Source organism: Priestia sp. 10L35, assembly GCF_056395685.1.
In genome coordinates, this window is record NZ_JBFTKA010000001.1 from 632,908 (window position 1) to 748,250 (window position 115,343).

Sequence of the window (115,343 nt, forward strand, 5' to 3'; positions counted from 1 at the left end):
TTGTATGTTCTACTCATGAAGTCCCTTCGATTCGAAAAGCAGCAGGAGAGGACTTTTTGACCGTAACGCCGGGTATTCGTATGGGCACAGATTCAGTAGATGACCAAGTCCGTGTGGCAACACCTCAGCTAGCGAGAGAATATGGCTCAAGTGCCATTGTCGTTGGACGTTCTATTACTAAAGCAAAAGACCCGCTTAAAGCATATTATGAGATGTTACAGCAGTGGAAAGGGGAGCGTATTACGCGATGACAAAACTACGAAAAGAAATTGCAAAACAATTAATTGATATTGAGGCAGTAAGCCTTCAACCAAACGAGCCGTTTACGTGGGCCTCTGGAATTAAGTCACCTATTTATTGTGACAACCGTCTAACGCTTAGCTACCCGAAAGTGCGAAAAGAAATTGCAAAAGGTCTGCAGCATTTAATTAAAACGTATTTTGCCAATGCAGAAGTGATTGCCGGTACCGCTACAGCTGGTATCCCTCATGCAGCATGGGTAAGTGAAGCGCTAGAGCTTCCAATGTGCTATGTGCGAAGCAAAGCAAAAGAACATGGCCAAGGAAATCAAATCGAAGGAAAAGTAACAAAAGGTCAAAAAGTAGTTGTGATTGAAGATTTGATTTCAACTGGAGGAAGTGTGTTTACCGCAGTCGATGCATTAAAAGCGCAGGGGTGTGAAGTGCTTGGAGTTGTGTCTATCTTTACATATGAGCTGGAAAAAGCGCGTCAGCTGTTTAAAGAAAAAGAACTTCAGGTTTATTCGCTAACAGACTACTCTACGCTAGTAGAAGCGGCAAACGAAGCGGGATACATTGAAGAAGAAGCGATGGACAAGCTATTTAAATGGCGTGAAAACCCTTCAGACCCTTCATGGATGAACTAAACTAGGTCTATAATAAAAACCCCCTTTCTATATAGAAAGGGGGTTTTTATTATGACTGACGCAGCTTCAGTACAAGTTCTTCGCTAGGCGTTACGTACACCGTTTGCTGGTTATCGTACGTCACAAAACCAGGCTTGGCACCGCTTGGTTTTTTTACGTGGCGAATTTTTGTATAGTCCACGGGTACCGAACTTGAATTTTTAGCTTTACTAAAGTAAGCAGCAAGATGAGCCGCTTCTAAAATTGTTTCTTCTGAAGGCTCTTGGCTGCGGATAACAACGTGAGAACCCGGTATATCTTTCGTATGAAACCAAACGTCATCACGAGCAGCAAGGCGATTTGTTAAATACTCATTTTGCTTATTGTTTTTTCCAACTAAAATCGTCGTGCCGTCGCTTGAAACGTATTGTTCAAGTGTAGGCGTAGTGTTTTTTTGTTTTTTCGCTTGTTTTTGCTGACGGTTGCGCAAATATCCTTCTTCCACAAGCTCTTCACGAATCTCTGCAATGTCTTTGTGAGTAGCAGTATCCATTTGCTGAATAAGTGATTCAAAATACTGTACTTCTTCGTTTGCTTTTTCAATTTGTTCGATTACAATCGAAACGGAATTTTTCGCTTTTTGATACTTTGTGAAATAGCTTTGAGCATTTTGAGACGGTGATTTTTGCGGATCTAATGAAATCGTAAGTGTACCGCTATTTTCATCATAATAATTAATAACATCCACTTTCGCATCTCCTTTTTTGACAAGGTGTAAATTTGCGGTAAGGAGTTCACCGGCTAGCTGGTAATCAGATGCTTTTTCTGCATTTTGCAGCGTTTGCTCAAGTTTTTTTATTTTTTTCTCATTTTTCTTTTTCTCGGTAGAAATAAACTGTACTAAATCATGCGCTTGCTGCTTTACACGATCTCGCTCTGCTTTCCCGTAGTAATAGCGGTCAAGAAGCTCGCTGATGGTTGCATACGTTTTTTTCGTACCCTCTAAATGCGTTAATTCCAGTAAATAAAAGTAGTCTTTTTGATTAACGGTTGTCAGAGTCGGTGTAAACTGACCTTCTTTGATCAGCGTCATCGTTTCGACGAATGATTTTGGAAGGGTAGAACGATTTGCTAAGCCAGAGCGAAACACCACTTCATTTGCAATTAAAGGAGAAAGCCCCGAGAAGGTTTGCACTAGCTGGGTGGCTAACTTTCCGCTATTAAAATCAATTTTTTTAGCCACGGTTTCTTCATCGGCTTCAAATGGATGAAGCTTATCTTGACTAGGAGGCAGTACGTAAGGTGCTCCGGGTAGAAGCGTACGGTGCCTGTTCAAGGCCATTGGAACGTGTTTAATGCTGTCGATAATCGTTTGTTTTTCTTTATCTACAAGCACAACATTACTATGTCTTCCCATGATTTCAATAATAAGCTGCTTGTACGTCACGTCGCCAATTTCATTTCGTCCTTTTGTTTCAATGACTAAAATGCGGTCCAATCCAAGCTGATACACTTGTTCAATAATGCTGCCTTCTAAATGTTTGCGAAGAAGCATACAAAACATAGGAGGCTCAGATGGATTTTCATAGGGCTCATTTGTAAAATGAACGCGTGAATAGTTAGGGTGAGCTGAGATTAAAAGTTTGCGGTTTTCACCTTTAGCGCGTACTTGTAAAATCAACTCGTTTGGAAACGGCTGATATATTTTTGAAATTCGTCCTGAAACCAAGGTCTCAGATAATTCTTGTAAAATGCCATATGTAAAAATACCATCAAATGACATAGTGCTCACATCCTTAAGTAATTGAAAATTGTCCTATAGAAAAGTATAGCATTTTTTAGGACGAGTCTGAATAAGCATACGATATAAGATTGTAACAATCTAATAGGTGCATTTACAAATAAAAGGGTGTGAAAAGATGCAATGAAATGGTATGAATTAGGTGAAAAAGCAATAGTAGAAGTAACAAAAACAGACAGACAGCATGGTCTTACACACAAAGAAGTAAAAGCACGTCAGCAGCAGCAAGGATTTAATGAATTGACTGAAGGAGAGAAAAAACCGGCCATTCTTGTGTTTCTAGAGCAGTTTAAAGATTTTATGGTACTGGTTTTACTAGCTGCCACGCTTATTTCAGGGCTTTTAGGCGAATACATCGATGCGGTTGCTATTATTGCCATTGTAGTAATTAATGGATTTCTAGGTTTTTTTCAAGAAAGAAAAGCCGAGAAATCTCTTCATGCATTAAAAGAGCTTTCTGCTCCTCAAGTAGCAGCTATGCGTGAAGGAAAATGGGTTAAGTTACCATCTAAAGAGCTGGTAGTAGGAGACGTTGTAAAGTTTTCGAGCGGAGACCGTATCGGGGCTGACCTTCGAATTATGGAAGCCAAAAGTCTAGAAATTGAAGAATCAGCGCTTACGGGAGAGTCTTTGCCTGTTGCCAAGCAAATAAAAGCTTTGCCAGGAGATGAAGTGCCGCTTGGAGATCAGGACAATATGGCGTTTATGGGTACGCTTGTGACGCGAGGAAGCGGAACAGGTATCGTTGTAGGGACTGGAATGAAAACAGCGATGGGACAAATTGCTGATTTGCTTCAAAATGCTGAAGCCATGATTACTCCTCTTCAACGGAAGTTAGAGCAATTAGGTAAAATTTTAATCGTTGTAGCTCTTGCACTTACTGTATTAGTTGTCGGGATTGGTGTGCTGCAAGGTCATGATTTATACAGTATGTTCTTAGCGGGAGTTTCCTTAGCTGTTGCTGCCATACCCGAAGGTCTTCCTGCCATCGTAACCGTGGCGCTATCTCTTGGTGTACAGCGCATGATTAAGCAAAGATCCATTGTACGCAAACTTCCTGCTGTTGAAACACTAGGATGCGCATCAGTCATTTGCTCAGACAAAACGGGCACATTAACGCAAAATAAAATGACGGTTACTCACCTCTGGTCAGGAGGAATGACGTGGAGGGTATCAGGGACAGGGTATGAACCTACGGGCGTATTTTCGCGAGAGGAAAGAGAAGTTGATACACGGAGTGAAAAATCGCTTCAGCAGCTTTTGGTGTTTGGTCTGCTTTGCAATCAAACGTCCATTTCGAGAAAAGATAAAGAATATGTCATCGACGGGGATCCTACTGAAGCGGCTTTGCTTGTGGCCGCGATGAAAGCGGGGCTGACAAAAGAAAACATTCAAAAGCAGTTTACGATTATTGAAGAGTTTCCATTTGATTCAACGCGCAAAATGATGAGTGTAGTCATTGAAGACGCATCTCATAAGCGCTATGTCATAACAAAAGGTGCTCCTGATGTGCTGCTTGTAAACAGCAAAAATATTTTGTGGGAAAGCAGACAACAAACGCTGTCGGTAACGGTTCATAATGAAGTAAAAGGAGCAATCGATCAGTTAGCTAGCCAAGCGCTTCGAACCATTGCGATTGCTTATCGGCCGTTAGGAGACCATGAGAGCGTTCATACAGAGAACGAAGCGGAAAAAGACCTTACTTTCCTCGGGCTTCAAGGAATGATTGATCCGCCAAGACCAGAAGTCAAGCAAGCGGTCAAAGAATGCCGAGACGCAGGAATCAAAACCGTTATGATTACAGGTGACCACGTCATTACAGCACAGGCGATTGCAAAACAGTTAGGCATTTTACCGAAAAACGGTCAAGTCTTGGAAGGAACGGATTTATCCAAAATGACGCAGGAAGAGCTAGAAGAAGTAGTGGATGATGTTTACGTATATGCCAGGGTATCGCCTGAACATAAACTTAAAATTGTTAAAGCTCTTCAAGCAAAAGATCATATTGTAGCTATGACGGGCGACGGCGTAAATGATGCACCGGCTATTAAAGCAGCAGATATAGGCATCGCGATGGGCATCACCGGGACAGACGTAGCAAAAGAAGCGTCTTCACTCGTTTTGCTTGATGATAATTTTGCTACTATTAAATCAGCGATCAAAGAAGGACGAAACATCTATGAAAATATTCGAAAGTTTATTCGTTACTTGCTTGCATCAAATGTAGGAGAAATCTTAGTTATGCTCTTTGCGATGATTTTAGCACTTCCGCTTCCGCTAGTGCCAATTCAAATACTATGGGTAAACTTAGTAACAGACGGTTTGCCTGCGATGGCTCTTGGCTTAGACCAGCCGGAGGACAACGTGATGAAGCGCCATCCAAGGCATCCGCGCGAAGGTATTTTTGCAAGAGGATTAGGGTGGAAAGTAGTCAGCCGCGGATTTTTAATTGGAGCTGCTACACTTGCTGCATTCATGATTGTCTACGACAATGACCCAGATCGTCTGCAGTATGCTCAGACGATTGCATTTGCCACGCTTGTTATGGCACAGCTTATTCACGTATTTGACTGCCGAAGTGAAAAATCAATCTTTGATCGCAATCCATTTCAGAACTTATATCTTGTAGGAGCCGTTATTTCATCTATTATCCTTATGCTGGTGGCTATCTACTATCCGCCCCTGCAGCCTATTTTCCATACAATGGCCATTGCACCGCGGGAATGGCTCGTTATTTTAGGACTTGCAAGTCTTCCAACTTTTTTACTTGCCGGTTCACTTTTAACAAGAAAACCTTCATAAATTGTGCTATACTTTAATACAGGCTGTCCTAAATGAGAAAACTCATGAAGGCAGCCTTTACAGGTTGAATAAAGAAGAGAGATTTCTTTTTTTTGCTAACACTTTCTTTTATGATACTTTTTATGTAAGATGTACATAGTGGATGTGATGATAATGATAAAAAGTATGACTGGTTTTGGCCGCGGAAAAGCGGAAGTGGAAAATCGATCAGTAACAGTCGAAATGAAGTCTGTTAATCATCGTTTTTGTGAAATTGTTATTCGTATGCCAAGACAATTAATTGAAATTGAAGATAAAATAAAAAAAATCGTTCAAACATACATAAAACGTGGTAGAGTAGAAGTATTTGTTACTATTTCAGGTGAAGAAATGGCAAAAAAGAAACTGCAGACGGATTGGCAGCTGCTTGATGAATACATGCATGCGTTGCAGCAAGTAAAAGAAAAGCATGGGCTGTCACAATCTGTTCAAATTCAAGACATTTTACACATGCCTGAAGTGATGACAACTTATGAAGAAGAAGCTGATCAGACGAGTATTCATGGTGCAATCTTTGAAGCCGTTGAAGCTGCTGTGCATCAGTTAGTGGATATGCGGAAACGAGAGGGATCAGAGCTGTATCACGATTTAATGGGGTACTTACAGGACATTCAAGACATTCGCGAAAAAATTACACAGCTTGCTCCTGAAGTTGCTGAACAATATCGCGAGCGTATTAAAAGAAAGCTGAGCGACTATTTAGAAGGTACTTTCGATGAGCAGCGAGTGCTGACTGAAGTAGCTATTTTTGCTGAAAAAGCAGATATTAGCGAAGAACTTACGCGAATTCAAAGTCATGTTTCACAATTTATTCAAGCATTAAATACACCTGATTCAGTAGGACGCAAGCTGGATTTTCTTGTTCAAGAGCTGAATCGTGAAATGAATACAATCGGTGCGAAGGCAAACAATGGTACTATTGCTCAGTATGTTATTAGTATGAAAGCACAATTAGAACGCATAAAAGAGCAGGTTCAAAATATTGAATAGCCTTCGTGTAAGATAAAGATTATATTGGTATAGCAGGAGGCTTCTTATGAGCGGTAAATTAGTGAACGTTGGATTTGGAAATTTTATTTCTTCTAATCGTATAATCTCTGTCGTTCATCCTGAATCAGCTCCAATCAAACGCATTATTCAAGATGCAAAAGATCGAGGCTCTTTAATAGATGCAACGCAAGGACGTAAAACACGATCTGTTATTGTTATGGATAGCGATCATGTTATTTTAGCTCCTGTACAGCCAGAAACTGTGTCACAGCGACTTATAAACAAAGAAGAATTATTAGAAGGGTAGGTCACTTGAACCGATGATTGAAAGAGGTTTATTAATTGTTCTTTCCGGACCATCAGGTGTTGGAAAAGGAACGGTACGAAAAGCATTGTTTGAGCAAGAAGACATTAAATTGCAGTATTCTATCTCTGCAACAACAAGAAAGCCCCGCGAAGGTGAAGTAGACGGCGTTGACTATTTCTTCAAACCACGCGAAGAGTTTGAGCGCATGATTGAAAACAAGAAATTATTAGAGTGGGCTGAATACGTAGGTAACTACTACGGTACCCCGGTTGATTATGTAGAACAAACGTTATCTGAAGGAAAAGACGTATTTCTAGAAATTGAAGTGCAAGGTGCTCTTCAAGTGAAAGAAGCATTTCCAGAAGGTTTGTTCATCTTCTTGGCACCGCCGAGTTTATCAGAGCTTAAAAGTCGTATCGTAAACCGCGGTACTGAAACAGAAGATTTAATCAATAACCGTATGCGCGTGGCAAAAGAAGAAATTGAACTTATGGACGCCTACGATTATGTTGTAGAAAATGACAAAGTAGAAAATGCTTGTGCTCGCATCCGTGCTATCGTAACGGCTGAACACTGCCGTCGTGATCGTATTTCTGCGCGCTATAAAAGAATGCTGGAGGTAGAATAAACATGCTTTATCCATCAATTGATTCCCTAATGGAAAAATTAGATTCTAAGTACACGCTTGTGACAGTAGCTGCAAAACGTGCACGTCAATTACAGCTTCACAATGATACGCCGATTGAAAAGCCGGTTTCTTATAAGTTTGTAGGCTGTGCTTTAGAAGAAATTAATGCTGAACAATTAAGCTATAAGCAAGGTGTAGCAGAAGAAGATTCTAAACATCAGTAAGTGAAAAAATAACAACCTACTTTATAGGTTGTTATTTTTTTGATGCTTTTATCTGTGTTCAAGCAGGATAGTGAATGTCTCACTACAAAAATGGTATAATAATTGAATTGAAAAGCTTTAGATAGTTACCCGAGTAAACAAGCGGATGCTGGTTGAGCGGGATAAATAGATGGGGGCATAATGATGAAGGGAAAACGAATTTTATTATGTGTTAGCGGCGGAATCGCCGTATATAAAGCCGCAGCTTTAACAAGTAAATTAGTACAAGCGGGAGCGGAAGTTAAAGTAATGATGACTGCTTCAGCATGCGAGTTCGTAACGCCGCTTACGTTTCAAGCTCTGTCTCGAAACCCAGTTTATACAGATACGTTTGATGAAAAAGATCCATCTGTAATTGCACATATTGATTTAGCAGACTGGCCTGATTTAATTTTAGTAGCTCCTGCTACGGCAAATATGATAGGGAAAATAGCAAATGGTCTTGCAGATGATATGATTTCCACAACGCTGCTGGCTGCTACTGCACCTGTGTGGATTGCACCTGCAATGAATGTTCATATGTACGATCATCCAGCTGTTAAAAAAAATATGAGCACTCTTTCATCATTTGGTTACTCTTTTGTAGAACCTGGAGAAGGGTATTTGGCATGCGGTTATGTAGGAAAAGGTCGTCTTGAAGAGCCAGAAACAATTGTTTCACTAATCGGATCTTATTTTTCACAAGCATCACATACACAAAAGATCCTTGAAGGTGTGAATATATTGGTTACAGCAGGACCTACGGTAGAACGCATTGATCCCGTCCGATTTTTCACCAATCGCTCTACTGGGAAAATGGGCTATGCCCTTGCAGAACAAGCTGCTAAATTAGGCGCATCGGTAACACTTGTAACGGGACCGACGAATTTAGAGTATCCAAAAGGAGTGCAGGTTGTTCAAATTGAAAGTGCGCAGCAGATGCTTGAAGCTGTTATGCAGCGCTATCATGAAGCAGATGTTGTCATTAAATCAGCCGCAGTGGCAGATTACCGACCAAAGCATGTGTTTGATCAAAAGATGAAAAAGCAGCCTGGTGAAGCAGTACTAGAGCTAGAGAGAACAACAGATATTTTACGCACGCTTGGAGAGCGAAAAGAACACCAGCTTTTAGTCGGCTTTGCAGCAGAAACAGAACAAGTGGATGAATATGCACAAAAGAAACTTGCATCTAAAAACTTGGATATGATTGTAGCCAATAACGTGACGACAGAAGGAGCAGGTTTTGGGACGGACACAAATATTGTAACGCTCTATAAGCGAAGCGGAGAGTCTAAAGAACTTCCCATTCTTTCAAAACACGATGTAGCTACCGAGGTGTTAAAAGAAGTGAAGGAAATGTTAGAAGGGCTGAAAAAATGAGTGTAGCTAGTGTAATTGTGGACGTGGCTGCTAAGCAAACAGATCGAGCTTTTGACTACGCTATTCCCGATAAATGGAAAGGAATTATTGTTCCGGGTATGCGAGTTGTCGTTCCGTTTGGTCCTAGAAAAGTTCAAGGGTTTGTGGTGGCTCTTAAAGAAGAGGCTGAAGTTAAGCGTGTTAAACCAATCGCTGACCTGCTTGATTTAACGCCGGTTCTGACTCCCGAACTGTTAGAGATTGGGCACTGGCTAACCGAAAAAACGCTTTGTTTTATGATATCGGCTTTTCAAGTCATGCTGCCTGCGGCGATGAAAGCAAAATATGATAAAGAACTGTCACTCCTTTCAAAAGAGGCATACGAACAGCTTCATGAGCAAGTAAAGCCATTTTTTCAGTCAAGATCCTCGCTGAAGTGGAGTGAAGTAGAAAAAACAGCCGCTGCTCCTGCTTTTCACCGTGATATTCAAAAAGGTCTAATTGAAGTCGTCTACGTCGTGAAAAACAAAGGAAACAAAAAAACGGCAAAAGGCGTAAAACTGAATCAAAGCCTTGAAGAAATTCACCAGTTTATGAGCGAGTTAAATAAGCAGGCAGAAAAGCAAAAACAAGTGCTATCTTTTATGCTGAATCGAAATGAAGAAGTAGCCATAAAAGAAATAGCGGAAGATTTGCAGATTACCTCCGCTCCTATAAAAGCGCTGATTAACAAAGGACTCTTAGCGGAAACGGAAATTGAAATATACCGTGATCCTTATCAAGATCGATACTTTACACCATCAAAGCCATTTCAATTGACCGATGAACAAGCTGAGGCAATCGCACCGATTCTGCAGGACATCGAAGAAAATCTTCACGATGTGTTTTTAATGTACGGAGTAACCGGAAGCGGAAAAACAGAAGTGTATCTCCAATCAATTGATCAAGTGCTAAAAAAAGGGAAAGAAGCGATTATGCTTGTTCCGGAGATTTCACTTACCCCTCAGATGGTCAAGCGGTTTAAAGAGCGATTCGGCTCAAAAGTTGCTGTACTTCATAGCGGCTTGTCTACTGGGGAAAAATACGATGAATGGCGAAAAATTCAGCGAAAAGAAGTATCCGTTGTAGTAGGGGCCCGCTCTGCTGTATTTGCTCCATTTGAAAATTTGGGCCTTCTTATTATCGATGAAGAACATGAGACGAGTTATAAACAAGAAGAAAACCCCCGTTATCATGCAAGAGATGTAGCTATTTACCGAGGGCAGCATCATCAGTGTCCAGTCATTTTAGGAAGTGCAACACCAACGCTTGAGTCCTTTGCAAGAGCGCAAAAAGGTGTGTATAAGCTACTGACGTTAAAGCAAAGAATGAATAAGTCATCAATGCCTTCGGTGGATATCGTTGATATGAGAGAAGAGCTTCGCAGCGGCAACCGCTCTATGTTTTCAACTATGCTGTTTGAAAAGATGAAAGACCGTTTGGAAAAAGGGGAGCAAATCGTTTTATTTTTAAATAAAAGAGGTCATTCTTCTTTTGTTATGTGCAGAGACTGCGGTTACGTTCCGACATGTGAGCACTGTGAAATTTCACTAACGTATCACCGCTATCAAAATAAATTAAAATGCCATTATTGCGGACACGAAGAACATGTGCACACTGAGTGCCCAGAATGCCACAGCGAACATATCCGCTTTTTCGGGTCTGGTACACAAAAAGTGGAAGAAGAATTAACAAAAGTGCTGCCCGAGGCTAGAGTTGTTCGAATGGATGTTGATACGACAAGCCGAAAAGGCGCCCATGAAAAGCTCCTGAACAAGTTTGCAAGTGGAGAAGCGCAAATTTTACTAGGGACGCAGATGATTGCGAAAGGACTGGACTTTCCAAACGTCACGCTTGTAGGCGTTTTAACAGCAGATACGATGCTGAATTTACCTGACTTTCGTGCATCTGAAAAAACGTTTCAGCTTTTAACACAAGTAAGCGGAAGAGCAGGACGCCACAAACTTCCAGGAGAAGTAGTGATTCAAACGTACACGCCTGAACACTACAGTATTCAACTTGCGAGTCAGCATGATTACGATTCGTTTTATAAGCACGAGATGGAAATTCGTAAAATGCACAAATATCCCCCTTTCTTTTACTTGGCGCTTGTAACGGTATCTCATGAAAATATTGCAAAAGTGGTGTCTGTTACAGACAAAATTTCGCAGTATCTGCGTCAGAAACTTTCGCCGCAAACAACGATCTTAGGGCCAGTCGCATCTCCGATTGCTAAGATAAAAGATAGATATCGCTATCAATGCATGTTAAAATACAAGCTGGAACCAAGCCTGATTCCGCTGTTGAAATATATATTAGAACGTTATCAAGCGGAAATGCAGAAGGAAAATTTAACGATCACTATTGATTTGAATCCATACTCGATGATGTAACTAGTCGTCTTGATGGCGTTAAAGAAGAAGCTTTTTGGATATAAATAGAAAGAATAAAGGAGGTGCCTATTTGGCTAAGCTTAAGCTTGTTTACCATCCTAATGAAGTACTTGAACAAGAATGTGAAGTCGTTAAAAACTTTGATAATAAATTAGCGAAATTACTAAACGGCATGTATGATTTAATGCTTGAAGCAGACGGTGTGGGTCTAGCTGCTCCTCAAGTAGGAGTTCTGCAGCAAGTGGCAGTGGTAGACGTGGATGATCGACACGGTAAAATTGAGCTAATTAATCCGGTAATTATTGAGCAACGAGGCGAACAAATCGGTCCAGAAGGCTGCCTAAGTTTTCCGGGCCTTTTTGGTGACGTGGCTCGAGCTGATTATGTGAAAGTACGTGCGCAAAACCGTAAAGGAAAACCTTATTTTATAGAAGCAAAAGGTTTTTTAGCACGAGCAATTCAGCATGAAATTGATCATTTACACGGTGTATTGTTCACGGAAAAAGTGACAAAGTATTACGAAGAGGATGAACTAGAAGGGTAGGTTTTACACGATGAAAGTCGTATTTATGGGAACGCCGGATTTTTCAGTGCCGGTTTTACAAACATTACTTAAAGATGGATATGAAGTGGTCGCAGTGGTTACACAGCCGGACCGACCAAAAGGACGCAAGCGCGTATTAACACCTCCTCCTGTAAAAGTTGAGGCGTTAAAGCATGAAATACCTGTACTGCAGCCAGAAAAGATTCGTTTAGAAGAAGAATATCAGCAAGTGTTAGCGTATGAGCCTGACCTAATTGTAACAGCGGCTTTTGGTCAAATTTTACCAACCCCTATTTTAGAAGCGCCTAAATACGGCTGTATTAACGTGCATGCTTCTCTGTTACCTGAACTGCGCGGAGGCGCGCCGATTCATTATTCAATTCTACAAGGTAAGCCGAAAACTGGTGTTACAATTATGTATATGGTAGAAAAATTAGATGCAGGTGATATCTTAACACAGGTAGAAGTTCCGATTGAAGAACGTGATCACGTTGGCACACTTCATGATAAACTCAGCGCTGCTGGTGCAAAATTGCTTTCAGAAACCATTCCTTCTCTTGTAAAAGGTGAAATTACGCCGGTTAAACAAAACGATGACGAAGCGACATTTGCTTCTAACATTAAGCGTGAACAAGAGAAAATTGATTGGGCCCGTACAGGAGAAGAAATTTATAACCATATCCGCGGACTTCACCCTTGGCCCGTTGCTTATACAACAGCAGACGGTCAGGTCATGAAAATTTGGTGGGGAGAAAAAGTATCCGCATCAGGCAAACCGGGTACCGTTTTATCACTTGAAGAGGACGGATTTATAGTAGCAACTGGAAATGAAACAGCTATTAAAGTGACGGAACTTCAGCCGTCTGGAAAAAAACGTATGGATGCAGCGCAGTATTTACGAGGTACATCCGTTGAAGTCGGAACAGTATTAGGGGATGTCAATGAGTAAGTACAACGTTCGAGACATAGCTTTAGATATTTTACTAGCTATTGAAAAAAATCAGGCATTCAGCAATCTATTGTTAAATAACAGCATACAAAAACGGGGTATTCAAGGAAAAGATGCAGGACTGTTAACGGAAATTGTGTATGGAACGATTCAAAGACGTGATACGTTAGATTACGGGTTAGCGCCTTTCTTGAAAAATCCAAAAAAGCTTCAGCCTTGGGTGCGAGTGCTGCTTCGTTTATCACTTTACCAAATGGTATATTTAGACCGAGTGCCTGACCGGGCAATTCTTCATGAAGCAGTAGAAATTGCCAAAAAACGGGGTCACAAAGGAATTGCCTCAATGGTAAACGGCGTTTTACGAAATATTCAGCGCAGCGGCACGCCTTCTTTAGAGGAAATACAAAATCCTGTGGAGCGGTTGGCAATTGAAACGAGTCATCCATTGTGGCTTGTAAAACGCTGGGTGGAACAATATGGATTGGACAAAACACGCGGAATCTGTTTAGCTAATTTAATGGCCCCTAAACAAACAATCCGAGTAAACAGTGCACGCTTTACGCAAAATGAAGTAAAAGAAGCGCTAGAAAAAGAAGGTATTGTTGTAGAACCAGGCCATTTTGTAGAAGAAGCGCTAGAAGTTCAAAAAGGAAATGCAGCTCATACACAAGCATTTCGTGAAGGAATGTTTACCGTTCAAGATGAAAGCTCTATGTTAGTGGCTCATGCGCTCGGTGCAGAGACAGAAGAGCTAATTTTAGATAGCTGTGCTGCACCGGGAGGAAAATCAACTCATATTGCAGAGCAGCTTAGAAACAGTGGTAAAGTTATTTCCTTGGACATTCATGACCATAAAGTAAAGCTGATTGCCCAGCAGGCAGAGCGTCTGCATCTTACCAATATTGAGCCGACGGTTCAAGACAGCCGCAAAGCAGGCGAACAGTTTGATAAAGAAATGTTTGACCGCATCTTAGTAGATGCTCCGTGCTCAGGTTTTGGTGTAATGAGACGTAAACCTGATTTGAAATATACAAAAACTGAGCAAGATGTAAAGCAGCTGGCGAGTATTCAACAAGATATTTTAAATGCGGTTGCGCCTTTATTAAAAAAAGGTGGGACCCTTGTATATAGTACATGTACAATTGACCGGGATGAAAATGGGGATGTTGTAGCAGCATTTTTAGCAGATCATGCTGATTTTCAAAAAGATGAAACACTCGCTGCACGCATGCCGCAAAAGCTTAAACAAAACGTAAAACATGGTGAAATTCAATTGCTGCCAGATGCACAAAGCGATGGGTTTTATATTGCATGTTTACAGAAGAAGGTGTAAAAATGGAAGAAGTAGCTAAAAGAAAAGCAAAAGCAGAAGAAAAAGCGCAAAAACCATCTATTTATTCATTAGAAATGCACGACCTAGAAAATTGGTTAGTGGAACACGGAGATAAGAAGTTCCGTGCTAAACAAATTTTTGACTGGTTATATATTAAACGCGTAACGGACTTTGACGATATGTCAAACTTATCTAAAGGATTACGTGAACAATTAAAAGACAAATTTGCATTAACGACATTAAAAACAGTTGTTCAGCAAACGTCTGGGGACGGCACGATGAAGTTTTTATTCGAACTCCATGACGGTTATACGATTGAAACGGTGCTTATGCGTCATGAATACGGAAATTCTGTCTGTGTAACAACTCAAGTTGGCTGTCGCATCGGCTGTACATTCTGTGCGTCTACTCTTGGAGGTTTAAAGCGTAACTTAGAAGCTGGAGAAATCGTAGCGCAAGTAGTAAAAGTACAAAAAGCGCTAGATGAACAAGGAGAACGCGTGAGCTCTGTCGTAATTATGGGTATTGGGGAGCCATTTGATAACTATGATGAAATGATGCGCTTCTTAAAAACAATTAACAGTGATGATGGATTAAATATTGGTGCACGTCATATCACAGTATCGACAAGTGGAATCATTCCGAAAATCTATAAGTTTGCTGATGAAAAAATGCAAATCAATTTTGCGATTTCACTTCACGCTCCAAACAATGACATCCGCTCACGCTTAATGCCGATTAACCGTGCGTACAAACTTCCTGATTTGATGGAAGCCATTAAATATTATACGGATAAAACGGGAAGACGTATTAGCTTTGAGTATGGTCTATTCGGAGGCGTAAACGATCAAGTAGAGCATGCGGAGGAATTAGCGGATTTAATTAAAGACGTGAAATGCCACGTGAACTTGATTCCGGTAAACTATGTGCCTGAGCGTGATTATGTTCGTACACCGCGTGAACAGATTTTTGCATTTGAACGTACGCTTAAAAAGCGTGGCGTTAACGTGACTATTCGACGTGAGCAAGGTCATGATATCGATGCAGCTTGTGGCCAATTACGTGCGAAGGAGCGTAAAGAAGAGACGAGGTGATTGTATGGCAACTGTCTTCATGACAGACCGAGGGAGAGTTAGACAACACAATGAAGATAACGGAGGGGTATTTTTGAACCAACACAATCAGCTGCTTGCAATTGTGGCTGATGGTATGGGAGGTCATCGAGCTGGCGACGTCGCCAGTGAGATGGCGGTTCAAAAATTGCAAACAGCGTGGGAAGAAGCGGACAAAGTAACGTCTCCTGATGAGGCGACGCAGTGGATTCGTACGCATGTTTCGCAAATTAATCAAGATATTTATCAGTATGCTCAGGAGCATGAAGAGTGTAAAGGGATGGGTACAACAGTTGTACTTGCTTTATGCGCCGATACGTTTTGTGCGATTGGTAATATAGGAGACAGCAGATGCTATATTTCCAATGAATATGGATTTCAACAAGTAACAGAAGATCATTCTCTTGTGAATGAACTCGTAAAAAATGGTCAAATCACAAAAGAAGATGCTGAGCATCATCCACGAAAAAATATCTTATTGCGAGCACTAGGTACCGAAGAAAATGTTAGTTTAGATGTAAAAACAATTGAAGTGGAAAAAGAAGATCGATTATTATTATGTTCAGATGGACTGACAAATAAGGTAACGGAACAAAAGCTGAACGAAACGTTATCAACAAGTTCATCACTTCACGAAAAGGGTACGAGCCTGATTCAATTAGCAAATGAGCTTGGTGGAGAAGACAATATTACACTTGCAATTGTGGACTTTACATCTGAAAGTGGGTGAGAGTGTTGCTAATAGGTAGACGGCTAAACGACCGTTATAAGGTATTGCAAGTAATTGGTGGAGGCGGAATGGCAAACGTCTATTTAGGTCGCGACATGATTTTGGATCGTGATGTGGCAATTAAAGTGCTTCGTTTAGACTTTGCAAGTGACGATGCGTTTATAAAGCGTTTCCATCGAGAAGCACAATCTGCTACGAGTATTGCTCATCCTAATATTGTCAGTATTTATGATGTTGGAGAAGAAGAAGATATTTACTATATCATCATGGAATATGTACCGGGTATGACATTAAAGCAATACATTCTGCAAGAATCACCACTATCTCTTGATAAAGCCATACATATTATGACGCAGATTACATCAGCTATTGCCCATGCTCATCAGTACGGAATTATTCACCGGGATATTAAGCCTCAAAATATTTTAATTGATCATGATGATACCATTAAAGTTACTGACTTCGGCATTGCCGTAGCACTAAGTTCTACAACCATTACGCATACTAATTCTGTTTTGGGCTCTGTTCATTATTTATCTCCTGAACAGGCAAGGGGAGGGCTTGCGAATAAGCGTTCTGATATTTATTCGCTTGGCATCGTCCTATTTGAATTGCTAACGGGTCGAGTCCCTTTTTCTGGGGAATCGGCTGTGTCAATTGCATTAAAACATTTACAGACAGAAACACCTTCTCCTAAAAGATGGAATCCATCTATCCCTCAAAGCGTGGAGAATGTTGTATTAAAAGCAACAACTAAAGATCCATTTTACCGATACAGTTCCGTCGAAGAACTCGAAGCGGATTTACAGTCTGCTGTTCATCCAAATCGTTATAATGAACAAAGGTTTACGGTGCCTGATGATGAAGAAGTGACAAAAGCCATTCCAGTTATTAAGGAGGATTTTGTTGAATCCGAAGAAACGCACGTGCCTGTGAGAAAACCGCCTCACTTAGAGCGCGAAGAACAAGAGGAAGAAGAGTTAAAGCCGAAGAAAAAAAAGAAGAAAAAGAAAAAAGGCAAAAGCAAGCTGATTGTAACGCTTGTTTTAATTTTTTTGCTGCTGGCAGCTGCTAGCGTAGCCGCCGTTACATTTATTCCGGCTTTGTTACTGCCAAAAGACGTAAAGGTTCCTGATTTACATAATCAAGATTATGAATCAGCAGTAACCGATTTAGTTTCTTTAGGCTTTAAAGTGAAGAATCCTAAAGATATATCTGATAATGAGGTGGCAGAAGGCGACGTGGTTAAAACGATGCCAGAAGCGGGAGATGTTATCAAAGAAGGATCTAATGTCATTATTTATCGAAGTACAGGAAAGAAAAAAGAAGCATTTAACCGGTACATTGGAAGAAGCTTTACGGAAGTAAAAAGTCTGTTAGAAAAGCAGAATTATAAAGATATCCAATCCATCGAAGTTGAAAGCACAGAACCAAAAGGCAATATTACAGATCAGACGCCTAAAGAAACCGAACAAGTCGTGCCGGAGGATACAACGGTTACGCTATGGGTAAGTAAGGGGCCGCCGAAGATTACATTAAAGGATTTCTCGGGCTGGACGGAAAAAAGCGTAAAAGATTATGCATCAGATGAAGATATTGAAGTGGATGTAAAAACAGCGTATTCCGACACTGTTGAAAAAGGTCTTGTGATGTCTCAAAAGCCTGCAGCGGAGCAGAGTATCGAGCAAGGTGATAAGCTCACCATTACAGTCTCAATGGGCAAGGAGCCAAAAGCTCCTCAAACGGTGTCAGTGGACGTGACTATTCCGTATAAAGAAGAGACTGGCACCGAAGCAAGCACGGAACAAGGCGACGCAACGGAAACAGGCGATGCCACCGGAACAGAAGAGGAAAAGCCAAAGCCGCAAAAAGTACAAATTTATATCGAAGATGCAGATAACGATATGTCCGTTCCTGCTAAAGAACTAACGATTACTGAAACAACAAAAGAATCGTTCGATGTTTTAGTTGATGAAAATGAAAAAGCGTCTTATAAAATTGTCCGAGACGGGGAAGTTATTGAAGAAAAAGACGTTGAATATCCAGAGTGATAGGAGTGAGGTTATGCCAGAAGGAAGAATTATTAAATCCCTTAGCGGATTTTATTATGTTCTTCATGACGGACAAGTAACGCAATGTCGAGGACGAGGTGTTTTTCGTAAAAAGAAAGTAACGCCTTTAGTCGGTGACAATGTAGTATTTCAGGCAGAAAATAAGCTTGAAGGATATATACTTGAAATTAAAGAACGTAAAAATGAATTAGTTCGTCCCCCAATTTCAAATGTTGATCAGGCGCTGCTTGTTTTTTCAGCGATTGAACCTGATTTTAGCACGATGCTTCTTGACCGATTTTTAGTGTTAGTGGAGTCTAATCATATTGAACCTATTATTTGTATTTCAAAAGTAGATCTTTTATCACAGCAGCAAAAGCAAGAAATCGAGCAATATGCCGAAGAATATCGTAAAATAGGATATGAGGTCATTTTAACGTCGACAGTCACAGAAAAAGGCATGGAACAAATTCAGCCGTTATTTGAAGATCGCGTAACGGTTATTGCCGGACAGTCAGGTGTAGGTAAATCTTCACTGTTAAATACACTTAAACCAGAGCTTGAGTTAAAGACAAATGATATTTCAATGTCACTTGGAAGAGGAAAGCATACAACACGTCATGTAGAACTGATTTCGTTTGGTGAAGGTTTAGTAGCCGATACGCCAGGTTTTAGCTCACTGGAATTTTTAACGTTAGAAGTAGAAGAGTTAACCCATTGTTTTCCTGAAATGTCGCGTTTGAGTGAACAGTGTAAATTTCGAGGTTGTTTGCATGTGAAAGAACCAAAATGTGCGGTGAAAGAAGCATACGAACAAAAAGAAATTCCGAGTTATCGCTACGAACATTACTTGCAATTTATTGAGGAAATTAAGCAAAGAAAGCCGAGGTATTAAAAATGACAAAAATCGCACCTTCCATTTTATCTGCCAATTTTTCAAAGCTTGCTGAAGAAATTCGTGAAGTTGAAGCAGGTGGAGCAGACTACATCCATATCGACGTTATGGATGGCCATTTTGTTCCTAATATTACAATTGGACCGCTTATCGTTGAGGCTGTACGCCCTGTCACAACACTGCCATTAGATGTGCATTTAATGATTGAAAACCCAGATCAATACGTTCCAATGTTTGCAAAGGCAGGTGCTGATATTTTAACGGTACATGCTGAAGCGTGTACTCATTTGCACCGCACCATTCAATTAATCAAAGAGCACGGCATGAAAGCAGGCGTTGCTTTAAATCCTGCAACGCCAATTGACGTGGTAAAGCATATCTTAGAAGATATCGATCTTATTTTATTAATGACGGTGAACCCAGGCTTTGGAGGGCAAAACTTCATTCCAAATGTACTGCCGAAAATTGAGCAAATCTCTCAGCTTATTGAAATTCGTCACCTTTCTATTGAAGTAGAGGTTGATGGAGGAATTAATGAAGAAACAGCAAGAAAATGTGTGGAAGCAGGAGCAAATGTCTTAGTGGCTGGCTCAGCTATTTATAACCAAGAAGACCGAGCTGGCGCAATTAGTCAAATTCGCACAACTGTTCAAGCGTAAGTAATAAAAGCTGCTGTGTACAACGAGTAGAACTTGTACACAGCAGCTTTTTCTCTTAGGATAAAGAAAACATATTTATTTCGTTCATTTTTTAATAGAAAAGGAGCATATACATAATGAAAATTCATATTCTAGCAGGGGGACCGGATGAACATATGCCGCCCCTGCACCAGTCAAACGATGTAAAGTGGGTAGGAGTAGACCGCGGCGTATTCCTTCTTCTTCAGCAAGACATTTTGCCGGTAAAAGCATTTGGAGATTTTGATTCCATTACAAAGGCACAGCTTAAGCTAGTGAGAGAAGCATTACAAGATGTTGAATTGTATCCTGCAGAAAAAGATGCAACGGATTTGGAACTTGCTTTTGAGTGGGCAATAGGGCAAAAACCGGAAAGTATTTGTATCTTTGGAGCAACAGGTGGAAGGCTTGACCACATGTTTGGAAGCATTCAGCTCCTGTATAAAGGGTTAAAAGAGAAAGCGAATGTAAAAATGATTGACAATCAAAATATCATTCAATTGTTTGAACCAGGCACTTATCATGTTGATCGTTTAAAGGAGTTTCACTATATTTCATTCGTTCCTTTTGCAGGCGGTGTAAAAGAGCTTACGCTAGAAGGTTTCAAATACCCGCTCAATAAGCATGAAGTAGAACTCGGCTCAACTTTATGTATTAGCAATGAACTTATTCAACAAAGAGGTACTTTTTCATTTACAAAAGGCATATTAATGATGGTAAGAAGCAATGATAAACGTTGCTTGTGATGAAGCATGGAAAATGAGAGCAGGACATAGGGCTTTCTTTAAAAGGAGATAAAGTGTGGAGACGGTTAGGAGGGACAGTATGAAATTCTATACAATCAAACTTCCAAAGTTTTTAGGTGGCATCGTAAAGGTCATGCTTAATTCGTTCAAAAAAGATTAACAACGCCGGAATAATAAAAGAAGCACCATAAAATATGGTGCTTTTTCATTATAAAGATTAAACGCGTTGAACTTTACCAGACTTAAGGGCTCTAGCTGAAACGTACACACGTTTTGGTTTACCGTTCACTAAGATACGTACTTTTTGAACGTTAGCACCCCATTTACGCTTAGTAGCGTTCATTGCGTGAGAACGTGCGTTACCTGAACGAGCTTTTCTACCAGTTACTACACATTTGCGTGCCATGATTTTCCCTCCTAACACCAAAAAAACTACTCAATTCTGTTTTGAGAAATACTATATTAATTTATCACAGCCTTACAGAGAATGCAATAGTTCTGGAGAAAAGCTTTCAAGAAATTTTCCTTGACATATAAAATGAATCTATGTTCAATAATATAGAGAGTAGAAATAGGTATAACTTGGGCTATTACTTATTTTAAGACAAGTTGATACCTAATACTGTCATCTTTAAAAGGGACAAGCTGGACGCCTCTTTTAAAACGAGATTGATTATAGTAGAATATTTATAACCTATGAAAGTAGAAAGGGGAACGAGTATGTCCATCGAAATGAAAACGAAGTATGGTCAAATTGATATCTCTACAGATGTAATTGCAACAATTGCTGGAGGAGCAGCTGTTGATTGTTACGGGATTGTGGGAATGGCTTCAAAAAATCAGCTTAAAGATGGTCTTACAGAAATTCTTCGCAAAGAAAACTTTACACGAGGTATTGTGGTAAGACAAGAAGAGGATGACGTACATATCGACATGTACATTATCGTAAGCTATGGAACAAAAATTTCTGAAATTGCTCATAATGTGCAAACAAAAGTAAAATACACACTGGAACAAACGGTTGGTTTAACGGTTGATTCAGTAAATATTTATGTGCAGGGTGTTCGTGTAACGAACGTTTAATTAAGGAGGAAGATTCGTGTCAATGACAACGTTGGACGGAAAGCGGTTTAGAGAAATGGTGCTTCAAGGAGCCCAGCATCTATCTAACAATGCAGATTATGTAGATGCGCTGAACGTTTTTCCTGTACCAGATGGTGATACTGGAACAAATATGAACTTATCGATTACGTCTGGTGCTAAAGAAGTAAAAAATAAACTATCTGATCACATCGGCCAAGTGAGTCAAGCTTTGTCTAAGGGCTTATTGATGGGGGCGCGCGGTAATTCAGGAGTTATTTTATCTCAATTATTCCGCGGTTTTGCGAAATCGGTTGAGCAAAAGTCAGCGATTACAACAGTTGAGTTTGCTGAAGCTCTTGAGCTTGGGGTAGAAACTGCTTATAAAGCTGTTATGAAACCAATCGAAGGAACCATTTTAACAGTAGCTAAGGATACTGCTAAAAAAGCAGCAGCTGTTGCTAAAAAGCAATCTGATATGATTCTGTTCATGGAAGAAGTACTTAAGGAAGCTAATGCTTCGTTAAATCGCACGCCAGATCTTTTACCCGTGTTAAAAGAAGTAGGCGTAGTGGATAGCGGAGGTCAAGGGCTTGTTTTAATTTATGAAGGGTTTTTAGCTGAATTAAAAGGTGAAAAACTTCCGGGTGTACCCATGTCAGCTCCTTCGATGAATGAACTCGTAAATGCTGAGCATCATAAGCATGCACAAAGCCATATGAATACAGAAGACATTGAATTTGGCTATTGTACAGAATTTATGGTAAGGCTGGAAGAGGATAAGCCTGCAGCTAAAACATTTTCTGAAGAAACGTTTCGTCAAGACTTAAGTAAATGGGGCGACTCATTGCTTGTAGTATCTGATGATGAAATTGTGAAAGTTCATATTCACGCTGAGCATCCTGGAGAAGTGTTAAACTACGGGCAGCAGTACGGAAGTTTAATTAAAATGAAGATTGAAAACATGAGAGAACAGCATAGCACCATTGTTTCAGGTGAAGAAAAGCCTGCAGTAAAAAATGCTGAAAAACAGCCCTTTGGCATTGTTACTGTGTCAATGGGAAAAGGAATTGCTGAATTGTTCAAGAGCCTTGGGGCAACGGTTGTCATTGAAGGCGGACAAACAATGAATCCAAGTACGGAGGATATTGTCAAAGCGATTGAAGAAACAAATGCTGAACAGGTACTGATTTTACCTAATAACGGAAATATTGTGATGGCTGCTAACCAAGCGGCTGCTGTTGCCGGCAGTCACGTTTCGGTTGTCCCGTCTAAAACGGTTCCTCAAGGAATGACAGCGCTGCTATCATTTAATCCTCAGCAAAGCTTAAAAGAAAACGAGGAAGTAATGACAGAAGCTCTACAGCACGTGAAAACAGGACAAGTAACGTATGCAGTTCGCGATACAAATATTGATGGTCTTGAATTAGCTAAAGGCGATTTTATGGGTATTGCCGAAAAGAAAATCGTTGTAAAAGATTCAGAGAAATTAGAAGCAGCAAAAAAGCTATTGACTTATATGATTGATGACGAAGCGGAAATCCTTACGATTCTTCAAGGAGAGGATGTCTCAGACGATGAAGCTGAAGCGCTAACATCGTTTGTAGAAGAAACGTTTGAAGAAGTTGAGGTAGAGCTTCATAAAGGAGATCAACCTTTATATTCTTACATTTTTGCAATTGAATAACCAAAAAAGAAGCACCCCTCCCGAGGGGCGCTTCTTTTTTGGTGTTTTTTAAGATAAATACGAACTATTTTATTATTAAGTGTTGTAATCGTTCGGTATGTTAGGTATATTAGTTGAAAAGAACCCGTTTATATGGTAGTTTTGAAAACTGATTAAGTCAAATGTGAAAGAAAACAGCATGAGAGGAGAGACAACAGTGGATATTTTAAAAGGAACAGGTTTATTATTATTAGTTTTATTTTTATTTTGGTTGTTTAGTAACAAGGCACCTTATGGCATGAAAGCAATGGGGGCTTTGGCAAGCGGAGCGGTAGCTGCGTTTCTCGTAGAGGCCTTTCAGTCATATGTAGGAGGAGATTTACTAGGTATTTCATTCCTGGGTGAAGTTGGAAAGGCTGCAGGAGGAATGGGAGGAGTTGCGGCGGCAGCATTAGTTGCTTTGGCGTTAGGCGTATCTCCTGTATATGCCCTTATGATGGGGGTGGTGTGTTCAGGTCTAGGCTTGCTCCCTGGATTTTTTGCGGGATACCTCATGGCATTTGTAGTGAAATTTATTGAGAAAAAGGCACCTGCTGGTCTCGATTTATTAGGAAATATTTTAATTGCGGCACCTTTAACAAGATTAATTGGTAATGCATTCTCACCTATTGTAGATGCGACGCTTTTAAATATTGGAGGAATTATCAAAGACACAACAAGTGCTAGCCCTATTTTGATGGGGATTATTTTAGGGGGAGTTATTACAGTAGTAGCAACGGCTCCGCTTAGCTCAATGGCTTTAACGGCTATGCTAGGGTTAACGGGATTGCCTATGGCGATTGGAGCTCTTGCTGTGTTTGGTTCTTCTTTCATGAACTATGTGCTGTTTGATCGATTAAAAATTGGGGATCGTCGTACAACCATTTCAGTTGCAGTTGAACCTTTAACACAAGCGAATATTATTTCAGCAAATCCGATTCCTATCTACATTACAAACTTTGTTGGAGGTGCACTAGCCGGTGTGGTTGTGGCTCTGTTCGGATTGGTAAATGATGCTGCAGGCACGGCAACGCCAATCGCAGGACTTGCAGTGATGTTTGGGTTTAATGACCCTATGAAGGTCACAATTTGTGCAGTACTTTGCGCACTAGCGGGAGCATTAGCTGGGTTTATAGGTTCAGTTGTTTTTAAAAACTTTAAAATTAAAACAGTAGACGATGTAGCTTCCGAGCAAGAAGCAGCTTAAGTAATTCATCTTTTCCTGCATAATATAGCAAAAAAAGCGGTGTGCTTATCTTATTTTTATGGATAAATATACCGCTTTTTTTGTGCGTGAGTCCCTAATAAAAATGAGAATTTTTAAATTTTTTAAGAGCGTGAAACAAAGCTTCCAAAAAGTCAAAAGCTCAAGTAACATATAAGTAATAACAATGTCTAAATAGCAGGGGGAAAATCCTTATGAAATATAAATCTGTCTTTGATATTATTGGTCCGGTAATGATTGGACCATCTAGCTCACATACAGCTGGTGCAGCGCGTATTGGACGCGTTGCACGAACGCTTTTTGGCAAGCAGCCCACAAAAGTTGTGGTTTCACTGTACGGTTCTTTTGCTCAAACGTATAAAGGGCACGGAACAGACGTAGCGCTGATTGGCGGTATTTTAGATTTTGATACGTTCGACCAGCGTATTCCGCAATCTTTGGACTTAGCTAAAAAAGAAGGAATGGACGTCACATTTGTTGAGGAAGCGGCAATCACAGATCATCCGAATACTGCTCGCATCAAAATGAGCGACGGATTAAAGGAAATTGAGGTTGTTGGAATTTCAATTGGCGGAGGAAAAATTCAAATTACGGAGCTGAACGGATTTGAGTTAAATTTATCAGGCATGAATCCAGCTATTCTCGTTGTGCATAATGACCGATTTGGTGCCATTGCGACCGTTACGAATATTTTAATGAAACACTCAATTAATATCGGACATATGGAAGTATCTCGCAAAGAGCGCGGAGAAGTAGCGCTCATGGCAATTGAAATGGATACGAATATTGAAGATGATGTAATTGAAGAGTTAAAAACATTGCCTCACATTATTCAAGTAACAAGAATGGTTGAGTAGGATAGAGCGAATAGGAACGGCTTGAGAGAATAACTGAAGCCGGGTGATTATAGATGGTTCTAAAGTGAAAATAAGACAGAATGATAGCGGAGGTTACTATGTTTCGAAACGTAGCAGAACTAGTAGAATTAGCAGAAAGTCAAAATGTAAAAATTGCAGAGATTATGATTCAACAGGAAATAGATATCACGGGAGTTACTCGTGAAGAAATTATGGAAAAAATGGACCGGAACTTAACGGTTATGGAAGAAGCGGTTGAACGCGGTTTAAAAGGGGTACAGTCTGTTACAGGTTTAACAGGCGGAGATGCAGTGCTGCTTCAAAACTATATTCAAAGTGGAAAATCATTATCTGGAAATTTAATTTTAGATGCAGTCAGCAAAGCTGTAGCGACAAACGAAGTAAATGCGGCAATGGGGACAATCTGTGCAACGCCTACTGCTGGATCTGCGGGGGTAGTGCCAGGAACGCTGTTTGCAGTCCAAAATAAGCTAAACCCAACTCGTAAAGAAATGATTGAATTTTTATTTACATCAGGTGCTTTTGGGTTTGTTGTAGCCAATAATGCGTCTATTTCAGGAGCAGCAGGCGGATGTCAAGCAGAAGTTGGTTCAGCTTCAGGTATGGCAGCGGCAGCGATTGTTGAAATGGCAGGAGGTACACCGAGTCAGGCAGCTGAAGCAATGGCAATTACTCTCAAAAATATGCTAGGATTAGTATGTGACCCAGTAGCGGGACTAGTAGAAGTTCCATGTGTGAAACGAAACGCAATGGGAGCGGCGAATGCAATGATTGCAGCAGATATGGCCTTAGCAGGCATTACAAGTCGTATTCCATGTGATGAAGTCATTGATGCTATGTATAAAATTGGTCAAACAATGCCGGTTGCATTACGAGAAACTGCACAAGGAGGCTTAGCGGCAACACCAACAGGTCGCGAGCTTGAAGCGAAGATCTTTGGTATTGCATTAAATAAAAGTGAATGAACTAACAACTATTTCAATTAAAACCATTAAAGGTATTGGAGAGGAAACAGCACAGGCATTAGAGGATATGCATATTCATAGTGTGCATGACTTGTTGGAACATTTCCCATACCGCTATGAAGATTATGAGCTAAAAGATTTGGCTGAAGCAAAGCATGACGAAAAGGTCACCGTAGAAGGAAAGGTTCACAGCGTCCCTTCGCTTACGTATTACGGAAAAAAACGTTCGCGCCTTACGTTTCGGCTGCTAGTAAACCGCTATTTGATTACGGTTACTTGTTTTAATCGCCCTTACTATAAATCAAAGTTAGAAATCGATCAAACTGTTACGGTTACGGGGAAATGGGATCAGCATCGGCAAACGATTAACTTGCAGGAGCTTCAATTTTCTCCGTTTGTTAAAAATCAAACGATTGAGCCTGTTTACTCGGTTAAAGGCAGCTTAACGGTCAAAGGAATGCGGAAGTTCGTTTCTCTTGCGTTGAAGAATTATGGCAGCAGCATTCAGGATATGCTCCCGGCCTCTATTCGTTCTAGATACAAACTAGTAACGCGTGAAGAAGCGGTTAGAAGTATTCACTTACCTCGTGATCATGAAGATTTAAAACAAGCAAGACGTCGATTTGTCTATGAAGAATTTCTACTTTTTCAATTAAAAATGCAGGCGCTTAGAAAGCGCGAAAGAGAAGAAACACCTGGAATGAAGCAAGCATTTGATTCAACTGAGCTGGTAAACTTCACGAACTTGCTGCCGTTTCCGTTAACAAACGCTCAAAAACGTGTAGTAAACGAAATTACGCACGATATGAAATCGCCTTATCGCATGAATCGCTTGCTGCAAGGTGATGTAGGGTCTGGTAAAACAGTCGTAGCAGCGGTTGCTTTATACGCCACTGTTTTAGCAGGGCATCAAGGTGCTTTAATGGTACCGACTGAAATTTTAGCTGAACAGCATGCTGAGTCATTGACTGCGATGCTTGAAAAGGTAGGAATCAGCGTAGGCTTGCTAACAGGGTCTGTTAAAGGAAAAGCAAGAAGAGAGCTGCTTCAGCGAGTGAAAGACGGAGATGTTCATGTATTAGTAGGTACACATGCCTTAATTCAAGATGAAGTTATATATAATAGCTTAGGGCTCGTCATTACGGATGAACAGCACCGCTTTGGAGTTGGGCAGCGCCGGGTTTTACGTGAAAAAGGAGAGAGTCCGGATGTACTGTTTATGACGGCGACTCCTATTCCGAGAACTCTTGCTATTACGGTGTTTGGAGAAATGGATGTGTCCATTATTGATGAAATGCCAGCAGGACGTAAGGCAATTGAAACATACTGGGTAAAACATGATATGCTTGAACGTATTTTACATTTCGTTGAAAAAGAAATACATGACGGCAGACAAGCTTACGTTATTTGTCCATTGATTGAAGAATCGGACAAGCTGGATGTTCAAAATGCAATTGATGTACATGCAACACTCACTCACTATTTTAATGAAAAAGCAAGCGTTGGTCTCATGCACGGAAGATTGTCACCTGATGAAAAAGAAGAAGTGATGAAACAATTTAGCGTAAATGACGTGCAGATTTTAGTATCAACAACGGTTGTAGAAGTTGGAGTGAACGTTCCGAATGCAACCGTGATGGTCATTTATGATGCAGAGCGCTTTGGGTTATCTCAGCTTCATCAGCTAAGAGGACGCGTAGGACGAGGCGATGCACAGTCGTATTGCATTCTGCTCGCGGATCCGAAATCAGAAGTTGGAAAAGAACGAATGACCATTATGACGGAAACAAACGATGGATTTGTGTTATCAGAAAGAGACTTAGAGCTTCGTGGACCTGGTGATTTCTTTGGAAGAAAACAAAGCGGGATGCCTGAGTTTAAAGTAGCCGATATGGTGCACGATTACCGTGCGCTTGAAGTAGCTCGAGAAGATGCTGCTAAGCTTGTAAATTCCGACAGCTTTTGGACAGAAGATCAGTTTGCACTGCTGAGAATACAACTAGAAGCAACGGGCGTATTGACTGGAGAAAAATTTGATTAGTAAAAGAGACTGAAACAAAGTAGTTTAGTTGAAGGGAAATCCGAACGATCAATCGTTCGGATTTTTTTCATTGTGATGATGAACGTAGATTTCATGTATGTGATAGGTATGTAGGTGCTTCTAACTGTTAAGTGAAGGGCAAGGCACTTCTGCGGGGAAAGCGGAATAGATGAGACCCCGCAGAAGCGTAAGGGACGAGGAGGATCACCGGCCGGCCGCGGAAAGCGAAGTCTTGCACGGAAATCCGTAGCGGTGTAACAAGCAATCTATACGAGCTCCTTTACCCCATTTGTTCATCTTTAGATTGAAGTGATCTAGTTATGTCTCAATCTCTTTTCGTCTATAAAGATAAAAAGCGGCTTAGAGTGAAAGAGTTAGCCGCTGGTGGCCATTAATACGACGTCAATGCACAGAATACAGCATGTGAAAAATGTTGCAATTAGAAGGCAATGATTATATACTGCTATTAGTACCTAGTATTAAAAGTTCGGATGGTGGACAATGAAGCGCAGTAAAAAAGAAAGACAGCAGCTATTAAAAACGACAATTGAAGAAAACCCATTTATTACGGATGAAGAACTAGCAGACCGTTTTTCAGTGAGCGTTCAAACAATTCGATTAGACCGCCTAGAGTTGTCGATTCCTGAACTGCGAGAACGTATTAAGCATGTAGCTTCAAAACAACTAGACGAGGAAGTGCGTTCGCTTCCGATTGAAGAAGTAATTGGAGAAGTTATCGACATTGAACTAGATCAATCAGCGATATCTATTTTTGATGTGAAAACAGAGCATGTGTTTCAGCGTAATCAAATCGCTCGTGGTCACCACCTTTTTGCGCAAGCTAATTCGTTAGCTGTCGCTGTTATTAACAACGAACTAGCGCTCACAGCAGATGCGTCGATCCGTTATCATCGCCCTGTTAAGCTTCATGAACGAGTGATAGCAAAAGCGAAAGTTCTGTCAACTAGTGAAGTGCGAACCACCGTTGAGGTAAACAGCTATGTAGGGCAAGAGCAAGTGTTCTCTGGCACTTTTAAAATGTATCGTTCTACAAAGGATAAATAATAAAAAGGATGAGACGCAACATGAAACTAGCTATTGATGCAATGGGCGGAGATCATGCACCGAAAGCCATTATTGAAGGTGTAGAAAAAGCTACTGCTCAATTTAAAGAATTACATATTACGTTAATTGGAAACGAATCAGAAATAAAAAAATATTTAACAAATTCAGATCGTATTTCGATTATTCATACAGAAGAAACCATTGATGCAACTGATGAGCCAGTGCGAGCTGTGCGCCGTAAAAAACAAGCATCTATGGTATTAATGGCAAATGAAGTAGCCGAAGGTCGTGCTGATGCTTGTATTTCAGCAGGAAATACAGGGGCGTTAATGACAGCGGGACTTTTTATTGTAGGTCGCATCAAAGGCATTGAACGTCCAGCACTTGCTCCGACGCTTCCGACACTAGATGGAAAAGGCTTTTTAATGCTAGACGTTGGTGCAAACGTTGATGCCAAGCCTGAACATTTGCTCCAGTACGCTGTGATGGGGTCTGTGTATGCCGAAAAAGTACGCGGCATTCAAGCTCCTAGAGTGGGACTGCTGAACATTGGAACTGAGGATAAAAAAGGAAATGATTTAACAAAGCAAGCCTTTCAGCTACTAAAAAATGCTGATCTTAATTTTGTAGGCAACGTGGAATCCCGTGATTTGCTAAACGGCGTAGCGGATGTGGTTGTAACAGATGGTTTTACAGGGAATATGACTCTTAAGAGCATTGAGGGAACGGCGCTTTCTTTGTTTTCTATGATTAAACAAGAATTAATGAGCACGTTAAAAAGCAAATTAGCCGCAGCGGTGCTAAAGCCTCAGCTGCAGGGGTTAAAAGCGAAAATGGATTACAGTGAATATGGAGGCGCAGGGCTGTTTGGATTGCATGCGCCTGTTATCAAAGCGCACGGTTCGTCGGATGCGAATGCAGTATTTAGCGCGATTAAGCAAGCTGTGAATATGGTGGAAAACAATGTGTCTTCCACTATTCAAAAAGCCATCGAACAAACTGCTAATGAAGAAAAGGAGAGATAAGAAATGGGGAAAATTGCTTTTATCTTTCCAGGCCAAGGGTCACAAACTGTTGGTATGGGAAAAGATTTATATGATGGAACAGAGGAAGCGAAAAAGCTGATTCATACAGCTGACGAAGCTTTAGGGTTCAGTCTTTCAAACATTATTTTTGAAGGGCCTCAAGAAGAATTGACTTTAACTTATCACGCTCAACCTGCTCTTTTAACAACGAGTACAATGCTGCTTGAAGCATTTAAAACGAGCGGAATTACACCCGATTTTGTTGCGGGTCACAGTCTAGGAGAATACAGTGCGCTTGTGGCTGCTGAGGTTTTATCGTTTAAAGATGCCGTTGTTGCTGTTCACAAAAGAGGTCGCTATATGGACGAAGCTGTACCAGCAGGTCAAGGTACAATGGCAGCAGTGCTTGGCATGTCAGCGGAAGATCTAGAAGCCGTTACCGCTCAAATTACAAGCGAAGGCGACGCTGTTCAGCTTGCAAATATTAACTGTCCGGGTCAAATTGTTATTTCAGGTACGGTAAATGGCGTAGAAAAAGCAGGAGCTCTTGCCAAAGAAAAAGGTGCAAAACGTGTGATTCCTCTAGTGGTAAGCGGTCCATTCCACTCTAGTTTAATGAAGCCAGCCGCTGAAAAACTACGTGATACGCTAGAAACAGTGGGCTTTAGCGATGCGAAAGTTCCAGTCATAGCAAACGTAACAGCAAAGCCGGTTACTGACAGTCAAGATATTCAAAACAAGCTAGTGGAACAACTGTATTCTCCAGTGAGATGGGAAGAAACAGTTGAAACACTTCTTGCAGAAGGTGTAGATACATTTGTTGAAATTGGACCAGGAAAAGTATTATCAGGTCTTGTGAAAAAAGTAAATCGCCGTGCGGCTGTGTATGCTGTTAATGATCTTACATCATTAAAATCAACGATTGACGCACTAAAAGGGGGAGAATAACATGTTACAAGGGAAAGTTGCGGTTGTAACAGGCGCTTCTCGCGGAATTGGTCGTGCCGTTGCAATTGAGCTGGGAAAGCTTGGTGCTAAAGTAGTTGTAAACTATTCTGGCAGCGAAGCGAAAGCTCTTGAAGTTGTGGATGAAATTAAAGGATTAGGAACGGATGCAATTGCTGTACAAGCAAATGTGGCAGAAAGTGATTCTGTACAAGCAATGATAAAAGAAGCGATTTCTACATTTGGTTCAGTAGATATTTTAGTGAACAACGCGGGCATCACACGTGATAATCTTCTTATGCGTATGAAAGAAGACGAATGGGATGATGTTATTAATACAAACTTAAAAGGCGTATTTTTGTGTACAAAAGCGGTTACTCGTCAAATGATGAAGCAGCGCGCAGGACGTATTATTAATATTTCATCAATTGTCGGCGTCAGCGGTAATGCTGGACAAGCAAATTATGTAGCAGCAAAATCAGGCGTGATTGGTTTAACAAAAACAACTGCCAAAGAATTAGCGAGCCGCAATATTACAGTGAATGCAGTTGCTCCTGGTTTCATTGCAACAGACATGACGGATAAATTGAATGAAGAAGTGCAGGCGGAAATGTTAAAGCAAATCCCTCTTGCAAGCTTCGGCCAGCCTGAGGATGTTGCGAACGCAGTTGCGTTTTTAGCATCAGATGCAAGCCGTTATATTACGGGTCAAACGATTCACGTTGACGGCGGAATGGTGATGTAAAAAAGGCACTTTACGAAAAGTGTAATTTGGTGATAAAGTACAAAGGGACGTTTACTAGGCGACCGATAAACTTTATTATTCAACCATAGTATTTTAGATGGAAATCATCTATAATGACTTGAGGGGAGGTGAAGAACAATGGCAGAGGTACTAGAACGCGTAACAACAATCATTGTTGATCGTCTTGGTGTAGACAAAAGTGAAGTGAAACTAGAATCTAGTTTCAAAGAAGACTTAGGTGCTGACTCTCTAGACGTAGTTGAATTTGTAATGGAGCTTGAAGAGGAATTTGATATCGAAATTTCTGACGAAGAAGCTGAAAAAATTTCAACTGTAGGAGATGCAGTTAATTACATACAGAGCCAAATTTAATCTGTAGTATATGTATGAAAAGCCCCGTTAAACAGCGGGGCTTTCTCTTCTTTTTAAGAATTTCAAAAAAAGACCTCTTTTTTTTGAAAAGGTAGTGTATCTTTTAGGATACCTCGTTTTATAATGAGAGATGTTAGGAAAAAACTACGAAACAATTGAAGCAGGTAAGCGGAGGTATTTTATGCCTAAACAATATTCAAATCGAGATCGAAAGATGAACGTGAAATTCAAGCAAAATTTTGCAGAGTTTCAAAAGGAAATTGGTATTCAGTTTACAAATGAAGCGCTTCTTTTTCAAGCATTTACACATTCATCCTATGTGAATGAGCATCGCAGAAGACCGTATGAAGACAACGAGCGTCTTGAGTTTTTAGGAGATGCCGTATTAGAGCTAACCGTATCACAATTTTTATTTAAAAAATATCCAACGATGAGTGAAGGTGAGTTAACGAAGCTTCGTGCAGCAGTTGTGTGCGAACCGTCGCTTGTTACTTTTGCAAATGAAATGGATTTTGGTAAACTAGTGTTACTTGGAAAAGGTGAAGAGATGACAGGCGGCCGATCTAGACCGGCTTTACTGGCCGATGTGTTTGAAGCATTTATCGGAGCTCTTTATTTAGACCAAGGGCTTGATACGGTAGTAACGATTCTAAAAAAAGTTGTCTTTCCAAAAATTAATGAAGGTGCTTTTTCTCATGTGATGGATTTCAAAAGCCAGCTTCAAGAAGTGATTCAACGTGATGGAGTTGGACAATTAGAATACAAAGTTTTGCAAGAAAAAGGTCCAGCGCATAATCGCGAATTCTTATCTCGCGTATCGTTAAATGGTGAAGAGCTCGGCGTTGGTGTAGGCCGTTCGAAAAAAGAAGCAGAGCAAAAAGCGGCTCAAGTAGCTATTACGAAAATTAGAGCGAGTCAAACGAAATAAAATGATCCCCCTCTTAACGTATTCGTTATAAAGGGGGATTTGCTATGAAAAGATTACAAGTGTGAGGGGGGATTTTTATGTTCCTCAAACGATTAGATATTGCAGGGTTCAAATCGTTTGCAGAAAAAGTATCGATAGATTTTGTGCCAGGTGTAACGGCGGTAGTAGGACCGAATGGAAGCGGAAAAAGCAACATTACGGATGCCATACGCTGGGTGCTTGGAGAACAGTCAGCCAAATCGCTTCGTGGAGGGAAAATGGAGGACATTATTTTTGCGGGAAGCGAATCACGCCGTGCGGTAAACGTGGCTGACGTAACGCTGACGTTGGAAAATGATGACCAGTTTCTCCCGCTTGACTACCATGAAGTTAGTATTACAAGGCGCGTGTACCGCTCAGGAGACAGTGAATTTTTTATTAACAACCAGCCGTGCCGCTTGAAAGATATTGTCGATTTATTTATGGATTCAGGACTTGGAAGAGAAGCTTTTTCGATTATCAGTCAAGGAAAAGTAGAAGAAGTACTAAGCAGTAAATCTGACGAGCGCCGTAAAATTTTTGAAGAAGCTGCAGGTGTATTAAAATACAAAACGCGTAAACGAAAAGCGGAGCTCCGACTTCTCGAAACGCAAGAAAATTTAAATCGAGTGGTAGATATTCTTCATGAAATTGAAGGCCAGTTAGAGCCTTTACAGATTCAATCGTCTATTGCAAAAGATTATTTGCAGAAAAAAGAAGAATTAGAGCACATTGATGTGGCTGTTACGGTATTTGAAGTTGAAGATCTTCATCAGAAATGGGAAAAATTAAAAGCTGAAATGGCTCAGCACGAGCAGCTTGAAGAATCTCTCGCGACGAATATTCGCACGCGTGAAGGAGAAATCCAGACCCTTCGTTTGCACATTCAGCAAATAGATGAACAACTAGACTCTTTACATAAAAAACTACTATATGTAAGTGAAGAAGTAGAAAAGCTAGAAGGCAAAAAAGAAGTATTAAAAGAGCGTAAGAAAAATGCCTTTCAAAATAAAGAGCAGCTGGAACGTTTAGTAAAAGAGTATACTCATAAGCATCAAGAGCTAAGTAAAGCAAAAGACAGCGAAGGAAAAGATCTTAAGCAATCTCAAAAAGAAGTACAAGAGATACGTCTGAAGCTTACTGAGCAGGAACAGCTGTTCAGGCAGTACAGCGAGAATCTAGAAGAAAAACTTGAACAGATGAAAAGCGAGTATTTTGAATTAGCGAACGCTCAAACATCCGCCCGAAATGAAATTTCATTTTTAGAGCAGCAAAAAATGCAAACGTTTGAAAAAGAGCAGCGTTTAACAAAATCCAACGAGCAATACGTAGAACAGCGCCGTGAATTAACGCAGCGAAAAGAAGCGGCGATCAAAAGGCTTGCTCAGTTTCGTCAAGAGCTTCAGGAGGCTGTACAAGTGTATAAGCAGCAAGGAGAGAAGCTTGAGTCATTAAGGCAAGCCTATCGCAAACAAGAGTCTACTCTTTATCAAGCTTATCAGTACGTACAGCAGACAAAATCACGAAAAGAAATGCTGGAAGAGATGCAAGAAGACTATGAAGGTTATTTTCACGGTGTAAAAGAAGTATTAAAAGCGCGTGATGAGAAGCTTGCAGGTATCAAAGGCGCGATTGCTGAGCTAATTAATGTGCCAAAAGAGTATGAAACAGCGCTTGAAATTGCCCTTGGAGGAGCAGCTCAGCATATTGTCGTTCAAGACGAACAAAGTGCACGTCAGGCAATTGGCTTTTTGAAACAAAATGGTTACGGGAGAGCTACGTTTTTACCACTGACGTCTGTAAAAGACCGTTATGTTCCCGCTCAAACTATTTCTATGCTAGAGAGCCATGAAGCGTATGTAGGAATCGCTTCATCTCTTGTTAAGTACGAAGCTACCTACGACCGAGTTATTAAAAATTTGCTTGGAACCGTTATTGTAGTAAATGATTTAAAAGGTGCAAATGAACTTGCCCGTCTTGTGCAGCACCGCTATCGTTTTGTGACCGTTAAAGGAGATGTCGTCAACCCCGGTGGTTCGATGACAGGCGGTTCAATGAAGCAAAAGTCTAACTCTTTGTTAGGCCGTCAGCGTGAAGTGGAAGCCATTACGGCAAAAATAGAAGAGATGGAACAAAAGACGCTTGTGCTCGAGCAAGATGTGAAAGATAAAAAGTCACAGATTGAGGAGCTTCAGCAGGAAATTAATAAACAGCAGGCATTTGTGGAACGCTTGAAAGACAAAGAGCAGGAATCTGACCGAGAAGTAAAGCAAATTGACATCGAAGAAAAAGCAGTGAATGACCGCTTAACCATGTACGATCATGATATTGCTAGCTTTAGACAAGATCAGACGAGCTTGTCTGCTCGAATTGATGAGCTCCATACAAGTTTGCAAGGAAATCAGCAGCAGGCAAATGTATTAGAGAAAAACATTGAAGAGTTAGCTGCACGCAAGCATACACAGCAAACGTCTAAAGAAACGGTTCAACATGAGCTTACAGAAGTAAAAGTCCTTCTTGCGAAAAAAGAACAGTTCCTCGCAAATCAGCAAGAAAAATATGAAAGAGTGTGTTTTGAGCTTGATCAAACCATTCAGCGTTTATCTGAAACTACAGATGATCTTTCTCTTTTAACGAGTGAAATCACGAGCAACGACTCGGGTGAACTTCAGCTCGAAGAAGCAGCGCATGAGCGAATAAAAGAAAAGACAGAAACGTTAAAATTAATGGATGACTCCAGATCAGAGCGGTTGAAAGCCCAGAATAAACTTGAAGACGAAGAGAGGATTGTAAAAGAGCTGCAGCGTCAGTACAAACAAATTGCGGATGCTTTAAAAGATGAAGAAGTCAAAATCAATCGAATTGACGTAGAGCTAGACAGCCGTCTGCAGCAGCTGACAGAAGAGTACGAAATTAGCTTTGAAGCAGCAAAAGAAAAATATCCTTTAACATTAGATATTCAAGAAGCGAGGAAAAAAATCAAGCTCATTAAATTGGCAATTGATGAATTAGGAACCGTAAACCTAGGTTCTATTGAACAATACGAACGCGTTTCAGAGCGCTATGAATTTTTAAATACGCAGCGAGCGGACCTTGACGAAGCGAAAAATACGCTGTATCAAGTGATTGAAGAAATGGACGAGGAAATGAAGAAACGTTTTTCTGATACGTTCTCTCGTATCCGCAATGAATTTGGTACAGTGTTCTCTTCCCTATTCGGAGGAGGAAAAGCGGATTTAAAATTAACAGATCCGAAAGATTTATTAAATACAGGTGTGGAAATTGTTGCCCAGCCTCCTGGGAAAAAACTGCAGAATCTAGGGTTGCTGTCAGGCGGCGAGCGTTCGTTAACAGCCATTGCTCTCCTGTTTTCTATTTTGAAAGTACGTCCGGTGCCTTTTTGTGTGCTAGATGAGGTGGAAGCAGCGCTTGATGAAGCAAACGTTCATCGCTTCGCTACGTATTTACGCAAATTTAGTAATCAAACACAGTTCATTGTTATTACTCACCGAAAAGGTACAATGGAAGAAGCTGATGTACTGTACGGTGTGACAATGCAAGAATCTGGCGTATCGAAATTAGTCTCTGTTCGTTTAGAAGAATCAAAGCAATATGTTTAACTCATAGAATGAAAGGGTGGTACGAATGAGCTTTTTTAAGAAACTAAAAGAAAAAATTACAATGCAAACCGATTCTGTTACCCAAAAATTTAAAGATGGACTATCAAAAACGCGCAATTCTTTTTCAGAACGCGTGAATGATCTAGTGTCTCGCTATCGTCAAGTAGACGAAGAGTTTTTTGAGGAATTAGAAGAAATTTTAATTAGTGCTGATGTCGGTGTGGCTACCGTGTTGGATTTAATTGATGACTTAAAATCGGAAGTGAAACGCTGTAATATTAAGGATCCTCAAGATGTACAGGCTGTCATCTCTGAGAAATTAATTGATATTTATGAATCTGGTGAAGAGCAGATTGGTGAACTGAATATGCAGCAAAATGATTTAACGGTGATTTTGTTTGTAGGGGTAAACGGCGTTGGGAAAACAACAACAATTGGAAAAATTGCGCATAAATTCAAACAAGAAGGCAAAAAAGTCGTAATGGCAGCAGGAGATACGTTCCGTGCCGGTGCGATTGAGCAGTTAGAAGTATGGGGAGAACGCGTTGGTGTGGATGTTATTAAGCAATCTGCAGGCTCTGACCCGGCCGCTGTCATGTATGACGCTGTTCAGTCAGCTAAGGCTCGAAAAGCAGATGTTTTATTATGTGATACAGCAGGGCGCCTTCAAAATAAAGTAAATTTAATGAAAGAATTAGAGAAAGTAAAGCGTGTTATTGAGCGAGAAATTCCTGGTGCTCCTCATGAGGTACTGCTTGTACTTGATGCGACGACGGGTCAAAATGCTTTAAGTCAGGCTAAAACATTCTCAGAAGCAACGAACGTGACGGGAATTGTGTTAACAAAACTAGATGGTACGGCTAAAGGCGGAATTGTTCTTGCCATTCGAAACGAACTGAAGCTTCCTGTTAAATTCGTTGGACTTGGAGAAAAAGTGGACGACCTTCAGCCGTTTGACACGGAGCAATATATCTATGGGTTATTTGCCAATGCTGTAGAAGAAGAAACAGAAAAAGAGGCGTAATCTAAAAAGAGGCTGGGATATAAGTATCTTAGTTGAAGGGAGATCCGAACGATTAATCGTTCGGATTTTTTTATTAGCAGGGTGGATGCAGGTTTCATATTTATTCTTCTTTAAATTGAAGTAATTTAGTTATATCTCCATCTCCATCTCTTTTAAGTGGGAAAATGTGAGGTGTTAAGGAAAAAACTTGACATTCAAACCTCGCCTAGTTAAACTAATAACATGTAAAGGCTTTTCACTTAACAAGGGGGCGGTCAGATGGTTGAAAAGAGCGTGCATATGCTCGAAAAAACAACAAGAATGAATTACTTATTTGACTTCTATCAGGCGCTGTTGACGCCCAAACAAAGAAGTTATATGTCACTTTATTACTTGGATGATTATTCCCTCGGTGAAATAGCGGAAGAATTTGATGTGAGTCGTCAAGCAGTTTATGATAATATAAAACGTACAGAGCAAATGCTTGAACAATATGAGGAAAAGCTATTGTTATTTCAACGGTTTCAAGAGCGTCAATCAATTGTTCAACAACTGAAAGACGAACTTGCAGCCGACTTACACAAGAACAGTAAGCTTTCTTCTCTTCTTGATTCGCTCGAGAAATTAGATTAGGGGGCGGCGTATATGGCATTTGAAGGATTAGCCGACCGTTTGCAAAGCACACTGCAAAAGTTAAAAGGAAAAGGAAAAGTTAACGAAGCTGATGTTAAAGAAATGATGCGTGAAGTTAGACTTGCCCTTTTAGAAGCCGATGTAAACTTTAAAGTAGTAAAAGACTTTGTTAAGCGCGTAAGCGAACGTGCTGTAGGTCAAGACGTTCTTAAGAGCTTAACGCCTGGACAACAAGTTATTAAGGTTGTACAAGAAGAATTAACTGGACTTATGGGCGGAGAGCAAAGCAAGATTGCAGTAGCTCCAAAAGCTCCAACTGTAATTATGATGGTTGGACTTCAAGGTGCAGGTAAAACAACAACAACCGGTAAACTTGCCAATTTATTACGTAAAAAATATAACCGTAATCCATTGCTTGTAGCAGCAGATATTTATCGTCCGGCAGCTATTAAACAGCTTGAAACACTAGGAAAACAGCTTAGCATGTCTGTTTTTTCATTAGGTGATCAAGTAAGTCCTGTGGAGATTGCGAAACAAGCTATTGCTCATGCGAAAGAAGAGCATCACGATTATGTATTAATTGATACAGCGGGACGTTTGCATGTTGATGAAAATTTAATGGAGGAGTTAGAACAGATTAAAGAGCTTTCTAACCCAGACGAAATTTTCCTTGTTGTCGATGCGATGACGGGTCAAGATGCAGTAAACGTTGCGGATAGCTTTAATAAGCAATTAGGATTAACTGGAGTTGTATTAACGAAACTAGACGGCGATACGCGCGGTGGTGCAGCGCTTTCTATTCGTGCAGTAACCGATACACCAATTAAGTTTGTCGGTCTTGGAGAAAAAATGGATGCTATTGAAGCATTCCATCCAGAGCGTATGGCTTCCCGTATCTTAGGTATGGGTGATGTGCTGACGCTTATCGAAAAGGCTCAGGCAAATGTAGATGCTGAAAAAGCAAAAGAGCTTGAAGCTAAGCTGCGCACGCAGTCATTTACATTTGATGACTTTTTAGATCAACTTGCTCAGGTGCGTCAAATGGGACCGCTTGATGAGCTGATTGGTATGCTTCCGGGCGCCAATAAAGTAAAGGGGCTCAAAAACCTGCAGGTGGATGAAAAGCAAATTAATCATGTAGAAGCAATTATTCGTTCTATGACGAAAGCGGAAAAAACAAACCCTGAAATCATTAATGCAAGTCGAAGAAAGCGTATTGCAAAAGGAAGCGGACGTTCTGTACAAGAAGTCAACCGTTTGCTTAAACAATTTGAAGACATGAAAAAAATGATGAAACAAATGACAAATATGTCAAAAGGCAAGAAAAAGGGTATGAAACTTCCATTCTTTTCATGATAAAACGCTTGATTTGGACTGAAAAACCATAGAAAATAAAATATTTTTCTAGTGTTAAGAAAAAAACCTTTACAAACATTTTACCTATTTGATATTATATTATCTTGTTGAAACATATTCGGAGGTGCTTTATAAAATGGCAGTAAAAATTCGTTTAAAACGTATGGGAGCTAAAAAATCTCCTTTCTATCGTATCGTAGCAGCAGACTCTCGTTCACCACGTGATGGACGTTACATCGAAGTAGTTGGAACTTACAATCCTGTAGTTCAACCAGCTGAAGTTAAAATCGATGAAGAGCTAGCTCTTAAATGGTTACAAAATGGTGCTAAACCATCTGATACAGTTCGTAACCTTTTCTCTAACGAAGGCATCATGGAAAAATTCCATAATGCTAAATTAGGAAAATAATTTCACTCGAGATGACATCACTAATCGAAACAATTGTAAAGCCGCTTGTTGATTACCCAGCTGATGTTAAAGTGGAGGAACAAGAAGATGAACGTCAAGTGACGTACATCCTTACTGTTCACCAAGAAGATGTCGGCAAAGTAATCGGCAAACAAGGCCGCGTTGCAAAAGCGATTCGAACTGTTGTGAATGCAGCAGCATCACAGCAAGGTAAAAAAGTGTATGTGAAAATTCAAGAGTAATCAAAAAGGGAGAGGGATAACCTCGCCCTTTTTTTATGTTATGATAAGATGAACGTTTTGATCACAGTAAGTCTTTTGCGAGCAAGAAGCAGCTATTTCAATATGCATGTAAAAAGCACAAGGTCACTATCTTGAGAGCGGAGGGAACGTTTTGAACATTATTCAAAAAGTGGTTGTGAAACAAGTGTTAACTGAAGCAAGCAAACAAGATCTTGAAAATCGTTTTATAAATCGCAAGCAGGCGCTTGAAAAAGAAATGGAACAGCTGAAATTTCAGTTAAAGCACATGGAAAAAGCCAATAAAGGTTCTTCTTTATTACATAGTCAGTTTGAAAAAGAAAAATCCGCTCGCCTTGAAAAAATTGAAGTGTTGAACTTTCAGCTGACGCAATTAGAAAAGCTTCCTTTAGGGAGCGAACTCGTTGAAACGGAACTGGATGCCTTGGTAGAGGTAGAAATCGGCGATGATTGGGAAAAGATAAAAGAAAGTAAAACAATTATTATAAAAGATAGCAAAGTTGTTGAGATTAGATAGAGGTGAAGAAGTATGAAATGGTTTAAGGTTGGAAAAATTGTGAATACCCATGGTGTAAAAGGAGAAGTTCGTATTGTATCAACTACGGATTTTGCTGATGAGCGTTATGAAAAAGGAAATAAACTTTATATCTTCAAAGAAAAGCAAAGCGAGCCGGTAGAAGTAACAGTAGCAAGCCACCGCAGGCATAAAAATTTTGATCTGCTTACATTCGAAGGCTATCAAAACGTAAATGATGTTGAGCAGTATAAAAACTGCGAAGTAAAAATCCCTGAGGAGCAGCTAACGGATTTAGAAGACGGTGAATTCTATTTCCACGAAATTATTGGCTGTACAGTAAAAACAGAAGACGGAGTAGAGGTAGGAACGGTCAAAGAAATTTTAACGCCGGGAGCTAATGATGTGTGGGTTGTTAAAAAAGGCGGAAAAGAAGTTCTTATTCCTTACATCGACGACGTTGTACAATCTATTGATATAGATGAAAAAGAGATTGTTATTACAGTAATGGAAGGGTTATTGGACTAATGAAAATTGATGTACTGTCGCTATTTCCTTCTATGTTTGACGGTGTTTTTGGTGAATCAATTTTGAAAAAAGCACAGGAAAAAAATGCGGTTGAACTGAATGTAGTTAATTTCCGAGAATATTCTACGAACAAACATCAAAATGTGGACGATTATCCTTACGGCGGAGGTGCTGGAATGGTATTGACGCCTCAGCCTATTTTTGACGCTGTAGAAAAGTTGACTGAAACAGCCAAGAAGCCCCGGGTAGTTTTGCTTTGTCCGCAGGGCGAACGCTATACACAGGCAAAAGCAGAAGAGCTGGCAGCAGAAGAGCATTTAATTTTTATTTGCGGTCATTACGAAGGATATGATGAACGAATTCGTGAGCAGCTGGTAACTGATGAAATTTCAATTGGTGACTATGTATTAACTGGAGGAGAGCTTGGTGCAATGGTTGTGATCGATAGCGTTGTTCGCCTGCTTCCCGATGTGCTTGGCAATAATCATTCAGCTGTACAGGACTCACACAGTACCGGTTTACTAGAGCACCCCCACTATACGCGTCCCGCTGATTTTAGAGGCTTAACGGTTCCTGAAGTACTTATGTCAGGAAATCATAAAAAAATTGAACAGTGGCGCCAAAAAGAGTCTTTAAAGCGCACGCTGCTTCGAAGACCGGATATGCTTGAAAAGATAGAGCTAACAGAAGAGCAAAAGAAACTAGTAGCTCAATTAAAAGAAGAAAATCAGCTTTCATAAATCCATAAAATTTATGCATAAACTCTGTTGCATACGGTATAAGAGTGTGCTAAGATAGATTTTGTGGCTTGGGCAGATGTCTGGTCACCTATAACGATGTTCCGCTGCAATGATTGAAAAGCATTGGTATGAGCGTCTGTTGGAAGGAGTTGAAACACGCGATGCAAAAATTAATCGAAGAGATTACAAAAGAACAATTAAAAACAGATCTTCCTACGTTCCGTCCTGGTGATACTGTACGTGTACACGTAAATATCGTTGAGGGTACTCGTGAACGTGTTCAGGTATTTGAAGGTGTTGTTATTAAGCGTCGTGGCGGTGGTATCAGCGAAACATTTACAGTACGTAAGATTTCTTACGGTGTAGGTGTAGAGCGTACATTCCCACTTCATACGCCAAAAATTGCAAAAATCGAAGTAATGCGCCGCGGTAAAGTACGCCGTGCGAAACTTTATTACCTACGTGAATTACGTGGTAAAGCTGCGCGTATTAAAGAAATTCGATAATAGTAAAGGGGAGCTTGTTTATACAAGCTCCTTTTTTCAAATGTTTTTTTAGAACGATTCGTTCTCTGACAGTAAAAAATAGACGTACAAGTCATCATTTTTTTATTCTATTTATTTATTAGGCGTTTCAAACATTATCGTTTAAAATAAAGGTATGACATAAGAGTTGGAGGACTGAAGATGGCTCGAAAGAAAAATGAACTGTGGGAATGGATAAAAGCAATCGCCATTGCCGTACTGTTAGCTGTTGTAATTCGCTATTTCTTGTTTGCACCGATTGTAGTAGATGGACTTTCTATGATGCCTACGCTGCATGACCAAAATCGAATGATTGTAAATAAGTTCTCCTATAAGATTGGTGATCCTGATCGCTTTGATATTATTGTTTTTCATGCTACAGCGGAAAAAGATTACATAAAACGTATTATCGGACTGCCGGGTGATCATATTGAGTATCGAAATGATACGCTATATGTAAATGGAAAAGCTTATAAAGAACCCTATTTAGATCAGTATAAAAAAGAAGTGATTGACGGTAATTTAACCGAAGACTTTAAGCTAGAAGACGTAACGGGTAAAAAGACCGTGCCAGAAGGCTATTTGTTCGTAATGGGAGACAATCGACGCTACAGTAAAGACAGCCGTCAGATTGGCTTTGTGAGCATGGACAAGGTGCTTGGTAAAACGAGCGCCGTATACTGGCCGATTAAAGAAGCACGTTTTGCAAAGTAAAATATAAAAGGTGAGTAAAATATGACAATTCAATGGTTTCCTGGCCACATGGCCAAGGCCAGAAGACAAGTAACTGAAAAGCTAAAATTGATTGATATTGTATACGAACTGGTTGATGCACGCATTCCGCAATCATCGCGAAATCCAATGATTGATGAGATTATTGTGAACAAGCCGAGAATCGTATTGCTGAATAAAGTGGACAAAGCTGATCCGCGCGTTACTCAGCAGTGGCTAGATTATTACAAAGCACAAGGTATTTATGCCTTAGCTATTGACGCACAAGCAGGTAAAGGAATGAAACAAATTGTTTCGTCTTCCAAAGAACTTCTTCAAGAGAAGTTTGACCGTATGCGCGCAAAAGGAGTCAAAAAACCCCGCGCTATTCGAGCGATGATTGTAGGGATTCCTAACGTTGGTAAATCCACGCTGATTAATCGCCTTGCCAGTAAAAAAATCGCCAAGACCGGAGATCGTCCAGGTGTGACGCAAGCACAGCAGTGGATTAAGGTAGGAAATGAGCTGGAGCTACTTGATACGCCAGGTATTTTGTGGCCTAAGTTTGAAGATGAAACAGTTGGATATAAGCTTGCGACAACGGGTGCTATTAAAGATACCATTTTAAACATGCAAGATGTTGCTGTTTATGCGCTGCGCTTCTTAACTAGCCATTACCCAGAACAATTAAAGCAGCGTTATGATTTAAATGAAATCCCTGAAGACATTGTAGAGCTTTTTGATGCAATTGGGTCGCGCCGCGGCTGTTTAATGGGTGGCGGCATGGTGGATTACGATAAAACGGCTGAGCTTGTTCTTCGAGAAATTCGAACGGATAAAATTGGCACCTTTACATTTGATGATCCAAGTGAAGCTGAACAGCAGCTGTAAGCAATACATTGCGAACTGAAACAAAAAACGCCTCTGCCTTTTTAGCATGAGGCGTTTTTTATGTAAAAGTGCCGCATGAAAATGTTGATATAAAGAAGGTGGAGCTAATGAAAAAGAGTATTAAGGAAATAAAAGAAGAACTAAAGCAAGTGAGAAGCCCGGAAGATGCTTTATTTAAGGCATATGCGCAAGATGAGCGTAAAGGTGTGCAGCAGGTTATTATTCAAAAACAAAGGCAATTTGAAGCCGCTGAGCGCTTGAAGAAACAGTTTGATGAAATGATGGCATATGAAAACGAATTATACAATCAAGGAGCAACCTATATTGCCGGAGTAGATGAAGTAGGAAGAGGACCGTTAGCAGGACCGGTAGTAGCTGCTGCTGTTATTTTGCCGCCGGATTTTTTTCTCCCTGGTTTGACGGATTCAAAGAAGTTATCAGAAGCAAAGCGAGAAGCGTTTTATGAAGAAATTTGTAAAAGCGCTGTCGCTATCGGTATAGGTATTATAGACGCAGAGGTCATTGATTCTATTAATATTTATGAAGCAACAAAAAAGGCAATGACTGAAGCAATTGAACTTCTAGCTGTTCAGCCTGATGAACTGCTTATTGATGCGATGAAGCTGCCGGTGCCTATTTCGCAGCAGTCAATCATCAAAGGCGATGCTACAAGCATTTCCATTGCTGCAAGTTCTGTTATTGCAAAAGTGACGCGAGATCGAATGATGAAAGAACTTGGTGAACGCTATCCTGCATACGGATTCGAAAAACATATGGGATATGGAACAAAACAACATTTAGAAGCAATCGAACAATATGGAATTTTGCCAGAACACCGCCGATCTTTTGCACCAATAAAAAACCAAGTAAACTAGAACATGATACCCAAGCATATCTCTGCTTTTTAGCGCATGTTTCACATGCGGGATTTTAGGCTCAAAAAGGATATAGCTTATTTAAGTGGAGATATTGCAGAGGGTGAAGTTCGTAAATTATTTTCCTCTCAGTTCGCTTCAGTTGTGAAGGTTGATTTACATGATCAACCGTACGTTTAACGTCCGCAGAGTCTCATTGACCTCATAAGGTATGGTTAAGTACTATCTCCATAAAAATATCAATTTTCTTATTATTTCAATATTTTTCACTAGAATAGTAGACAATTAGACAATTATTTTTATACAATGAAAGCGCAGTCTATTTTGTGCAGTATAGTTTTGTGGTTGATTATGTTAGGAGGATGGGAAATGAATATCCATGAGTATCAAGGAAAAGAACTACTCAGAAAATATGGGGTTGCAGTACCAAACGGTCGAGTAGCTTTTACTGTTGAAGAAGCAGTTGAAGCAGCAAAGGAATTAGGTTCACAAGTATCAGTGGTGAAAGCACAAATCCATGCTGGTGGACGCGGTAAAGCGGGCGGTGTCAAAGTAGCAAAAAACTTAGATGAAGTTCGTACATATGCACAAGATATTTTAGGAAAGACCCTCGTAACACACCAAACAGGCCCTGAAGGAAAAGAAGTTAAGCGCTTGTTAGTTGAAGAGGGATGCGATATTAAGAAAGAATACTACATCGGTTTAGTTCTTGATCGTGCAACGTCTCAAGTTGTATTGATGGGTTCTGAAGAAGGTGGAACTGAAATTGAAGAAGTGGCGGAAAAAACGCCTGAAAAAATCTTTAAAGAATATGTGGATCCTGCGATTGGTTTACAAGCATTCCAAGCTCGCAGACTTGCATTTAATATTAATATTCCAAAAGAACTAGTTGGAAAAGCAGTTAAGTTCATGACAGGTTTATATACAGTATTTGTTGAAAAAGACTGCTCAATTGCAGAGATTAATCCTCTAGTTGTAACAGGTGACGGAGACGTTATGGCATTGGATGCGAAGTTAAACTTTGATTCAAATGCGCTGTATCGTCAAAAAGATATTCTTGAATATCGTGACCTTGAAGAGGAAGATGCTAAAGAAATTGAAGCATCTAAATACGACTTAAGCTACATTTCACTAGATGGTAATATCGGTTGTATGGTAAACGGTGCAGGTTTAGCAATGGCAACGATGGATATTATTAAACATTACGGAGGCGACCCTGCTAACTTCCTGGATGTTGGGGGCGGCGCAACTGCTGAAAAAGTAACAGAAGCATTCAAAATTATTTTATCTGACCAAAATGTAAAAGGTATTTTCGTTAATATTTTCGGCGGGATTATGAAATGTGATGTTATTGCAACAGGTGTTGTTGAAGCAACGAAACAAGTTGGATTAAGCCTTCCATTAGTTGTTCGCTTAGAAGGAACAAACGTTGAACTTGGAAAAGAAATTTTACAAAAATCAGGCTTAAATATCACAGCTGCTGAATCTATGGCAGACGGCGCACAAAAAATCGTTTCACTAGTGAAATAGAAAGGCTGGGGGATAGGAATGAGCGTATTTATTAATCAAGATACAAAAGTAATTGTACAAGGAATTACAGGCGGAGTTGGCCTTTTTCATACACAGCAAATGTTAGAATATGGAACGAAAATTGTTGGTGGCGTAACACCAGGTAAAGGCGGCTTAGAAGTAGAAGGTGTTCCGGTATTTAATACGGTTGCCGAGGCAAAAGAAAAAACAGGCGCAACGGCTTCTGTTGTATATGTTCCGCCAGCATTCGCAGCTGACTCCATTATTGAAGCAGTTGACGCAGATTTAGATTTAGTTATTTGTATTACGGAAGGTATTCCAGTATTAGATATGGTAAAAGTAAAGCGTTATATGGAAGGAAAACGTACGCGCCTTGTGGGACCTAACTGCCCAGGTGTTATTACACCGGAAGAATGTAAAATTGGAATTATGCCAGGGTACATTCACAAAAAAGGTCATGTAGGTGTAGTTTCACGTTCTGGTACATTAACATATGAAGCTGTTCATCAACTTTCTGAAGCTGGCATTGGCCAATCAACAGCTGTTGGTATCGGTGGTGACCCAGTGAACGGCACGAACTTTATCGATGTATTAAAAGCGTTTAATGAAGATGAAGATACGTATGCAGTAATTATGATTGGTGAAATCGGCGGTACGGCAGAAGAAGAAGCGGCAGAATGGGTAAAAGCAAACATGACAAAACCTGTGGTCGGCTTCATTGGCGGTCAAACAGCACCTCCAGGAAAACGTATGGGCCATGCTGGTGCTATTATTTCAGGTGGTAAAGGGACAGCATCTGAAAAAATTAAAACAATGAATGAGTGCGGTATCCAAGTAGCTGAAACACCATCTGTTATGGGAGAAACACTTATTAAAGTGTTAAAAGAACAAGGCATTTACGAGCAGTGTAAGACTCATTAATAGAAGACATATAGCCTCCTTTGACTGGGGGCTATTTTGTCCATTTAAAAAGGAGATTGTAGAATGTCTGATTTACGGGAAAAATTAATTCATTTAGCACATTGTCCATCTGTTAATTGGAAACAAATTTTTACGCTACTTCAACAGAATTCTTCATTACAAAATCTCTACGAGTACTCTCCATCACAGCTTCAAAAACTATTGACTCTCTCGATTGAACGTGCTAATCAAATAAAAAAAGATTTGCAAACTATTCCAATACGAGATATTCTAGATAAATATGACGCTGAGAATATTCAATGTGTCACCATCCTAGATGATGAATATCCTGAACTTTTGCGCCATATTTATGATCCGCCTTGGGTATTATTTGCAAGAGGAAAGATTTCTCTCCTACACGCTACGGCAAGCTTAAGCGTTGTAGGAACAAGGAACCCCACTTCATATGGAACTGCAGCTCTGACTCATATTGTTAAGCCGATGCTGCATGAAGAATTTGTCGTTGTAAGTGGACTGGCCTTAGGGATTGACCAGGCTGCTCATGAACTGGCTATCGCTGAAAAAGCTAAAACGATTGCAGTATTAGGCGGAGGGTTTTATAATATTTACCCAAGAGGAAACCAAAATTTAGCAAGAGAAATTGCGCAGCATCATTTGCTGCTTTCTGAATATGCCCCGTTTATGAAGCCGACAAAATGGTTTTTCCCTCGCAGAAACAGAATCATTAGCGGATTAACAGGAGGCACGTTGGTGGTGCAAGCAAAAGAAAGAAGTGGATCTTTTATTACCGCCGACCAGGCGCTTCAGCAAGGAAGAGAAGTATTTGCCATACCGGGTTCTATTTTTGAAGAAACATCATGTGGAACGAATAAGTTAATCCAATTAGGGGCAAAACTTGTGCAAAGCGCTGCTGATATTACAGATGAAATGATGTATATAAGATGAATGTTTCAAAGTAGTCATATTCTTGCATGGTATGAAATACTAGTGAGATACGTAGTAAAATCGTATGACTTATCTTTTGGACATTTGACAAACAAGAACCAAATATTTAATAATAATGAAGATTTTATTCTACCTCTTGAGGAGGAACAAATAGATGTCTGACTACCTAGTAATTGTAGAATCGCCTGCAAAGGCTAAAACAATTGAACGTTATTTAGGAAAGAAATATAAAGTAAAAGCATCGATGGGACATGTTCGCGATTTACCTAAAAGTCAAATGGGAATTGATATTGAACAGGATTACAATCCGAAATATATTACAATTCGCGGGAAAGGCCCGGTTTTAAAAGAACTAAAAACAGCGGCTAAAAAAGCAAAGAAGATTTACCTAGCAGCCGATCCAGACCGTGAAGGAGAAGCGATTGCATGGCACTTGGCGCACAGTTTGGATGTAGACATTGCATCGGACTGCCGCGTAGTATTTAATGAGATTACAAAAGAAGCGATTAAAGAATCTTTTAAACATCCACGAGCAATTAATATGGATTTAGTAGATGCTCAACAAGCACGCCGTATTCTTGACAGGCTGGTTGGCTACAACATCAGTCCATTGCTGTGGAAAAAAGTGAAAAAAGGATTAAGTGCCGGAAGGGTTCAATCAATTGCAGTGCGGTTAATTATTGATCGTGAAAAAGAAATTGCAAAGTTTATCCCAGAAGAATACTGGACGGTAAAAGCAACTTTTCAAAAAGGGAACGACCAATTTGAAGGCCAGTTGATCGAATATCAAGGAAAAAAAGTAGAGCTATCGAATGAAAATGATGTAACCAACATTGTTAAACAATTAGATGGAAATGAATTTTCAATTTCTAAAGTAACAAAACGTGAGCGAAAGCGTAATGCGGCTCCTTCTTTTACCACGTCTTCATTACAGCAAGAGGCAGCGCGGAAACTGAACTTTCGAGCGAAAAAAACAATGATGATTGCGCAGCAATTATATGAAGGAATTGATTTAGGAAAAGAAGGTACAGTAGGTCTTATCACGTATATGCGTACCGATTCTACTCGTATTTCAGAAACAGCTCAAACGGAAGCTAGAGATTACATTACGAACGCATACGGAAATCAGTTTGTGGCAACGGAAAAGCGTAAAGAAAAGAAAAATTCGAACGCGCAAGATGCCCACGAAGCGATTCGTCCAACTTCAGCTCTTCGTAAACCAGGAGAGGTAAAAGAGTTCTTATCGCGTGATCAGTATCGACTGTATAAGCTAGTATGGGAGCGCTTCGTTGCTAGTCAAATGGCACCTGCAATTATGGATACAATGGCTGTAGATTTGAAAAATGGAGACGTAACATTTAGAGCAAACGGCTCCAAAGTTAAATTTCCAGGCTTTATGAAAGTGTATGTTGAAGGCAATGATGATCAAGTGGAGGAAAAAGAAAATCTTCTTCCAGACTTAGAAGAAGGAGAAGTAGCTTATTCTAAAGACATCGATGAAAAGCAGCACTTCACACAGCCGCCGCCAAGATATACTGAAGCTCGTTTAGTCAAGACATTAGAAGAGCTAGGCATTGGCCGACCGTCTACATATGCTCCAACACTTGACACGATTCAAAAGCGCGGGTACGTAGCGCTCGATAACAAGCGTTTTGTTCCAACAGAACTTGGAGAAATTGTACTAGAGCTTGTATTGGAGTTTTTCCCGGAAATTTTAGATGTAGAGTTTACAGCTAAAATGGAAAACGATTTGGATGAAGTGGAAGATGGTAATGTTCAATGGGTGCGTGTTATTGACGAATTTTACAGTGATTTTGAAAAACGCTTAGAACATGCTGAAAAAGAAATGCGCGAAGTGGAGATTAAAGATGAACCTGCCGGAGAAGATTGCGGAGAATGCGGTTCACCTATGGTATACAAAATGGGACGCTACGGAAAATTTATGGCATGCTCTAATTTCCCTGACTGCCGCAACACAAAGCCAATTGTAAAAGAGATTGGCGTAAAGTGCCCGAAATGTGAAGAAGGAAATATAGTTGAGCGAAAATCGAAGAAAAAGCGTACATTTTATGGCTGTGATCGATTCCCGGGCTGTGACTTCGTATCTTGGGATAAGCCGATTGCAAGAAAATGTCCGAAATGTGAAAACCTGCTTGTGGAGAAGAAACAGAAAAAAGGAACTCAAGTCGTCTGTACAAGTTGTGATTATAAAGAGGAAGCTCAGCAGTAAAAGAGAATGGGATGAATTCCCACACTTTAAATTTAAAAATAGCAGTTATATAAGATGCGGCGACATTGCTTCATGTGCTAAAATGGAAACGTTATTAGCGACATTGAGTAATGTCGCATTTTCTTTGTCCCGTTAAAAAAGGAACAGACAAGTGAATGAATAAGGAAAATGATAGAAAAGATAGAAATGAAGTTGGAGGATTTACAATGAATGAACAAGTAATTAATGTTATCGGAGCAGGTCTTGCTGGAAGTGAAGCAGCTTGGCAAATCGCAAAGCGCGGTTTGAAAGTTCGCCTTTATGAGATGAGACCAGTGAAGCAAACACCTGCTCATCATACGGACAAATTTGCTGAATTAGTATGTAGTAATTCACTGCGTGCGAATACATTAACAAATGCAGTGGGTGTTTTAAAAGAAGAAATGCGATTATTAGACTCTGTAATTATTCGTTCAGCAGACGAATGTGCGGTTCCAGCAGGTGGAGCACTGGCTGTTGATCGTCACGAATTTGCCGCTCGTGTGACGGAAAGCGTTAAAAACCATCCGAACGTAACGGTTGTTAACGAAGAGATTACGGAAATTCCACAAGGACCAACTGTTATTGCAACAGGTCCGTTAACGTCAAAAGATTTATCAGAACAGCTGCGCGCGTTAACAAGTGAAGATTATTTATATTTTTACGATGCGGCTGCACCTATTATTGAAAAAGACAGCATTGATATGGATAAAGTGTATCTGAAATCTCGCTATGACAAAGGGGAAGCTGCCTATTTAAACTGTCCGATGACAAAAGAAGAATTCCAGCGTTTTCATGAAGCATTAATCAATGCAGAGACGGTTCCTTTAAAAGAATTTGAGAAAGAAATTTATTTTGAAGGATGTATGCCAATTGAAGTAATGGCTTCACGCGGAGAAAAAACAATGCTCTTTGGACCCATGAAACCAGTTGGGTTAGAAGATCCGAAAACAGGAAAGCGACCTTATGCAGTTGTTCAGCTTCGTCAAGATGATGCAGCAGGTACACTATATAATATCGTAGGTTTCCAAACACATTTAAAATGGGGAGCACAAAAAGAAGTATTGAGCTTAATCCCAGGTTTAGAAAATGCAGAAGTAGTACGCTATGGCGTTATGCATAGAAATACGTTTATTAATTCTCCTAAATTGTTAAAGCCTACGTATCAATATCGTGAGCGTGATGACTTATTCTTTGCTGGACAAATGACGGGAGTAGAAGGATATGTAGAATCAGCGGCGAGCGGACTAATGGCAGGAATGAACGCGGCTCGACTTGTACTTGGTGAAGAATTGGTTGTATTGCCGCAGGAAACAGCGATTGGCAGTATGGCTCACTATATCACACATACAAACGCAAAAAATTTCCAGCCGATGAATGCCAACTTTGGCTTATTCAAAGAATTGGAAGTGCGAATCAAAAACAAACAAGAACGAAATGAAACGCTTGCTAAACGAGCATTGGAAACTATTCAGAATTTTACAACAAAATAATCAAAATTGTTTGCAAGGGCTACTTAATTGTGATAATATTTAGTAGCCCTTGTGAGGTGATAACATTGGAATTTGTTAAAGATGTATTAAATTCCTTTCTAGAATATTTACAAATTGAGAAAAACTATTCAAAATATACAGTTGACTGCTATGAAAAAGACATAGGTATCTTCATGTCTTTTATGCAGGAAGAGCAAATACAAAACCTACAAAGTGTTACATATGCTGATGCAAGGCTGTTTTTAACACGCCTATATGAAAAGCAGTATTCAAAAAGATCGATGTCACGCAAAATTTCTTGTTTGAGAACGTTTTATCGTTACTTAAATAGAGAAGAATTAGTAGAAGATAATCCATTTGCGCTCGTTACCCTTCCTAAAAAGGAGGAGCGAAATCCTCGCTTCCTGTATGAAGAGGAGATTGTGAAATTATTTCAAATGAATGACTTAACAACTCCGTTAGGGCAGCGTAATCAGTCTCTATTAGAATTGCTGTATGCCACCGGAATACGAGTGAGTGAATGCGCATCTATTAAGCTTAGCGATATAGATTTTTCACTTCAAACTTTGCTCGTATATGGCAAAGGGAAAAAACAACGGTACGTGCCATTTGGCTGTTATGCCAAGGACGCTCTTAGAGTATATATAGATAATGGAAGAAAGCTTCTTTTAAAAAAGGCTCCTTCTGATACTCATTCGCTCTTTTTAAATTATAAGGGGACACCGTTGACAGACCGAGGCATACGCTTAGTCATTGATCAGTTAGTAAAGAAGACCGCTGAGAATATACATATTAGTCCACACGTTTTGCGGCATACTTTTGCGACTCATATGTTAAATGAAGGGGCAGATTTACGTACAGTTCAAGAAATGCTAGGTCATGAACATTTATCAACCACTCAAATATACACACATGTGACGAAGGATCGTTTAAAGGCAGTTTATATGAATCACCATCCTCGCGCATAAAAGGAGGAGTTAATTTGTCTACTTTCCATGCTACTACGATTTTTGCGGTTCAGCATAACGGTCAATGTGCCATGTCTGGGGACGGACAAGTAACGTTCGGTAATGCTGTTGTGATGAAACATACTGCTCGAAAAGTAAGACGTCTATTTCAAGGGCAAGTTCTTGCCGGCTTTGCAGGTTCAGTAGCTGATGCATTCACTCTTTTTGAATTATTTGAAACGAAGCTTGAAGAGTATAACGGAAATCTTCAGCGTGCAGCCGTTGAGCTTGCTAAACAATGGAGAAGTGACAAAGTATTGCGAAAGTTAGAAGCAATGCTTATTGTTATGAACAAAGATAACTTACTGTTAGTATCAGGAACGGGTGAAGTTATTGAACCGGACGACGGCATTTTAGCAATTGGATCAGGCGGAAATTATGCTTTATCAGCGGGACGTGCATTAAAACAACATGCAGGCGAACATTTAACAGCTAAAGAAATTGCAAAAGCAGCTTTAGATGTAGCAAGTGAGATATGTGTTTATACAAATGATCATATTATTGTAGAAGAACTGTAGGAAAGGGGATTTTTTTATGAATTCTCATTTAACACCTCGACAAATTGTAGAAAAGCTCGATCAGTATATTATTGGTCAAACGAAGGCAAAGAAAGCGGTCGCTGTTGCGCTGCGAAATCGCTATCGACGCGGTCTGTTAGACGAATCTTTACGTGATGAAGTTGTGCCGAAAAACATTTTAATGATTGGTCCTACAGGTGTGGGTAAAACCGAGATTGCACGCCGCTTAGCTAAGCTTGTCGGTGCACCTTTTATTAAGGTTGAGGCAACAAAATTTACGGAAGTTGGATATGTAGGACGCGATGTAGAATCAATGGTTCGTGATTTAGTGGAAACGTCAGTTCGACTTGTGAAAGAAGAAAAAATGAACGGCGTGCGTGATCGCGCAGAAGAAAATGCAAACAAGCGGATAGTAGAGCTTCTTGTTCCAAGTAAAAAGAAGCAGCAATCGTTTAAAAATCCGTTTGAAATGATTTTTTCAAACGGTACACAGTCAAGCGATGCGGATCCTGATCAAGATGAGGAAACGAATATTGCAACGAAGCGCAAGCAGATTGCTCATCAGCTTGCTTTAGGAGAGCTTGAAAATCATTATGTCACAATTGAAGTAGAAGAGCAACAGCCTTCTATGTTTGATATGTTACAAGGTTCGGGTATGGAACAAATGGGCATGAACATGCAGGATGCCTTAAGCAATTTTATGCCTAAAAAACAAAAAAAGCGCAAACTTACTGTTAAAGATGCACGAAAAGTATTAACAAATGAAGAAGCGCAAAAATTGATTGATATGGATGAAGTGACGCAAGAAGCTGTGAATCGTGCAGAACAATACGGAATTATTTTCATTGACGAAATTGATAAAATTGCTCAGAAAAGTGGTAATTCATCTTCCGCTGATGTTTCACGTGAAGGCGTACAGCGAGATATTTTACCAATTGTAGAAGGGTCAACAATTGTTACAAAATATGGCGCAGTCAAAACTGATCATGTTTTATTTGTAGCAGCCGGTGCTTTCCATGTATCAAAACCGTCGGATTTAATTCCAGAATTGCAAGGTCGATTCCCAATTCGCGTTGAATTAACGAAGCTAACCGTTGAAGATTTTATAAACATTTTAGTAGAGCCAGATAATGCGTTATTAAAGCAATATGCGGCATTATTGGAAACTGAAGGTATACAAATTGAATTTTCTGACGATGCTATACGTAAGATTGCAGAAATTGCATATCAGGTAAATCAAGATACAGACAATATTGGTGCAAGAAGGCTTCATACGATTTTAGAACGTTTGCTAGAGGATTTATCGTTTGAAGCACCAGAAGTAACATTAGAGAAAATTGTGATTACTCCGCAGTACGTGGAAGAAAAATTAGAAAAAATCGCTAAAAACAAAGATTTGAGTCAATTTATTTTATAGAACTGAAATCGCAGGAGGAAGAGTACTAATGGATTTATTAGGGAAAACTAGAAAGATTAATGCAATGCTACAAAAAGCAGCTGGTAAACCAGTAAACTTTAAAGAAATGGCTGAAACACTTTGCGAAGTGATCGAATCAAACGTATTCGTAGTAAGCCGTCGCGGTAAATTATTAGGAATCGCTGTTAAACAGCAAATTGAGAATGCGCGCATGAAAGATATGTTAGAAGCACGCCAGTTCCCAGAAGAATATACTCAAAGCTTATTTAACATTCAAGAAACATCTTCTAACTTAAACATTGAAAGTCAATATACAGCTTTCCCAGTTGAAAATAAAGACTTATTTGATGCAGGACTAACAACAATCGTTCCAATTATCGGAGGCGGAGAGCGTCTAGGTACGCTTGTATTATCTCGTTTAGACCGTCAGTTCGAAGACGATGATTTAATCCTTGCTGAATACGGTGCAACGGTAGTAGGTATGGAAATTCTTCGTGAAAAAGCAGAAGAGATTGAAGAAGAAGCACGTAGCAAAGCTGTTGTACAAATGGCAATTAGCTCATTATCATACAGTGAGTTAGAAGCTATTGAGCACATCTTTGAAGAGTTAAATGGAACTGAAGGACTATTAGTAGCAAGTAAAATTGCTGACCGCGTTGGAATTACACGTTCAGTAATCGTAAATGCGCTACGTAAATTAGAAAGTGCTGGCGTTATCGAATCACGTTCTTTAGGAATGAAAGGAACTTACATTAAAGTTCTTAACAACAAATTCTTAGTAGAGCTTGAAAAATTAAAATCTAACTAAGTTTATGAACAAAAAAGCACACGGGCAAAGCCCGTGTGCTTTTTTGTATGCTCTCAGTACAAAAAGATTCGCTGTGGGTTAAGACGATTCGTTCACTATTTTTATAAATCTTTAACAAAGTTCATATAAAAATCTAAAAATTATATTATAGAATCTTTAAATAGTAAAAAGATACTAGTTGATTACAAATCGTTACTTTTATTACATATTGTTCAGGACTTATGGTATATATTTTGATTTTAAATTAAAAAAATAGAGCTAAAGTATAGCATTGATGTTAAAATATGCTTGGAAAACGAATGAAAATTTTGGTTTATAGTCCAAAAGTTCTTAAAAAAGGATAGACATTGTATGAAGTTTTTCTTACAATAAGTTCTATGGTACTAAAGTCGAAATTTGTCTCATTTTGAGAAAAATAGAATAGATAAGCAGGTGTAAGAAGTGAGTTTGTTTTCAACTACTTTTCAAACAATTGAAAATGGAATTAGCTACGCGTCACAAAAGCAGCAGACGATTGCACAAAATATCGCAAATGTTGATACTCCAAATTATAAATCGAAAACCGTATCGCGTACGAGTGAATTCCGAGATTTATTACATAACGAGTTAGAAGCATATCAGACTGATTCAAAACATATCCCATTTTCTGGTTCATCCCAGCGAGTGATTACCCAGCAAGGAAACACTTCCTATCAAGCAAATGGAAACAATGTGGATATGGATAAAGAGATGGCGGATATGGCTGAAAATCAAATTTACTATGAGGCGCTAGTAGATCGTTTAAATGGAAAATTTAATTCTCTTCAAACAGTCATTAGAGGAGGTAAATAAGTTTGACTATTTTTCAAAATATGAATATTACATCTTCAGCTTTAACTGCCAATCGTTTAAGGATGGACGTTGTTTCATCTAATATGGCGAATGCTGAAACGACAAGAGGGACGTACGTTAATGGTGAGTGGCAGCCTTACAAAAGAAAAATGGTTGTCATGCAGTCTGATCGTTCGCCTTCTTTTTCGTCCGTCTTACACTCCGAAATCAATAAAAATCAAAACAATGGTGTAAAAGTCACAGATATCGTAGAAGATAATACTCCTTTTAATTTAGTATATAACCCGACGCATCCAGATGCGAATGACCAAGGGTACGTGCAGATGCCGAACGTAGATCCTTTAAAGGAAATGACGGATTTAATTAGTGCTACTCGATCTTATGAAGCAAACGTGACAGTCTTTAATACAAACAAAAGTATATTAACCAAGGCATTAGAAATTGGGAAATAAAGGAGCGATAAAATGATTAATGGTATCAGCAATCAAATAGCCATAGCAAAAACAGCAGCTTCTACTAGCACTGGACAAACAACTCAACAGTTTTCAACGTTTTTAAAAGACTCAATCAATGAGTTAAACAATACTCAACGCGCTTCGGATATAGCGACTGAAAAGCTTGCTAAAGGAGAAAACGTCGAACTCCAAGATGTAATGATTACTGCTCAAAAAGCAAGTATTACGATGCAAACGGCTCTTGAAATACGCAATAAAGCTGTTGAAGCCTATCAGGAAATGATGAGAATGCAAATGTAATTGAGCGGTTATTAAAGAAAATGAAAATAGTAATAACCGGAGGAATACCATGAATGAAAGAATAGCTCTTTATCGAGATAAGATGAAAGTCTTTTGGAATAACCGCAAAAAAGGACAAAAAATAGCCCTTATCGCTGCTCCTCTTGCGGCTGTTCTAGTCATTAGTTTAGCATCTGTTTTTTTAAACAAGGATAAATTTGTCCCTCTTTATAGCAATCTATCGGCTCAAGAAACAGGACAAATCAAAGCAGAGCTTGATGCTAGAAGCGTTCCTTCAGAAATCTCTGATAACGGAACAACCATTTCGGTGCCTGAACAAAGCGTTGACTCGCTAAAAGTTGATTTAGCTGCACAAGGAATTCCTGATAGCGGAAGTATCGACTATTCGTTTTTTGGGAAAAATGCGAGCTTTGGTATGACAGATAATGAATTTAATGTGTTAAAACTCGATGCGATGCAAACTGAATTGGCTAACTTAATGAAAAACATTCAAGGAGTCAATGATGCAAAAGTGATGATTACCCTTCCCAATGAAAGCGTCTGGGCGAATGAAAAGCAGGGAGAAGCATCAGCATCGATTGTGCTTAATACAAAGGCTGGTTATAAATTTGATGATCAGCAAATTAAATCTCTTTATCATTTAGTATCCAAAAGTGTGCCAAACCTTCCTACAGATAATATCGTCATCATGAACCAATATTTTGAGTACTTTGATTTAAAAGGTAACGAAACGAATTCAGCTTCTAGCTCATTTGCTTCGCAGAACGAAGCGAAAAAAGAAGTTGAGCGAGATATTCAGCGTCAAGTACAGCAAATGCTAGGAAGACTGGTCGGTCAAGACAAAGTAATGGTCTCTGTTACAGCAGATCTTGATTTTACACAGGAAAATCGCGAAGAAAAGCTAGTAGAGCCTGTTGATAAAGATAATATGCAAGGAATTGCCGTTAGCGCTGAAAAAATTAATGAAACATTTTCTGGTAAAAACGCTCAAGATGGAGGCGTTGCTGGAACAGGAGAAGAAGATACAACAAATTACTCATCTAGTACAACAAGTGGAGACGGAGACTACGAAAAAAACGAAGAACGAATTAATTATGAAGTGAATAGAATTCATAAAGAAATCGTCGAAAGTCCATACAAAATTCAAGATCTTGGCATTCAAGTAATGATAGATCCGTCCAATGCAAAAGGGAAATCACAAGTTTCCGATACGCTTGAGTCAGACGTTCAAAAAATGTTAGGTACAATTGTCCGTACTTCTATTTCAAAAGATGCAAATACGAAAGCCCTCTCAGATAACGCGGTCAGCGATAAGATTACCGTTTCCGTTCAGCCGTTTAATGGACAAGAAACAGCTGACAACACAGCAAGTTCGATTCCATTGTGGATGTATATAACCGGAGGAGCACTGCTGCTTATTATTGTTGTTCTTATTGTGCTGTTGGTTAGGAAAAGACGTCAAGACTTTGATGAAGAGGAATATGATGAAGGGTACGAGGAAACTTTTGAAGCATATGAAGCGGCACAAAAAGCTCCTGTTTTAAGTGCTGAACAGCAAACAAAAAGCAATCTTGAAACGTTAGCGAAGCAAGACCCGGAAGAGTTTGCAAAACTGCTGCGAACATGGATTAGTGAGGATTAGGAGGAAAGCTAATGGTAAAGGCTATGCAAAAAAATGAGTTAACTGGAAAGCAAAAAGCAGCAATTTTGTTGATTTCTCTCGGTCCGGATGTATCAGCTTCTATCTATAAACATCTCAGTGAAGATGAAATTGAGCAACTAACGCTTGAAATTTCTTCAGTGAGAAAAGTAGAGCCGTCTTTAAAAGAAGCTGTGCTTCATGAGTTTGAACAAATAACGCTTGCTCAAAACTACCTTGAAAAAGGAGGAGTAAGCTATGCGAAACAGGTGTTAGAAAAAGCACTTGGACCAGAGCAGGCTATGATGATTATCAATCGATTAACTTCTTCTTTGCAAGTTCGTCCGTTTGATTTTGCCAGAAAAGCTGATCCTATGCAGCTGTTAAATTTCATTCAGCATGAGCATCCTCAGACGATTGCCCTTATTTTATCTTACTTAGAGCCGCCGCAGGCAGGACAAATCTTATCATCACTGCCTCAGGAAAGGCAAGCGGATATTGCAAGACGGATTGCGACGATGGGAAGTACGTCTCCCGAAGTCATTAATGAAGTTGAGCAAATTTTAGAGAGAAAGCTTTCTGCTACTGTTACCCAAGACTATACCCAAACAGGTGGTTTAGAAGCAGTAGTTGAAGTATTAAATGGAGTAGACCGAGCGACTGAAAAAATTATTATTGATACGCTTGAAATTCAAGATCCGGCATTAGCAGAAGAAATCAAACAGCGAATGTTTGTATTTGAGGATATCGTAACGCTCGATAACCGTTCTATTCAGCGTGTGATACGAGATGTAGAAAATGATGATTTATTGTTGAGCTTAAAAGTAGCAAGTGAAGAAGTGAAATCTATTATTTTTAAAAATATGTCTAGCCGTATGGTGGAAACGTTTAAAGAAGAAATGGAATTTATGGGTCCTGTGCGTTTGAAAGATGTAGAGGAAGCTCAGTCACGTATCGTTGCTGCAATTAGACGTTTAGAAGATGCTGGTGAAATTGTATTAGCTCGAGGTGGAGGAGACGATATTATTGTCTAATATCATTAAATCAACTTATACGAACAAACTTTCAGACGAAAATGCGAAGCACATTCAAGTCATTCCGTTTGGTTTTCCGATACAAGATGAGCCCACAGAAGAGCATCTTCAGCAAGAAAATGCACAGCACGTTATTGAACAAGCGCACAGTGAAGCTGAAATAATAAAGGCCGAGGCAGACGCTTACCGAATACAAGCTCAAAACGAAATTGAACGTTTGAAAAAGCAGTGGGAAGAAGAGAAGGTGCTGCTGTTTCAACAAGAACAAAAGCGAGGCTATGAAGAAGGATACGAAGAAGGGCTGCTTCAAGGAAAACAAGAGTATGAGCATGTATTAGCCATGTCGCGAAACATTGTTGACGAAACAAAGAATCAGTACTACGAATATATAAATCAATCTGAAGAAGTCATCTTTGAATTAGGTTTCACCCTAGCTGAAACGATTTTAAATGAGCAGCTTCAAAGAGATGAATCATTTTTACCACTTGTTGCAAGGTCTTTAAAAGAAGTTAGAGAACATAAAGAAATCCAGCTTTTTGTTTCCCCGAAAAAATATGCATATGTATGTGAACATAAACGAGAACTGTTCGATTTATTAAACGGAGAAACCGGGCTATTTATTTATGCGGATGAAAATCTTCAGGAAATGGATTGTGTCATCGATTCCTCTTATGGGCGTCTTGTTGCGTCTTTTGATAGCCAGTTAACGGAAATGAAGAAAAAATTAAAAGAACGTTTGTTAGAGGAGAGTAAACATGAAAGTCGCACAACTCATTCATGAAATCCCGCGCACATCTTCTTTTAAACGGTACGGGAAAGTCAGCCGAGTAGTAGGAATGATGATTGAATCTAAAGGACCTAGAACGTCAATAGGAGATGTTTGCTTTATTCATCTTAGTGAACGAGGAGATAAAATTCGTGCAGAAGTTGTTGGTTTTAACGGTGAGCACGTTGTTTTAATGCCTTATACGTCTGTTCGATATATCGGACCTGGCTGCCTAGTGGAAACGACAGAAAAACCTCTGCAGGTAAGCGTGGGGAAAGAGTTAATAGGTCAAGTGCTTGATTCGTTAGGGAACCCTTTAGACGGGTCTGAACTTTCTCAATATTTGCCGTTTGTTTTAACCGATCAAGACCCCCCTAATCCCTTAGAGCGTCCGCCTATTGAACAGCCGATTGAAGTAGGGGTGCGAACAATTGATAGTTTGCTAACAGTAGGTCAAGGGCAGCGCATAGGTATTTTTGCAGGAAGCGGTGTTGGTAAAAGTACGCTGCTCGGGATGATTGCACGCAATACAAAAGCAGATATCAATGTCATTGCCCTTGTAGGAGAGCGAGGAAGAGAAGTTAGAGAGTTTATTGAGCGAGATCTTGGAGAGGAAGGGTTAAAGCGCTCCGTTGTAGTAGTTGCTACCTCGGATCAGCCTGCTCTGCTTCGAATGAAAGCAGCATATACAGCTACTTCTATTGCTGAATACTTTCGAGATGAGGGGCTGAGCGTCATGATGATGATGGATTCTGTTACCCGTGTAGCAATGGCTCAAAGAGAAATTGGATTAGCCGTAGGTGAACCTCCGACTACCAAAGGTTATACACCATCTGTTTTTGCTAGCTTGCCAAGGCTGCTTGAACGTACAGGAACTAATCAACATGGATCTATTACTGCTTTTTACACTGTATTAGTAGACGGTGATGATATGAACGAACCTATTTCGGATACGGTGCGAGGCATTATAGACGGACATATTGTACTAGACCGGGAGCTGGCCAATAAAGGTCAATATCCGGCCATCAATGTCTTAAAAAGCGTTAGTCGCGTGATGAACCATATCGTAAGTGAACGGCACAAAGAAGCAGCTGAAAAACTGCGTTCATTAATGGCTACCTATGCTAATTCTGAAGACTTAATTAACATAGGTGCCTACAAAAGAGGATCTTCTGCTTACATTGATGAGGCCATCCACTATCATCCTGTCATTGATGCATTTTTAAAGCAAAAAACGAACGAACATCCATCATTTGAAACAAGTGTAACAAAGCTCTGTGAACTGTTTGTGAAAGGTGAGTAAATATGGCATATGAATTTAGGTTATCTAAAATAATGGCAATCAAGTCAAATGAAAAGGATGAACTGCTATCTCAATATAATCAATCCTTGCAGCAGTTTGAAACAGCGGGTGAAAAGCTTTATAAAAAGCTAAAAGAAAAAGAAACGCTAATTGAACAGCATACGGGCAAAATGAAGCAAGGGCTTTCTATTTTAGAAATTACATCGTTTCAGCAGTTTTTAACAAGTGCCGAACGAGTGATTGAAAGGCTGCAACAAGAGGTCATGTTTGCAAGACAGCAAATGAACTTAAAGAAACTGAAGCTAGAAGAAAAGAACATAGAAGTAAAGAAGTATGAAAAGTTAAAAAAGAGAGACTACGATTCTTATATAACCGCGGAAAAACAGTTAGAAGCGAAGCAAATGGATGAGCTGTCGCTACAGCAGTATATGCTGCATAGGAATTAGGTGGAAAACATGGCTAATCAAAAAGAGTTAAGAGAAGAGTACGAAGAAGAAAAGTCTTACAGTAAAAGCCAAGTGTTTTTATTTTTAATCTTTATTCCAGCAGTGTTCCTCATCTTGGCGGCTTATATTGTTCTGACGCTTTTAGGCGTTAATGTAAATGATAAAGTTTCAGGTATTACACACGCCATTCCGTTTGTATCAAGTGAACAGTCGCAAAAAAATGAAAATATTCAAGAAAGCAATGAAGAAATACAAAAGCAGGTTGATAGCCTTCAAAAGAAGCTGAGCACGAAAGAAAAGCAAATCGCAGCTTATGAGAAAACGATCACTACAAAAGATCGTCAAATGGATGAACTAAAAATTGAAATGCGTGATATGGAAGAAAAAGCCGATGATGAAGCGAAAAAACAAAAAAACAATCAGCTGGCAAAAAAAGATGTCATTGCTACCTATGAAAACATGTCTCCTAAAAATGCAGCACTTATCTTTGCCGAATTAAAAGAAGACAAAGCGGTCGCAATGCTTAAGCAGTTCAAAGCGAGTGCAAGAACGGCAATCTTAGAAAAAATGGATCCAAAAGTAGCTGCACGCTATACGACATTGTTAACAGATCAGATCGAGGAATAAAAGCAGAGGTGAAAACAGTGGAAATTTCACTACGTCCAGCAGCTGCATCAAAGGTAAACTGCGATGAAAAAGCAGCTGTTATTCAGACTCAGGGTTTTTTTGAAGAAGTTGTTCAGCAGCTTAAGCAACTAGATGGGCAGCCTTTAACGCGCGGGGAGAAATCATCCGATGAACAAGCGGTAGACCAAGACGTCTTCAAGGCGGTCGGGTTAATGGCAATTCAGTTAAGCGAAGCAGAAGGTGAAGAAGATGAACCATCTGTCTTGTACGAACATCTAGCCGATATGCTCAGCAGTATTCCAAGTAGTCTAGATTTGGAACAGCCGCTTCTAAAGCTGCAGCACGTGTTAACAGACATGCAGCGGGCACCTGTTTCATCTGAAACAGACAGTCAAGAACAATATTTGTCTTCTATTTCTACCTTGTTGACCATTTGTAAAAATACATCATCTGCGTTTCAAACAGAGTTCGCTCAGCTGATGGAAGAACTACAAAAACCGCAGCTGCAGTCAGTGACCCTTTCAAATTCGCAGCTTGAGGGTTTGCGGAAAACTGCTGCTGAAAAAATAGAGAAAATTCATAAACAACCACGTGTATTAACCGATACCTTACATGAAAAGCGCTCTGCTGGTTTCTTCGCCGTTGTTCATGCGGCTCCAAAAAGTTCTGTAAGAGATATGGACGCTGTTCATAAAGAGGAAAAAGTGCCGTTTTTGAATCAGCTTCCATGGAAAAAAGATGTGATTTTACGTAGCGAAAGTATGGATAGGGATAGTTTAAAAAAGGATAGTGAAATTTCTTTCACTGCTAACACGGCTGAGGCGACGTTAGAAAATAATCCATCATCTTTTAAATCTAATGAAGTACCTAAGGTCCAAGAATTTTCTATTGATCTAAGGCAAGTAAAATCTGATCATCAACAGTCTGACAATCTGTTAAAGGAGCTGCAAAAAATATGGAGTAAAGCTTCGCTCAGTGCTGAAGAGGGAAGATCCAAGCTTTTCATTACGTTATTTCCAAAACAGCTAGGTACGATTTCAATTGAAGTGCTTCAGCAAAAAAATGAACCGATTACGCAAGTGGTTGTATCGTCGGCGAAAACAAAAGAGCTGTTAGACGCCAATCTTGCGACTTTACGGCAAGTTCTGACTTCTCAGCATGTATCGGTTGATCAAGTCGATGTGGTCGCTGTTCAAGCAGCTCCAGAAAGTTCTGTAAAAGATATGAACGCTTTTGCTAAAGAAGAAAAAGTGCCGCAGTTTTCTATTGATTTAAGGCAAGTGAAATTGGATCATCAACAGTCTAATGATCTGGTAAACGAGCTGCAAAAAATATGGAGTAAAGCTTCGCTCAGTGCTGAAAAGGGAAGATCCAAGCTTTTCGTTACGTTATTGCCAAAGCAGCTAGGTACGATTTCAATTGAAGTGCTTCAGCAAAAAAATGAAACGACTGCGCAAGTAGTTGTATCGTCAGCGAAAACAAAAGAGCTGTTAGACGCCAGCCTTTTCAGATTACGACAAGCTCTCACGTCTCAGCATGTATCCGTTGATCAAGTCGGTGTGGACGCTGTTCATACATCTTCAGAAAGTTCTGTGAGAAATATGAACGCTTTTCGTAAAGAAGAAAAAATACCGTTTTTCAATCAGCTTCCAAGGAAAAAAGATGTGGTAGTACACAGCGAAAGTATAGATACAAATAGCTCTTTAAAAAATAACGAAAGTTCTGCAGGTACAAACACAACCGGAGCGACAGTAGAGAATCAGCCATCATCCTTTGGAAGTGGAGAAATGCCTAAGCTTCAGCAGTTCTCTATTTATCTAGGGCAAGCAAAATCTGACTATCAACAGTCTAGCAATTTGGTAAACGAGCTTGAAAAAATATGGAGTAAAGCTTCGATCAGTACTGAAGAGGGAACATCCAAGCTTTTCATTAAGTTATTGCCAAAACAGCTAGGTGCGATTTCAATTGAAATGCTTCAGAAAGACAGTGAAACGGTTGCGCGAATTGTCGTATCGTCAGCAAAAACAAAAGAGTTATTGGACGCCAACCTTTCAACTTTGCGGCACGGTCTCGCGTCTCAGCATGTATCAATTGATAAAATCGATGTGCTACTGTCAGAACAAGCGATGTCGTATAACAATGAAAACGACCAGCAAAAAGAAAGACAGGAAAAAGAAGCGTTTAAAAAAGAAGAAGATCAAGATTCACAGCAATTGGAAGAATCGGCTTCCTTTCTGTCTTCTTTTGAAGCAGCGCTCATTAACTACAACGTATAGGTGATAACAATGACAAATGAAATTACGTCTGACTTGTATTTAAGCAATAGGGACACACCAGTGAAGCAAACGGGGAACAGCTCGCTTGGCAAAGATGATTTTTTGAAGCTTTTGATTGCGCAGCTTCAAAATCAAGATCCAATGAATCCAATGGAAGACAAAGACTTTATTGCTCAAATGGCTCAGTTTTCATCCCTTGAACAAATGACAAATATGAGCACATCGCTCAATACGTTTTTAACGCAGTCACAGGCTTCTCCTATTTTAAAAGGGAGTGAGTTAATTGGTAAAACCGCTGCGTGGTTAGATGAAGAAGGAAATAAAAAGCAAGGAGTCATTTTAACAGCATCCGTCAAAAACAATGAGGTATCGTTTAGGATCAACGATGAAAATCATACGGTACTTTCGCTAAACGATATCTTAGAAGTAAGCAGTTAACCAACCAAATTTAAGGAGTGATTTTATGTTACGTTCGATGTATTCAGGAATCAGCGGCATGAAAAATTTTCAAACTAAATTAGATGTCCTAGGAAATAACATTGCCAACGTTAATACATACGGCTATAAAAAAGGACGTACAACGTTTCAAGATTTAGTAAGTCAGCAGGTAGCAGGAGCAACAGCACCAGGAGCTAACCGTGGAGGTGTTAATGCTAAACAAGTCGGATTAGGTTCGCAAATTGGCACAATTGATACAGTTCAAACGGCAGGAAGCATTCAGTCAACGGGGCGTCCGCTTGATTTAGCTATTTCTGGAGACGGCTATTTTGTAGTAAGAGATGGAGTCACAAATTATTATACAAGAGCGGGGAATTTTTATTTAGATAGCAGCGGTAATTTGGTAACGGGTGATGGACTGTACGTGCAAAAAACTGGAGGAGGGAATATAAATATTCCTTCAACAAGTAAGAGCTACAGTATAGGAGCAGATGGAAAGGTTAACATCATAGATGCTAACGGGAACATCTCCAGTAATCAAACTGTCGAACTTGCTAAATTTGCAAATAATGAAGGACTGCAAAAAGCAGGGGGGAATTTATTTGCTCAAAGCGTAAACTCAGGAGGTCCTTTAGTAGGAGCTCCTGGAGCCAACGGCACAGGAAGCTTCGTCTCAAGCGCCCTTGAAATGTCCAACGTTGATTTATCGGAAGAATTCACGGATATGATTGTTGCACAGCGCGGATTTCAAGCGAACACAAGAATTATTACAACATCCGATGAAATACTGCAAGAGCTAGTGAATCTAAAACGATAGGCGGGAGGAAGGAGTAGGTATTACTCCGGTTAATTATGATCACTTTAACAAGGCTAAACGGCAAAACATTTACGTTAAACGCACTCTACATCGAGCAGGTTGAAGCATTTCCTGATACGACCATTACGCTAACGAATAACAAAAAGCTAGTGGTAAAGGATTCAGTTGAAGAAGTGAATGAGAAAGTGACGAGCTATTATCAGCGAATTAACATATTAGGGCTGCAGCAAACGACGGAGGAATAAAGTGTGTTTAAAAATAAGCTAATTAGTAAGATGATTATTATCATGCTTTCTCTTACTTTAATAGGAAGCATTGCTGTTATCGTGACACTAAAGTATACAGAGCAGGCAGGTACTGAAAAAGGTCCATCTATTGACGATGTGATTAAAGCTTCTGTGGATGTAACGGATATTAAAACAAATTTAAAAAGCAATAACTACATCAGCATCTCTTTTAAAATTCAAATGGATAGTAAAAAAGCAGCGTCAGAGCTTCAAAAAAGAGATTTTCAAGTAAGAGACATTATTATCAAAAGGCTCTCAGATATGAGTGCTCAAGATTTTGAAGGAACGCAAGGACTCAGCACGTTAGAAACAGATATTGCAAAGCAAATTGATCAATTAATGGAAAACGGACATGTTGTTAAAATTTATACAACGTCTAAAGTGTTGCAGTAAAGAAAAAGGGAGGGAAGCTAGTGGCAGGGGATGTATTATCACAAAATGAAATTGACGCCCTATTATCCGCGTTATCAACCGGAGAGATGGATGCGGATGAGCTAAAAAAGGAAAATAAAAAACAGCGTATTCGTACATATGATTTTAAACGCGCCCTGCGTTTTTCAAAAGATCAGATTCGCAGTTTGACGCGAATTCATGAAAATTATGCGCGCATGTTAATCAACGTCTTTTCGGCGCAGCTTCGTAACGTTGTACAAGTGTCCGTTGTATCAGTAGATCAAATTCCGTATGAGGAGTTCATTCGCTCTGTTCCGAAAGTAACCATCTTAAACGTGATAGCCGTCCCTCCTTTAGAAGGGCATATCATTATGGAAGTCAATCCGAACATTGCCTATGCGATGCTTGACCGCTTGCTCGGGGGACAAGGCGAGAGCGGTGGGAAAATTAGTAACTTAACGGAAATTGAAACGAGCTTGATTCGAAACTTGTTAGAGAAAACGTTAGATAGTATGAGAGAAGCTTGGAGTTCTATTGCGGAAATTGAACCTGAAACATCAGAGTTTGAAGTGAATCCTCAGTTTTTGCAGGTAATTTCACCAAATGAAATTGTCATCGTCATTTCATTAAACGTACAAATTGGAGATGAAACGGGCATGATCAATCTATGTATTCCGCACGTTACGCTTGAGCCGATTGTGTCCAAACTGTCCGTTCATTACTGGATGCAATCTTCTAAAAAAGAACCTAACGTACAAGAGGTTGAGCAGCTAAAGGAACAAATCAATGATGCGGAATTGCAGGTTGTAGCCGAGCTAGGAAAAGCGGATATTTCAATTGAAGATTTCCTAGCATTAGATGGAGGAGATGTTATTCGACTGCAAACAAGCGTTCATAATCCGTTAACTATTTACGTCGGGGAACAACCTAAATTTATTGCACAGCCTGGAAAAGTCAGTCGGAAAGTTGCTGTGCAAATTCTAGATGATGTTAAGAGGAGGAACGAAAGGAATGAACGATGACATGCTTTCGCAAGATGAAATTGATGCGTTGTTAAAAGGAACTTCTTCACTTGACGAGTTTTCAGAGCCGAATAAGTCAAGTCAAGTAGACGATTACTTTACGGAAATGGAAAAAGACGCGCTTGGCGAAATTGGAAATATTTCGTTTGGCAGTTCAGCAACAGCGCTATCGGCTTTATTGAATCAAAAAGTCGATATTACCACACCGTTTGTATCGCTCGTATATAAAGAAGAGCTGACGAATGAATTTCCAAATCCTCATGTCGCTGTGCAAGTTCAGTATACAGAAGGGTTTTCTGGTACGAATTTGTTAGTTATTAAACATGAAGATGCAGCTGTTATTTCAGATTTGATGCTTGGTGGAACGGGTGAGAATCCGACGGAAATCATGGATGAAATTAAGCTGAGTGCAGTGCAGGAAGCGATGAATCAAATGATGGGTTCAGCAGCGACGTCTATGTCCACGGTATTTCAAAAGAAAATTGATATCTCTCCGCCGAGCTTGGATATTTTAAATATTCAAAAAGGGGAAGGCACAGAGCTGATTCCCCAAGATGACGTCTTTGTAAAGGTCTCTTTTAATTTGAAGGTAGGCACATTAATCGATTCGAATATTATGCAGCTTTTATCGATATCTTTTGCCAAAAGCTTGGTGGAAGAGCTCTTAGTTCCAAGCGCAGAAGATACAGCAGCTTCTATTGAAAAAGAATCAGATCTTAACGAAAAGCAAGCAGAACCGCCGGCAGCTGAATACATACAGGATGAAGAAACACAGCAGGCAGAACCTGTTCATGTACCAGTTGATGTTCAGCCCGCATCGTTTTCAGAGTTCGAGCACATGTCTTCTCCTCAAGGGAATTCACGAAATTTAGACATGCTGCTTGATATCCCGCTTCAAGTTACCGTGGAGCTTGGAAGGACTAAGCGAACGGTTCAAGAGATTTTAGCATTATCTTCTGGTGCAATCATTGAACTTGATAAACTAGCAGGCGAACCAGTAGATATCTTGATTAATAGCAAATTAATAGCAAAAGGTGAAGTGGTCGTCATTGACGAGAATTTTGGCGTTCGCGTAACCGATATTATTAGTCAAAGAGACCGTATTAACAAACTAAAGTAATGATTTTTAGGAGGAGTAGAGATGGGAAACCGAATTTTAATTGTAGACGATGCTGCATTCATGCGCATGATGATCAAAGATATTTTAACGAAAAATGGATATGAAGTAGTAGCGGAAGCGGCAGACGGCCAGCAGGCTGTGGAGTTATTTAAAGAGCATGCACCAGATCTTGTCACAATGGATATTACGATGCCTGAAATGGATGGAATTACAGCCTTAAAAGAAATTAAAAGCATAAAAAGCGATGCTAAGGTGATTATGTGTTCAGCCATGGGCCAGCAGGCAATGGTGATTGATGCGATTCAAGCAGGGGCAAAAGATTTTATCGTTAAGCCTTTTCAAGCAGATCGAGTATTAGAGGCAATTTCAAAAGCAATTGGATAAACAACAGATTGGCGGGGCTTTCCCGCTAATCTTACACTATGTTGAAGTAAGAGGTGGCAGACATTGCTGCGAAAGTTCGTAATTGCTGCGCTGTTAATAAGCGTATTAGCAGGATCAAATCAAATCGTTTATGCAGAAAGTGGATCTGCATCCGTAAAAGAATGTTTGGAAAAAACGGAGAAGTGTTCAGAGAATGAGAGTACTGATTCAAAAGAAAAAACTGAACTCCAGGGGACGCCTACGCTTTCAGCTGGAGATATCGTGAAGATGATATTCGCGTTTTTACTTGTAATTGGGCTGCTTTTTGCGCTCTTAAAATTTGTAAATAAAAAAGGAAGGCTGCTGCAAAAAAATAAAGTAGTACAAAACTTGGGTGGTACAAATGTTGGAAGCAGCAAATCTGTACAAGTAGTTAAAGTTGGAAATCAGCTTTTTATCATCGGAGTCGGTGAAAATGTGCAGCTTCTTTCAGAAATTACAGGGCAAGAGAAACAGCAGCTGCTCACGCAGTATGAGGAACAACAGAAAAACGAGAGCGAATATAAAGTCGTACTACCGTCTTTTTTAGAAAAATTGACTTCTAAAAAAGAAGAGAAATCTAGTCATTCTTTTCAGCAGCTTTTTCAGCGAGAAATGAATGAAATGAAAATAAAAAGGCAAAACGTACTGAAAGAGTTAGAAAGGAACAAAAAGAACGATGAATGAAGTGATGAATCTCTTTAACTCGAGCAGTCCTACAAATATTTCCACGTCTGTCCAGCTTTTGTTGCTGCTGACGGTGTTTTCGGTAGCTCCTGGAATTTTAATCATGATGACCTGCTTTACACGAATTGTCATTGTGCTGTCATTTGTACGTACATCGCTCGGGACACAGCAAATGCCTCCTAATCAAATATTAGTTGGTTTATCGCTGTTTTTAACGTTTTTTATTATGGCGCCAACTTTTTCTCAGGTAAATGAACAGGCGCTTCAGCCGCTTTTAAAAGAAAAAATCACGCTGAATCAAGCCTATGAAAAAGCAGCTGAACCAATGAAAGAATTTATGAGTGCTCATACAAGACAAAAAGATTTAGCTCTTTTTTTAGAATATGCGGATATAGATAAACCATCCTCTGTTCAAGATATTCCCTTAACTGCGCTCGTTCCGGCTTATGCAATCAGTGAGCTAAAGACAGCATTTCAAATTGGATTTATGATTTTTATTCCTTTTCTCATTATCGATATGATTATAGCAAGCGTGCTGATGTCTATGGGAATGATGATGCTTCCTCCCGTTATGATTTCGCTCCCGTTTAAAATTTTACTATTTGTACTGGTTGACGGCTGGAATTTAGTTGTTAAATCATTATTAATAAGTTTTCAATAGGTGATAGACAATGAATGGAGAATTTGTCATTTCGTTAGCAGAAAAAGGCGTGTATACGATCTTAATTGTATCTGGCCCTTTATTGCTGCTGGCCCTTGTAGTTGGGCTCATTATTAGTATTTTTCAAGCAACTACCCAAATTCAAGAGCAAACTCTTGCTTTTGTTCCTAAGATTGTAGCGGTCTTAGTAGGGATTGTATTTTTTGGTCCGTGGATGTTATCAAAAATGATTTCATTTACATATGAAATTTTTTCAAATCTGTATCGGTACGTAGGCTAGCTATGAGTCAGTTGATCTTATCCTATCCCGCGTTTTTACTAGTGCTAGTGCGGGTAACGTCTTTTTTTATTACGGTTCCGCTATTTTCATACAAAACGATTCCCGCAGTTCATAAGGTAGGTTTGTCTGCCTCGCTATCCGTCATTATTGCGACAACAATTGATTTACCCGTCGTTTCGTTAGATGCACAGTTTGTACTTTTAGTAGTAAAAGAATGTGCTGTTGGGTTGTTTATTGGTTTGACTGCGTATGTATTTATTATGGCTATTCAAATTGCCGGAGGTCTCATCGATTTTCAAGTTGGGTTTGCGATTGCCAACGTAATAGATCCGCAGACAGGGGCGCAAAGTCCGATACTAGGTCAATATTTATATGTATTTGCTCTCCTATTTTTATTATCGACCAATGGACATCATTTATTAATAGACGGCATCTATAATAGTTATTTAATTATTCCGTTAGACAAAGTAGCTTTCCCTGTGGGAAGCCAAGCATTTGCTACACACATCATAACTGTTTTTTCATCGATGTTTTTAGTAGCTGTTCAAATGTCTTTGCCTTTGGTAGGTTCATTATTTTTAGTCGATATCGCGCTTGGAATTGTCGCAAGAACCGTCCCGCAGTTAAATATTTTCGTAGTGGGGTTTCCGGTAAAAATTATTGTTGCCTTTATTTTGCTGATTGTCGTGATGGGGAGCATGTTTTATATGATGCAAATCATATTTGAACAAATGATAGAAGCGATGCGCGCGATGATCCGCATATTAGGAGGGGTGTAGCTTTGTTTTTAGTAAAAGTTGATTTGCAATTTTTCGCGGGAGAAAAAACGGAAAAAGCTACACCTAAAAAAAAGCAAGACTCTAGAAAAAAAGGACAGGTAGCTAAAAGTCAAGACGTTACAACTGCGCTCATCCTTTTAATGGTTTTTCTTTATTTTTTGTTTGGAGCCAAACAGTTTTTACAGCAAATGATGAAGTTGTTAAGAGAAGCTTTTCAAACGTATATGCTTGAGGAAGTGACGGCAGAGCGCGTATTTGCAATGTTTAAGCACCTTCTTCCTTCAATAGCCCTTGCAGCAGGTCCTGTTATGCTCGCAGCTTTTATTGCTGCGCTCGGAGCGAATTATATGCAGGTGGGTATTCTTTTTTCCACGGAGGCTCTTCAGCCTAAGTTAGAAAAGATTAACCCTATTAGCGGAGCCAAACGGATTTTTGCCATGAGAGCGCTGGTAGAACTAATCAAGTCAACGCTGAAAATTATGTGTATCGGAGCCGTCACATTTTTTATCTTATGGATTCACATAGAAGATGTATTAAATTTATCTCAAAAAAGTATAGGGGACTCGCTGGTTGTGCTGTCTAAGCTTGTTTTTCAAATGGGACTTGCAGCCTCGCTTATGCTTTTATTTTTATCGCTGCTTGATTATTTGTACCAAAAGTTTGATTTCGAGAAAAATATTCGAATGTCAAAGCAAGATATCAAAGATGAGCATAAAAACATTGAAGGGGATCCTCTAATCAAATCAAAAATAAAGCAAAAGCAGCGGGAAATGGCAATGTCTCGCATGATGCAAGAAGTTCCAAAAGCAGATGTCATCATTACAAACCCCACTCATTATGCCATTGCTTTAAAATATGATGAAGAAAAAATGGATGCTCCCTATGTTGTAGCCAGCGGCGTAGATTTTATTGCTCAAAAGATTAAAGGAATCGCCAAAAGCCATGAAATCATCATGGTAGAGAACCGTCCGCTGGCAAGAGCACTTTTTGACCAAACTAAAGTAGGAGATGCAGTACCCGAAGAATTTTTTAAAGCGGTGGCTGAAATATTAGCTTACGTATACCGCATTCAAAATAAAATGTAACGTTACGCTATTGTAAGGAGAGAAAAATTAATGTCTGCAAGAGAACTGCCAGTTGTTATAGGTGTTGTACTCATTATCGTTATGCTTGTTATTCCGTTGCCTTCATGGTTATTAAGTATTTTAATCATGATTAACATTTCTCTTGCACTGCTTGTACTGCTCGTTTCCATGAATATGAAAGAACCTTTAGAGCTATCGGTATTTCCGTCTTTGCTGCTGGTTCTTACGCTGTTTCGATTAGGTTTGAACGTATCGACGACACGTTCAATCTTAGGAACAGGAGAAGCAGGCGGAGTGGTGGAAACATTTGGCCACTTCGTTATTGGAGGCAATCCGTTAGTGGGCTTTGTTGTCTTCATTATTTTAATTATCATTCAGTTTCTCGTTATTACAAAAGGAGCGGAGCGTGTTTCTGAAGTAGCCGCCCGCTTTACCTTAGATGCGATGCCGGGTAAACAAATGAGTATTGATGCAGATTTAAATGCAGGTATGATTTCAGAAAAGCAAGCAATTGACCGCCGTGAAAAAATTCAGCGCGAAGCAGATTTTTATGGAGCAATGGATGGAGCCAGTAAATTCGTCAAAGGTGACGCCATTGCAGGGATTGTCATCACCCTTATTAATATCTTATTTGGGATTATTATCGGTATGCTGCAAATGGGAATGTCCATCACTGAAGCATCCCAAACCTTTACTTTGTTAACAGTAGGCGATGGGTTAGTGAGTCAAATTCCAGCCCTTATGATTTCAACAGCGACAGGTATTATCGTCACTAGAGCTGCTTCAACAGGTAATTTGAGCGAAGATATTACACAGCAGCTGTTTGCTTTTCCAGTTATGCTTTATGTCACTGGAGGAACGATTGCGGCTCTTGGTTTAATTACGCCAATTAATGATGTTATTACAATGCCTATTGCTATTTTGTTAGGAGTGGGAGGCTATTATTTGTCTCGGGCTAAGCATCAGGCGGTTCGTGAAGAAATGGCTCCTACTGAAGAAGAGATGGAAGACAATGAAATGAAAAGTCCGGAGAGTGTTGTCAATCTATTAAGCGTTGATCCAATTGAATTTGAATTTGGGTATGCATTAATTCCGCTTGCTGATACGAATCAAGGAGGCGATCTGCTCGATCGAATTGTGATGATTAGGCGACAGCTGGCACTTGAGCTAGGATTAGTCATTCCGGTTGTTCGCATCAGAGATAACATTCAGCTTCAGCCCAACGAATACTGTCTTAAAATAAAGGGCAATGAAGTGGCAAAAGGGGAGCTTCTGCTCGATCACTATTTAGCAATCAGTCCGGGAATGGATGATGATTTGATTGAAGGAATTGATACGTTAGAGCCAGCTTTTAAGATGCCTGCAAAATGGATTAGTGAGTCGGTGAAGGAGCAGGCTGAGATGTTCGGGTATACCGTTGTTGACCCGCCGTCGGTTGTGTCTACGCACATAACAGAAGTTATAAAATCGTATGCGCATGAGCTGATTGGAAGGCAGGAGACAAAGCAACTAATTGATCACACAAAAGAAACGTATCCTATTTTAATTGAGGAAGTAACGCCTAATCCTCTTTCCGTTGGAGACATTCAAAGGGTACTGGCAAAGCTTTTAAAAGAAAGCGTCTCAATTCGAAATTTACCCATTATTTTTGAGGTGCTGGCCGACTACGGAAAAATGACGTCAGACACCGATTTGTTAACTGAATACGTCCGGCAAGGGCTCGCAAGACAAATTACCAGTCAATACACGGTCCAAGAAGGTCTGCTCCGAGTTCTTACCCTTTCAGGAAAAGTTGAAAAAACGATGGCGGAAGCTGTTCAACAAACGGAGCATGGGAATTATTTATCACTAGACCCTAACGTTTCACAAGCTATCGTGGAAAGTATAGCCAAGCAAACAGAAACACTTTCTTTTCAAGAACAGTCTCCAATTGTGTTATGTTCTCCTGCGGTGAGGATGTACGTGCGTCAAATCACTGAGCGGTATTTTCCCCATATGGCGGTTTTATCATATAACGAGCTAGAAGCAAATGTTGAAGTTCAAAGTGTTGGAGTGGTGGATATCTGATGAAAGTAAAAAAATACGTAGTAGCATCCATGCCGCAAGCTATGAAAGCCATTCGTTCAGATTTAGGTGAGGAAGCGGTTATTTTACATTCGAAACAAATTCGAACAGGAGGGTTTCTTGGCTTATTTACTAAGGCGAAAATAGAAGTATTGGCAGCTGTCGATTCTGTAGAAAAGCTGAGCGTAAAGAAGAATTCATCGCCGCCAGCACCCAGTATGGAAGATAATCAATCTTTTATGAAGCAGCAGCTCAGTGAGTTAAATACTCTTGTCTCACAAATGAATCAAATGCCAAAGGTTTCTTCAAGTTCATATCCAAAAGCAGTGGAGGATGTGTTTGCCTATTTGCGTTTGCAAGAAATAGACGAAGCTATTTTAAAAAGCATAGAGGCTTCTATGCTAGAGTACTACTACTTACATCGCCCTAACTCAAATCAACTTATGGAGTGGACGAAGAGCTGGTTTGTCAATCAGTTTAAAGAAAGTGAATGGAGCGGTCCTTTCAAAAAATATGTAAGTGTAGTAGGACCAACAGGTGTCGGTAAAACAACAACTCTTGCTAAATTGGCCGCAAAATGTGTCCTGGAACACAATCAAAAAATAGCATTTATTACAACTGACACGTATAGAATTTCAGCGATTGAGCAGCTCAAGACGTACGCTTCGATCTTGAATGCGCCTTTAACGATTTGTTATAACGGAGCAGATTTTAAAAAAGCTTTGCTAGAAACGGAAGCATACGATGTGATTTTTATTGACACAGCAGGTCGTAACTTTTTAGAACAGCAATATGTAAATGATTTAAAGAAAATTATTACGTTTCAAGAAGATTTGCAAACGTTTCTTGTTTTAGCCCTAACGTCAAAAGTATCAGATATGAAAGCTGTATATGAACGTTTTGCTAGTCTGTCTGTTGATCACTTGATTTTTACGAAGCAAGATGAAACCACCCGTAAAGGCTCGCTTTTAAATATGTTATATCATTGCGGCAAGCGGGCTGCTTTTACAACAAATGGGCAGGATGTACCAGAAGATGTGTCGGCATTTAAAATAAAAGAGTTTATTGACGATGTGTTTGGAGATTGGAAAGATGAATGATCAAGCAGCAGTTTTAAGAGAAAAAGTGTTAAAGAAGCATCAAAACTCTTTAAGGAATTGTAAAACACTAGCCGTGTTAAGCGGAAAAGGAGGAGTTGGAAAGTCGAATCTATCATTAAACTTATCTCTTGCGCTAACGAAGCAAAAGCAAAGAGTTCTTCTTTTTGATATGGATATAGGGATGGGAAATATTGATATTTTGATTGGGCAAACTGCTTCATATACGATGGTCGATTTGCTAGAAAAAAAGCTTTCCATCCAGAAAATTATTAAAAAAGGTCCTCAAAATTTAGCTTATGTGGCTGGTGGAACAGGAATTTCCTCTGTATTTGAATGGTCTCCATCAGATCTTGCTCATTTAATACAAGAATTGAATTCGTTAACAAATCAATATGATTATATGATTTTTGATATGGGAGCGGGCATGTCAGAGAGTGTGCTTAAGTTTTTAAAAGCTGTAGATGAAATGATCGTGGTCACAACACCAGAACCTACATCTATAACTGATGCCTACGCTGCTATTAAGCTAGCAGCTTCCTATTCTGTATCAGCACCGGTTCGTCTTATTATTAACAAAACGCTTTCTGACAAAGAAGGAAATGAGACGTATGAACGATTTAGCCAAGCTGTTCAGCAGTTTTTGAACATATCTATTTCTCTATTAGGTATTGTACCAAACGATCAAGCTGTCCAGAAAGCGGTCAATCGCCAAACGCCTTTTTTGCTTCAAAATCCAGCATCTAAAGCGAGTATATCACTAATAGAAATGGTGAGTATTCTTATTCCTCAAGACAATAGGATAACGGCTAAAAACGAGGGAATGTTTATTCGGCGCCTCAAACGATTTTTTCTTGAAAGGTAGGAAATTAGAGTGAATGAAATAAAGGTGCTTATTGTAGATGATTCTGCATTTATGCGAAAACTAATCGGCGATTTTTTAGCATGTGACAGTCGTTTTCACGTTGTGGGTACCGCACGTAACGGTGAAGAAGGGTTAAAAAAAGCGCTCGAGCTGTCGCCAGACATTGTGACACTTGATATTGAAATGCCCAAAATGAATGGCTTAGATATGTTAAAACAGCTCATGCGTGTGAAGCCCCTTCCTGTTGTCATGTTATCGAGTACAACAATAGAAGGTGCTGAAAATACGCTGACCGCTATGCAGTACGGCGCAGTTGATTTTGTTGCTAAACCTTCGGGAGCTATTTCGCTGGACTTACACAAAGTGAAAGATGAGCTTATCTCTAAACTATTGCTTGCTAGTAAAGCCAACATATCTTCAAGCAGTCATCAGCACGTGCAAAACAGCAGTGTATATAACCTCCCGATGGGGACGAAAGTGAACAAAATGATTTGTATTGGCACTTCTACTGGAGGACCGCGTGCGCTACAAGAAGTATTATCAACTGTTTCAAAAGACATAAACGCACCTATTTTTATTGTGCAGCATATGCCTCCAAATTTTACAAAATCATTAGCGGTTAGACTAAATCAGCTAGCTGCTATTGAAGTGAAGGAAGCAAAAGACAATGAAATCGTTCGCTCAGGATGTGCTTATATTGCGCCTGGAGGTTTTCATATGACGGTTGTAGAGAAAAAAGGACAGCTTAGCATTTGTTTAGATACTTCTTCACCTGTAAAGGGACACCGCCCCTCAGTGGATCGTTTGTTTCAGTCGATTAGTAAAATTTCAGGTTATCAAAAACTTGCTATTGTGTTGACAGGAATGGGGGCGGATGGAACGGAAGGGGTTATTGATTTAAAGAAAAATAAAGACGCGCTTATATTGGCTGAATCGGAAGAAACAGCTGTCATTTATGGGATGCCCAAATCAGCCGTTTCTACAAAACTTGTTGATTATATTGAACCGTTGCGAAACGTTGGAAGCTTTATTTCTCGCTACGCACAGAAATAGGAGGGAAAGTTACGATGGATATGAATCAATATCTAGAAGTGTTTATTGAAGAAAGCAGGGAACATCTTCAAAACGTTAATGACCAGCTAATGCGTTTTGAAAAAAATACCGATGATCTTGGCTATGTAAACGAAATTTTTCGGTCTGCTCATACGTTAAAAGGTATGTCTGCAACAATGGGATTTGATGATTTAGCACAATTAACTCACAAAATGGAAAACGTGTTAGATGCTGTTCGAAATCACCAACTCGACGTTCATACGGAAGTTCTTGATGCTTTGTTTGAATCAGTCGATGCGCTAGAAATAATGGTTCAATCTATTTCTGAAGGCGGCGATGGTCAGCTTGATGTCAAATTGCTTGTTCAAAAGCTGCAGCGTATTGTAGCAGAGGAACCCGTAGCACAGCATGCAGCTTCTCCCATTGAGTACGATGAATTAGTACAAACGCTGCTCAGCCAAACGGCAGACCAAGGGTTTAACGCGTTTGAAATAACCGTACAGCTTGAACGCACCTGCTTATTAAAAGCTGCACGCGCTTATATGGTATTTGATGTGTTAGAGCAAGCAGGAGACGTCATTAAGTCAGCGCCAACTGTTCAAGATATCGAACAAGAAAAATTTGAATCATCTTTTATCGTTATATTAGTAACAAACGAATCACAAGAAAAGCTGCAGGCGAGCATTATGGAAGTCTCTGAAGTAGAAAGTGTGAAAATTGCTGCGGTCCCCGTAAAAAAGGAGACAGAAATGGAGGAGCTTGTTTCACCAGAAGTAGCAGCAGCCATACAGGAAGTTACTGTGTCAGCACCTTCTAAATCGCCTGTTGAAGAGAAAAGACAGCCCTCAAATAACAAGACGATTCGAGTTAATATTGACCGTTTGGACAGTCTCATGAACTTGTTTGAAGAACTAGTTATTGATAGAGGCAGGTTAGAACAAATATCAAAAGAATTGAATAACAGCGAATTAGACGAAACGGTAGAGCGGATGTCTCGTATTTCGGGAGACTTGCAAACGATTATTTTAAATATGCGTATGGTGCCTGTAGAAACCGTTTTTAATCGTTTTCCCCGTATGGTGAGACAGCTTTCAAAAGATTTAGGGAAACAAATTGAACTTCAAATTGTCGGAGCTGATACAGAGCTGGACCGGACCGTCATTGATGAAATTGGAGATCCGCTTGTTCACTTATTAAGAAATGCCGTTGACCACGGAATTGAAATGCCTCAAGCACGCTTAGAGAACGGAAAGAATGAAAAGGGAACGATTCGCCTTAAAGCTTATCATAGCGGAAATCATGTCTTTATTGATTTAGAAGATGACGGGGCGGGCATCAATCGTGAAAAGGTACTGCAAAAAGCGTTGGATCGAGGAATTATTGATGGGAAAACAGCTGAAACGCTGACGGATAAACAAGTGTACGAGCTCATTTTTGCTTCGGGCTTTTCGACGGCTGAGCAAATTTCAGATGTTTCCGGACGAGGAGTAGGTTTAGATGTCGTGAAAAACACGATTGAATCGCTAGGGGGTTCTGTAACGATCGATTCTAACGAAGGATACGGTTCGCGTTTTTCTATTCAACTGCCCCTCACTCTGTCTATCATTTCTGCTTTACTCGTGCAAATGAGTGAAGAGCGCTATGCCTTGCCGCTTTCTTCGATTATTGAAACAGCTATTGTTCAGCCCAAAGAGGTCATGCATGTACACGGTCAAAAGGTTATTGACTTTCGAGGAGCCATTATTCCTCTTCTTGATTTAAAAGAACTATTCACTGTGCCTAACTCAGTACAAGGTGATCATTATTCAGTAGTCATCGTGAAAAAAGGAGAAAAGACCGCTGGGCTAATTGTTGATTCTTTTATCGGTCAGCAGGAAATTGTTTTAAAATCTCTAGGTCATTATCTGCCGGGTGCGTTTGCTATTTCAGGAGCCACGATTTTAGGGGATGGACAAGTAGCACTTATCATTGATTGCAACGCTTTGATTAAATAACAAATGCTGTAAAAAGAAAGGGAGAAAGGCATGAAAATTATTGTGTTTCAATTAGGAGACGAGGAGTACGGAATCTCAGTAGAAGAAGTGCAGTCGATTGAAAAGATTCAGCACATAACACGCGTTCCTGGAGTAAAAGAATATGTAAAAGGTGTTATTAACCTTCGCGGTGTTATTACACCGATTATTGATTTGCGCACTCGTTTTAACTTGCAAGAACAGCTTAACCATGAGCTGACACGTATTATTATGGTTCGTCTTAATGATGTAGAAGCAGGTTTGATTGTCGATGCGGCAAATGATGTAGTGGATATTGATGAAAAAACGATTGCTTCAGTGCCTGAAACAGTTGAAGGAACGGCTGTAGAATACTTAAACGGAGTCGTTAAAGTAGATAGCCGTTTAATTGTTCTTCTAAATTTACCTAAAGTGCTCTCTTTAGAAGACCACCTCCAGTGAGTCAAACGAATAATGGATATCACGCTGAAGGTTCTAGGAGTTGAAGAATCGTGAGAGATGATAAACAAGTAATTAAGGTAGGAATTGCCGAGATGAATGTTACACATGCACCCGCAGTGCTTCGAACAGCGGGATTAGGATCATGTGTAGGAGTTGTTGTTTATGACTCTATTCACTCAGTAGCTGGGCTCGCCCATGTGATGCTTCCGGATTCAAGCGGAGCTAAATGTCCTTTTAATAGAGCAAAATATGCAGATACAGCCATTTTTGATTTGATAAATATGTTGATTAAACAAGGCGCACATAGAAAATTGTTAAAAGCAAAAATAGCAGGAGGCGCGCAGATGTTTCAATTTGAACCAAGAAATGATGTCATGCGAATTGGCCTTCGAAATGTTCAAGCAGTAGAGAGAGAGCTGCATAGAAACAGTGTAGAAATTGCAGCAAAAGCTACAGGAGGACACAACGGACGCACAATTGAATTTGATCCTCAAACGGCTATTTTAAAGGTTCGTACGATTAACGAAGGGATAAAAACGATATAAAGCGCGCTCTGACTGTTTAATAGCGCTATAAAAAGGAGTTGAAAGACCCTTGAAAAGTATACAAGAAGTTGAAGAACATAAAATTTGGCAGGAATGGATAGAGACGAAAGACTCACATGCGGGAAACATGCTTGTTAAAAAGTATATGCCGCTCGTTAACTATCACGTTCAGCGGATTAGCGTGGGGCTGCCGAAGAATATTCATAAAGAAGAGCTTCGTAGTTTAGGGTTAATCGGTCTTTACGATGCTTTGGAAAAGTTTGATTACGGTAGAGACTTAAAGTTTGATACATATGCGTCTTTTCGAATTCGAGGGGCGATAATAGACGGGCTTCGTAAAGAAGATTGGTTATCAAGAAGCGCAAGGGAAAAGACGAAAAGGATTGAGCAAGCAACAGAAGCACTTGAACAAAGGTACTTGCGCAGAGTTGCACCAAGTGAGGTTGCAAAAGAAGTAGGCATGACAGAAGCAGATGTCGTTCATACGATGAATGAAGGCTTTTTGGCTAACGTGTTGTCAATGGAAGAACAGCCGAAAGAGTATGAAGATGGAGAACAAAAATATACGATTAAAGATGAAAAAACGCTCTCTCCTGAAGAGGAGCTAATTAACGAAGAACGCTATCAAGAGCTTGCTGAAGTTATCGAGCAGCTAAATGAAAAAGAGCAGCTCGTTGTTTCATTATTCTATAAAGAAGAGTTGACTTTTACAGAAATCGCACAGCTGTTAGGGCTATCTACTTCACGTATTTCTCAAATTCATTCGAAAGCGCTGTTTAAAATGCGTACGAGTTTAAGTAAAATAATTTAGCAAAGAGGTAAAAGGATGGGGTTTTTACTCACAGTTAGTTTTTTAATTCATGGTCTATCACTGTTTTGCATTATTCTTTTATATATGCAAGTGACCAAAGTGAAAAGGATTGAACGCTTGCACCAGCAAAATATAAATAAAATGGAAGCTGCGATGAGTTCATATCTGGCTGAATTTCAAGAACAAAACGAGCAGTTTTTAAGGCAGCTTCGAGAGCTTTCCACTTCGCTTTCTTCGGAAGCGGAAAAAAGCAGCGTAAAATCACCTTTGGTAGATGAAGAAGACGTGCCTGTTCAAAGGGTGGATCTAAAAAGTGAGCCGTCCCAGTCGCTGCATGAACTTCTTTCTATAGAAGAAAATCAGAAGCATATACGCACACCTTTTGATGAATTAACTACAGACCAAATTCAAGATTTGTCAGATGAAGAGATAAAAGAATTTTCTGTTTATTCAAAAGGGAAAGGTTTAACAATTGAAGAAATTGCAAAACATGTACACAGAGGGAAAACTGAAATTGAATTATTATTGAAATTTCATCAATAAACTTAATGAAACGCTTGCTTGTGAAAAAGGAGTGTGCTATATTTGTTTTTGGTGTTATTACACACGCTTGTTGATTCGGTTGATGGTGCTACTTTTTGTAGTTTCGGCTGAAGATGAAATGAGCGGAGGAGACTTAAAACCATTAGGAGGAAAAACACATGTCAGTAATTTCAATGAAACAATTACTAGAAGCTGGTGTACATTTCGGTCACCAAACTCGCCGTTGGAACCCAAAGATGAAGAAATATATCTTCACTGAGCGTAACGGCATCTACATTATCGATCTTCAAAAAACAGTTAAGAAAGTAGAAGAAGCGTACAAATTCGTTAAAGAATTAGCTGCAGACGGCGGTACTGTTTTATTCGTAGGTACGAAAAAACAAGCTCAAGATTCTGTTAAAGAAGAAGCAGCTCGCGCTGGTATGTACTTTGTTAACCAACGTTGGTTAGGTGGTACATTAACTAACTTCTCAACTATCCAAAAACGTATCAAACGTTTAAAAGATATCGAAAAAATGCAAGAAGACGGTACTTTCGAAGTACTACCTAAGAAAGAAGTAGTTCAACTTAAAAAAGAGTTAGAGCGTCTTGAAAAATTCTTAGGCGGCATTAAAGATATGAAACAACTTCCAGATGCATTATTCATCATTGACCCTCGTAAAGAGCGTATTGCAGTAGCGGAAGCTAAAAAATTACACATTCCAATCGTTGGTATCGTAGACACTAACTGTGATCCAGACGAAATTGATTATGTAATCCCTGCAAACGATGATGCAATTCGTGCTGTTAAACTTTTAACTTCTAAAGTTGCTGATGCTATTCTAGAAGCTAAACAAGGTGAAGAAACAGCAGTTGAAACTGAAACAACTACTGCTTAATTCCGTGAAAGGTGATAAGAGGGAATAGCCTTTTATCACCTTTTTTTGAAAAGATTTAACCCATTTATATACATTAATTACATACCCAAACAAGGAGGCTACACATTATGGCAATTACTGCTCAAATGGTAAAAGAATTACGTGAAAAAACTGGCGCTGGTATGATGGATTGTAAAAAAGCGTTAACTGAAACTAACGGTGATATGGAGCAAGCAATCGATTTCTTACGTGAAAAAGGTATTGCAAAAGCTGCTAAAAAATCAGACCGTATTGCTGCTGAAGGTCTAACTTACATCGAAACTCAAGGTAACGAAGCTGTTATCTTAGAAGTTAACTCTGAAACTGATTTCGTTGCAAAAAACGAAGGTTTCCAAAAATTAACAAAAGAATTAGCTGCTCACATCTTAGCTAACAAACCAGCTGACGCTGCTGAAGCTGCTACTCAAAAAATGGAAAACGGTGCAACTGTTGAAGAACACATCAACTCTGCAATCGCTACAATCGGAGAAAAATTATCTCTACGTCGTTTCGCTGTAGCAACAAAAACTGATGCTGATGCATTCGGTGCTTACCTACATGCTGGCGGACGTATCGGTGTGTTAACAGTATTATCTGGTACAACTGAAGAAGCTGTTGCAAAAGACGTTGCTATGCACATCGCTGCAATCAACCCTAAATACATCTCTCGTGACCAAGTTTCTGCTGAAGAAACTGAGCGTGAGCGCGAAGTATTAACTCAACAAGCATTAAACGAAGGCAAACCAGAAAAAATCGTTGCAAAAATGGTTGAAGGTCGCCTTGGCAAATTCTTCGAAGATATTTGCTTACTAGATCAAACATTTGTTAAAAATCCTGATCAAAAAGTACGTCAGTTCGTTGAGAGCAAAGGCGCTACTGTTGAAAGCTTCGTTCGTTTTGAAGTAGGAGAAGGTATTGAGAAACGTCAAGACAACTTCGCTGAAGAAGTAATGAACCAAGTTAAAAAGTAAGGGTTTGACCGTATAGGGAACACTGTGTGTTCCCTTTTTTACAAAAGAGATCTCACCGTTAACGATGGAGGTAAGCATGAGTCAAGCAAAATATAATCGTATCGTATTAAAGTTAAGTGGAGAAGCATTAGCTGGTGAAGAGGGTTTTGGTATTAACCCATCTATCATCAAATCTGTTGCTGAACAAGTAAAAGCCGTTTATGAATTAGGTGTGGAAATTGCTGTAGTCGTTGGTGGTGGAAACATTTGGCGTGGTAAAATTGGCAGTGAAATGGGTATGGATCGTGCCGCTGCTGATTATATGGGAATGCTAGCAACAGTAATGAACTCTTTGGCTCTTCAAGATAGCTTAGAAAATATTGGTGTGCAAACACGAGTTCAGACTTCTATCGAGATGAGACAAGTAGCAGAGCCTTATATTAGAAGAAAAGCTGTTCGTCATCTTGAGAAAAAACGCGTTGTTATTTTCGCCGCGGGTACAGGAAACCCTTATTTCTCTACAGATACAACAGCAGCTTTGCGTGCAGCTGAAATCGAAGCTGACGTGATCTTAATGGCTAAAAACAACGTAGATGGCGTTTATAATGCGGATCCTAAGCTTGTACCTGATGCTGTAAAATACGAAACATTAACGTATATTGATGTTTTAAAAGATGGACTAGCTGTTATGGATTCTACAGCTTCTTCATTATGTATGGACAATGATATTCCGCTAATTGTTTTTTCAATTACGGAAGAAGGCAATATTAAACGTGCCGTTACAGGCGAAAACATTGGAACAATTGTAAAGGGGAAATAAACATGCCAAAACAAGTGTTGCAAAACGCAAAAGAAAGAATGGAAAAAGCAATTCAATCATTTAGCCGCGAACTAGCATCAATTCGTGCTGGACGTGCAAGCGCGTCACTTCTTGACCGCGTAACGGTAGAATACTACGGTGCACCAACACCAATTAACCAATTGGCGCAAGTAAGCGTGCCTGAAGCTCGTATGCTTGTTATTCAGCCTTATGACAAATCACAAATTGGTGAAGTTGAAAAAGCTATTTTAAAATCTGACTTAGGGTTAACACCTACAAGCGATGGAACTATTATCCGTTTATCGATTCCTGCTTTAACGGAAGAGCGTCGTCGTGAGTTAGTGAAAATGGTGAAAAAATATGCTGAAGAAGCAAAAGTTGCGGTTCGTAACGTACGCCGTGATGCAAACGATGATTTCAAAAAGTTAGAGAAAAAAGGTGAAATTACTGAAGACGATTTACGCGGCTACAGTGATGACATTCAAAAGCTAACGGATGATCATATCGTAAAAGTGGATAAAGTGGCGAAAGATAAAGAAGAAGAAATTATGGCAGTTTAAGTCATTTCAAGGTAAAATATATTGTAAAAGACCCTCTATTGTTTACAGGGGGTTTTTTTGTTAATAATGTGTAGTAAGAAAAAACTCACATAAGCCACACGTTTATGTGAGAGCGTACAACGGGGGACCTTTGCATGTTAAGAAAATTTCAAGCATGGAAGAAAAGTCAAGATTTAAATACACTGTCTTTGTCAGAACGAAAAGATCAAGTGAAACAGCACCCTGTTCCTGAACATATTGCAATTATTATGGATGGGAACGGTCGTTGGGCGCAAAAACGAGCTCTTCCTCGCATGATGGGCCATCATGAAGGAATGAAGGTAGTGCGTCATGTGACCAGATTGGCCAATGAATTAGGTGTTAAAGTATTAACTTTATATGCATTTTCCACTGAAAATTGGAAGCGCCCCAAAACTGAAGTCGAGTTTTTAATGAAACTGCCAGAGGAATTTTTAACAACCTTTCTGCCTGAGCTAATTGAAAAAAATGTGCAAGTTCGTATTATGGGGGATAAAAGTGAGCTCCCTGCCCATACGATTCGAGCCGTGGATAACGCAATTGAAAAAACAAAGCATAACACAGGGCTGATTTTAAACTTTGCGCTCAATTACGGTAGCCGTCACGAAATCATGGGCGCTATTCAGTCATTGGTAGAAGATGTAGAACAGGGAAAAGTAGCTTCCTCTTCTATTTCAGAAAATTTATTTTCTTCCTATTTAATGAGCAAAAGCCTTCCAGATCCGGATTTGCTTATTCGTACAAGCGGTGAGCTTCGCTTAAGTAATTTTATGCTTTGGCAGCTAGCTTACACAGAGTTTTGGTTTACAGAAGTATTATGGCCAGATTTTAAAGAAAATCATTTAATCGAAGCAGTCGAGGCGTTTCAAAAGCGCGGTCGCCGCTTTGGTGGTGTATAAGAAGGTGTGGAAAACAAGATGAAACAGCGCATTATCACCGCGATTGTAGCACTTGCGGTATTTGTGCCGATTGTTTTAATTGGAGGGTTACCTTTTACCCTTATCATGTATGTAATCGGAACAGTTGGTGTAATTGAGCTTTTAAAAATGAAACATTTGAAAGCAATGTCTTTTCCAAGTATCATTAGTTTATTGCTAACCTGGGTGTTTTTACTACCAAATGGAAGAGATGTTGCATTTCAATTCTTAAGTGAACATAAGATAGAAGTAGCGCTTGCTGCTGTCCTTCTTTTATTAATGTACACGGTTGTAGTTAAAAATAAATTTACCTTCGATGACGTTGGGTTTATTTTATTAACGACAGTATATGTTGGCTTTGGCTTTCATTATTTTATCGAGGTTCGTCAAGAGTTCGGGTTAGCTTATTTGTTCTTTGCTTTTCTTATTATTTGGGCGACGGATTCCGGAGCTTATTTTATTGGACGAGCAATGGGGAAACGAAAGCTATGGCCGGAAATCAGTCCCAATAAAACAATTGAAGGTTTTGTTGGTGGCGTCGTATGCGCTATTGTAGTAGCCATTGTATTTAAGCTGTTAGCAAATATTGATCAAACTATGATTGAATTACTTGTAATTGGTATTATCGTATCGTTATTTGGACAGATGGGTGATCTTGTACAATCAGCGTTCAAACGTCACTATGGCGTAAAAGATTCAGGGAAAATTTTACCCGGTCATGGTGGGATTTTAGACCGTTTTGACAGTTTAATGTTCATCATGCCAATTTTAGCTTTTTTATTATCTCTATAAAAAAGATGTCTTTGTTTTAATAGGAGTGAATATACTTGAAGAAAATTTCCTTGTTAGGAGCTACAGGTTCAATCGGTACTCAAACCGTTGATATTGTTAGAGCGCATCCGGAGCATTTTGAGCTCTCAGCAATCTCTGTAGGTCGAAATATTAATGAAGCAAGAAAGATTATTCAGCAGTGTAAGCCAGCCCTTGTTTCTGTGATGAAGAAAGAAGATTGTCTGTCACTGCAAGCAGAATTCCCTTCTATTCGATTTGTTTATGGAGAAGAAGGGCTTGTGGAAGTGGCAACTCATCCATCCACAGAAGTTTTAGTAAATGCGGTTCTTGGAAGTGTAGGGTTGACTCCTACGCTAGAAGCAATCAAAATGAGAAAAACGATTGCTATTGCAAATAAGGAGACACTTGTTACCGCTGGTCACCTTGTCATGGAAGCAGCCAAGGAATATGGCGCTGATATTTTACCGGTAGACAGTGAGCACTCAGCTATTTTTCAAAGTTTGCAAGGGCAAGATCAAAAAGCAATAGACCGTTTAATTTTAACGGCTTCTGGAGGGAGCTTTCGAGATAAAACGAGAGCAGAACTACAGGGAGTAACGGTTGAAGATGCGTTAAATCATCCAAACTGGTCGATGGGAGCTAAAATTACAATTGATTCGGCAACGATGATGAATAAGGGACTAGAAGTGATTGAAGCACATTGGCTTTTTGATCTTCCCTATGAGAAAATTGATGTATTGTTACATAAAGAAAGCATCATTCATTCTATGGTAGAGTATTCTGATACAAGCGTTATTGCTCAGCTTGGAACGCCTGATATGCGCGTGCCAATTCAATACGCGTTAACTTATCCAAAACGCATGTCTTTACCTAACACCAAGCGTTTAAGTTTGGCGGATATTGGTCAGCTTCACTTTGCTAAAATGGATGAAGAGCGTTTTCGCTGTTTAGCTTTTGCATTTGAGGCTGGCAAAGCGGGTGGAACACTTCCGACTGTTTTAAATGCAGCTAATGAAGAAGCTGTTCAAGCCTTTTTAGATGGTCACATTACATTTTTACAAATTGAAGATGTGATTGAAAAAGCAATGAATGAACATACTGTAATACAGAAACCTTGTTTATCTACTATTAAAGAAGTAGATTTAGAAGCAAGAGAGTTTGTTAGATCCGCCATCTCTCGATAATGTGCGTGCGAGAGAAGCCACTCACTTATTTCTGGTGGGTGGAGGTTTGACTCTATTACATGAAGGGGGTAATACCCATTGAACACAGTCATTGCGTTTGTCGTCATTTTTGGAGCTCTTGTATTCTTTCATGAGCTTGGTCATTTAGTTTTTGCAAAGCGTGCAGGCATCTTATGCCGTGAGTTTGCCATTGGGTTTGGTCCCAAAATCTTTTCATTTAAACGAGATGAAACAGTTTATACCATTCGTTTGCTGCCTCTAGGTGGATTTGTTCGAATGGCTGGAGAAGACCCAGAAATGATCGAAGTTAAGCCTGGTCAAATGGTGGGCCTCATGTTTGATAAGGAAGGCAAAGTAAATAAAGTCATTATTAACAACAAGGAACAGCATCCAAATGCAAAAGTTATTGAGGTAGAGCAAGCAGACTTAGAGCATAATCTATTTATTTCAGGTTATGAAGAAGGTGAAGATGAACGTCTGCAAAAATTTGAGGTAGCAGAAGAATCTTACTTCGTTATGGACGGAGAAGAAATTCAAATTGCACCTTACAGCCGTCAGTTTGCTTCCAAAACTCTTGGTCAGCGTGCGCTAGCCATTTTCGCTGGTCCGCTAATGAACTTTATATTAGCCTTTGTTATTTTTATCGTTCTTGGGATTTCTCAAGGATATGTTGTTGACAAACCTGTGATGGGCAAATTAACATCAGATGGAGTAGCCGTTGATGCGGGACTTAAACAAGGAGATAAAGTTCAAGCAATTGATGGACAAAGTGTTTCAACGTGGGATGATGTCGTAAAAGTAATTCAAAAACATCCTGAACAGCAAATTACATTCACGGTTCAGCGCGGCAGCAAAACGCTAGATATTCCGATTACACCTGAAAGTCGCAAAGTGGGGGAACAGACAATTGGACTAATTGGCGTATATGCACCGGTTGAAAAGTCATTCATTGGTTCGATTACGCACGGAGCTACTGAAACATATACGTGGATGAAAGAAATCTTAACGGGTCTAGGGAAGCTTGTGACAGGACAGTTCAAACTGGATATGCTTTCTGGTCCTGTAGGTATTTACGCAGCAACCGATCAAGTAGCACAGTCAGGCATTTATTATCTAATGAAATGGGCAGCCGTTTTAAGTATTAACTTAGGGATTGTCAATTTGCTTCCACTTCCTGCTTTAGATGGAGGACGACTGTTGTTCTTCGCTGTAGAAGGAATTCGCGGTAAGCCAATTGATCGTCAAAAAGAAGGGATTGTTCATTTTATCGGTTTTGCTTTATTAATGCTGCTGATGCTCGTTGTAACGTGGAACGATATTCAAAAGTTCTTTTTATAAGACATACGTTCAGCGAGGGATATTCCCTCGCTGATTATATGAAAATTGCGGCATGGTCCGCCTTAAAAAAATAAGATAGAGAAGTAAGCAAAGAGGTGCGAGGTTATGAGACAAAGTTCTACATTGATTCCTACATTAAGAGAAGTGCCAGCTGATGCGGATATAAAAAGCCATCAGCTTCTATTGCGCGCAGGTTATATGCGCCAAAATGCAAGCGGCGTGTACAGTTTTTTACCGCTTGGTAAGCGCGTGTTGCAAAAAGTTGAACAAATTGTTCGTGAAGAGATGGACCGTGCAGGTTCTGTCGAATTATTGATGCCTGCTTTACAACAAGCTGAATTGTGGCAAGAGTCTGGCCGCTGGTATTCATATGGACCTGAGTTAATGCGTATGAAAGATCGTCACGGCCGTGAATTTGCTTTGGGAGCAACACACGAAGAAGTTATCACAAGCTTGCTTCGTGACGAAGTGAAGTCATACAAACGTTTACCGCTAAATTTATATCAAATTCAAACGAAGTTCCGCGATGAAAAACGTCCACGCTTTGGCTTATTACGCGGTCGTGAATTTATTATGAAAGATGCATATTCGTTTCATGCTTCTCAAGAAAGTTTAGATGAAGTATATGACAAAATGTTTGCTGCCTACAGCCGCATCTTTGAGCGCTGCGGATTAAATTTCCGTGCGGTTATCGCTGATTCAGGTGCAATGGGCGGAAAAGATACGCATGAATTTATGGTTCTTTCTGAAATCGGGGAAGATACAATTGCTTATTCAGATACATCTTCTTATGCAGCAAATGTTGAAATGGCACCGGTTGTAAATACCTATGAAAAATCAACTGAAGCTGAAAAAGAATTAACAAAGGTAGAAACACCAAATCAGCATAGCATTGAAGACGTAGCTGCTTTCTTAAATGTTGAAGCGACTTCTTGTATCAAGTCACTTTTATTTAAAGTAGATGATCGTTTTGTGCTTGTACTTGTTCGCGGGGACCACGAAGTAAACGATATTAAAGTGAAAAACTATTTTGAAGCTTCCGTTGTTGAACTGGCAACTCCAGAAGAAACAAAAGAAGTATTAAAATGCGCAGTTGGTTCAGTAGGACCGATTGGAGTAAGTGATTCAGTAGAAGTGGTAGCTGATCATGCGGTAAAAGCAATTGCTAACGGTGTATGCGGAGCAAATGAAGAAGGTTATCACTACACAAATGTGAATGAACGTAACTTTAATGCAACTTACGAAGATTTCCGCTTCATCCAAGAAGGGGATCAGTCACCGGATGGACAAGGCGTTATTAAGTTTGCTAAAGGTATTGAAGTCGGACACGTCTTTAAGCTAGGAACGCGCTACAGTGAAGCGATGGGAGCAACGTATCTAGATGAGAACGGACGCAGCCAGCCAATGATTATGGGCTGCTATGGTATCGGTGTTTCTCGTACAGTAGCTGCGATTGCAGAACAATTTAATGATGAAAACGGTCTTCTATGGCCAGAAGCTGTTACGCCTTATCATGTGCACGTTATTCCAGTTAACGTGAAAAATGATGAACAGCGTGAACTAGGTGAGAAATTATATAATGAGTTATTAGATAATCGCTTTGAAGTGCTGTTAGACGACCGCCAAGAGCGTGCAGGAGTAAAATTTGCAGATTCAGATCTAATTGGTCTTCCTGTTCGAGTAACAGTTGGTAAACGTGCATCTGAAGGAATTGTAGAAGTAAAAGTACGCAAAACCGGGGAGTCATTAGAAGTGTCAGTTGACAATCTTGTTTCAACAGTGAAAGAACTGCTAGCGAAGTAATGAAGCAGCGGGGATTTGTATCCCTGCTGTTTTTATGTTTATAAACAGAACATATGACAGAATAGAAGTCATTTATGTTAAAATAGATTGCACTCATTTATAAAAGGAGGCAGAAAACTTGGAAGCACAAACGCTAGGAAAAAAAGAGCGTTTTAAGTTGCTGCTGCAGCAGTTAGAGCTGACGAGTGATCAAATTGTTCCTTACTTTGAAAACGCAGCGATTGAAAAGCTCGTCATTCAGAAAGAACAAAAAAAATGGCATTTCCATTTTTCTTTAGAAGGGTTATTACCTTTTGAGATTTATGAGTTATTCCATGCTCGCATGTCTTCAGCTTTTTCTCATATTGCGAGTGTTTCTTTTTCTATTCAAACCGTTAATAAACAATGTACGGAAGAGCATGTACAGTCATATTGGAAGCATTGTATTGGAGAAATGCAGGGCATATCTCCGCTTTTACAGTCGCTTTTACAAGATCAAATGCCGAGATTGAACGGTGCCAAGTTGATTGTGAACGCACGACATGATGCAGAAGGAACGGCTTTACGTAAAAAGTATAGTCAGTTAATTGCTGATCAGTATGCGTCCTATGGGTTTCCGAACCTTCAGCTAATGACGGAAGTTGTACATTCAGAAGAAGCATTTCAGCAGTTTGTAGAGCAACGAAAACAAGAAGATACAGAAAAAGTATTACAAGCCATCACAGAGATGCAAAATAAAGAAAATGAAAAAAGTGATGGACCAGACCTACCAAAAGGTCCGCTTACAATTGGATATACGATTAAAGACGAGACGGTTCGCCTGGACTCCATTGTAGATGAAGAAAAGCGAATTGCCGTTGAAGGATACGTATTTGATGCAGAAACGAGAGAATTACGAAGCGGACGTACGCTTCTTATTTTTAAAGTGACAGATTATACAAACTCTATTATGGTTAAAATGTTTTCACGTGACAAAGAAGATATTCCTTTACTTCAAGCGATTAAAAAAGGAATGTGGGTAAAGGTGCGCGGAAGTGTACAAAACGATACATTTGTCCGTGATCTAGTTATGATTGGAAATGATGTTAACGAGATTACCGGTCCCGCTAGACAGGATACAGCGCCTGAAGATGAAAAGCGTGTGGAACTTCACTTGCATACGCCAATGAGTCAAATGGATGCCGTTTCATCTGTTGGAGCTTTAGTCGGACAAGCCAAAAAATGGGGACATCCGGCTGTAGCGATAACTGATCACGCGGTTGCACAGTCGTTTCCTGAAGCGTATGGAGCCGGGAAAAAGAACGGCATTAAAATACTGTACGGAGTGGAAGTCAATTTAGTGGACGACGGCGTACCGATTGCCTATAATCCGCAGCATGTGGATTTGACAGAAGCAACTTACGTAGTATTTGACGTCGAAACAACCGGTTTGTCAGCCGTATACGATACCATTATTGAACTTGCTGCCGTGAAGATGAAAGAAGGCGAAATCATCGATCGATTTGAACGGTTTGCAAATCCTCATCATCCTCTGTCTGCAACAACAATTGAGCTGACGGGTATTACAGATGATATGGTCCAAAATGCGCCTGAAATCTCAGAAGTACTTCGGGATTTTCACGAGTGGATGGGCGACAGTATTTTAGTCGCTCATAATGCAAGCTTTGATATGGGATTTTTAAATATGGGACTGCAAAAAATCGGATTAGAAAAAGCAGCTAACGGCGTTATTGATACGCTTGAACTCGGAAGATTTTTGTATCCGCATATGAAAAACCATCGTTTAAATACTCTTGCTAAAAAGTTTGATATTGAACTTGTGCAGCATCACCGCGCGATTTACGATGCGGAAACAACCGGCTATTTGTTAAATAAAATGCTGAAAGATGCATTTGAACGCGAAATTACGATGCACGATCGCTTAAATGATTATATGGGAGAAGGGAATGCATATCAGCGGGCCCGTCCTTATCATGCGACGCTTTTAGCACAAAACGACGTAGGTTTAAAAAATCTATTCAAACTCGTTTCGATTTCTCATTTAAATTACTTTTATCGAGTTCCGCGAATTCCAAGATCTCAGCTCGACAAATATCGAGAAGGCATCTTGATTGGAACCGCATGTGACCGGGGCGAAGTATTCGAAGGCATGATGCAAAAAGGAATTGATGAAGTAGAAGGAGCAGCTGAATTTTATGATTACATCGAAGTGCAGCCTCCTGACAACTACAAGCACTTAATTGAACTGGATTTAGTGCGGGATGAGAAAGCCTTAAAAGATATTATCAGCAATATTGTGAAGCTCGGTGAAAAGATTGGAAAGCCGGTTGTAGCAACAGGAAATGTTCACTATCTCAATCCGGAAGACAAAATTTACCGAAAAATTTTAATTGGTTCACAAGGGGGGGCTAACCCGTTAAACCGTCATCAGCTGCCGGATGTTCATTTTAGATCAACGGATGAGATGCTGAATTGTTTTTCATTTTTAGACGGGGAGAAAGCGAAAGAAATTGTTGTTCATAATACGCAAAAAATAGCGGATATGATTGACGATATTAAACCAATTAAAGATGATTTATATACGCCGAAAATTGAAGGCGCAGACGAAGAAATGCGTGAAATGAGCTATGCGATGGCACGCAGCATCTACGGTGAAGAGCTGCCTGAAGTAGTAGAAGCTCGCCTAGAGAAAGAGTTGAAAAGTATTATCGGCCACGGGTTTGCCGTTATTTACTTGATCTCGCATAAACTCGTTAAAAAATCGTTGAATGATGGTTACTTAGTTGGTTCACGTGGTTCCGTAGGTTCTTCATTCGTTGCGACGATGACAGAAATTACAGAAGTAAATCCACTGCCTCCGCATTATGTTTGTCCAAAATGTAAGAAATCCGAGTTTTTTAATGACGGTTCCGTTGGTTCTGGGTTTGACTTGCCGGATAAAAGCTGCGACGATTGTGGGGTACCATTTATTAAAGACGGACACGATATTCCGTTTGAAACGTTCTTAGGATTCAAAGGAGATAAAGTTCCCGATATCGATTTGAACTTCTCCGGAGAGTATCAGCCGCGAGCTCATAACTATACAAAAGTACTGTTTGGACAAGATAATGTATACCGCGCGGGAACAATCGGTACAGTAGCTGAAAAAACAGCTTATGGCTATGTAAAAGGCTATGCCGGTGACCGTGATTTACATTTGCGAAACGCAGAAGTGGATCGTTTAGTAGCAGGATGTACGGGCGTAAAACGTACAACGGGTCAGCATCCAGGGGGGATTATCGTTGTACCGGACTATATGGATATTTTCGATTTTTCACCGATCCAGTTTCCAGCTGATGACCGTAATTCCGAATGGAGAACAACTCATTTTGACTTCCATTCGATTCATGATAATTTATTAAAACTTGATATACTCGGACACGATGATCCGACCGTGATTCGCATGCTTCAAGATTTAAGTGGAATTGATCCAAAAACAATTCCGACGGATGATCCTGAAGTGATGAAAATTTTTAGCGGAACGGAATCACTTGGCGTAACAGAAGAGCAAATTATGTGTAAAACAGGAACGCTTGGCATACCTGAGTTTGGAACGCGCTTTGTGCGTCAAATGTTAGAAGATACGAAGCCAACGACGTTTTCAGAGCTTGTTCAAATCTCAGGACTGTCACACGGGACGGACGTATGGCTTGGTAATGCGCAGGAGCTAATTCGCAATGATATTTGCAACTTAAGTGAAGTAATCGGCTGTCGTGATGACATCATGGTTTATCTGATTTATCAAGGTCTTGAACCTTCACTTGCCTTTAAAATTATGGAGTCTGTACGTAAAGGGAAAGGGCTAACACCTGAATTTGAAGAGGAAATGATCAAAAATGGTGTTCCGGACTGGTATATTGATTCTTGTAAAAAGATTAAGTATATGTTCCCTAAAGCCCATGCGGCTGCTTATGTATTGATGGCCGTGCGTATTGCTTATTTCAAAGTGCACCACGCGCTTCTTTATTACGCAGCATACTTTACGGTTCGTGCAGATGACTTTGATATTGATACGATGATCAAAGGCTCAACTGCCATTCGAGCGAAGATGGAAGAAATCAATGCCAAAGGTTTAGATGCATCTCCTAAAGAGAAAAACTTATTAACGGTGCTTGAGCTTTCTTTAGAAATGTGCGAACGAGGCTATTCGTTTAAAAAAGTAGATTTATATGAATCTAGCGCAGACGAATTTTTAATTGACGGCACGTCTTTAGTTCCACCGTTTAATGCCATTCCCGGTCTTGGCACAAATGCAGCGCTGAACATTGTAAAAGCTCGTGAAACGGGAGAGTTTTTATCGAAAGAAGATTTGCAGCAGCGAGGCAAAGTATCGAAGACGATTTTAGAGTATCTAGACAACCATGGATGCCTTGAATCATTACCTGATCAGAACCAGCTTTCTCTTTTCTAACATTTGCATAAAATAAGCGGTTATGATATAGTAATTGTGGAAATGCTAAGGATACGGACGAGAAAGAGTGGGGAAACCCGCTCTTTCTTATTGATATGAACTTACTGACATAGTAAGTAGTATGGAGAACGAATCGGCTTCTAGCATGATTCGTTTTTTCTGTAGATTTTCAATCACCATGATTGATTTATTATGTGACGTTTAAAATCCTGCAACACAAACGACAACATTTCCACTCTAGTAGGTTAGACCTCTTATAGAGTGCAAAATAAAAATAGCAAATAAACCACTCTTTTTTGATATAAGAGACATAAAAAACGCGTAACCTAAACATACCATGCAATGTCTCGAAGGGAGGATTAGAATGAGTAAAAATGTAAAACAAACAGTGGAAGAAATGGTTTCCCCTATCTTAGAGGAAATGAATTTAGAGCTTGTTGAAATTGAATACGTAAAAGAAGGAAAAGATTGGTTTTTACGTGTGTTTATCGACTCTGATACTGGCGTGGATATCGAAGACTGCGGAGCAGTAAGTGAAAAATTGAGTGAGAAAATGGATGCAATAGATCCAATCCCTCATAACTATTTTTTAGAAGTATCATCGCCTGGTGCGGAACGCCCATTAAAAAAAGATAAAGATTTTGAACGTGCAATTGGTAAGCATGTATACATAAAAACATATGAACCAATTGAAGGTGCAAAAGAATTTGAAGGCGAATTACAATCATTTGACGGAGAAACTGTCACATTATCTATTCGTATCAAAACACGCACAAAAACGGTGGTTTTACCATATGACAAAGTCGCTTTTGCTCGATTAGCGATTGTATTTTAATGTGTAGGGGCCAATATTAAAGGGGGATTATCCAACGATGAGCAGTGAGTTATTTGATGCCTTAGTCATTCTTGAAAAAGAGAAAGGCATTAGCAAAGATGTAATTATTGAAGCAATTGAAGCAGCGCTAATTTCTGCTTACAAACGCAACTTTAACCAAGCGCAAAACGTACGCGTTGATTTAAATTTAGAAAGAGGTTCAATGCGCGTGTTTGCTCGCAAAGATGTGGTTGATGAAGTATATGATCCACGCCTGGAAATTTCGGTTGAAGAAGCACAAACAATCAACCCTAACTTCCAACTAGACGATGTGGTTGAAATCGAAGTAACGCCAAAAGACTTTGGACGCATCGCGGCTCAAACAGCAAAACAAGTTGTTACACAGCGTGTTCGTGAGGCGGAACGAGGCGTTATCTATTCAGAGTTCAGCGATCGCGAAGAAGATATTATGACAGGTATTGTTCAGCGTCAAGATTCTCGCTTCATCTATGTGAGCCTTGGCAAAATTGAAGCATTGCTTCCTCAAAGCGAGCAAATGCCAAATGAGCAGTATAAACCTCATGATCGTATTAAAGTGTATATTACGAAAGTAGAAAAAACAACAAAAGGCCCGCAAATCTATGTTTCACGTACGCACCCAGGTCTTTTAAAACGTCTTTTCGAAAAAGAAGTACCGGAAATCTATGACGGTACAGTTGAATTAAAATCAGTAGCTCGCGAAGCTGGAGACCGTTCAAAAATCTCTGTTCATTCTGAGTATGCTGAAGTAGATCCGGTCGGTTCTTGTGTTGGGCCAAAAGGTCAGCGCGTACAGGCTGTTGTAAATGAACTAAAAGGTGAAAAAATTGACATCGTTCGCTGGTCAAATGATCCAGTTGAATTTGTTGCCAACGCTTTAAGTCCATCTAAGGTAGTAGATGTGATTGTAGATGAAAATGAAAAAGCAACAACTGTTATCGTTCCTGACTATCAGCTGTCACTTGCAATTGGTAAACGTGGACAAAATGCACGTCTAGCTGCTAAGCTGACAGGCTGGAAAATTGATATTAAAAGTCAATCAGAAGCTGAACAAGAAGGCATGGTTGTAAAAAACAGCGATGATATGCTAGTAAGTCAACATGCATTTGATTCAGATGAAGATATGGAATAAGAGGTGAGCCAAGGTGAACAATCGTAAAAAAGTCCCGATGCGAAAATGTGTGGCCACTGGAGAAATGAAGCCTAAAAAAGAGCTAGTACGCGTTGTACGCTCAAAAGAAGGCGACGTTTCAGTTGATGTAACGGGTAAAAAGTCCGGGCGCGGAGCTTATGTAAGCAAGGATAAAGAAGCAATTTTATTGGCAAAAAAGAAAAATGTGCTTTCGACACATTTAGGCGCGTCAATAGATGAAGCGGTTTATGAAGAGTTGCTAGCGCTTGTAGAAAAGGAGAAACAGTCACGCTAATGAATGAACAATGGATCTCCTTTTTAGGGCTTGCAAACCGTGCACGAAAATTGATTTCTGGAGAAGAACTTGTGGTTAGAGAAGTTCGGAAACAAAAAGCAAAGCTAGTACTTTTAGCAAGCGATGCGTCTGAAAACACAAAGAAAAAAGTAACGGATAAATGTTCTTACTATAACGTTTCGGTTAAAATCGTTCCCGATCGCTATACGCTAGGTCAAGCGATTGGTAAAGATGCTCGAGTTGTAGTAGCCGTTATGGACGAGGGATTTGCTAAAAAGCTAGCAACGATGCTCGGTTAATTTTATGGGGGTGAAAGTATTGAATAAAAATACAAAATCAACAGCTAACAAAGGAAACAATAAAGGTAACAAAAAGCCACAGGCACAAAAGTCACAGGCACCAAAAGGTAGACCAGCTCCAGCAGCTGCAAAAGAGTTACCGGAAAAAGTAACGTTTGTCGGAAGCTTAACGGTTTCTGAGTTAGCAAAAGAATTAGGCAAAGAGCCTTCTGAAATTATTAAAAAACTATTTATGCTTGGTGTAATGGCAACAATTAACCAAGAGTTAGATAAAGATTCTATCGAACTAATTGCCGGAGAATACGGTGTAGAAGTTGAAGAAGAAGTAGTGGTAGATGACACTGCTTTTGAATCATTAGAAATCATTGATGACGAAAAAGACCTTCAAGTGCGTCCTCCAGTTGTTACAATCATGGGTCACGTTGACCACGGTAAAACAACGCTTCTTGACTCTATCCGTAACACAAAAGTAACGGCTGCAGAAGCAGGCGGTATCACGCAGCATATCGGTGCTTATCAAGTTGTGGTTGACGAAAAGAAAATTACATTCCTTGATACACCAGGGCATGCTGCATTTACAACGATGCGTGCTCGCGGTGCGCAAGTAACGGATATTACAATCCTTGTTGTTGCAGCAGACGATGGTGTAATGCCTCAAACAATTGAAGCGATTAACCATGCAAAAGCGGCAGAAGTGCCAATTATTGTTGCGGTTAACAAAATGGATAAAGAAGCAGCAAATCCAGATCGCGTTATGCAAGAACTAATGGAGCACGGCCTTGTAGCTGAAGAGTGGGGCGGAGAAACAATCTTCTGTAAGCTTTCAGCCATTTCAGGTGAAGGGATCGATCAATTGCTTGAAATGATTTTACTTGTAAGTGAAGTAGAAGAGTTAAAAGCAAATCCTAACCGTCGTGCAGCAGGTACAGTTGTAGAAGCACAGCTAGATAAAGGCCGTGGGTCTGTAGCAACGCTTCTTGTTCAAACTGGTACACTACGCGTAGGTGATCCAATCGTAGTCGGAAATACGTTTGGCCGCGTTCGCGCAATGGTAAATGATATCGGCCGCCGTGTGAAGGAAGTAGGACCATCTACTCCGGTTGAGATTACTGGCTTAAACGAAGTTCCGTTAGCTGGAGATCGTTTCTTAGTGTTTGAAGATGAGAAAACAGCTCGTCAAATCGGAGAAGCTCGTGCTCAAAAGCAGCTTGAACAACAGCGCGGTGAAAAATCTCGCGTAAGCTTAGATGATTTATTTGAAAAAATTAAACAAGGTGAAATGAAAGACTTAAACCTTATCGTAAAAGCAGACGTACAAGGTTCTGTAGAAGCATTGGCTGCTGCTCTTCAAAAGATTGATGTAGAGGGTGTAAATGTTCGTATTATCCATACGGGTGTAGGTGCGATTACAGAATCTGATATCATTCTTGCAACTGCTTCTAACGCAATCGTTATCGGCTTTAACGTGCGTCCGGATGCTGGAGCAAAACGTACAGCTGACGTAGAAAACGTAGATATTCGTCTTCACCGCATTATTTATAAAGTAATTGAAGAAATTGAATCTGCGATGAAAGGAATGCTTGATCCTGAGTTTGCTGAAAAAATCATCGGTCAAGTGGAAGTACGTCAAACATTCAAAGTATCAAAAGTTGGTACAATCGCAGGAAGTTACGTAACAGACGGTAAAATTACACGTAACAGTGGAATTCGTTTAATTCGTGACGGAATTGTTATCTTTGAAGGTGAAGTAGATGTGCTAAAACGCTTTAAAGACGATGCAAAAGAAGTCGCTCAAGGATATGAGTGTGGTATTACAATTAAAAACTTCAATGATATTAAAGAAGGAGATATTATTGAAGCATATGTAATGGAGCAAATTGATCCTAAATGATTGGACTAGTGGAGTGTGAATGCTTAATTTACAATGCTGCTTCTCTTAAAGAAAAACGTGCCGTGCTTCAGCGCATCTTGATGCGCTTGAAGCAGCGGTTTAACGTATCAGTTTCAGAAACTGATTTTCAAGATGTGTGGCAACGAACAAAAATTAGCATTGTCGCAGTCTCATCTAGCCGTGTCACAACGGAACAAGAACTGCAAAAAGCGCTAAGCTTGATTGATTCTTTTCCAGAGATTGAACGTACCATTACAACTTTTGATTGGTTATAAAAGGGGTGACACAGATGAACATAAGAGCAACTAGAGTCGGAGAACAAATGAAAAAAGAGATGGGCGAGATTTTAAATCGTAAAATCAAGGATCCGCGCATCGGTTTTGTGACTGTAACAGATGTTCAAGTATCAGGCGATTTACAGCAAGCGAAAGTGTATATCTCTGTTTTAGGAGATGCTGAACAGCGTGAGAATACGTTAAAAGGCCTTGCGAAAGCAAAAGGATTTATCCGCTCAGAAATCGGTCAGCGCATTCGCTTACGTAAAACACCTGAAATTACGTTTGAGTTTGATGAATCAATTGATTATGGTAATCGAATTGAATCATTGCTTCATGAAATTAAAAAAGAAAGCGATGACCATCAAGAGAACGAATAAGATCGGTGAATGTAGAAACAAAAAAGGGTGTCTCAAAAGTGGTTTTTGCTTCTGAGACACCCTTTTTTAAATGAAAAGGAGATGAAGAATGAGTGGACGGTGTTTTAATTTTACATAAACCACCTGGCCTGACTTCGCACGACTGTGTGTTTAAAGTCCGAAAGCTGCTTCGTACTAAAAAAGTAGGGCATACAGGCACATTAGACCCAGACGTTACAGGGGTATTGCCTATTTGTATCGGTAGAGCTACTAAAATTGTAGAGTATCTAACAGGAGCTACTAAAACCTATGAAGGAGAAGTTACACTCGGATTTTCTACAACAACAGAAGATTCTTCCGGAGAGGTTGTAGAAGAAAAGAAAGTAGTGGATTCTTTTTCACGTGCTCAAATCGAAGAAGTGCTGTCTTCGATGACAGGAGAACTTCAGCAAGTGCCTCCAATGTACTCTGCGGTAAAGGTCAAAGGTAAAAAGCTATATGAATATGCAAGGCAAGGAATCGAAGTAGAGCGCCCTGTTAGAACCATTCATATCTATAACTTTGAACTGCTGGACGATCGCGCTATATTTGAGGGAGAACAAATTTCCTTCAAATTCCGCGTAACGTGCAGCAAAGGTACATATGTGCGAACGCTTGCTGTGATGATTGGAGAAGCACTTGGCTATCCGTCTCATATGTCTTATTTGCAGCGAACGGGTTCAGGGCAGTTTTCACTGGAAGATTGTGTGACATTTGAAGATATTGAACGGGCGGTAGAAGAAGAAACGATCAATGAGAAACTGCATTCGATCGAAGAAGCTCTTAATCATTTGCCGAAACTTCAAATTAGTGATACATTAGCAGAGAAAGTGAAAAATGGCGCGGTATTGCCGTGCACAGAAGATGAAGAGTTAAAAAAAGAACCATTCTTTTTAATGATAAATTCAGCAGGCAAGTGCTTAGCAATTTATGCTCAGCACCCAACGAAAAAACATTTAATGAAGCCGGTTAAAGTGTTGGCAATCGACTAGACCGGTTAGGGAAAAGGTGAACTGTGTTTTGGAAACGATTGAAATTCGACATCCACACCACTTTCAACGAGAAGCTGTTCAACAATCAGTGTTAGCGCTTGGTTATTTTGATGGTGTGCATTTAGGGCATCAGCAAGTGATAAATTCAGCAAAACAGTTAGCGGATGAAAAAGGCATAGCTAGTGCTGTGATGACGTTTACTCCTCACCCTTCTGTGGTGCTTGGGCGCAATGTGCAGCACATTGATATGATCACACCACTTCAAGAAAAAAAGAAACTCATTGAGGAAATGGGAATTGACTTTTTATATATCGTTCATTTTGATAAACAGTTTGCAGCACTATTGCCTCAAGAGTTTGTTGATCAGTATATTATTGGCCTGAATGTGCAGCATGTGGTAGCTGGATTTGACTATACGTATGGAAAGTTAGGTAAAGGAACAATGGAAATACTACCATTTCATTCTCGATCAAAATTCACTCAAACAACAATTGATAAGTTAACAAATGGGGAAGAAAAAATTAGTTCAACGCTCATTCGCGAAAATTTAGCAAATGGAGACATGCATCGAGTAAAAGAGCTGCTTGGGCGCTATTATGAAGTGTCAGGTACAGTGACTCATGGAGAAAAGCGAGGCAGGCAAATAGGTTTTCCGACTGCTAACATCGCTTTAGACGATGAGTATTTACTTCCGCGCATCGGCGTGTATGCTGTTGAGCTTCAGCTCCACGGCAAGTGGTATGCAGGAGTATGCAACGTGGGCTATAAGCCGACTTTTCATGATAATTTAGAAAAGCCAACAATCGAAGTCCACTTATTATCATTTGACGAGCAAATCTACGATCAGCACGTAACGGTGAAATGGCACCGAATGATTCGTTCAGAAAAAAAGTTCAGCGGCATCGAAGAGCTTGTCGGTCAGATCTCAAGGGACAAGGAAGAAGCCCTTGCTTATTTTGAAGGAATTCAAAAGCATAAGAAATAAAAAAATATATATAAATAGTTGCTACGACTTGCTTTTTGTTCTAATAAGTAGTAACATAACACTTGTATGTAAAACAACCATTGCTTGGCATTACGATTCACCAACGTTTTGCTCGGTAACTGGGGTTTAATAATAAGGAGGTGAATAGGATGGCTATCACACAAGAGCGTAAAAATGAAATCATTAGTGAGTACAAAACTCATGCGAACGACACTGGTTCTCCAGAAGTTCAAATCGCTGTCCTAACAGAGCAAATTAACAATCTAAACGGTCACTTACGTACTCATAAAAAGGATCACCATTCACGTCGTGGTCTTTTAAAAATGGTAGGTCGACGTCGTAACTTACTTAACTACCTACGTAACAAAGACGTTACTCGTTATCGTGAGTTAATCAACAAACTTGGTTTACGTCGATAATAAGAAGAAAGCGGGAGCATTCCCGCTTTTTTAGTATGTACATTTAAGAAACATTAAAGATGCTACATAATGTGAAAAAAGCTATTGTTTTTGGATATTTCGTTTATAATAAAACTATCACATTTGATTACATACATATTTTATATGTAGAGAGGGGTACTCGTCGATATGGAACAAGAAAAACGAGTGTTCTCCGTAGATCTAGCAGGACGAAAGCTAGAAGTTGAAGTTGGCCAGTTGGCAAAACAAGCAAATGGCGCAGCATTAATCCGCTATGGAGACACAGTTGTATTAAGTACAGCAACGGCTTCAAAAGAGCCTAAAAATGTAGATTTCTTCCCGTTAACAGTAAACTATGAAGAGCGTTTATATGCAGTCGGTAAAATCCCAGGTGGATTCATTAAGCGTGAAGGCAGACCAAGTGAAAAAGCAATCTTGGCTAGCCGTTTAATCGACCGTCCGATTCGTCCTTTATTCGCAGATGGTTTCCGAAACGAAGTTCAAGTTGTCAGCGTTGTAATGAGCGTAGATCAAAACTGTTCTTCAGAAATCGCGGCAATGTTCGGTTCTTCATTAGCATTATCAGTATCTGATATTCCATTTGAAGGTCCTATTGCAGGCGTAATCGTAGGCCGTGTAGACAATGAATTTGTTGTAAACCCAACGGTAGATGAGCTTGAAAAAAGCGATATTCATCTAACGGTTGCTGGTACAAAAGATGCGATCAACATGGTTGAAGCAGGCGCTGATGAAGTACCGGAAGAAGTAATGCTAGAAGCAATTATGTTTGGACACGAGCAAATTAAAAAGTTAATTGCGTTCCAAGAAGAAATTGTAGCAGCAGTAGGCAAAGAAAAAGTAGAAGTTGCGCTTTATACTGTGGATGCTGACCTTGAGCGTCAAGTTCGCGAAATTGCAGAAGGTGACATGAACCGTGCCGTTCAAGTTCAAGAAAAGCATGCGCGCGAAAATGCGATTAAAGAAGTGAAAAGCGCAGTAGCTGCAAAATTTGAAGAGCAAGATGTAGAAGAAGAAGTACTAAATCAAGTGAATGAAATTTTATCGAAGCTTGTTAAAAGTGAAGTGCGTCGCTTGATCACAGAAGAAAAAGTGCGTCCTGATGGGCGTAGTATTGACGAAATTCGTCCACTTTCTTCTGAAACAAACTTGCTTCCTCGTACACACGGATCTGGATTATTTACGCGTGGACAAACTCAAGCGCTTAGCATCTGTACATTAGGTGCACTTGGCGATGTGCAAATTTTAGATGGTTTAAGTGTAGAAGAATCTAAACGCTTCATGCATCACTATAACTTCCCTTCATTTAGTGTTGGTGAAACTAGACCGATGCGCGGACCGGGTCGTCGTGAAATTGGACATGGTGCGCTAGGTGAACGTGCACTTGAGCCTGTTATTCCAAATGAAAAAGATTTCCCTTATACAATTCGTCTTGTATCTGAAGTATTAGAGTCAAACGGTTCTACTTCACAAGCGAGTATTTGTGCAAGTACGCTTGCAATGATGGATGCTGGGGTTCCAATTAAAGCACCTGTAGCAGGGATTGCCATGGGTCTGATCAAATCAGGTGAACACTACTCGATTCTAACGGACATTCAAGGAATGGAAGATCACCTAGGAGATATGGACTTTAAAGTAGCAGGTACGGAAAATGGAGTAACTGCGCTTCAAATGGATATTAAAATTGACGGGTTATCTCGTGAAATTTTAGACGAAGCCCTTCAACAAGCAAAAAAAGGCCGTATGCAGATCTTAAATCATATGATGTCAACGATTGCTACGCCTCGTCAAGAGCTTTCTCAATATGCGCCTAAGATCCTTACAATGGCTATTAACCCTGATAAAATTCGTGATGTTATTGGACCAAGCGGTAAGCAAATCAATAAAATCATCGAAGAAACAGGCGTTAAAATTGATATCGAACAAGATGGTACAATCTTCATTTCTTCTATTGATCAGCCAATGAATGAAAAAGCAAAGAAAATTATTGAAGATCTTGTACGCGAAGTTGAAGTCGGCCAAATGTACTTAGGAAAAGTAAAACGAATTGAAAAATTCGGTGCATTTGTAGAAATCTTCAGCGGAAAAGATGGGCTTGTTCACATTTCAGAGCTTGCAGAAGAGCGTATTGGAAAAGTGGAAGACGTTGTATCAATTGGCGACGAGATTCTAGTTAAGGTTATGGAAATTGATAAACAAGGCCGCGTTAACTTATCTCGTAAAGCAATTTTAAAAGAACAAAAAGAAAAAGAAGAAAAAGCAAAAGAAACAAAATAATCTTCTTTTACTACTATATAGATATTGTGAAATCGTCCATACATGAAGAAAATCCATGTGTAGGGCGATTTTATCGTTTGTAGATGTTTGTTCTACCTTGTCCCCTTTATACATATTTTAAATGGTAAAGGGGGAAGGATAAGTGAAGAGAACCATTGTGCAATTTACAGCATTTCTATTTTTACTGGCAATTACATATAAATCTATTTATAATCCTTTTGCTGAAGCATATATAGAAGCACTTAAATCCGATGTACAACTTGTATCAGCTCAGCATGATGCGTTATATCAAAAGATTGAAGAAAAAGCAAAAGATTATGAAAAGCCGGCAGCGAATGCACGAATCGATCCCGTTTGGAAACGGGTTCCTGGCTATAACGGCATAAAAGTTGATCTTGCTGCTTCTTATAAAAATATGAAACCTGCGGGTAAATTTGATGAAAAAAAACTAGTGTACAAACAGGTTAGACCAAAGGTTCACTTGAAGGATTTACCACAGGAACCTATCTACCGTGGACACGATGAAAAGCCTATGGTATCGTTTACAGTGAACGTAGCATGGGGGAACGAGTATTTGCCTAAAATGTTAGAAGTGCTAAAAAAGCACCATGCTAAAGCAACTTTCTTTTTAGAAGGAAAATGGGTTAAAAATAATCCAGATATGGCAAAAATGATTGTAGACGCAGGGCATGAAGTAGGAAACCACTCTTATTCTCATCCTGATATGGCCACTTTATCGGCTAGTCAAATCAATCAGCAGCTTAAAAAAACGAATGATATTATTACGTCTACTACGGGACAAAAAGTAAAATGGTTTGCTCCGCCGAGCGGCAGTTTTCGCCCCGAAGTAGTAACGCTTGCTTCTCAGTTAAAAATGAGTACCATCATGTGGACGGTTGATACAATCGATTGGCAAAAGCCAAGTTCAGAAGTGTTAATTAATCGAGTAATGAAAAAGATTCACCCAGGGGCTATTGTACTGATGCACCCGACTGAATCAACGGCTGAATCGCTTGACCAATTGTTAACCGATATTGAACGCAAAGGCCTCAAAGTTAGCGATGTGTCAACAATGCTAGATGAAGAACGAATGATGAAAATACCTTCTTCTACTAAGAAGTAAGTGAGATAAGCAAAAGGGAGGCACTAGCTTGATAAAACGATATACGTGCAAAAATGGTGTAAGAATTGTATTGGAAAATATCCCAACTGTTCGATCTGTGGCCATTGGGGTGTGGATCGGAACGGGTTCTCGAAGTGAACACCCTGAAATTAATGGTGTATCACATTTTCTTGAACATATGTTTTTTAAAGGAACAAAAACAAGATCTGCTCGTGAAATTGCAGAAAGCTTCGACCGCATTGGCGGACAAGTAAATGCATTCACTTCTAAAGAATACACGTGTTACTATGCAAAAGTATTAGATGAACATGCAGATCAAGCGCTCGATGTGCTGGCGGATATGTTCTTTAATTCTTCATTTGATGAAGAGGAATTAGCTCGTGAAAAAAATGTTGTATATGAAGAAATTAAAATGTATGAAGATACACCTGATGATATTGTACACGATTTATTAGGAAAAGCCGTATATGGCAATCATCCATTAGGCTATCCAATTTTAGGAACGGAAGATACGTTAAAAACATTTAACGGTGATTCGCTTCGTCAGTATATGGAGCAAATGTATATTCCCGAAAACATCGTTATTTCAGTAGCTGGAAACATTGATGAAAGTTTTATTCAGCAGGTGGAAAACTATTTTGGTACATATACGTCAAGTCACTCCGCTCATCAATATGTTCAGCCAGAGTTCCATACAAATCATATTGCGCGCAAAAAGGAGACTGAACAAGCTCACCTTTGCCTTGGCTTTAAAGGTTTGCCAATCGGCGGAGAAGATGTATATAGCTTAATTGTATTAAATAACGTGCTTGGTGGAAGTATGAGCAGTCGTTTGTTCCAAGAAGTTCGCGAACAGCGCGGCTTGGCTTACTCTGTTTTCTCTTATCATTCTTCTTATCGAGACAGCGGTCTTGTCACGATTTATGGGGGAACGGGAAGCCATCAGCTCGACGTATTATATGATACGGTTCAAGAAACGCTTTATGATTTGAAAGACAAAGGGATTACGGATAAAGAACTTGCTAACAGCAAAGAGCAGCTGAAAGGAAACTTAATGCTGAGCCTTGAAAGTACAAATAGCCGTATGAGCAGAAACGGAAAAAATGAGTTAATGCTAGGCTATCACCGTTCATTAGATGAGATTTTAGATCTTGTTAATGCCGTGACTAAAGATAGTGTAAATGGTCTTGCGCGAGATATTTTCAAAGATGAATTTGCTCTTTCGCTAATAAGCCCGAGTGGTGATTTACCTAAAGGTTTTAAAGGAAATTAAACAGTAAAAGTAAGGTTGGCTAAAATAATTGAGCCAGCCTTATTTTTTTGTCATTTTTTGTACGGTTGTTCAATAAATTAGATGAAAGGAGGGATTCTATGAGATTAAGCGAACTGAGTGGAAAAGAAATTGTAGATGTTAAGCGAGCAGAGCGTTTGGGTATTTTAGGGCAAACGGATCTTGAAATTAATGAACATACGGGACAAATTAATGCGCTTATTATTCCATCTGTGAAGTGGTTTGGGTTTCGAAAGCAAGGAGATGAAGTGCGAGTGCCGTGGGGGAATATCGAAAAAATTGGTACAGATATGGTGATTGTAAATGTCCAGCAGCTAGAAGACATAAACAATCAGTCAACAAAATAAGAAACGAGATGCTTCCTGCATCTCGTTTCTTTTATTTTCAGGGATAAAGATTCACCGATTCCTGTGTGTTTACATAGTATGTTGAAGAAAAGCAATAGGCATTCTAGGGCGTAATGATAGCACTTTACATCTCGATGGTTTAAGCGAAAGATACATCTATTTAATGTTAAAGAAGGTGAAAATGAAACATGTTAACGGATTTGCACATAGCTGTAATTGGCGGTGATGCTAGGCAGCTTGAAGTCATTCGAAAATTAATTCAATTAGATGCAAAAACCTCTCTTATTGGTTTTGATCAGCTAGATCATGGTTTTACAGGTGCGACGAAATATCAGATAGAGGAGCTGGATTTTTCAGATGTTGACGCCATCATCCTTCCAGTGCCTGGAACAAATCACGAAGGGCAAGTAGATACTATTTTTTCAAATGAAAAAGTAGTGCTGACTGAAGAAATACTTAAAAAAACGCCTGAGCACTGCATTATTTATTCTGGTATTAGCAATGGGTATTTAAACGAATTAGTCAAAACGACAAACCGTAAACTCGTTCAGCTATTTGAGCGTGATGATGTAGCAATTTATAACTCTATTCCTACTGTTGAAGGTACCATCATGCTTGTTATTCAACATACGGATTTTACCATTCACGGTTCAAATATTTCTGTTCTAGGTTTAGGAAGAGTAGGAATGAGCGTGGCGAGGTCCTTTGCTGCACTCGGTGCCAATGTAAAAGTAGGAGCTAGAAAATCTGAACATTTAGCACGTATTGCTGAAATGGGTTTGCAACCTTTCTATCTTTCTGAACTCGATAAAGAAATTGCTGATAGTGATATATGTATTAACACCATTCCATACCCCATCTTAACGGCTAAGACATTATGTAATGTCCCGACCCATGCGCTCATTATTGATTTAGCTTCAAAGCCTGGAGGAACCGATTTCCGCTATGCGGAAAAACGAGGAATTAAAGCTATTTTAGCACCTGGTCTTCCAGGAATTGTGGCTCCAAAAACAGCAGGTCAGATTGTCGCTAATGTATTAGTGAATTTATTAAAAGACGCTGCGGATGCGAGAGAGGAGAAAAAATAATGTCATTAAAAGGTAAAAGAATAGGATTCGGCTTGACGGGATCTCACTGTACGTATGATGCGGTTATGCCGGAAATTGAAAAGCTTGTTAATTTGGGAGCAGAAGTGTTACCGGTCGTTTCTTACACTGTACAATCCACAAATACTCGTTTTGGAGATGGAGAAGACTGGGTGAAAAAAATTGAGGAATTAACGGGTCACGCCGTCATCAATACAATTGTAAAAGCAGAGCCTCTAGGACCGAAAATTCCGCTTGATTGTATGGTGGTTGCCCCAATCACTGGGAATACGATGAGTAAGTTTGCAAATGCAATGACTGAATCTCCGGTACTCATGGCAGCTAAAGCAACGCTTCGTAATAATAAGCCGGTGGTACTGGGAATTTCGACTAATGACGCACTAGGGCTAAATGGTGTAAACTTAATGAGGCTAATGGCGACTAAAAATATTTATTTTATTCCATTTGGTCAAGATGACCCGGTGTTTAAGCCGAATTCAATGGTAGCGCGTATGACGATGTTATCAGACACGGTGTACGCAGCGCTTGAAGATAAACAGATTCAGCCGGTTATTGTCGAAAGGTTCCGCGACGGTCAAGAGTCATAGGACATATATGCCTCTTGCTGTTGCATGAATCTATTCAATACTGCGGCTGTAAGAGAACTCTCAATCTCAAAGAAGAGAAGATTTTAAAAATCTTCTCTTCTTTGACGCAATGAAGCATAATAATATGTTAAAATAGTCAGTATATGCAGATAAATGTTGAGTAGTTGAAAATTGTTGGAGGCGGTATTAAAATGACAAGAGAATTACATGTAGCAGTAGTAGGAGCAACAGGTGCAGTAGGACAACAAATGATTAAAACCCTACAGGAGCGTAATTTTCCAGTTGGTAAATTAACGTTATTATCTTCAGCTCGTTCAGCTGGTAAAAAAGTGTTGTTTAACGGAGAAGAAGTTGTTGTGCAAGAAGCAACTCCTGATAGCTTTGAAGGCGTAGATATTGCTTTATTCAGTGCAGGCGGGAGCATTTCAAAAGCACTTGCACCAGAGGCAGTAAAACGCGGAGCAATCGTTGTAGACAACACAAGCGCTTATCGAATGGATGAAAATGTCCCGTTAGTTGTGCCGGAAGTGAATGAAGACGCATTACACGCACATAACGGAATCATTGCTAATCCAAACTGCTCTACAATTCAAATGGTTGCAGCATTACAGCCATTACGCGAAACATACGGCTTATCTAAAGTGCTAGTATCAACGTATCAAGCCGTTTCTGGAGCAGGCGCTGCTGCAATTAATGAATTAAAAGAACAAGCCAAAGCTATTTTAGAAGAAAAAGAGTTTACACCGGAAATTTTACCGGTTGGTGGAGATAAAAAACATTATCAAATTGCTTTTAATGCCATTCCGCAAATTGATAAATTTCAAGATAACGGTTTTACATTTGAAGAAATGAAAATGATTAATGAAACGAAGAAAATTATGAGCATGCCTGAATTGCCAGTAGCTGCTACTTGTGTTCGTCTACCGGTTGTAACAGGTCATTCAGAGTCAGTGTACATTGAAATTGAAAAAGACGGTGTAACGGTAGCTGATGTGAAAAATTTATTGGCTGATGCACCTGGTATCGTATTGCAAGATGATCCAGAAAATCAAGTATATCCAATGCCAGCAGATTGTGTAGGTAAACGAGATGTGTTTGTCGGCCGTATTCGTAAAGATTTAGATCGCGATAACGGTTTCCATATGTGGATCGTTTCTGATAACTTGTTAAAAGGTGCAGCTTGGAATTCTGTACAAATTGCAGAATCACTTATTAAGCTTAGCTTAGTAAAATAAGTGCAACCAGAGTGTCTCGGAACATGATGAGGTGTAAGTATGAAAATAATCGTCCAAAAATTTGGAGGAACTTCCGTTCGTAACGAAGAAGGAAGAGCGAGAGCAATCTATCATTTAAATAATGCATTAAGTGAGGGTTACAAAGTAGTCGTTGTTGTATCGGCAATGGGACGAAAAGGTGAGCCGTATGCAACGGATACATTGCTTTCACTTGTTGATGGAAATAAAGCGTCTCTTAATAAACGTGAGCTTGATATGCTTATGGCATGCGGAGAATTAATTTCATCGGTAGTGTTTACGAATTTATTAAACGAAAATGGTATTAAAGCTACAGCGTTAAACGGTGCACAGGCCGGGTTTGTGACGAATGATGATTTTACCAATGCTAAGATACTAGAAATGAAATGCGACCGTTTGTTAAAAGAATTAGAAGAATACGATGTAGTTGTTGTAACAGGCTTTCAAGGGGCAACTACTGAAGGTGATACAACAACGCTTGGACGCGGAGGCAGCGATACATCTGCTTCAGCTTTAGGTGCAGCCCTTATGGCTGATTACATTGACATTTTCACAGATGTAGAAGGTGTGATGACAGCGGACCCGCGTATTGTAGAAGATGCAAGACCGCTATCCGTTGTCACATATAACGAAATATGCAACATGGCTTATCAAGGTGCAAAAGTAGTTCACCCACGTGCCGTAGAGATTGCCATGCAAGCCAAAGTGCCGATGCGCGTCCGTTCCACGTATGCTGATTCAACAGGTACGCTTGTTACATCTCAAGGTGAAGCACAGCAGCGTGGCAGCGATGTGCAAGAACGCCTTGTAACAGGCATCGCACACGTATCCAACGTCACTCAAATTAAAGTTTTTAGTAAAGAAGGCCATTATGATACGCAAGCAGAAGTATTCAAAGCAATGGCACAAGAAAAAATCAGCGTAGATTTTATCAATATTTCACCGAAGGGTGTTGTATATACGGTAACAGATGAAGCAACTGACAAAGCGATTGATGTGCTTCATGCGCTAGGTTATGAGCCGGCTGTTATTCGCAACTGTGCCAAAGTGTCAACGGTTGGAGCAGGAATTGCAGGGGTGCCTGGTGTTACCTCTAAAATTGTTACAGCCCTTTCTGGCGAAGGTATTCAGATTTTACAATCTGCTGACAGCCATACGACGATTTGGGTGCTTGTAAAAGAAGAGGATTTAAAGAAAGCCGTTAATGCTCTTCATGGTGCCTTTGACTTGTCAAAAGCACCGCAAAAGAGATAAACTACATGTTCCGTTAGCTATAAGCTAACGGTTCATTACATGAATAGGGATAATGCAATTTCAAGGAGTGAAAACATGATTGATTTTGGGAAAGTCGCAACAGCGATGGTAACGCCTTTTGATCATAAAGGAAATATTGATTTTGAAAAAACAACGCAGCTTATTAACTATTTAATCAGCAACGGTTCGGATGCGTTGGTTATTGCAGGAACAACGGGTGAATCTCCTACGCTTTCAACAGAAGAAAAGCTGGCGCTGTTCCGCCACTCAGTAAAGGTAGTAGATGGCCGTGTACCTGTTGTGGCTGGTACAGGAAGCAACAATACGTATGCATCAATTGAATTAACGAAAAAGGCAGAAGAAATCGGCGTAGATGCGATTATGATTGTAGCACCTTATTACAACAAGCCGAATCAGGAAGGCTTATATCAGCACTTTAAAACAATTGCTGAAAGTACAGAGCTGCCTGTCATGTTATACAATATTCCAGGGCGATCCGTGATCAATATGTCTGTTGATACAATTGTACGCCTAGCTGAACTGCCAAATGTTGTAGCGTTAAAAGATGCAAGCGGAGATCTTGACGCAATGACAGCTATTATCGCACAAACAAGCGATGATTTTGCTTTATACAGCGGTGATGATGGTTTAACACTACCGGTACTAGCAGTTGGAGGAACTGGTATTATTTCTGTTGCCTCTCACATTATTGGGAATGAAATGCAAGAGATGGTTAAGCTGTATGAGTCAGGAAATCCGAAGGAAGCAGCAAAAATTCATCAGCGTATTGTACCTGTTATGAAATCTCTTTTTGCGGCTCCAAGTCCAACGCCTGTTAAAACGGCTTTACAGCTAAAAGGGTTAGACGTAGGATCGGTACGATTACCTTTAGTTCCGTTAACGGAAGAAGAACGCCAAACGTTAGTCAGCACATTAAATACGCTATAAGCTATAAGTATGTTTTTTAAACGTCTCTTCATTGACCGTATATACGAGTCGATGAAGAGACGTTTTTTTCTTATAAGATAATAGAAGAGCAGATGACGGAAATAGACGAATGAAATTTCTTGTATTCCAATTCTTACTTCAGTTATAATGTAAGCAAATGAAATTGTACGGGTGAAAGTAAGTAGGAGGAGCTTATGGTACTAGAAAAGACAGAAAATATTAAAATTTCAGCCTTGGGTGGAGTCGGAGAACTTGGAAAAAACATGTATGTGGTGGAAATCAATGAAAACATATATGTGTTAGATGCAGGATCAAAGTTTCCGGGAGGGGAAATGTTAGGAATTGATATTGTCATTCCGGACATTACAT

Annotated in this window: 115 protein-coding genes and 1 pseudogene (2 of these 116 only partly in view); 114 read left to right on the forward strand and 2 right to left on the reverse strand. The window is 39.8% G+C overall.

Annotation, left to right across the window (positions count from 1 at the left end; translation table 11 throughout):
- On the forward strand, nt 1-251 hold the end of the coding sequence (gene pyrF / locus AC1DEF_RS03270) for an orotidine-5'-phosphate decarboxylase (RefSeq protein WP_013058932.1). The gene continues 472 nt to the left of window position 1, outside the view; the window shows 251 of its 723 coding nt (coding positions 473-723); its start codon lies beyond the left edge, outside the window; it ends in the stop codon at nt 249-251.
- Nucleotides 248-886 (forward strand): orotate phosphoribosyltransferase, encoded by a 639-nt coding sequence (gene pyrE, locus AC1DEF_RS03275; RefSeq protein WP_013058931.1) that lies wholly within the window; start codon nt 248-250, stop codon nt 884-886. Before pyrF ends, pyrE begins: the two co-directional genes overlap by 4 nt.
- Before the next feature lie 49 nt (nt 887-935).
- On the opposite strand, the gene AC1DEF_RS03280 is transcribed toward pyrE, so the two are convergent.
- On the reverse strand, nt 936-2,648 hold the full coding sequence (locus tag AC1DEF_RS03280; RefSeq protein ID WP_043976438.1) for an Rqc2 family fibronectin-binding protein: 1,713 nt from the start codon (nt 2,646-2,648) through the stop codon (nt 936-938).
- A gap of 141 nt (nt 2,649-2,789) precedes the next feature.
- On the opposite strand from AC1DEF_RS03280, the gene AC1DEF_RS03285 reads away from it, so the two are divergent.
- From AC1DEF_RS03285 to spoVM, 17 genes are all read left to right on the forward strand, one after another.
- Nucleotides 2,790-5,468, forward strand: a complete 2,679-nt coding sequence (locus tag AC1DEF_RS03285) for a calcium-translocating P-type ATPase, SERCA-type (RefSeq protein ID WP_097824521.1) — start codon at nt 2,790-2,792, stop codon at nt 5,466-5,468.
- Between the two features lie 153 nt (nt 5,469-5,621).
- On the forward strand, nt 5,622-6,497 hold the full coding sequence (locus AC1DEF_RS03290) for a YicC/YloC family endoribonuclease (RefSeq protein ID WP_016765431.1): 876 nt from the start codon (nt 5,622-5,624) through the stop codon (nt 6,495-6,497).
- Nucleotides 6,498-6,543: 46 nt separating this feature from the next.
- The gene (locus tag AC1DEF_RS03295; RefSeq protein ID WP_013084831.1) at nt 6,544-6,804 is read left to right on the forward strand and encodes a DUF370 domain-containing protein; all 261 of its coding nucleotides are present in this window, start codon (nt 6,544-6,546) and stop codon (nt 6,802-6,804) included.
- 13 nt (nt 6,805-6,817) lie between these two features.
- A complete protein-coding gene (gene gmk / locus AC1DEF_RS03300) occupies nt 6,818-7,432 on the forward strand; it encodes a guanylate kinase (RefSeq protein ID WP_013058927.1) in 615 nt (204 codons plus the stop codon).
- Nucleotides 7,433-7,434: 2 nt separating this feature from the next.
- Nucleotides 7,435-7,656, forward strand: a complete 222-nt coding sequence (gene rpoZ / locus AC1DEF_RS03305) for a DNA-directed RNA polymerase subunit omega (RefSeq protein ID WP_013058926.1) — start codon at nt 7,435-7,437, stop codon at nt 7,654-7,656.
- 180 nt (nt 7,657-7,836) lie between these two features.
- Nucleotides 7,837-9,054: a bifunctional phosphopantothenoylcysteine decarboxylase/phosphopantothenate--cysteine ligase CoaBC gene (gene coaBC, locus AC1DEF_RS03310; protein ID WP_097824520.1), complete on the forward strand. Its 1,218-nt coding sequence runs from the start codon at nt 7,837-7,839 to the stop codon at nt 9,052-9,054.
- The gene (gene priA, locus AC1DEF_RS03315) at nt 9,051-11,465 is read left to right on the forward strand and encodes a primosomal protein N' (RefSeq protein WP_043976443.1); all 2,415 of its coding nucleotides are present in this window, start codon (nt 9,051-9,053) and stop codon (nt 11,463-11,465) included. The genes coaBC and priA overlap by 4 nt, the downstream gene beginning before the upstream one ends.
- A gap of 70 nt (nt 11,466-11,535) precedes the next feature.
- Complete coding sequence (def, locus tag AC1DEF_RS03320) at nt 11,536-12,009, forward strand: peptide deformylase (protein WP_013084828.1); 474 nt, start codon at nt 11,536-11,538, stop codon at nt 12,007-12,009.
- A gap of 10 nt (nt 12,010-12,019) precedes the next feature.
- Nucleotides 12,020-12,958, forward strand: a complete 939-nt coding sequence (fmt, locus tag AC1DEF_RS03325) for a methionyl-tRNA formyltransferase (protein ID WP_043976445.1) — start codon at nt 12,020-12,022, stop codon at nt 12,956-12,958.
- Nucleotides 12,951-14,291 carry a 16S rRNA (cytosine(967)-C(5))-methyltransferase RsmB gene (gene rsmB / locus AC1DEF_RS03330; protein ID WP_097824519.1) on the forward strand — a complete coding sequence of 447 codons (1,341 nt, stop codon included), beginning with the start codon at nt 12,951-12,953 and terminating at the stop codon, nt 14,289-14,291. The genes fmt and rsmB overlap by 8 nt, the downstream gene beginning before the upstream one ends.
- Before the next feature lie 2 nt (nt 14,292-14,293).
- Nucleotides 14,294-15,385, forward strand: a complete 1,092-nt coding sequence (rlmN, locus tag AC1DEF_RS03335) for a dual-specificity RNA methyltransferase RlmN (protein WP_028410787.1) — start codon at nt 14,294-14,296, stop codon at nt 15,383-15,385.
- Nucleotides 15,386-15,389: 4 nt separating this feature from the next.
- Nucleotides 15,390-16,133: a Stp1/IreP family PP2C-type Ser/Thr phosphatase gene (locus AC1DEF_RS03340; RefSeq protein WP_013084825.1), complete on the forward strand. Its 744-nt coding sequence runs from the start codon at nt 15,390-15,392 to the stop codon at nt 16,131-16,133.
- A 5-nt stretch (nt 16,134-16,138) separates the two neighbouring features.
- On the forward strand, nt 16,139-18,184 hold the full coding sequence (pknB, locus tag AC1DEF_RS03345; RefSeq protein ID WP_176521324.1) for a Stk1 family PASTA domain-containing Ser/Thr kinase: 2,046 nt from the start codon (nt 16,139-16,141) through the stop codon (nt 18,182-18,184).
- A 13-nt stretch (nt 18,185-18,197) separates the two neighbouring features.
- Nucleotides 18,198-19,079 (forward strand): ribosome small subunit-dependent GTPase A, encoded by an 882-nt coding sequence (gene rsgA, locus AC1DEF_RS03350; RefSeq protein WP_013084823.1) that lies wholly within the window; start codon nt 18,198-18,200, stop codon nt 19,077-19,079.
- Between the two features lie 2 nt (nt 19,080-19,081).
- A complete protein-coding gene (rpe, locus tag AC1DEF_RS03355) occupies nt 19,082-19,738 on the forward strand; it encodes a ribulose-phosphate 3-epimerase (protein WP_013084822.1) in 657 nt (218 codons plus the stop codon).
- 116 nt (nt 19,739-19,854) lie between these two features.
- A complete protein-coding gene (locus tag AC1DEF_RS03360; protein WP_043976450.1) occupies nt 19,855-20,502 on the forward strand; it encodes a thiamine diphosphokinase in 648 nt (215 codons plus the stop codon).
- Between the two features lie 79 nt (nt 20,503-20,581).
- Nucleotides 20,582-20,662, forward strand: coding sequence for a stage V sporulation protein SpoVM (gene spoVM, locus AC1DEF_RS03365; protein ID WP_016765421.1), 81 nt, complete (start codon nt 20,582-20,584; stop codon nt 20,660-20,662).
- A gap of 57 nt (nt 20,663-20,719) precedes the next feature.
- Here the strand turns inward: spoVM and rpmB are convergent, their stop codons facing one another.
- Nucleotides 20,720-20,908 (reverse strand): 50S ribosomal protein L28, encoded by a 189-nt coding sequence (gene rpmB / locus AC1DEF_RS03370; RefSeq protein ID WP_013058914.1) that lies wholly within the window; start codon nt 20,906-20,908, stop codon nt 20,720-20,722.
- A 314-nt stretch (nt 20,909-21,222) separates the two neighbouring features.
- Here rpmB and AC1DEF_RS03375 point away from each other — a divergent pair, with 314 nt between their 5' ends.
- From AC1DEF_RS03375 to AC1DEF_RS03845, 95 genes and pseudogenes are all read left to right on the forward strand, one after another.
- Nucleotides 21,223-21,585: an Asp23/Gls24 family envelope stress response protein gene (locus tag AC1DEF_RS03375; RefSeq protein ID WP_013058913.1), complete on the forward strand. Its 363-nt coding sequence runs from the start codon at nt 21,223-21,225 to the stop codon at nt 21,583-21,585.
- Nucleotides 21,586-21,601: 16 nt separating this feature from the next.
- The gene (locus tag AC1DEF_RS03380) at nt 21,602-23,269 is read left to right on the forward strand and encodes a DAK2 domain-containing protein (protein ID WP_043976452.1); all 1,668 of its coding nucleotides are present in this window, start codon (nt 21,602-21,604) and stop codon (nt 23,267-23,269) included.
- 196 nt (nt 23,270-23,465) lie between these two features.
- Nucleotides 23,466-24,494, forward strand: a complete 1,029-nt coding sequence (locus AC1DEF_RS03385) for a PTS sugar transporter subunit IIC (RefSeq protein WP_016765419.1) — start codon at nt 23,466-23,468, stop codon at nt 24,492-24,494.
- A gap of 212 nt (nt 24,495-24,706) precedes the next feature.
- Nucleotides 24,707-25,369: an L-serine ammonia-lyase, iron-sulfur-dependent subunit beta gene (gene sdaAB, locus AC1DEF_RS03390; RefSeq protein WP_013058911.1), complete on the forward strand. Its 663-nt coding sequence runs from the start codon at nt 24,707-24,709 to the stop codon at nt 25,367-25,369.
- 98 nt (nt 25,370-25,467) lie between these two features.
- Nucleotides 25,468-26,355: an L-serine ammonia-lyase, iron-sulfur-dependent, subunit alpha gene (gene sdaAA, locus AC1DEF_RS03395; protein ID WP_014458410.1), complete on the forward strand. Its 888-nt coding sequence runs from the start codon at nt 25,468-25,470 to the stop codon at nt 26,353-26,355.
- Nucleotides 26,348-28,396, forward strand: coding sequence for an ATP-dependent DNA helicase RecG (gene recG / locus AC1DEF_RS03400; protein WP_097824517.1), 2,049 nt, complete (start codon nt 26,348-26,350; stop codon nt 28,394-28,396). Before sdaAA ends, recG begins: the two co-directional genes overlap by 8 nt.
- Nucleotides 28,397-28,897: 501 nt before the next feature.
- Nucleotides 28,898-29,461 carry a transcription factor FapR gene (fapR, locus tag AC1DEF_RS03405; protein ID WP_013058909.1) on the forward strand — a complete coding sequence of 188 codons (564 nt, stop codon included), beginning with the start codon at nt 28,898-28,900 and terminating at the stop codon, nt 29,459-29,461.
- 20 nt (nt 29,462-29,481) lie between these two features.
- Nucleotides 29,482-30,486, forward strand: a complete 1,005-nt coding sequence (plsX, locus tag AC1DEF_RS03410; protein WP_028410795.1) for a phosphate acyltransferase PlsX — start codon at nt 29,482-29,484, stop codon at nt 30,484-30,486.
- 3 nt (nt 30,487-30,489) lie between these two features.
- Entirely contained in the window at nt 30,490-31,434 is a 945-nt protein-coding gene (gene fabD, locus AC1DEF_RS03415; RefSeq protein WP_043976457.1) for an ACP S-malonyltransferase, read from the forward strand.
- A gap of 1 nt (nt 31,435) precedes the next feature.
- Complete coding sequence (gene fabG / locus AC1DEF_RS03420) at nt 31,436-32,176, forward strand: 3-oxoacyl-[acyl-carrier-protein] reductase (RefSeq protein ID WP_013058906.1); 741 nt, start codon at nt 31,436-31,438, stop codon at nt 32,174-32,176.
- A gap of 138 nt (nt 32,177-32,314) precedes the next feature.
- Nucleotides 32,315-32,548: an acyl carrier protein gene (gene acpP, locus AC1DEF_RS03425; RefSeq protein WP_013058905.1), complete on the forward strand. Its 234-nt coding sequence runs from the start codon at nt 32,315-32,317 to the stop codon at nt 32,546-32,548.
- Between the two features lie 181 nt (nt 32,549-32,729).
- Nucleotides 32,730-33,476 (forward strand): ribonuclease III, encoded by a 747-nt coding sequence (gene rnc, locus AC1DEF_RS03430; protein WP_013058904.1) that lies wholly within the window; start codon nt 32,730-32,732, stop codon nt 33,474-33,476.
- Nucleotides 33,477-33,553: 77 nt separating this feature from the next.
- The gene (smc, locus tag AC1DEF_RS03435; protein WP_097824516.1) at nt 33,554-37,114 is read left to right on the forward strand and encodes a chromosome segregation protein SMC; all 3,561 of its coding nucleotides are present in this window, start codon (nt 33,554-33,556) and stop codon (nt 37,112-37,114) included.
- Between the two features lie 25 nt (nt 37,115-37,139).
- Nucleotides 37,140-38,138: a signal recognition particle-docking protein FtsY gene (gene ftsY, locus AC1DEF_RS03440; protein WP_097824515.1), complete on the forward strand. Its 999-nt coding sequence runs from the start codon at nt 37,140-37,142 to the stop codon at nt 38,136-38,138.
- A 279-nt stretch (nt 38,139-38,417) separates the two neighbouring features.
- Nucleotides 38,418-38,750 carry a putative DNA-binding protein gene (locus AC1DEF_RS03445; protein ID WP_025750337.1) on the forward strand — a complete coding sequence of 111 codons (333 nt, stop codon included), beginning with the start codon at nt 38,418-38,420 and terminating at the stop codon, nt 38,748-38,750.
- Nucleotides 38,751-38,762: 12 nt separating this feature from the next.
- Nucleotides 38,763-40,106 carry a signal recognition particle protein gene (gene ffh, locus AC1DEF_RS03450; protein ID WP_097824514.1) on the forward strand — a complete coding sequence of 448 codons (1,344 nt, stop codon included), beginning with the start codon at nt 38,763-38,765 and terminating at the stop codon, nt 40,104-40,106.
- 136 nt (nt 40,107-40,242) lie between these two features.
- On the forward strand, nt 40,243-40,515 hold the full coding sequence (gene rpsP, locus AC1DEF_RS03455; protein WP_013058899.1) for a 30S ribosomal protein S16: 273 nt from the start codon (nt 40,243-40,245) through the stop codon (nt 40,513-40,515).
- An 11-nt stretch (nt 40,516-40,526) separates the two neighbouring features.
- The gene (locus tag AC1DEF_RS03460; RefSeq protein ID WP_013058898.1) at nt 40,527-40,757 is read left to right on the forward strand and encodes a KH domain-containing protein; all 231 of its coding nucleotides are present in this window, start codon (nt 40,527-40,529) and stop codon (nt 40,755-40,757) included.
- Nucleotides 40,758-40,908: 151 nt separating this feature from the next.
- Nucleotides 40,909-41,292, forward strand: a complete 384-nt coding sequence (locus tag AC1DEF_RS03465) for a YlqD family protein (RefSeq protein ID WP_097824513.1) — start codon at nt 40,909-40,911, stop codon at nt 41,290-41,292.
- 12 nt (nt 41,293-41,304) lie between these two features.
- A complete protein-coding gene (gene rimM / locus AC1DEF_RS03470) occupies nt 41,305-41,817 on the forward strand; it encodes a ribosome maturation factor RimM (protein ID WP_013058896.1) in 513 nt (170 codons plus the stop codon).
- Nucleotides 41,817-42,557 carry a tRNA (guanosine(37)-N1)-methyltransferase TrmD gene (gene trmD, locus AC1DEF_RS03475; RefSeq protein ID WP_097824512.1) on the forward strand — a complete coding sequence of 247 codons (741 nt, stop codon included), beginning with the start codon at nt 41,817-41,819 and terminating at the stop codon, nt 42,555-42,557. The genes rimM and trmD overlap by 1 nt, the downstream gene beginning before the upstream one ends.
- A gap of 161 nt (nt 42,558-42,718) precedes the next feature.
- Complete coding sequence (gene rplS / locus AC1DEF_RS03480) at nt 42,719-43,063, forward strand: 50S ribosomal protein L19 (RefSeq protein WP_013084808.1); 345 nt, start codon at nt 42,719-42,721, stop codon at nt 43,061-43,063.
- Nucleotides 43,064-43,243: 180 nt separating this feature from the next.
- Entirely contained in the window at nt 43,244-43,795 is a 552-nt protein-coding gene (lepB, locus tag AC1DEF_RS03485; protein ID WP_013058893.1) for a signal peptidase I, read from the forward strand.
- Between the two features lie 21 nt (nt 43,796-43,816).
- Nucleotides 43,817-44,683: a ribosome biogenesis GTPase YlqF gene (gene ylqF / locus AC1DEF_RS03490; protein ID WP_028410801.1), complete on the forward strand. Its 867-nt coding sequence runs from the start codon at nt 43,817-43,819 to the stop codon at nt 44,681-44,683.
- A 107-nt stretch (nt 44,684-44,790) separates the two neighbouring features.
- Nucleotides 44,791-45,558, forward strand: coding sequence for a ribonuclease HII (locus AC1DEF_RS03495; RefSeq protein WP_043976467.1), 768 nt, complete (start codon nt 44,791-44,793; stop codon nt 45,556-45,558).
- A gap of 369 nt (nt 45,559-45,927) precedes the next feature.
- The gene (gene sucC / locus AC1DEF_RS03500) at nt 45,928-47,088 is read left to right on the forward strand and encodes an ADP-forming succinate--CoA ligase subunit beta (RefSeq protein ID WP_013058890.1); all 1,161 of its coding nucleotides are present in this window, start codon (nt 45,928-45,930) and stop codon (nt 47,086-47,088) included.
- An 18-nt stretch (nt 47,089-47,106) separates the two neighbouring features.
- The gene (sucD, locus tag AC1DEF_RS03505) at nt 47,107-48,009 is read left to right on the forward strand and encodes a succinate--CoA ligase subunit alpha (protein ID WP_013058889.1); all 903 of its coding nucleotides are present in this window, start codon (nt 47,107-47,109) and stop codon (nt 48,007-48,009) included.
- Between the two features lie 63 nt (nt 48,010-48,072).
- Complete coding sequence (dprA, locus tag AC1DEF_RS03510) at nt 48,073-48,954, forward strand: DNA-processing protein DprA (RefSeq protein ID WP_043976470.1); 882 nt, start codon at nt 48,073-48,075, stop codon at nt 48,952-48,954.
- A gap of 154 nt (nt 48,955-49,108) precedes the next feature.
- Nucleotides 49,109-51,184, forward strand: a complete 2,076-nt coding sequence (gene topA / locus AC1DEF_RS03515; RefSeq protein ID WP_028410804.1) for a type I DNA topoisomerase — start codon at nt 49,109-49,111, stop codon at nt 51,182-51,184.
- A gap of 206 nt (nt 51,185-51,390) precedes the next feature.
- Nucleotides 51,391-52,695 (forward strand): FADH(2)-oxidizing methylenetetrahydrofolate--tRNA-(uracil(54)-C(5))-methyltransferase TrmFO, encoded by a 1,305-nt coding sequence (gene trmFO, locus AC1DEF_RS03520; RefSeq protein WP_028410805.1) that lies wholly within the window; start codon nt 51,391-51,393, stop codon nt 52,693-52,695.
- 65 nt (nt 52,696-52,760) lie between these two features.
- Entirely contained in the window at nt 52,761-53,663 is a 903-nt protein-coding gene (xerC, locus tag AC1DEF_RS03525; protein WP_014458427.1) for a tyrosine recombinase XerC, read from the forward strand.
- A gap of 14 nt (nt 53,664-53,677) precedes the next feature.
- Nucleotides 53,678-54,220: an ATP-dependent protease subunit HslV gene (hslV, locus tag AC1DEF_RS03530; RefSeq protein WP_013058884.1), complete on the forward strand. Its 543-nt coding sequence runs from the start codon at nt 53,678-53,680 to the stop codon at nt 54,218-54,220.
- A 16-nt stretch (nt 54,221-54,236) separates the two neighbouring features.
- A complete protein-coding gene (gene hslU, locus AC1DEF_RS03535) occupies nt 54,237-55,637 on the forward strand; it encodes an HslU--HslV peptidase ATPase subunit (RefSeq protein ID WP_013084801.1) in 1,401 nt (466 codons plus the stop codon).
- A gap of 28 nt (nt 55,638-55,665) precedes the next feature.
- On the forward strand, nt 55,666-56,445 hold the full coding sequence (codY, locus tag AC1DEF_RS03540) for a GTP-sensing pleiotropic transcriptional regulator CodY (protein ID WP_097824511.1): 780 nt from the start codon (nt 55,666-55,668) through the stop codon (nt 56,443-56,445).
- A 441-nt stretch (nt 56,446-56,886) separates the two neighbouring features.
- Nucleotides 56,887-57,276: a flagellar basal body rod protein FlgB gene (gene flgB / locus AC1DEF_RS03545; RefSeq protein ID WP_043976473.1), complete on the forward strand. Its 390-nt coding sequence runs from the start codon at nt 56,887-56,889 to the stop codon at nt 57,274-57,276.
- A gap of 2 nt (nt 57,277-57,278) precedes the next feature.
- Entirely contained in the window at nt 57,279-57,728 is a 450-nt protein-coding gene (gene flgC / locus AC1DEF_RS03550; RefSeq protein ID WP_013084799.1) for a flagellar basal body rod protein FlgC, read from the forward strand.
- A 12-nt stretch (nt 57,729-57,740) separates the two neighbouring features.
- Nucleotides 57,741-58,031: a flagellar hook-basal body complex protein FliE gene (fliE, locus tag AC1DEF_RS03555; protein WP_014458432.1), complete on the forward strand. Its 291-nt coding sequence runs from the start codon at nt 57,741-57,743 to the stop codon at nt 58,029-58,031.
- Nucleotides 58,032-58,080: 49 nt separating this feature from the next.
- Nucleotides 58,081-59,673, forward strand: coding sequence for a flagellar basal-body MS-ring/collar protein FliF (fliF, locus tag AC1DEF_RS03560; RefSeq protein ID WP_230183168.1), 1,593 nt, complete (start codon nt 58,081-58,083; stop codon nt 59,671-59,673).
- Nucleotides 59,674-59,684: 11 nt separating this feature from the next.
- The gene (fliG, locus tag AC1DEF_RS03565) at nt 59,685-60,704 is read left to right on the forward strand and encodes a flagellar motor switch protein FliG (protein ID WP_025750326.1); all 1,020 of its coding nucleotides are present in this window, start codon (nt 59,685-59,687) and stop codon (nt 60,702-60,704) included.
- Entirely contained in the window at nt 60,697-61,485 is a 789-nt protein-coding gene (gene fliH, locus AC1DEF_RS03570; protein WP_097824509.1) for a flagellar assembly protein FliH, read from the forward strand. Before fliG ends, fliH begins: the two co-directional genes overlap by 8 nt.
- Nucleotides 61,460-62,773 carry a flagellar protein export ATPase FliI gene (gene fliI, locus AC1DEF_RS03575; RefSeq protein ID WP_097824508.1) on the forward strand — a complete coding sequence of 438 codons (1,314 nt, stop codon included), beginning with the start codon at nt 61,460-61,462 and terminating at the stop codon, nt 62,771-62,773. Before fliH ends, fliI begins: the two co-directional genes overlap by 26 nt.
- A 2-nt stretch (nt 62,774-62,775) precedes the next feature.
- A complete protein-coding gene (gene fliJ, locus AC1DEF_RS03580; protein ID WP_013058874.1) occupies nt 62,776-63,219 on the forward strand; it encodes a flagellar export protein FliJ in 444 nt (147 codons plus the stop codon).
- Between the two features lie 9 nt (nt 63,220-63,228).
- Nucleotides 63,229-63,846: a MotE family protein gene (locus AC1DEF_RS03585; protein WP_097824507.1), complete on the forward strand. Its 618-nt coding sequence runs from the start codon at nt 63,229-63,231 to the stop codon at nt 63,844-63,846.
- Nucleotides 63,847-63,863: 17 nt separating this feature from the next.
- Nucleotides 63,864-66,122 carry a flagellar hook-length control protein FliK gene (locus AC1DEF_RS03590; RefSeq protein WP_097824506.1) on the forward strand — a complete coding sequence of 753 codons (2,259 nt, stop codon included), beginning with the start codon at nt 63,864-63,866 and terminating at the stop codon, nt 66,120-66,122.
- A 9-nt stretch (nt 66,123-66,131) separates the two neighbouring features.
- Nucleotides 66,132-66,560 carry a flagellar hook assembly protein FlgD gene (gene flgD, locus AC1DEF_RS03595; protein WP_097824505.1) on the forward strand — a complete coding sequence of 143 codons (429 nt, stop codon included), beginning with the start codon at nt 66,132-66,134 and terminating at the stop codon, nt 66,558-66,560.
- A gap of 25 nt (nt 66,561-66,585) precedes the next feature.
- Nucleotides 66,586-67,377 (forward strand): flagellar basal body rod protein FlgG, encoded by a 792-nt coding sequence (flgG, locus tag AC1DEF_RS03600; protein WP_013084789.1) that lies wholly within the window; start codon nt 66,586-66,588, stop codon nt 67,375-67,377.
- A 35-nt stretch (nt 67,378-67,412) separates the two neighbouring features.
- On the forward strand, nt 67,413-67,622 hold the full coding sequence (locus AC1DEF_RS03605; RefSeq protein ID WP_097824504.1) for a flagellar FlbD family protein: 210 nt from the start codon (nt 67,413-67,415) through the stop codon (nt 67,620-67,622).
- 3 nt (nt 67,623-67,625) lie between these two features.
- Nucleotides 67,626-68,057, forward strand: a complete 432-nt coding sequence (gene fliL / locus AC1DEF_RS03610; protein ID WP_097824503.1) for a flagellar basal body-associated protein FliL — start codon at nt 67,626-67,628, stop codon at nt 68,055-68,057.
- A gap of 20 nt (nt 68,058-68,077) precedes the next feature.
- Entirely contained in the window at nt 68,078-69,079 is a 1,002-nt protein-coding gene (gene fliM, locus AC1DEF_RS03615; RefSeq protein ID WP_097824502.1) for a flagellar motor switch protein FliM, read from the forward strand.
- Nucleotides 69,069-70,199 carry a flagellar motor switch phosphatase FliY gene (fliY, locus tag AC1DEF_RS03620; protein WP_255255771.1) on the forward strand — a complete coding sequence of 377 codons (1,131 nt, stop codon included), beginning with the start codon at nt 69,069-69,071 and terminating at the stop codon, nt 70,197-70,199. Before fliM ends, fliY begins: the two co-directional genes overlap by 11 nt.
- Nucleotides 70,200-70,220: 21 nt before the next feature.
- On the forward strand, nt 70,221-70,583 hold the full coding sequence (locus AC1DEF_RS03625; protein ID WP_028410821.1) for a response regulator: 363 nt from the start codon (nt 70,221-70,223) through the stop codon (nt 70,581-70,583).
- A 63-nt stretch (nt 70,584-70,646) separates the two neighbouring features.
- On the forward strand, nt 70,647-71,288 hold the full coding sequence (locus AC1DEF_RS03630; protein ID WP_097824500.1) for a flagellar biosynthetic protein FliO: 642 nt from the start codon (nt 70,647-70,649) through the stop codon (nt 71,286-71,288).
- Nucleotides 71,281-71,949 (forward strand): flagellar type III secretion system pore protein FliP, encoded by a 669-nt coding sequence (gene fliP / locus AC1DEF_RS03635; protein ID WP_013084783.1) that lies wholly within the window; start codon nt 71,281-71,283, stop codon nt 71,947-71,949. The genes AC1DEF_RS03630 and fliP overlap by 8 nt, the downstream gene beginning before the upstream one ends.
- A gap of 10 nt (nt 71,950-71,959) precedes the next feature.
- Complete coding sequence (gene fliQ / locus AC1DEF_RS03640) at nt 71,960-72,229, forward strand: flagellar biosynthesis protein FliQ (protein ID WP_016765390.1); 270 nt, start codon at nt 71,960-71,962, stop codon at nt 72,227-72,229.
- Nucleotides 72,230-72,231: 2 nt separating this feature from the next.
- Nucleotides 72,232-73,008 (forward strand): flagellar biosynthetic protein FliR, encoded by a 777-nt coding sequence (gene fliR / locus AC1DEF_RS03645; RefSeq protein ID WP_025750309.1) that lies wholly within the window; start codon nt 72,232-72,234, stop codon nt 73,006-73,008.
- Between the two features lie 2 nt (nt 73,009-73,010).
- Nucleotides 73,011-74,093 carry a flagellar biosynthesis protein FlhB gene (gene flhB / locus AC1DEF_RS03650; protein ID WP_013084780.1) on the forward strand — a complete coding sequence of 361 codons (1,083 nt, stop codon included), beginning with the start codon at nt 73,011-73,013 and terminating at the stop codon, nt 74,091-74,093.
- Nucleotides 74,094-74,123: 30 nt separating this feature from the next.
- Nucleotides 74,124-76,160 carry a flagellar biosynthesis protein FlhA gene (gene flhA / locus AC1DEF_RS03655; RefSeq protein ID WP_060745982.1) on the forward strand — a complete coding sequence of 679 codons (2,037 nt, stop codon included), beginning with the start codon at nt 74,124-74,126 and terminating at the stop codon, nt 76,158-76,160.
- Nucleotides 76,160-77,257, forward strand: coding sequence for a flagellar biosynthesis GTPase FlhF (flhF, locus tag AC1DEF_RS03660; protein WP_097824499.1), 1,098 nt, complete (start codon nt 76,160-76,162; stop codon nt 77,255-77,257). Before flhA ends, flhF begins: the two co-directional genes overlap by 1 nt.
- The gene (locus tag AC1DEF_RS03665) at nt 77,250-78,119 is read left to right on the forward strand and encodes a MinD/ParA family protein (protein ID WP_097824498.1); all 870 of its coding nucleotides are present in this window, start codon (nt 77,250-77,252) and stop codon (nt 78,117-78,119) included. Before flhF ends, AC1DEF_RS03665 begins: the two co-directional genes overlap by 8 nt.
- A gap of 9 nt (nt 78,120-78,128) precedes the next feature.
- On the forward strand, nt 78,129-79,172 hold the full coding sequence (locus tag AC1DEF_RS03670; protein WP_097824497.1) for a protein-glutamate methylesterase/protein-glutamine glutaminase: 1,044 nt from the start codon (nt 78,129-78,131) through the stop codon (nt 79,170-79,172).
- Between the two features lie 14 nt (nt 79,173-79,186).
- A complete protein-coding gene (locus tag AC1DEF_RS03675) occupies nt 79,187-81,166 on the forward strand; it encodes a chemotaxis protein CheA (protein ID WP_097824496.1) in 1,980 nt (659 codons plus the stop codon).
- 30 nt (nt 81,167-81,196) lie between these two features.
- Complete coding sequence (locus AC1DEF_RS03680; RefSeq protein WP_014458457.1) at nt 81,197-81,625, forward strand: chemotaxis protein CheW; 429 nt, start codon at nt 81,197-81,199, stop codon at nt 81,623-81,625.
- A gap of 50 nt (nt 81,626-81,675) precedes the next feature.
- Nucleotides 81,676-82,170: a chemotaxis protein CheD gene (locus tag AC1DEF_RS03685; protein ID WP_016765382.1), complete on the forward strand. Its 495-nt coding sequence runs from the start codon at nt 81,676-81,678 to the stop codon at nt 82,168-82,170.
- A gap of 49 nt (nt 82,171-82,219) precedes the next feature.
- Nucleotides 82,220-82,981, forward strand: coding sequence for a FliA/WhiG family RNA polymerase sigma factor (locus AC1DEF_RS03690; protein WP_043976506.1), 762 nt, complete (start codon nt 82,220-82,222; stop codon nt 82,979-82,981).
- Nucleotides 82,982-82,996: 15 nt separating this feature from the next.
- Entirely contained in the window at nt 82,997-83,524 is a 528-nt protein-coding gene (locus tag AC1DEF_RS03695) for a hypothetical protein (protein ID WP_097824495.1), read from the forward strand.
- 158 nt (nt 83,525-83,682) lie between these two features.
- Nucleotides 83,683-84,402: a 30S ribosomal protein S2 gene (rpsB, locus tag AC1DEF_RS03700; RefSeq protein WP_013058850.1), complete on the forward strand. Its 720-nt coding sequence runs from the start codon at nt 83,683-83,685 to the stop codon at nt 84,400-84,402.
- A 107-nt stretch (nt 84,403-84,509) separates the two neighbouring features.
- Nucleotides 84,510-85,391 (forward strand): translation elongation factor Ts, encoded by an 882-nt coding sequence (tsf, locus tag AC1DEF_RS03705; protein ID WP_013058849.1) that lies wholly within the window; start codon nt 84,510-84,512, stop codon nt 85,389-85,391.
- Nucleotides 85,392-85,467: 76 nt separating this feature from the next.
- On the forward strand, nt 85,468-86,190 hold the full coding sequence (gene pyrH / locus AC1DEF_RS03710; protein WP_013058848.1) for a UMP kinase: 723 nt from the start codon (nt 85,468-85,470) through the stop codon (nt 86,188-86,190).
- A gap of 2 nt (nt 86,191-86,192) precedes the next feature.
- Nucleotides 86,193-86,750, forward strand: coding sequence for a ribosome recycling factor (gene frr / locus AC1DEF_RS03715; RefSeq protein WP_013058847.1), 558 nt, complete (start codon nt 86,193-86,195; stop codon nt 86,748-86,750).
- Between the two features lie 134 nt (nt 86,751-86,884).
- Complete coding sequence (locus AC1DEF_RS03720) at nt 86,885-87,667, forward strand: isoprenyl transferase (protein ID WP_028410833.1); 783 nt, start codon at nt 86,885-86,887, stop codon at nt 87,665-87,667.
- Between the two features lie 18 nt (nt 87,668-87,685).
- Entirely contained in the window at nt 87,686-88,477 is a 792-nt protein-coding gene (locus AC1DEF_RS03725) for a phosphatidate cytidylyltransferase (RefSeq protein ID WP_014458463.1), read from the forward strand.
- A gap of 35 nt (nt 88,478-88,512) precedes the next feature.
- Entirely contained in the window at nt 88,513-89,661 is a 1,149-nt protein-coding gene (gene dxr / locus AC1DEF_RS03730; RefSeq protein WP_013058844.1) for a 1-deoxy-D-xylulose-5-phosphate reductoisomerase, read from the forward strand.
- A gap of 78 nt (nt 89,662-89,739) precedes the next feature.
- Complete coding sequence (gene rseP / locus AC1DEF_RS03735; RefSeq protein ID WP_043976513.1) at nt 89,740-90,999, forward strand: RIP metalloprotease RseP; 1,260 nt, start codon at nt 89,740-89,742, stop codon at nt 90,997-90,999.
- A 105-nt stretch (nt 91,000-91,104) separates the two neighbouring features.
- On the forward strand, nt 91,105-92,802 hold the full coding sequence (locus AC1DEF_RS03740) for a proline--tRNA ligase (protein WP_043976515.1): 1,698 nt from the start codon (nt 91,105-91,107) through the stop codon (nt 92,800-92,802).
- A gap of 118 nt (nt 92,803-92,920) precedes the next feature.
- Nucleotides 92,921-97,231: a PolC-type DNA polymerase III gene (locus AC1DEF_RS03745; protein WP_097824494.1), complete on the forward strand. Its 4,311-nt coding sequence runs from the start codon at nt 92,921-92,923 to the stop codon at nt 97,229-97,231.
- 364 nt (nt 97,232-97,595) lie between these two features.
- Entirely contained in the window at nt 97,596-98,066 is a 471-nt protein-coding gene (gene rimP, locus AC1DEF_RS03750) for a ribosome maturation factor RimP (protein WP_074893349.1), read from the forward strand.
- A 37-nt stretch (nt 98,067-98,103) separates the two neighbouring features.
- Entirely contained in the window at nt 98,104-99,216 is a 1,113-nt protein-coding gene (gene nusA / locus AC1DEF_RS03755) for a transcription termination factor NusA (RefSeq protein WP_013058839.1), read from the forward strand.
- Nucleotides 99,217-99,229: 13 nt separating this feature from the next.
- Nucleotides 99,230-99,511, forward strand: coding sequence for an RNase P modulator RnpM (rnpM, locus tag AC1DEF_RS03760; protein ID WP_013058838.1), 282 nt, complete (start codon nt 99,230-99,232; stop codon nt 99,509-99,511).
- Complete coding sequence (locus AC1DEF_RS03765) at nt 99,511-99,810, forward strand: YlxQ family RNA-binding protein (protein ID WP_013058837.1); 300 nt, start codon at nt 99,511-99,513, stop codon at nt 99,808-99,810. Before rnpM ends, AC1DEF_RS03765 begins: the two co-directional genes overlap by 1 nt.
- Before the next feature lie 22 nt (nt 99,811-99,832).
- Nucleotides 99,833-101,701 (forward strand): annotated as a pseudogene (gene infB, locus AC1DEF_RS03770) (translation initiation factor IF-2); the annotation flags it as partial.
- Nucleotides 101,698-101,976, forward strand: a complete 279-nt coding sequence (locus AC1DEF_RS03775; protein WP_016765375.1) for a DUF503 domain-containing protein — start codon at nt 101,698-101,700, stop codon at nt 101,974-101,976. The pseudogene infB and the gene AC1DEF_RS03775, both read left to right, overlap by 4 nt.
- A gap of 14 nt (nt 101,977-101,990) precedes the next feature.
- Entirely contained in the window at nt 101,991-102,356 is a 366-nt protein-coding gene (rbfA, locus tag AC1DEF_RS03780) for a 30S ribosome-binding factor RbfA (RefSeq protein ID WP_013058834.1), read from the forward strand.
- A gap of 92 nt (nt 102,357-102,448) precedes the next feature.
- Nucleotides 102,449-103,366 carry a tRNA pseudouridine(55) synthase TruB gene (truB, locus tag AC1DEF_RS03785; protein WP_097824493.1) on the forward strand — a complete coding sequence of 306 codons (918 nt, stop codon included), beginning with the start codon at nt 102,449-102,451 and terminating at the stop codon, nt 103,364-103,366.
- Between the two features lie 28 nt (nt 103,367-103,394).
- Entirely contained in the window at nt 103,395-104,351 is a 957-nt protein-coding gene (ribF, locus tag AC1DEF_RS03790; protein WP_043976521.1) for a bifunctional riboflavin kinase/FAD synthetase, read from the forward strand.
- Nucleotides 104,352-104,500: 149 nt separating this feature from the next.
- Nucleotides 104,501-104,770, forward strand: a complete 270-nt coding sequence (gene rpsO / locus AC1DEF_RS03795) for a 30S ribosomal protein S15 (RefSeq protein ID WP_013058831.1) — start codon at nt 104,501-104,503, stop codon at nt 104,768-104,770.
- A 168-nt stretch (nt 104,771-104,938) separates the two neighbouring features.
- Nucleotides 104,939-107,065 (forward strand): polyribonucleotide nucleotidyltransferase, encoded by a 2,127-nt coding sequence (gene pnp, locus AC1DEF_RS03800; protein ID WP_013084762.1) that lies wholly within the window; start codon nt 104,939-104,941, stop codon nt 107,063-107,065.
- A gap of 142 nt (nt 107,066-107,207) precedes the next feature.
- Entirely contained in the window at nt 107,208-108,188 is a 981-nt protein-coding gene (locus AC1DEF_RS03805) for a polysaccharide deacetylase family protein (protein ID WP_016765374.1), read from the forward strand.
- Nucleotides 108,189-108,216: 28 nt separating this feature from the next.
- Nucleotides 108,217-109,461, forward strand: coding sequence for a M16 family metallopeptidase (locus tag AC1DEF_RS03810; RefSeq protein ID WP_028411394.1), 1,245 nt, complete (start codon nt 108,217-108,219; stop codon nt 109,459-109,461).
- A gap of 98 nt (nt 109,462-109,559) precedes the next feature.
- Complete coding sequence (locus tag AC1DEF_RS03815; RefSeq protein WP_016765372.1) at nt 109,560-109,826, forward strand: YlmC/YmxH family sporulation protein; 267 nt, start codon at nt 109,560-109,562, stop codon at nt 109,824-109,826.
- Between the two features lie 188 nt (nt 109,827-110,014).
- Nucleotides 110,015-110,914, forward strand: coding sequence for a dipicolinic acid synthetase subunit A (dpaA, locus tag AC1DEF_RS03820; protein ID WP_097824492.1), 900 nt, complete (start codon nt 110,015-110,017; stop codon nt 110,912-110,914).
- Entirely contained in the window at nt 110,914-111,519 is a 606-nt protein-coding gene (locus AC1DEF_RS03825; RefSeq protein WP_025750286.1) for a dipicolinate synthase subunit B, read from the forward strand. The genes dpaA and AC1DEF_RS03825 overlap by 1 nt, the downstream gene beginning before the upstream one ends.
- A gap of 191 nt (nt 111,520-111,710) precedes the next feature.
- Nucleotides 111,711-112,754, forward strand: coding sequence for an aspartate-semialdehyde dehydrogenase (gene asd / locus AC1DEF_RS03830; protein ID WP_013058824.1), 1,044 nt, complete (start codon nt 111,711-111,713; stop codon nt 112,752-112,754).
- A 39-nt stretch (nt 112,755-112,793) separates the two neighbouring features.
- Nucleotides 112,794-114,026, forward strand: coding sequence for an aspartate kinase (gene dapG, locus AC1DEF_RS03835; protein WP_013084757.1), 1,233 nt, complete (start codon nt 112,794-112,796; stop codon nt 114,024-114,026).
- A gap of 75 nt (nt 114,027-114,101) precedes the next feature.
- The gene (dapA, locus tag AC1DEF_RS03840; protein ID WP_097824491.1) at nt 114,102-114,974 is read left to right on the forward strand and encodes a 4-hydroxy-tetrahydrodipicolinate synthase; all 873 of its coding nucleotides are present in this window, start codon (nt 114,102-114,104) and stop codon (nt 114,972-114,974) included.
- A gap of 194 nt (nt 114,975-115,168) precedes the next feature.
- Nucleotides 115,169-115,343 carry the 5' portion of a ribonuclease J gene (locus tag AC1DEF_RS03845; protein WP_025750285.1) on the forward strand. Its footprint extends 1,493 nt past the window's final position, so the window shows 175 of its 1,668 coding nt (coding positions 1-175); it begins with the start codon at nt 115,169-115,171; its stop codon lies beyond the right edge, outside the window.

Excerpts from the sequence above, each read along its gene's own strand:
- pyrE (WP_013058931.1), top strand. The coding sequence starts at position 248 with ATGACAAAACTACGAAAAGAAATTGCAAAACAATTAATTGATATTGAG.
- AC1DEF_RS03280 (WP_043976438.1), bottom strand. The coding sequence starts at position 2,648 with ATGTCATTTGATGGTATTTTTACATATGGCATTTTACAAGAATTATCT.
- AC1DEF_RS03285 (WP_097824521.1), top strand. The coding sequence starts at position 2,790 with ATGAAATGGTATGAATTAGGTGAAAAAGCAATAGTAGAAGTAACAAAA.
- AC1DEF_RS03290 (WP_016765431.1), top strand. The coding sequence starts at position 5,622 with ATGATAAAAAGTATGACTGGTTTTGGCCGCGGAAAAGCGGAAGTGGAA.
- AC1DEF_RS03295 (WP_013084831.1), top strand. The coding sequence starts at position 6,544 with ATGAGCGGTAAATTAGTGAACGTTGGATTTGGAAATTTTATTTCTTCT.
- gmk (WP_013058927.1), top strand. The coding sequence starts at position 6,818 with ATGATTGAAAGAGGTTTATTAATTGTTCTTTCCGGACCATCAGGTGTT.
- rpoZ (WP_013058926.1), top strand. The coding sequence starts at position 7,435 with ATGCTTTATCCATCAATTGATTCCCTAATGGAAAAATTAGATTCTAAG.
- coaBC (WP_097824520.1), top strand. The coding sequence starts at position 7,837 with ATGATGAAGGGAAAACGAATTTTATTATGTGTTAGCGGCGGAATCGCC.
- priA (WP_043976443.1), top strand. The coding sequence starts at position 9,051 with ATGAGTGTAGCTAGTGTAATTGTGGACGTGGCTGCTAAGCAAACAGAT.
- fmt (WP_043976445.1), top strand. The coding sequence starts at position 12,020 with ATGAAAGTCGTATTTATGGGAACGCCGGATTTTTCAGTGCCGGTTTTA.
- rsmB (WP_097824519.1), top strand. The coding sequence starts at position 12,951 with ATGAGTAAGTACAACGTTCGAGACATAGCTTTAGATATTTTACTAGCT.
- rlmN (WP_028410787.1), top strand. The coding sequence starts at position 14,294 with ATGGAAGAAGTAGCTAAAAGAAAAGCAAAAGCAGAAGAAAAAGCGCAA.
- AC1DEF_RS03340 (WP_013084825.1), top strand. The coding sequence starts at position 15,390 with ATGGCAACTGTCTTCATGACAGACCGAGGGAGAGTTAGACAACACAAT.
- rsgA (WP_013084823.1), top strand. The coding sequence starts at position 18,198 with ATGCCAGAAGGAAGAATTATTAAATCCCTTAGCGGATTTTATTATGTT.
- rpe (WP_013084822.1), top strand. The coding sequence starts at position 19,082 with ATGACAAAAATCGCACCTTCCATTTTATCTGCCAATTTTTCAAAGCTT.
- AC1DEF_RS03360 (WP_043976450.1), top strand. The coding sequence starts at position 19,855 with ATGAAAATTCATATTCTAGCAGGGGGACCGGATGAACATATGCCGCCC.
- spoVM (WP_016765421.1), top strand. The coding sequence starts at position 20,582 with ATGAAATTCTATACAATCAAACTTCCAAAGTTTTTAGGTGGCATCGTA.
- rpmB (WP_013058914.1), bottom strand. The coding sequence starts at position 20,908 with ATGGCACGCAAATGTGTAGTAACTGGTAGAAAAGCTCGTTCAGGTAAC.
- AC1DEF_RS03375 (WP_013058913.1), top strand. The coding sequence starts at position 21,223 with ATGTCCATCGAAATGAAAACGAAGTATGGTCAAATTGATATCTCTACA.
- sdaAB (WP_013058911.1), top strand. The coding sequence starts at position 24,707 with ATGAAATATAAATCTGTCTTTGATATTATTGGTCCGGTAATGATTGGA.
- sdaAA (WP_014458410.1), top strand. The coding sequence starts at position 25,468 with ATGTTTCGAAACGTAGCAGAACTAGTAGAATTAGCAGAAAGTCAAAAT.
- fapR (WP_013058909.1), top strand. The coding sequence starts at position 28,898 with ATGAAGCGCAGTAAAAAAGAAAGACAGCAGCTATTAAAAACGACAATT.
- plsX (WP_028410795.1), top strand. The coding sequence starts at position 29,482 with ATGAAACTAGCTATTGATGCAATGGGCGGAGATCATGCACCGAAAGCC.
- fabD (WP_043976457.1), top strand. The coding sequence starts at position 30,490 with ATGGGGAAAATTGCTTTTATCTTTCCAGGCCAAGGGTCACAAACTGTT.
- fabG (WP_013058906.1), top strand. The coding sequence starts at position 31,436 with ATGTTACAAGGGAAAGTTGCGGTTGTAACAGGCGCTTCTCGCGGAATT.
- acpP (WP_013058905.1), top strand. The coding sequence starts at position 32,315 with ATGGCAGAGGTACTAGAACGCGTAACAACAATCATTGTTGATCGTCTT.
- rnc (WP_013058904.1), top strand. The coding sequence starts at position 32,730 with ATGCCTAAACAATATTCAAATCGAGATCGAAAGATGAACGTGAAATTC.
- smc (WP_097824516.1), top strand. The coding sequence starts at position 33,554 with ATGTTCCTCAAACGATTAGATATTGCAGGGTTCAAATCGTTTGCAGAA.
- ftsY (WP_097824515.1), top strand. The coding sequence starts at position 37,140 with ATGAGCTTTTTTAAGAAACTAAAAGAAAAAATTACAATGCAAACCGAT.
- AC1DEF_RS03445 (WP_025750337.1), top strand. The coding sequence starts at position 38,418 with ATGCTCGAAAAAACAACAAGAATGAATTACTTATTTGACTTCTATCAG.
- ffh (WP_097824514.1), top strand. The coding sequence starts at position 38,763 with ATGGCATTTGAAGGATTAGCCGACCGTTTGCAAAGCACACTGCAAAAG.
- rpsP (WP_013058899.1), top strand. The coding sequence starts at position 40,243 with ATGGCAGTAAAAATTCGTTTAAAACGTATGGGAGCTAAAAAATCTCCT.
- AC1DEF_RS03460 (WP_013058898.1), top strand. The coding sequence starts at position 40,527 with ATGACATCACTAATCGAAACAATTGTAAAGCCGCTTGTTGATTACCCA.
- rimM (WP_013058896.1), top strand. The coding sequence starts at position 41,305 with ATGAAATGGTTTAAGGTTGGAAAAATTGTGAATACCCATGGTGTAAAA.
- trmD (WP_097824512.1), top strand. The coding sequence starts at position 41,817 with ATGAAAATTGATGTACTGTCGCTATTTCCTTCTATGTTTGACGGTGTT.
- rplS (WP_013084808.1), top strand. The coding sequence starts at position 42,719 with ATGCAAAAATTAATCGAAGAGATTACAAAAGAACAATTAAAAACAGAT.
- lepB (WP_013058893.1), top strand. The coding sequence starts at position 43,244 with ATGGCTCGAAAGAAAAATGAACTGTGGGAATGGATAAAAGCAATCGCC.
- ylqF (WP_028410801.1), top strand. The coding sequence starts at position 43,817 with ATGACAATTCAATGGTTTCCTGGCCACATGGCCAAGGCCAGAAGACAA.
- AC1DEF_RS03495 (WP_043976467.1), top strand. The coding sequence starts at position 44,791 with ATGAAAAAGAGTATTAAGGAAATAAAAGAAGAACTAAAGCAAGTGAGA.
- sucC (WP_013058890.1), top strand. The coding sequence starts at position 45,928 with ATGAATATCCATGAGTATCAAGGAAAAGAACTACTCAGAAAATATGGG.
- sucD (WP_013058889.1), top strand. The coding sequence starts at position 47,107 with ATGAGCGTATTTATTAATCAAGATACAAAAGTAATTGTACAAGGAATT.
- dprA (WP_043976470.1), top strand. The coding sequence starts at position 48,073 with ATGTCTGATTTACGGGAAAAATTAATTCATTTAGCACATTGTCCATCT.
- topA (WP_028410804.1), top strand. The coding sequence starts at position 49,109 with ATGTCTGACTACCTAGTAATTGTAGAATCGCCTGCAAAGGCTAAAACA.
- trmFO (WP_028410805.1), top strand. The coding sequence starts at position 51,391 with ATGAATGAACAAGTAATTAATGTTATCGGAGCAGGTCTTGCTGGAAGT.
- hslU (WP_013084801.1), top strand. The coding sequence starts at position 54,237 with ATGAATTCTCATTTAACACCTCGACAAATTGTAGAAAAGCTCGATCAG.
- codY (WP_097824511.1), top strand. The coding sequence starts at position 55,666 with ATGGATTTATTAGGGAAAACTAGAAAGATTAATGCAATGCTACAAAAA.
- fliE (WP_014458432.1), top strand. The coding sequence starts at position 57,741 with ATGATTAATGGTATCAGCAATCAAATAGCCATAGCAAAAACAGCAGCT.
- fliF (WP_230183168.1), top strand. The coding sequence starts at position 58,081 with ATGAATGAAAGAATAGCTCTTTATCGAGATAAGATGAAAGTCTTTTGG.
- fliG (WP_025750326.1), top strand. The coding sequence starts at position 59,685 with ATGGTAAAGGCTATGCAAAAAAATGAGTTAACTGGAAAGCAAAAAGCA.
- fliI (WP_097824508.1), top strand. The coding sequence starts at position 61,460 with ATGAAAGTCGCACAACTCATTCATGAAATCCCGCGCACATCTTCTTTT.
- fliJ (WP_013058874.1), top strand. The coding sequence starts at position 62,776 with ATGGCATATGAATTTAGGTTATCTAAAATAATGGCAATCAAGTCAAAT.
- AC1DEF_RS03585 (WP_097824507.1), top strand. The coding sequence starts at position 63,229 with ATGGCTAATCAAAAAGAGTTAAGAGAAGAGTACGAAGAAGAAAAGTCT.
- flgD (WP_097824505.1), top strand. The coding sequence starts at position 66,132 with ATGACAAATGAAATTACGTCTGACTTGTATTTAAGCAATAGGGACACA.
- flgG (WP_013084789.1), top strand. The coding sequence starts at position 66,586 with ATGTTACGTTCGATGTATTCAGGAATCAGCGGCATGAAAAATTTTCAA.
- AC1DEF_RS03605 (WP_097824504.1), top strand. The coding sequence starts at position 67,413 with ATGATCACTTTAACAAGGCTAAACGGCAAAACATTTACGTTAAACGCA.
- fliY (WP_255255771.1), top strand. The coding sequence starts at position 69,069 with ATGAACGATGACATGCTTTCGCAAGATGAAATTGATGCGTTGTTAAAA.
- AC1DEF_RS03625 (WP_028410821.1), top strand. The coding sequence starts at position 70,221 with ATGGGAAACCGAATTTTAATTGTAGACGATGCTGCATTCATGCGCATG.
- fliP (WP_013084783.1), top strand. The coding sequence starts at position 71,281 with ATGAATGAAGTGATGAATCTCTTTAACTCGAGCAGTCCTACAAATATT.
- fliQ (WP_016765390.1), top strand. The coding sequence starts at position 71,960 with ATGAATGGAGAATTTGTCATTTCGTTAGCAGAAAAAGGCGTGTATACG.
- fliR (WP_025750309.1), top strand. The coding sequence starts at position 72,232 with ATGAGTCAGTTGATCTTATCCTATCCCGCGTTTTTACTAGTGCTAGTG.
- flhA (WP_060745982.1), top strand. The coding sequence starts at position 74,124 with ATGTCTGCAAGAGAACTGCCAGTTGTTATAGGTGTTGTACTCATTATC.
- flhF (WP_097824499.1), top strand. The coding sequence starts at position 76,160 with ATGAAAGTAAAAAAATACGTAGTAGCATCCATGCCGCAAGCTATGAAA.
- AC1DEF_RS03665 (WP_097824498.1), top strand. The coding sequence starts at position 77,250 with ATGAATGATCAAGCAGCAGTTTTAAGAGAAAAAGTGTTAAAGAAGCAT.
- AC1DEF_RS03675 (WP_097824496.1), top strand. The coding sequence starts at position 79,187 with ATGGATATGAATCAATATCTAGAAGTGTTTATTGAAGAAAGCAGGGAA.
- AC1DEF_RS03680 (WP_014458457.1), top strand. The coding sequence starts at position 81,197 with ATGAAAATTATTGTGTTTCAATTAGGAGACGAGGAGTACGGAATCTCA.
- AC1DEF_RS03695 (WP_097824495.1), top strand. The coding sequence starts at position 82,997 with ATGGGGTTTTTACTCACAGTTAGTTTTTTAATTCATGGTCTATCACTG.
- rpsB (WP_013058850.1), top strand. The coding sequence starts at position 83,683 with ATGTCAGTAATTTCAATGAAACAATTACTAGAAGCTGGTGTACATTTC.
- tsf (WP_013058849.1), top strand. The coding sequence starts at position 84,510 with ATGGCAATTACTGCTCAAATGGTAAAAGAATTACGTGAAAAAACTGGC.
- pyrH (WP_013058848.1), top strand. The coding sequence starts at position 85,468 with ATGAGTCAAGCAAAATATAATCGTATCGTATTAAAGTTAAGTGGAGAA.
- frr (WP_013058847.1), top strand. The coding sequence starts at position 86,193 with ATGCCAAAACAAGTGTTGCAAAACGCAAAAGAAAGAATGGAAAAAGCA.
- AC1DEF_RS03720 (WP_028410833.1), top strand. The coding sequence starts at position 86,885 with ATGTTAAGAAAATTTCAAGCATGGAAGAAAAGTCAAGATTTAAATACA.
- AC1DEF_RS03725 (WP_014458463.1), top strand. The coding sequence starts at position 87,686 with ATGAAACAGCGCATTATCACCGCGATTGTAGCACTTGCGGTATTTGTG.
- AC1DEF_RS03740 (WP_043976515.1), top strand. The coding sequence starts at position 91,105 with ATGAGACAAAGTTCTACATTGATTCCTACATTAAGAGAAGTGCCAGCT.
- rimP (WP_074893349.1), top strand. The coding sequence starts at position 97,596 with ATGAGTAAAAATGTAAAACAAACAGTGGAAGAAATGGTTTCCCCTATC.
- nusA (WP_013058839.1), top strand. The coding sequence starts at position 98,104 with ATGAGCAGTGAGTTATTTGATGCCTTAGTCATTCTTGAAAAAGAGAAA.
- AC1DEF_RS03765 (WP_013058837.1), top strand. The coding sequence starts at position 99,511 with ATGAATGAACAATGGATCTCCTTTTTAGGGCTTGCAAACCGTGCACGA.
- AC1DEF_RS03775 (WP_016765375.1), top strand. The coding sequence starts at position 101,698 with ATGATTGGACTAGTGGAGTGTGAATGCTTAATTTACAATGCTGCTTCT.
- rbfA (WP_013058834.1), top strand. The coding sequence starts at position 101,991 with ATGAACATAAGAGCAACTAGAGTCGGAGAACAAATGAAAAAAGAGATG.
- rpsO (WP_013058831.1), top strand. The coding sequence starts at position 104,501 with ATGGCTATCACACAAGAGCGTAAAAATGAAATCATTAGTGAGTACAAA.
- pnp (WP_013084762.1), top strand. The coding sequence starts at position 104,939 with ATGGAACAAGAAAAACGAGTGTTCTCCGTAGATCTAGCAGGACGAAAG.
- AC1DEF_RS03815 (WP_016765372.1), top strand. The coding sequence starts at position 109,560 with ATGAGATTAAGCGAACTGAGTGGAAAAGAAATTGTAGATGTTAAGCGA.
- dpaA (WP_097824492.1), top strand. The coding sequence starts at position 110,015 with ATGTTAACGGATTTGCACATAGCTGTAATTGGCGGTGATGCTAGGCAG.
- AC1DEF_RS03825 (WP_025750286.1), top strand. The coding sequence starts at position 110,914 with ATGTCATTAAAAGGTAAAAGAATAGGATTCGGCTTGACGGGATCTCAC.
- asd (WP_013058824.1), top strand. The coding sequence starts at position 111,711 with ATGACAAGAGAATTACATGTAGCAGTAGTAGGAGCAACAGGTGCAGTA.
- dapG (WP_013084757.1), top strand. The coding sequence starts at position 112,794 with ATGAAAATAATCGTCCAAAAATTTGGAGGAACTTCCGTTCGTAACGAA.
- dapA (WP_097824491.1), top strand. The coding sequence starts at position 114,102 with ATGATTGATTTTGGGAAAGTCGCAACAGCGATGGTAACGCCTTTTGAT.